General features: G+C 41.5%; 69 protein-coding genes and 1 pseudogene. 39 read left to right on the forward strand and 31 right to left on the reverse strand.

What is annotated here, in order from left to right; genetic code table 11:
- The 4 genes from AACU25_RS20195 to tnpA all read right to left on the reverse strand — a co-directional run bounded on the left by AACU25_RS20195 (window position 1) and on the right by tnpA (window position 7,839).
- A complete protein-coding gene (locus AACU25_RS20195; protein WP_096578672.1) occupies window positions 1-1,197 on the reverse strand; it encodes a hypothetical protein in 1,197 nt (398 codons plus the stop codon).
- Entirely contained in the window at window positions 1,110-6,875 is a 5,766-nt protein-coding gene (locus tag AACU25_RS36995; protein WP_096578674.1) for a HEAT repeat domain-containing protein, read from the reverse strand. Before AACU25_RS36995 ends, AACU25_RS20195 begins: the two co-directional genes overlap by 88 nt.
- A 124-nt stretch (window positions 6,876-6,999) precedes the next feature.
- The gene (locus AACU25_RS20210; RefSeq protein WP_190445992.1) at window positions 7,000-7,182 is read right to left on the reverse strand and encodes a hypothetical protein; all 183 of its coding nucleotides are present in this window, start codon (window positions 7,180-7,182) and stop codon (window positions 7,000-7,002) included.
- A 249-nt stretch (window positions 7,183-7,431) separates the two neighbouring features.
- Window positions 7,432-7,839, reverse strand: coding sequence for an IS200/IS605 family transposase (gene tnpA, locus AACU25_RS20215; protein ID WP_096578676.1), 408 nt, complete (start codon window positions 7,837-7,839; stop codon window positions 7,432-7,434).
- 79 nt (window positions 7,840-7,918) lie between these two features.
- Here tnpA and AACU25_RS20220 point away from each other — a divergent pair, with 79 nt between their 5' ends.
- Entirely contained in the window at window positions 7,919-9,268 is a 1,350-nt protein-coding gene (locus tag AACU25_RS20220; protein ID WP_199347494.1) for an RNA-guided endonuclease InsQ/TnpB family protein, read from the forward strand.
- Window positions 9,269-10,246: 978 nt separating this feature from the next.
- On the opposite strand, the gene cysK is transcribed toward AACU25_RS20220, so the two are convergent.
- Window positions 10,247-11,206, reverse strand: a complete 960-nt coding sequence (gene cysK / locus AACU25_RS20225) for a cysteine synthase A (RefSeq protein ID WP_096578678.1) — start codon at window positions 11,204-11,206, stop codon at window positions 10,247-10,249.
- A 1,499-nt stretch (window positions 11,207-12,705) separates the two neighbouring features.
- On the opposite strand from cysK, the gene AACU25_RS20230 reads away from it, so the two are divergent.
- The 6 genes from AACU25_RS20230 to AACU25_RS20255 all read left to right on the forward strand — a co-directional run bounded on the left by AACU25_RS20230 (window position 12,706) and on the right by AACU25_RS20255 (window position 15,862).
- Window positions 12,706-13,134, forward strand: coding sequence for a hypothetical protein (locus AACU25_RS20230; protein WP_096578680.1), 429 nt, complete (start codon window positions 12,706-12,708; stop codon window positions 13,132-13,134).
- 40 nt (window positions 13,135-13,174) lie between these two features.
- Window positions 13,175-13,453 (forward strand): hypothetical protein, encoded by a 279-nt coding sequence (locus AACU25_RS20235; protein WP_096578682.1) that lies wholly within the window; start codon window positions 13,175-13,177, stop codon window positions 13,451-13,453.
- Window positions 13,454-13,455: 2 nt separating this feature from the next.
- A complete protein-coding gene (locus AACU25_RS20240) occupies window positions 13,456-13,767 on the forward strand; it encodes a hypothetical protein (protein ID WP_096578684.1) in 312 nt (103 codons plus the stop codon).
- Window positions 13,768-14,075: 308 nt separating this feature from the next.
- Complete coding sequence (locus tag AACU25_RS20245) at window positions 14,076-14,441, forward strand: hypothetical protein (protein WP_096578686.1); 366 nt, start codon at window positions 14,076-14,078, stop codon at window positions 14,439-14,441.
- Window positions 14,442-14,496: 55 nt separating this feature from the next.
- Entirely contained in the window at window positions 14,497-15,498 is a 1,002-nt protein-coding gene (locus AACU25_RS20250) for an LLM class flavin-dependent oxidoreductase (RefSeq protein WP_096578688.1), read from the forward strand.
- On the forward strand, window positions 15,491-15,862 hold the full coding sequence (locus tag AACU25_RS20255) for a hypothetical protein (RefSeq protein WP_096578690.1): 372 nt from the start codon (window positions 15,491-15,493) through the stop codon (window positions 15,860-15,862). Before AACU25_RS20250 ends, AACU25_RS20255 begins: the two co-directional genes overlap by 8 nt.
- A gap of 239 nt (window positions 15,863-16,101) precedes the next feature.
- On the opposite strand, the gene AACU25_RS20260 is transcribed toward AACU25_RS20255, so the two are convergent.
- Window positions 16,102-16,746, reverse strand: coding sequence for a class I SAM-dependent methyltransferase (locus tag AACU25_RS20260; RefSeq protein ID WP_096583900.1), 645 nt, complete (start codon window positions 16,744-16,746; stop codon window positions 16,102-16,104).
- A 153-nt stretch (window positions 16,747-16,899) separates the two neighbouring features.
- On the opposite strand from AACU25_RS20260, the gene AACU25_RS20265 reads away from it, so the two are divergent.
- The 7 genes from AACU25_RS20265 to AACU25_RS20295 all read left to right on the forward strand — a co-directional run bounded on the left by AACU25_RS20265 (window position 16,900) and on the right by AACU25_RS20295 (window position 28,822).
- Complete coding sequence (locus AACU25_RS20265; RefSeq protein WP_096578692.1) at window positions 16,900-18,699, forward strand: ArnT family glycosyltransferase; 1,800 nt, start codon at window positions 16,900-16,902, stop codon at window positions 18,697-18,699.
- A 78-nt stretch (window positions 18,700-18,777) separates the two neighbouring features.
- Window positions 18,778-19,245 carry a MarR family winged helix-turn-helix transcriptional regulator gene (locus AACU25_RS20270; protein WP_096578694.1) on the forward strand — a complete coding sequence of 156 codons (468 nt, stop codon included), beginning with the start codon at window positions 18,778-18,780 and terminating at the stop codon, window positions 19,243-19,245.
- Between the two features lie 322 nt (window positions 19,246-19,567).
- Complete coding sequence (locus AACU25_RS20275; RefSeq protein WP_096578696.1) at window positions 19,568-21,082, forward strand: HlyD family secretion protein; 1,515 nt, start codon at window positions 19,568-19,570, stop codon at window positions 21,080-21,082.
- 289 nt (window positions 21,083-21,371) lie between these two features.
- Window positions 21,372-22,643, forward strand: coding sequence for an MFS transporter (locus AACU25_RS20280; protein WP_096578698.1), 1,272 nt, complete (start codon window positions 21,372-21,374; stop codon window positions 22,641-22,643).
- A 218-nt stretch (window positions 22,644-22,861) separates the two neighbouring features.
- Window positions 22,862-24,448 (forward strand): DHA2 family efflux MFS transporter permease subunit, encoded by a 1,587-nt coding sequence (locus AACU25_RS20285; RefSeq protein WP_096578700.1) that lies wholly within the window; start codon window positions 22,862-22,864, stop codon window positions 24,446-24,448.
- Between the two features lie 359 nt (window positions 24,449-24,807).
- The gene (locus tag AACU25_RS20290) at window positions 24,808-27,237 is read left to right on the forward strand and encodes an ATP-dependent helicase (RefSeq protein ID WP_096578702.1); all 2,430 of its coding nucleotides are present in this window, start codon (window positions 24,808-24,810) and stop codon (window positions 27,235-27,237) included.
- A 796-nt stretch (window positions 27,238-28,033) separates the two neighbouring features.
- Complete coding sequence (locus AACU25_RS20295; protein ID WP_096578704.1) at window positions 28,034-28,822, forward strand: GAF domain-containing protein; 789 nt, start codon at window positions 28,034-28,036, stop codon at window positions 28,820-28,822.
- 212 nt (window positions 28,823-29,034) lie between these two features.
- Here AACU25_RS20295 and AACU25_RS20300 read toward each other — a convergent pair whose 3' ends face one another.
- Window positions 29,035-29,646, reverse strand: coding sequence for a 2OG-Fe(II) oxygenase (locus tag AACU25_RS20300; protein WP_096578706.1), 612 nt, complete (start codon window positions 29,644-29,646; stop codon window positions 29,035-29,037).
- 185 nt (window positions 29,647-29,831) lie between these two features.
- Complete coding sequence (locus AACU25_RS20305) at window positions 29,832-30,140, reverse strand: DUF3067 family protein (protein WP_045874220.1); 309 nt, start codon at window positions 30,138-30,140, stop codon at window positions 29,832-29,834.
- A 229-nt stretch (window positions 30,141-30,369) separates the two neighbouring features.
- On the opposite strand from AACU25_RS20305, the gene petC reads away from it, so the two are divergent.
- The 3 genes from petC (at window position 30,370) to AACU25_RS20320 (ending at window position 43,989) form a co-directional block, all read left to right on the forward strand.
- A complete protein-coding gene (gene petC / locus AACU25_RS20310) occupies window positions 30,370-30,909 on the forward strand; it encodes a cytochrome b6-f complex iron-sulfur subunit (RefSeq protein WP_045874221.1) in 540 nt (179 codons plus the stop codon).
- 106 nt (window positions 30,910-31,015) lie between these two features.
- Window positions 31,016-32,017, forward strand: coding sequence for a cytochrome f (gene petA / locus AACU25_RS20315; RefSeq protein WP_096578708.1), 1,002 nt, complete (start codon window positions 31,016-31,018; stop codon window positions 32,015-32,017).
- A gap of 1,262 nt (window positions 32,018-33,279) precedes the next feature.
- On the forward strand, window positions 33,280-43,989 hold the full coding sequence (locus AACU25_RS20320; protein WP_096578712.1) for a hybrid non-ribosomal peptide synthetase/type I polyketide synthase: 10,710 nt from the start codon (window positions 33,280-33,282) through the stop codon (window positions 43,987-43,989).
- Window positions 43,990-44,415: 426 nt separating this feature from the next.
- Here AACU25_RS20320 and AACU25_RS20325 read toward each other — a convergent pair whose 3' ends face one another.
- A complete protein-coding gene (locus AACU25_RS20325; RefSeq protein ID WP_096578714.1) occupies window positions 44,416-45,537 on the reverse strand; it encodes a Gfo/Idh/MocA family protein in 1,122 nt (373 codons plus the stop codon).
- 332 nt (window positions 45,538-45,869) lie between these two features.
- Window positions 45,870-50,426: a hypothetical protein gene (locus tag AACU25_RS20330; RefSeq protein WP_190446067.1), complete on the reverse strand. Its 4,557-nt coding sequence runs from the start codon at window positions 50,424-50,426 to the stop codon at window positions 45,870-45,872.
- Between the two features lie 470 nt (window positions 50,427-50,896).
- Between AACU25_RS20330 and AACU25_RS20335 the strand changes: the two genes are divergently transcribed.
- Together AACU25_RS20335 and AACU25_RS20340 are read left to right on the forward strand one after the other, a co-directional pair.
- The gene (locus AACU25_RS20335) at window positions 50,897-51,823 is read left to right on the forward strand and encodes a pentapeptide repeat-containing protein (RefSeq protein WP_096578716.1); all 927 of its coding nucleotides are present in this window, start codon (window positions 50,897-50,899) and stop codon (window positions 51,821-51,823) included.
- A 120-nt stretch (window positions 51,824-51,943) separates the two neighbouring features.
- Window positions 51,944-53,356: an AAA-like domain-containing protein gene (locus AACU25_RS20340; RefSeq protein WP_096578718.1), complete on the forward strand. Its 1,413-nt coding sequence runs from the start codon at window positions 51,944-51,946 to the stop codon at window positions 53,354-53,356.
- Between the two features lie 141 nt (window positions 53,357-53,497).
- Here the strand turns inward: AACU25_RS20340 and AACU25_RS20345 are convergent, their stop codons facing one another.
- The 3 genes from AACU25_RS20345 to AACU25_RS20355 form a co-directional block, all read right to left on the reverse strand.
- Complete coding sequence (locus AACU25_RS20345; RefSeq protein ID WP_096578720.1) at window positions 53,498-53,965, reverse strand: DUF4870 domain-containing protein; 468 nt, start codon at window positions 53,963-53,965, stop codon at window positions 53,498-53,500.
- Between the two features lie 73 nt (window positions 53,966-54,038).
- Window positions 54,039-55,199, reverse strand: a complete 1,161-nt coding sequence (locus tag AACU25_RS20350; RefSeq protein WP_096578722.1) for a DUF1822 family protein — start codon at window positions 55,197-55,199, stop codon at window positions 54,039-54,041.
- Window positions 55,200-55,335: 136 nt separating this feature from the next.
- Window positions 55,336-56,502, reverse strand: coding sequence for a sigma-70 family RNA polymerase sigma factor (locus AACU25_RS20355; protein WP_096578724.1), 1,167 nt, complete (start codon window positions 56,500-56,502; stop codon window positions 55,336-55,338).
- Window positions 56,503-56,867: 365 nt separating this feature from the next.
- Between AACU25_RS20355 and AACU25_RS20360 the strand changes: the two genes are divergently transcribed.
- A complete protein-coding gene (locus tag AACU25_RS20360) occupies window positions 56,868-57,344 on the forward strand; it encodes a hypothetical protein (RefSeq protein WP_096578726.1) in 477 nt (158 codons plus the stop codon).
- 153 nt (window positions 57,345-57,497) lie between these two features.
- On the opposite strand, the gene AACU25_RS20365 is transcribed toward AACU25_RS20360, so the two are convergent.
- The 4 genes from AACU25_RS20365 to AACU25_RS20380 all read right to left on the reverse strand — a co-directional run bounded on the left by AACU25_RS20365 (window position 57,498) and on the right by AACU25_RS20380 (window position 63,498).
- Complete coding sequence (locus AACU25_RS20365) at window positions 57,498-57,980, reverse strand: protein tyrosine phosphatase family protein (protein ID WP_096583904.1); 483 nt, start codon at window positions 57,978-57,980, stop codon at window positions 57,498-57,500.
- Between the two features lie 979 nt (window positions 57,981-58,959).
- Window positions 58,960-60,747 (reverse strand): aspartate--tRNA ligase, encoded by a 1,788-nt coding sequence (gene aspS, locus AACU25_RS20370; protein ID WP_096578728.1) that lies wholly within the window; start codon window positions 60,745-60,747, stop codon window positions 58,960-58,962.
- A gap of 532 nt (window positions 60,748-61,279) precedes the next feature.
- On the reverse strand, window positions 61,280-62,662 hold the full coding sequence (gene hemN / locus AACU25_RS20375; protein WP_096578730.1) for an oxygen-independent coproporphyrinogen III oxidase: 1,383 nt from the start codon (window positions 62,660-62,662) through the stop codon (window positions 61,280-61,282).
- A 158-nt stretch (window positions 62,663-62,820) separates the two neighbouring features.
- On the reverse strand, window positions 62,821-63,498 hold the full coding sequence (locus tag AACU25_RS20380; RefSeq protein WP_096578732.1) for a biliverdin-producing heme oxygenase: 678 nt from the start codon (window positions 63,496-63,498) through the stop codon (window positions 62,821-62,823).
- A 699-nt stretch (window positions 63,499-64,197) separates the two neighbouring features.
- On the opposite strand from AACU25_RS20380, the gene acsF reads away from it, so the two are divergent.
- Complete coding sequence (acsF, locus tag AACU25_RS20385; protein ID WP_096578734.1) at window positions 64,198-65,274, forward strand: magnesium-protoporphyrin IX monomethyl ester (oxidative) cyclase; 1,077 nt, start codon at window positions 64,198-64,200, stop codon at window positions 65,272-65,274.
- A 164-nt stretch (window positions 65,275-65,438) separates the two neighbouring features.
- Here acsF and AACU25_RS20390 read toward each other — a convergent pair whose 3' ends face one another.
- Complete coding sequence (locus tag AACU25_RS20390) at window positions 65,439-68,255, reverse strand: DUF5682 family protein (RefSeq protein WP_096578736.1); 2,817 nt, start codon at window positions 68,253-68,255, stop codon at window positions 65,439-65,441.
- Window positions 68,256-68,450: 195 nt separating this feature from the next.
- On the opposite strand from AACU25_RS20390, the gene AACU25_RS20395 reads away from it, so the two are divergent.
- A complete protein-coding gene (locus AACU25_RS20395) occupies window positions 68,451-68,993 on the forward strand; it encodes a Uma2 family endonuclease (protein ID WP_096578738.1) in 543 nt (180 codons plus the stop codon).
- Window positions 68,994-69,100: 107 nt separating this feature from the next.
- Here AACU25_RS20395 and AACU25_RS20400 read toward each other — a convergent pair whose 3' ends face one another.
- From AACU25_RS20400 to AACU25_RS20415, 4 genes are all read right to left on the reverse strand, one after another.
- Window positions 69,101-70,249 carry an ATP-binding protein gene (locus AACU25_RS20400; protein ID WP_321206912.1) on the reverse strand — a complete coding sequence of 383 codons (1,149 nt, stop codon included), beginning with the start codon at window positions 70,247-70,249 and terminating at the stop codon, window positions 69,101-69,103.
- A gap of 151 nt (window positions 70,250-70,400) precedes the next feature.
- The gene (locus tag AACU25_RS20405) at window positions 70,401-71,822 is read right to left on the reverse strand and encodes a VWA domain-containing protein (RefSeq protein WP_096578740.1); all 1,422 of its coding nucleotides are present in this window, start codon (window positions 71,820-71,822) and stop codon (window positions 70,401-70,403) included.
- 9 nt (window positions 71,823-71,831) lie between these two features.
- A complete protein-coding gene (locus AACU25_RS20410) occupies window positions 71,832-73,220 on the reverse strand; it encodes a hypothetical protein (protein WP_096578742.1) in 1,389 nt (462 codons plus the stop codon).
- Window positions 73,221-73,293: 73 nt separating this feature from the next.
- Window positions 73,294-73,764, reverse strand: a complete 471-nt coding sequence (locus AACU25_RS20415; protein WP_096578744.1) for a hypothetical protein — start codon at window positions 73,762-73,764, stop codon at window positions 73,294-73,296.
- 656 nt (window positions 73,765-74,420) lie between these two features.
- Between AACU25_RS20415 and AACU25_RS20420 the strand changes: the two genes are divergently transcribed.
- From AACU25_RS20420 to AACU25_RS20430, 3 genes are all read left to right on the forward strand, one after another.
- A complete protein-coding gene (locus tag AACU25_RS20420; protein WP_096578746.1) occupies window positions 74,421-75,728 on the forward strand; it encodes an Nramp family divalent metal transporter in 1,308 nt (435 codons plus the stop codon).
- A 76-nt stretch (window positions 75,729-75,804) separates the two neighbouring features.
- Entirely contained in the window at window positions 75,805-76,485 is a 681-nt protein-coding gene (locus tag AACU25_RS20425; protein WP_096578748.1) for a tetratricopeptide repeat protein, read from the forward strand.
- A gap of 311 nt (window positions 76,486-76,796) precedes the next feature.
- On the forward strand, window positions 76,797-77,180 hold the full coding sequence (locus tag AACU25_RS20430) for a hypothetical protein (protein WP_096578750.1): 384 nt from the start codon (window positions 76,797-76,799) through the stop codon (window positions 77,178-77,180).
- Between the two features lie 190 nt (window positions 77,181-77,370).
- On the opposite strand, the gene AACU25_RS20435 is transcribed toward AACU25_RS20430, so the two are convergent.
- The gene (locus AACU25_RS20435) at window positions 77,371-77,805 is read right to left on the reverse strand and encodes a hypothetical protein (protein WP_096578752.1); all 435 of its coding nucleotides are present in this window, start codon (window positions 77,803-77,805) and stop codon (window positions 77,371-77,373) included.
- 1,212 nt (window positions 77,806-79,017) lie between these two features.
- Here AACU25_RS20435 and AACU25_RS20440 point away from each other — a divergent pair.
- A complete protein-coding gene (locus AACU25_RS20440) occupies window positions 79,018-84,189 on the forward strand; it encodes a response regulator (RefSeq protein ID WP_096578758.1) in 5,172 nt (1,723 codons plus the stop codon).
- 64 nt (window positions 84,190-84,253) lie between these two features.
- On the forward strand, window positions 84,254-84,640 hold the full coding sequence (locus AACU25_RS20445) for a response regulator (RefSeq protein WP_096578760.1): 387 nt from the start codon (window positions 84,254-84,256) through the stop codon (window positions 84,638-84,640).
- A gap of 100 nt (window positions 84,641-84,740) precedes the next feature.
- Here the strand turns inward: AACU25_RS20445 and AACU25_RS20450 are convergent.
- The 3 genes and pseudogenes from AACU25_RS20450 to AACU25_RS20460 all read right to left on the reverse strand — a co-directional run.
- A pseudogene (locus AACU25_RS20450) lies at window positions 84,741-84,872 on the reverse strand (type II toxin-antitoxin system VapC family toxin); the annotation flags it as partial.
- A gap of 101 nt (window positions 84,873-84,973) precedes the next feature.
- Complete coding sequence (locus AACU25_RS20455; protein WP_096578762.1) at window positions 84,974-85,564, reverse strand: 2OG-Fe(II) oxygenase; 591 nt, start codon at window positions 85,562-85,564, stop codon at window positions 84,974-84,976.
- A 118-nt stretch (window positions 85,565-85,682) separates the two neighbouring features.
- Window positions 85,683-87,218: a YifB family Mg chelatase-like AAA ATPase gene (locus AACU25_RS20460; protein WP_096578764.1), complete on the reverse strand. Its 1,536-nt coding sequence runs from the start codon at window positions 87,216-87,218 to the stop codon at window positions 85,683-85,685.
- A gap of 55 nt (window positions 87,219-87,273) precedes the next feature.
- On the opposite strand from AACU25_RS20460, the gene AACU25_RS20465 reads away from it, so the two are divergent.
- From AACU25_RS20465 to AACU25_RS20485, 5 genes are all read left to right on the forward strand, one after another.
- Window positions 87,274-87,624, forward strand: a complete 351-nt coding sequence (locus tag AACU25_RS20465) for a histidine triad nucleotide-binding protein (RefSeq protein WP_096578766.1) — start codon at window positions 87,274-87,276, stop codon at window positions 87,622-87,624.
- A 184-nt stretch (window positions 87,625-87,808) separates the two neighbouring features.
- Window positions 87,809-88,687, forward strand: a complete 879-nt coding sequence (lipA, locus tag AACU25_RS20470; protein WP_096578768.1) for a lipoyl synthase — start codon at window positions 87,809-87,811, stop codon at window positions 88,685-88,687.
- A 124-nt stretch (window positions 88,688-88,811) separates the two neighbouring features.
- Entirely contained in the window at window positions 88,812-89,759 is a 948-nt protein-coding gene (locus AACU25_RS20475) for an NAD(P)H-dependent glycerol-3-phosphate dehydrogenase (protein WP_096578770.1), read from the forward strand.
- Between the two features lie 669 nt (window positions 89,760-90,428).
- A complete protein-coding gene (sigC, locus tag AACU25_RS20480; RefSeq protein WP_096578772.1) occupies window positions 90,429-91,679 on the forward strand; it encodes an RNA polymerase sigma factor SigC in 1,251 nt (416 codons plus the stop codon).
- A 490-nt stretch (window positions 91,680-92,169) separates the two neighbouring features.
- On the forward strand, window positions 92,170-92,625 hold the full coding sequence (locus tag AACU25_RS20485; RefSeq protein WP_045873270.1) for a Fur family transcriptional regulator: 456 nt from the start codon (window positions 92,170-92,172) through the stop codon (window positions 92,623-92,625).
- 130 nt (window positions 92,626-92,755) lie between these two features.
- Here AACU25_RS20485 and AACU25_RS20490 read toward each other — a convergent pair whose 3' ends face one another.
- On the reverse strand, window positions 92,756-93,949 hold the full coding sequence (locus tag AACU25_RS20490) for a peptidoglycan-binding domain-containing protein (protein ID WP_096578774.1): 1,194 nt from the start codon (window positions 93,947-93,949) through the stop codon (window positions 92,756-92,758).
- An 18-nt stretch (window positions 93,950-93,967) separates the two neighbouring features.
- Complete coding sequence (cobN, locus tag AACU25_RS20495) at window positions 93,968-97,918, reverse strand: cobaltochelatase subunit CobN (protein ID WP_096578776.1); 3,951 nt, start codon at window positions 97,916-97,918, stop codon at window positions 93,968-93,970.
- A gap of 89 nt (window positions 97,919-98,007) precedes the next feature.
- Here cobN and AACU25_RS20500 point away from each other — a divergent pair, with 89 nt between their 5' ends.
- From AACU25_RS20500 to AACU25_RS20515, 4 genes are all read left to right on the forward strand, one after another.
- Window positions 98,008-100,164, forward strand: coding sequence for a GAF domain-containing sensor histidine kinase (locus tag AACU25_RS20500; RefSeq protein ID WP_096578778.1), 2,157 nt, complete (start codon window positions 98,008-98,010; stop codon window positions 100,162-100,164).
- A gap of 137 nt (window positions 100,165-100,301) precedes the next feature.
- A complete protein-coding gene (locus AACU25_RS20505) occupies window positions 100,302-100,985 on the forward strand; it encodes an N-acetylmannosamine-6-phosphate 2-epimerase (protein ID WP_096578780.1) in 684 nt (227 codons plus the stop codon).
- Window positions 100,982-102,199, forward strand: a complete 1,218-nt coding sequence (locus AACU25_RS20510; protein ID WP_096578782.1) for an acetate kinase — start codon at window positions 100,982-100,984, stop codon at window positions 102,197-102,199. Before AACU25_RS20505 ends, AACU25_RS20510 begins: the two co-directional genes overlap by 4 nt.
- A 294-nt stretch (window positions 102,200-102,493) precedes the next feature.
- Window positions 102,494-103,282 carry a hypothetical protein gene (locus AACU25_RS20515; RefSeq protein ID WP_096578784.1) on the forward strand — a complete coding sequence of 263 codons (789 nt, stop codon included), beginning with the start codon at window positions 102,494-102,496 and terminating at the stop codon, window positions 103,280-103,282.
- A 238-nt stretch (window positions 103,283-103,520) separates the two neighbouring features.
- On the opposite strand, the gene AACU25_RS20520 is transcribed toward AACU25_RS20515, so the two are convergent.
- Entirely contained in the window at window positions 103,521-106,910 is a 3,390-nt protein-coding gene (locus tag AACU25_RS20520; RefSeq protein WP_096578786.1) for a hybrid sensor histidine kinase/response regulator, read from the reverse strand.
- Window positions 106,911-107,854: 944 nt separating this feature from the next.
- Here AACU25_RS20520 and AACU25_RS20525 point away from each other — a divergent pair.
- Both AACU25_RS20525 and AACU25_RS20530 read left to right on the forward strand, forming a co-directional pair.
- Complete coding sequence (locus AACU25_RS20525; RefSeq protein ID WP_096578788.1) at window positions 107,855-109,390, forward strand: DEAD/DEAH box helicase family protein; 1,536 nt, start codon at window positions 107,855-107,857, stop codon at window positions 109,388-109,390.
- Window positions 109,391-109,624: 234 nt separating this feature from the next.
- Complete coding sequence (locus AACU25_RS20530) at window positions 109,625-110,842, forward strand: DUF790 family protein (RefSeq protein WP_045873209.1); 1,218 nt, start codon at window positions 109,625-109,627, stop codon at window positions 110,840-110,842.
- Between the two features lie 203 nt (window positions 110,843-111,045).
- Here AACU25_RS20530 and AACU25_RS20535 read toward each other — a convergent pair whose 3' ends face one another.
- Complete coding sequence (locus AACU25_RS20535) at window positions 111,046-111,741, reverse strand: PD-(D/E)XK nuclease family protein (protein WP_096578790.1); 696 nt, start codon at window positions 111,739-111,741, stop codon at window positions 111,046-111,048.
- A 116-nt stretch (window positions 111,742-111,857) separates the two neighbouring features.
- Window positions 111,858-113,525, reverse strand: coding sequence for a DNA phosphorothioation system sulfurtransferase DndC (gene dndC / locus AACU25_RS20540; protein WP_096578792.1), 1,668 nt, complete (start codon window positions 113,523-113,525; stop codon window positions 111,858-111,860).
- A gap of 163 nt (window positions 113,526-113,688) precedes the next feature.
- On the opposite strand from dndC, the gene AACU25_RS20545 reads away from it, so the two are divergent.
- Entirely contained in the window at window positions 113,689-115,287 is a 1,599-nt protein-coding gene (locus AACU25_RS20545) for a DGQHR domain-containing protein (protein ID WP_096578794.1), read from the forward strand.
- Window positions 115,288-115,343 lie beyond the last annotated feature (56 nt).

Raw genomic sequence — 115,343 nt, forward strand, 5'->3', positions numbered from 1 at the left:
CTACTGCTGCTTCACCCATTCCTCAAACAGCCGGGAGCCGACTGTATAAGATTCATCATCGCTGCTGCTAATTACACCAGTGCCAGCGATGACTTCTAGGGCTTCTGTGACTTTGGCGCGGCTGAATCTGGTATATTGTGCTAACTCTTGGGGGGTGGTTGTACGGTTATGGATGAGGGCAGAATAAACTGTGCGTTCGTCTTGGCTAAAGCCGCCGGTGAGGTTTTCGTCGTTCCACCAGGCGGAAAAGTCTTTGTCGTGATGTTGGAGTAATTTGTCTGTGAGATGATCGAGGGAGTGTTGGGGGTGGGAGTCGAAAATTAGGTTGAGTGCTTGTTGGGTGAGGTAGGGGTGACATCCTGACCATTCCAGGATGGTGGAAATGGTATCGTCATTTAAAGTGATGTTTTCTTGTTCGGCGCGATCGCTTATCAATTTTTTGGTATCTTCTTCACTTAAAGCACCTAACCATTCGATTTCGGCGATGTTTAATAATGGCGAACCCACGCGCTGCTGATATTCTTTTAAGTCACGGTAGCCGGAGAGTAATAAACCTAAGGAAGATTTGATGGCGGTGTCGGTATCTTTTAAGCCGCGCAGGTAAGCCCAAGCGTCATTCGCCCAAGTTTGTTTGACAATGTACTCAGCGCCATCGATGAGGAAGCAAACGCCTTGAAACTTCAGCTTTCGCAGTTCTTCTGTGGTTTTTAAGAATGCTAACCGAAAGTTATCGTTATCTAAACGCTTTTCAGTATCAGCATTAGTAAAATTTAATTTAATATCTGCTTGAGTGAGGAACTTTAAGGTTACTTCTCCACCTGTGATTTTACCGAGAAAGTCGCGGTACATTTGGCGAATTTCCGCTAAAGGCACTTGTCGCCAGCGTTCGATGGCTTCGCGGAGTCTGGCGATGAGGAGGTAACGCAGGTTGTCTAAGTCTCTGGGTTGTTCTAACTGGAGGTTAATTAATACCGGGAAGGCGCGCCGGGGATAATTGCTAGTAGGGTTAAGTAAATTCCATTCCACAGCCCGTAAAGCGCTGGTTTTACCTAAACGCTTCCCTGCTAACAAAATCCGCACCTGAAAGGGGGATTTGAGCATGGTATTAATTAAGTCGCTGCGTCCGAAGAAGTGGGAGGGATCTGTAATGGCGACGCGGTAGTTATCGAAGGGACGTTCTCCACCAAAATCCGACATTGTTCGCTTTCCTCTACTGTCATCTGCATTTGTATCCAACGTGATAATAGAGGAATTCGGAGATGGTAGAAATCCTGATGCTCAATTTCCTCTTGATACAACAATCCAACATTTGTGAGCCAATTACAAGCATCTAGGCATTGGTTGGCGGTAAAGGAGCTGTTAAGGTGGTGGAGTAGGACTGCTTGTGGGATTTTGTCATAAAATTGTTCGTTACAGGCGATAACGCGCAAAATTGAGATTGCAACTTGAAAGTCGCGTTTTTCTAAGTCTTCCCAAATGCTTTTTTCCAGGTAATTCTTTAACTCGCCTTTCTGGGTTAAGGTTCTGGCTAAATAAGGTGCTACCATTGCCCAGGTAATTAGCAGATTACCATTTTGATTGAGTTTGGTATTATTATCTTTAATCTTCTCTGTTAAAAAGCGAGCTAGCTGACGAGATACAAAGGGATGTCCGCCGCTTTGGTTGTGGATTTGTTGGGGTGTATCTGCATCAAATTCTAAGCCCATTAACTTACCCAAATTCACCAGCATATCTTGGGTTTCATCGGCGGAGAAAGGCGCTAAAAAGATTTCTTTGAAGAAGCTATATACTGGATTTGTGGCAACGCCTGATTGTGACCAGTAATTAATGCGATTACAATCGGGATGCACATCAGCAATGAGTAATGAGATTTGCCGTTGTTGTTGACATAATACCCGCAATGCGCCAAAAACAGCATTAAATTCTTCCGCTTTTTCGCGGCTGTCTGCTGGTGTGGGAATAATCCTTTCGACTTCATCTAAAAAGCAGAGAATCGGCAATTTATATTGATTATTTTTTTGAATCGCGCTTGCAAGTTGATTGACTCTTTGAATAAATTCACTCGCTAATTCGCTGGCGGGTTTATCGGTGGTGAAAGGTGGAAATTGGGGGAGTGAATCGGCACTTTCTAGAGTAGAGAGACAATGGATAAACTTGTTAAATAAATTCGCACCGTAGCGAGAACCGCTATAAGTTTGTAAATCGATGTGGACTATGGGATGTTCCCGCAGCATAAAGCCTAATTGCAGTAGCACTGAGGTTTTACCTGACTTGCGTAAGCCAAATAAACCCACACCTTGATATCTGAGTAATTCTTCGCCTAGGCGTTGTAGTAATTCTGTGCGCCCGAAAAATGATAAAGTATCGGTGATGGCGTTTCTATCATCAAAGAAATCAGCCCGTTGTAGATATCTATCAGTATATTCTTCCAGCAAGCCGATACATTCATATTTATCGCTTAATGCTTTTTCTACAGATGTTAAAGGTATGGGAATTAGCAGAAAAGCATCGCGTAAACGTACCTTAGCAATTTCCATTCTGGCTGTAGTATCTGGCGGCAGTTTGTAGATTAATAAGCCAGCTTTTTGGGGTTGTTCTGTCGGTAATTGCTGGGCAAGTTCTACTAAATGGATGATATTTTTATCAGTGGGGGTATCAATAGTAATTAAAACCGGGAAATGGGCATAACTGCTGAGACTACTGGTAATAGATTCGATAATTAGATATTCTTTTTCCCGCTTTACCTGAGCATCAACTTGTTCTAAAAACTTGGCTACTAAATCTAAGTATTCAGTTTTCTGTTCGTGTTGTTGTAGGAATTGCTTAAATGTCTCGGCTTGAGTCCATTGGGAAGGTAAGCGTAACTGTACTAACTGGAAAAACTTATCACTTAATGTATGGTCTTTGCTATTAGCTGCATATTCAATAATGTGTTCTCGCAGTTCCACAGCCGCATCTAAAGGCAGTAAATTAGCTAATAAGAGATAGACACCGCGAAACCTGGGATCGTTAATGTGTTGATTAACCCGTTCTTGTACCGCTTCACCTTCACCGAGAAAGTTTTGCACCAAGAAGAATTCCATGATTTTATCGTGGCGGAAATACCAGATTTTCTCGGCTTCGCCCTTGTCATTTTCCCATTGACGGCTGATCACCATTTTATATTTTTCATCTTCCAGGCTGGTTAATTCCCGTTGAAATTCCTCAGCGGGTATGATGGTTTCATCATTGAGCCGCATTTGGTAAACAGCCTGAGAGAATCGCCTTAAAGGGAATACCTGATGCCATTCTCGCTGGTATTCCGCCGACATTAGCTGATATTGCTGTTCTTGCAAGCGAAATAAATTAGGTTGCTGTCCCTGTGATAGCATCAGCGCCACCAGCGTTAAATCCATTGGGTTAGAAAGAATGCGCTTGGCTGCGGCTAAATCTTCGGGGGATTGTTGTTCGTTAAAGGCTTCTGCAAGGTAGGTGGTACAAGCTTGCGCGTATTTACTCTGCGTAGGGTGTGTTATGGACGATAGTCCTAACGTACCGGAAGCGTCGCTGGGTACGCCAGTCTCGGATGGTGCGTTAGCCTGCGGCGTAACACACCCTACATTTTCCCCAATCCCCAGTCCCCAGTCCCCAGTCCCCAGTCCCCTCGACAGCAAAAACCGCTCAATCTGCTCCCGCTGCAATGGCTGCAATTCATACTTCTTCGCTGTGGAAGGGGGTACCCAATCTAGGGGCTGGGTGGTCATAATGATATTGCCGCCAAAAAAGCTTTCGGCAAATTGGGAGACTTTCGCTCTGGTGTCGGCGGTGACTTCGTTGAGTCCGTCGATGCAGATATCTAAGGCTTGGTTGTAAATCAGGTTTTTGAGGAATTTGGTATCGTCTACCTGTCCCCGTAGCTTGGCATAAATTGCTTCTAGTACTCCTTTGTCACACTTTTGGGCGGGGAGGTAAACAAATAAGCGCTGGGAGTTGTTCGCTAAATGGCGGAGAAACATTGATTTACCTAAACCAGACTCGCCTTCTAAGACGATTTGCCCTTGCAGTGTCGGGATTGCTTGGGTAATTGGTTGAATTTCTGGTGTTATGTTGTCTGGAGAATTTCTCTTCGACTGCATCCCCCTCAATCGCAGAACAAGCGAGGAGAAGCTTTGTCTCCTTCTGTGCTTACCTGCATCAAAAGTTATCGAATCATTACTAGTCCTCGAATTACCCCACCCTAACCCTCCCCTTGGAAAGGGGAGGGAACTAGATTTTCCTGTTTCCCCCTTTGGAAAGGTGAGGGAACTAGATTTTCCTGTTTCCCCCCTTTCTAAGGGGGGATTAAGGGGGGTAAAACTCGGATTTAGAAACAAAATCCGATTTGTGTGTACACTGTAGCCCTGCTTGTGGGGAAGGGTGTTACCCCGTGGAACTTTGACAAAAGACTCACCAAAATAAGCTTGCTCAACGAAATTATCTAACCCTGCATCTGCTAGCAGCAAAGGTTGAAATGGTTGCAACAGCCGACGACGCAGCCAAGGAACCCAAGTTAAGAGTAAGCCGATGTAACCAAAACCGAGAATGCGCCTTGCCCAAGGATGCCAGAATAAAGGTGCGAGAATTTGGGTAAATTTAGGGTAGGCAAGGATGAGGGTAAGCCAAATAGCAAAGTGAATTAGGATGATGTTTCTGGCGAGGAAAAACCACTTCCAAAATTCTAGATTATCAATGACACGCTGCACGGTATCAGCTTGCCTGTAATCTCCATTTGTAAGATTTCTATGGTGATGTTCTAGTAATTTAATATCCTGTGCTTGCCAAGTAACTAAGTCAGCAACTACAGCAATTTGTTGTGCCAATTCAACCCGCAATTCTGGTAGAGAATCACTAAGTTTCCAAGCTTGCTCAAACAATTCCATGATTTTTCTACCTTTGTCAGCAGTCAAATCATTTGGTGTATTCTTGGGCTTGCCAATCCATTGCATCAAGATTTCTACATCTTGGTCGCCACTACCCATAAAATGAGCTAAGAATCTCAACTGATTAACATCTGAGGGATAATAACGTACTGCATTCAGAACTTGCACAATAGCAGGTAAACCTTGGGGAGCTAGCTTTGGTAGTGCTTCGGCTGCGTTATAACGGACATTAGAGTCAGAATCTTTGAGGAGTGCGGCGACGTTGGCGGCATAGTCTCTGGCTTGCATCTGCCCTAGTGCAGAGGCTGCGTTACTAAGGACATCAGAGTCAGAATCTTGGAGGAGTGTGGCGACGTTGGCGGCATAGTCTCTGGCTTGCATCTGCCCCAGTGCAGAGGCTGCAGCGTAGCGGACAATTCTGTCAGAATCTTTGAGGAGTGCGGCGACGTTGGTGGCATAGTCTTTGGCTTGCATCTGTCCCAGTGCAGAGGCTGCGACAATACGGACATTAGAGTCAGAATCTTTGAGGAATGCGGCGACGTTGGCGGCATAGTCTTTGGCTTGCATCTGCCCCAGTGTATCGACTGCAGCATAACGGACAGATGTGTCAGAATCTTTGAGGAGTGCGGCGACGTTGGCGGCATAGTCTTTGGCTTGCATCTGCCCCAGTGCATTGGCTGCGGCACTACGGACATCAGAGTCAGAATCTTTGAGGAGTGCGGCGACGTTGGCGGCATAGTCTTTGGCTTGCAGCTGCCCCAGTGCATTGGCTGCGGCACTACGGACATTAGAGTCAGAATTTTTGAGGAGTGCAGCGACGTTGGCGGCATCTTGCATCTGCCCCAGTGCATTGGCTGCGGCATAACGGACATTAGAGTCAGAATCTTTGAGGAGTGCGGCGACGTTAGCGGCATAGTCTTTGGCTTGCAGCTGCCCCAGTGCATTGGCTGCGGCACTACGGACATCAGAGTCAGAATCTTTGAGGAGTGCGGCGACGTTAGCGGCATAGTCTTCGGCTTGCAGCTGCCCCAGTGCATAGCCTGCAGCTCTACGGACATCAGAGTCAGAATCTTTGAGGAGTGCGGCGACGTTAGCGGCATAGTCTTTGGCTTGCAGCTGCCCCAGTGCATAGCCTGCATCTCTACGGACATCAGAGTTAGAATCTTTGAGGAGTGCGGCGACGTTGGCGGCAATGCCTTTGGCTTGCATCTGCGCCAGTGCAGAAGTTGCAGCACTACGGACAGATGTGTCAGAATCTTTGAGGAGTGCGGCGACGTTGGCGGCAAAGTCTTCGGCTTGCATCTGCCCCAGTGCATCGGCTGCATCTCTACGGACATAAGAGTTAGAATCTTTGAGGAGTGCGGCGACGTTGGCGGCAAATTCTTTGGCTTGCATCTGCGCCAGTGCAGAAGTTGCAGCATAACGGACATCAGAGTTAGAATCTTTGAGGAGTGTGGCGACGTTGGCGGCATAGTCTTTGGCTTGCATCTGCCCCAGTGCATCGGCTGCGGCTCTACGGACATCAGAGTTAGAATCTTTGAGGAGTGCGGCGACGTTGGCTGCAAATTCTTTGGCTTGTATCTGCGCCAGTGCAGAGGCTGCAGATCTACGGGAAAGGCTCTTTTCGTCTTTTTCTTCTTTGTCTGGTGGCGATAGCTGCTTAACAAGCAGATTTACAACATCTTGATAATTGGGAATCTGCTTTTTGGGATCATCTAGCTGATATTTTTCCAATTTATTTGCCGCTTCTAGCCTCACTCCAGCATAGGGGTCTGCCAAGGCGGCAACAATGCCTTTAATTTCCCAATCTTGAGGCTTGGGTTTGGGTTCTTCTTCTTCGGCGTTTACCCAAGTCAGGGAAAAGATAATAGTTAGTAAACAAGTAAAAATAAACAGGAAAATCCGCGATAACCTGCGACGGTTGCCGGCATTTTTGGGCATGATGGGGAGACAGAACAAAAGGCTCTTATTTGTCATTTGTTCTTGGTCATTTGTCCTTTGTCCGATTAAGTTAGTTTAGCAGTGGGGTCTGCTGGGTGGGAAGAAGGGGGAAAGGTGAAAGGGGAAGGGGGAAGGGGAAAATTAAGGGATTCACAGGCAATTAGATCGGGTTGTTTGTCAATGAGCGCTCATCCATAGAGAACATCGGTTCCTTCATGACCAACGTGATCGGGTTGTCTATCAATGAGCGCTCATCCATAGAGAACATCGGTTCGTTCACAACCAACGTGATCGGGTTGTCTATCAATGAGCGCTCATCCATAGAGAACATCGGTTCGTTCATGACCAACGCGATCGGGTTGTCTATCAATGAGCGCTCCTTCGTTCACAACCAGCGCTCATTCACAACCAATGAGGTCTAATTTATGGAAAAGGCTGGCTTTATCTATTAATGAGGACTGATTTAACATAACGCGAAAGTCCCTACCTTCAGCGAAGCAAGGTAGGGATGAATAGCGGGAAAATACGAAAACCTCTCTGCATTGTTTGAACTGCGTTCAAACAATGCAGAGAGGTTTTGAGTATTTTCCAATTAATCGTTTGGCGTTTCTTGAGATTGTATGTACTGCTTGATTTTTTCTATTGGTGCGCCTCCAGTTGAGGCAACATAATATGAACTAGACCAAAATACAGGTTTTCGATAAAACGTAGATAAATGTTCTGAAAATTCTTTTTGGATAATTCTGCTAGACGCTGATTTTAAACTACCTACAAGAGCAGACAAGTTGTTATCTGGATGAAAATCAATTAGTAAATGAACATGGTCTATTTCACCAGAAAACTCGATTAGTCTGCACTTGGTTTTGATACAGACATTAGCAAATATTTCGTGCAACCGTTCCAAAATTGGAGCGGTTATTGTTTTGCGTCTGTACTTGGTCACAAACACAAGATGTAGGTGAATAGAGAAAACAGAATGTGAGCCTTTCCTAGAAACCACTTGACAAGCCTATACGTCAACCGTAATATCATAGAACAAATTAAAAATGGAGGCAAACAAATCAGTGGCTACAAGACGGATGACTTTCAGGTTATACCCAAATAAGCAAATAGAGCAGTTCTTGCGGTATCACCGAAAGCTTCACAAGGACTTGTACAATGCTGCTGTTTATAACCGATTTACTCAATATCAAAAATTCAATCAATCTGTTAGTTATTTTGAGCAACAGAACTCGCTACCTGCTTTCAAGGAAGTTTGGACAGAGTACAAAGAAATTAATTCTCAAGCTCTACAAGCTACTTTGAAGCGTGTAGATTATGCTTTTGAGCGTTGGTTCAAAGGTTTAGGTAAGCGTCCACGATTCAAATCAATTCGCCACTATTCAGGATGGACATATCCAGCCAAAAGCGGGTATTCAGTAGAGTCTAATGGTGAAAATGGTTATTTGAATTTGTCTAAAATTGGACGTATTCAGATGCGAGGACAGGCTAAGTATTGGGGAATTCCTACTACTTGCACAATCGTTTTTCGTAACGGTAAATGGTACGCATCTATTACTGTAGATGTTTTAGACCAAACTCTTAAGCCTGATATTTTACCAATTGGTGCAATTGGTATAGATTTAGGTTGTAATTCAGCATTATCAATTACTGATTGTGAAAATCATCAACAAATTGAAGCGCCTAAATTCTTGAGAAATGCTGAACAGCTAATCAAAAAAGCTTCTAAGAGTAAAAGACGGAAGCAATCACCAAATAGAAAGAAAAAAATCAAAGCTTCTAGAAGATGGAAAAAAGCCCAAGCTAAGGTTAGTAAGATAACTCGTAAAGTTGCTAATCAGCGCCAAAATTGGGTACATCAAATTGCATCAGAAATAGTAAGCGGTAATAGCTTCGTTGCAACTGAAAAACTAGAAGTCAAGAACATGACTAGTAAAGCTAAAAAAGGCAAGCGTAAAAAGCAAAAAGTGGGTCTGAATAAGTCAATACTTGATGTTGGATTTGGAATGCTTCGCAGTACCATCAAATATAAAGTTGAACAAATCGGTGGTGTGTTTGTTGAAGTTCCTACCAAGAAAGTAAAGCCTAGTCAGACTTGTCCAAAATGCGGACATCAGCACAAAAAGACTCTTGATATTAGAGTGCATAATTGTGCTGTTTGCGGATATCAGCAAGACCGTGATATTGCTGCTGCTGAAGTTATGCTTTATTGGGCTAAAGGGAGCCACTTCGTTGCGGGGGTTCCCCCCGTTGTAGAAAGTGGCGTTAATCTGACGGAGTTAGGAACTAGCTTCGTAGATGCTGAGTCGTCAAGCTCTACCGCAAACACTCGCTCATCTGCGGGAAGTATGCGGCAACTTGGGGCAAAGAAGCGTCAAAAATCCAAATCTACTGGTCTGGTTTCAGAAACCCAGACCTCAACGAAGTAGATCTGGGTAGTTCATTGTGAAGTTGCATCAATACTTGTCGTTAGGGATTTCCAAGAAATAAATTATTCCATCTTGTGGGGCGGGCATCTTGCCCGCCACATACACTGGGCGGACAAGATGTCAGTGGTGTCAAGTTAAGCTAAAAGCTATATAGGGCGGGCGTTGTACAAATAAAGAGCGCCCTCATCCCCTAACCCCTTCTCCCTCAGGGAGAAGGGGAATTGAATCTCTTGCTCCCCTCTCCTGGTGGGAGAGGGGCTGGGGGTGAGGGCGAAACCTTGCAACCAAGAGGGTGTCAAGTTAAGCTAAAAGCTATATAGGGCGGGCGTTGTACAAATAAAGAGCGCCCTCATCCCCTAACCCCTTCTCCCTCAGGGAGAAGGGGAATTAAATCTCTTGCTCCCCTCTCCTGGTGGATGCAGCTGGCGAATAGGGGGTAAGACCCCTCAAATAAACGATAAAACAAGGCTTTCAAAAGGCGATCGCATTATGAGGATTGCGTCTTAAACCCTATAAAATCGTGGGGGTGAGGGGTGTCACCTACCATTCGCCAGCTGTATCCTGAGGGAGAAGGGGAATTAAATCTCTTGCTCCCCTCTCCTGGTGGGAGAGGGGCACAGGGTGAGGGCGAAACCTTGCAACCAAGAGAGTTTTACGTTAAGTTGACATCTATCACAAGATGTCCACCCCACAATAAATACTGGGATATTTTTTTGTTTGGAAGTCCCTTAAGGGGAAAAGGGGAAGGGGTAAGACAAAACCTTTAACCCTTACCCTTTCACCTTTTCCCCAAACCAAATTCCTCGTTGAAAATCCTTAACCAAGCAGTATTGAAAGTTGCACATATTTTAATCCCGCTAAATCCCCCTTTTGAAGGGGAGCCACTGCTTTGGGCGGGTTTCCCGACTTGTCGCAAGTGGCGTGGATTTAGGGGGATATACAATGATTTTTGCTACACAGCTACCTGTATACCGTAGCCTAACGCACAGCCGTAGGTTCTAAAGTCAAATCTTGGAACATCAAGGTGCTGAGATAACGTTCGCCGAAGGAAGGCTGAATCATCACAATCAGCTTTCCAGCGTTTTCGGGACGCTTCGCAACTTGCAACGCAGCACACAAAGCCGCACCAGAAGATATCCCAGATAATAAGCCTTCTTCTTTTGCTAAACGCCGTCCGTAAGACATCGCTTGTTCATCGCTGACGCGAATTACTTCGTCAACCAATTCCAGCTTGAGAACATCGGGAACAAAGCCTGCGCCAATCCCTTGAATTTTATGCGGCCCAGCTTCCCCACCAGATAATACAGGACTGTTGCTCGGTTCAACTGCGATCGCCTGAAAAGTTGGCTTACGTTCTTTCAATACTTCCGCAATCCCGGTAATTGTCCCGCCAGTACCTACACCAGCAATTACAATATCTACTTCACCATCTGTATCCGCCCAAATTTCTTCGGCGGTGGTTTCGCGGTGAATTTTGGGATTAGCGGCGTTACGGAACTGTTGCAGCATATATGCGTTGGGAGTGTTAGCCACAATTTCTTCCGCTTTGCGAATTGCTCCCCGCATTCCTTCTGGGCCTGGTGTTAACTCTAGCTTGGCACCATAAGCGCGTAACATCGCCCGTCTTTCGTTGCTCATGGTTTCAGGCATTGTCAAAATCAAATTGTAGCCCCGTGCGGCTGCTACCATTGCTAAAGCAATCCCTGTATTACCGGAAGTTGGCTCTACTAAGATAGTTTTTCCTGGCTCAATTAAACCATCTGCTTCAGCCGCAAGTACCATATTTAAGCCAATCCGGTCTTTAACCGAAGCTGCTGGGTTCATGCCTTCGAGTTTAGCAACTATCCGCGCTACTGCTCCCTCTGCTTGCGGAATCTTGTTCAGTTCAACTAAAGGAGTTTTTCCAATAAGTTCTGTGACATCTTTAGCAATTCGCATTCGTTAACTCCTAAAATCCTAAATTCATTAACAACGCCAGGTATTTTTTACTGATAACGGTAATCTTGTATTTTAATCTAGATTCAAGTGTCACTGAGTACATAATTTTTGTACTCTAACTCAACCACAAAATGGCAATGATTTAGATAGCAATTCTGGCAAATCTTCCTATTGACTTTTAAACCACTTTGTCTTCTTGTCTCGGTAATTGTGATAGAAAACTGGTAATTGCTTATTGATGCCTATCTTTAATTAAAAATTTTCAAGTCAGAGGTTATTTATAAAGTAAAAATAAAATTATCGTAGGATGTGTTAGGCGCTGGTTTCCAATATGATTTGTCACGAAAGAACTATCCTAGCGCCTAACGCATCATCCACGCGGCGGTGCGTTACGGCTAAATTCCATTGTCTCTGTGTCCCAAATCCTTTCATAGCCGTAACACAACGCCACTTGCTACAACGCTGGAAACCCCTTCGGGTTCGTCAGTCCACTCGGCGGCATAGCCGCACGTGTGGCTGCACTCACCGCGCAACGCAGTGGCTCCCCTACTTAAGATTTACTTTATAAATGATCTCTCAATCATTCATAACAGGTTTAGCACCATCAAGCATGAAAATCTGTCTTTCTCATGCCCAATGCCCAATGCCCCATGCCCAATACCCCATGCCCCATGCCAATTAAATCTTGACTTTTGATAATCACTTAAGATAGCTATATATGTCCAAAAGTTTATCTTCAACTTGGCTATTTTTTAGTTTATCTAGAACAAAATAGCTATTTACTGAAATTTAATGGATTTTTCTATTAATGTAAGATATTTTGAGGCAAAAATATTGGGTTGAGTACAACTTTTATCCCCTAAAAACCGCATCAAAAATATTCTCTAAACAGCCATTACACAAGATTTTAGCTTGAGTACAAACCCTCCCGAACCCAACTGCAAAAACACTAGAACGCCACTCAAAAAATACTAGTCCCTATACCCCAAATATTTTTTATTATCCTGTTCAGTTAAAATTTCCAGCCTTTGAGTACAAATTTAATAACTTTAATAATTCTGATCCGACTCAGATAAACTGCTATTGAGCAACCCTGCTGATATAAAAGCTATAGGATTTACGCAGAGATTCCCCTCTACCCCCCAACATTCCCAGGCAACTGTCTGGAGATGAAGGGGGGACTTCTTAACCCCCTATTCTTAACTGCATCAAACTCAGTTGTAGGGTGTGAGAGTGTAAGTTATATTCCCAAGAATAAATTATTTCGGTATTGCTGAATACTAATTTACGATTGCGGATAAATTTAATCATATATTTGAAATATTAGTTTAAGGGTTGCATCAAATCATCCCCTTTTTTAGTAATTAGTTCATGATAAACAAGGGAAAAAAAGCTAATTGTTAACTGATAACTTTTTGATTATCAGCAAAATTTGTGTAGGTAAATAACAGAAATCATTGTCTTACTGGGTGCATACTGCCTGGGAAGGGAGAACCAAGATGAAAGTCAAGCTTTTAAATGTTCTCACAGTCTGTGTAGTGTTATTGGCTGTGCTATCTCCAGCTTTATTAGTATTTAGTATGGTTTGGGGAAAGCATTTAGAGTTAGTAAAAGCACAGAATCTCTCTTGTGAAGTAAACAATAATATGAGAGCCGATAGCTTCTTGGTTCCCCAGTCGGGGGGTGTATACTCCTCTCAATCTCAGCCAAGCATAAACCTCTCTAAGCAAAACCTCCAATCCCATAATTTAACTGTTGTAGAGCAATATCAACTAGCAACAATTATGCAATGGTTTTTCTTGCTAACACCTATTTGTGTCGGGTTAGGGATTATTGCTTACGACAGATATCTTGTTTATCGTAATGCTGTTTTTCAAGAACAAGTTGAAATGCTAGAACGGCTGTGGCGGCAAAGTATCGAACAGTAAGCAAATTCCAATTTATTCATTTTTCATCAAAAGAAGCACCATGACAGAAGAACGCCAACTCCTGTATTTTGATTTAATCGATCAGCTACTCAGATGCCCTAATGGCCAAGAACCAGAAGTATTAGAAGCAAATCCAGAATTAATTGATTCGGATTTTGTATATGCAGTGCTAAAAGTGGCAACTGTGTTTGCACATGAAGGTAATCAAGATGGTGCCCAATTCTTATTTTTCCTTGGTCGTCAATTAGCAAAACAATTGGGTTTGTATCCTGAAACTGAAGCTGCCAATTCTGAAACCGAAGTTTCAACTGAGGAGTAGCAATGCTATTGACTGAAACTGACGCTGGACATATCGCCTTTGAGTTTCTCATGGCTGATTGGAACATCTCAGAACAGGACAGAGAGTGGTTTACAATTAACAATTCTCGTCTGGTTGGTGAGAGTTGGTACGTTGTAGAACTGGGTCTAGCAGGATTTCCCGATCGCTGGTTTATTCAAGTCTACGATACAGGAGCTTGTGACCCTAATTATACATTTATGTCACCCATCAAGGGTTCAGACGGATATGTTGACCTTGTAGATTTACCACAACTTGTTGCTGAGGTTCTAGTGTCAGAACGCAATGCACGTTAGAGACAAGGGACAGGGGGCGGGGAGCAAGGGGGAGAAATTCATACAAATAATTTTGTTGAGAGTTACAACATAAAAGTTTTGAATTTTTGAATTTGGTTACAGACGTGATTAATTGCGTCTCTCCAATTTTTGACCCTTGACTCTGGACTCTTTGACAAAATAATTAAAAATCAATGTGGAGAGGTAAAAATTTTGGTTTTACCTCTTTTTTGTTTGATTTAATGTTCTTAATAATTAACATTTGCTTATAAAGAAGTAATAATAAATGTCATATTTGAATGACAAATGTATGTTATATTAATAGCGTGATGAACGCTACAGAAATATCAATTGCTATGATTGCCGAAGATATCCTAGCCAAAGAATTTACTAGAGTAGTAAATCACTATTACCCTAGCGTTGGAGAATTACTGCAAAATTGTCATGTGAAGGTGATTACTTGTTTTTGGGGAAGACCTGCTAGACGATTGCAATATATAGGGATTTATTGTTCTGATGAAATGCTGCCCCAAGTGCAAGCCCAAAAAGATGTCCTCAGAGAAATAGCAGATAATATGGGATTAGTTCAGGTAGTTTGTATGAATGCTGATAGATTACTTCGCGATCCATTGTCAACGTTAAAGCAAAATAATCCCCGCCTGTGGTTGGAATTACATTGGGTCGCTGCATCTTAAAAAAGTACGAGAACGAGTATCTCAGGTAGGCACAAACTGCCCATACCAGCAAATAATGAAAACAGGACTTTTCTGCAATTACGATAATCATCATCAGGATGCCCACCGTGCCATCTTTGAACAAGTTGCATTGGTGAAACAGGCAGAAAGCTTAGGCTTTGAAGAAGCCTGGGTAAGTGAGCATCATTTTAGTGAATCCAATCTTAGCCCTTCAATGTTGGTGTTAATGGGGCATTTAGCGGCGTTAACTTCAACAATTAAACTAGGAACAGCAGCCGTTTTGTTGCCGTTTTATAACCCAATTAGGGTGGCTGAAGATATTGCCACGTTAGATAATTTATGCAATGGCAGATTGCTATTTGGGATTGCCAAAGGTGGGCCATTTCCCGAACAAAATAAGCATTTTGCCACACCAATGGGTGAATCTCGTGCCCAGATGCTAGAGGCAATGGCATTGATTCAGAAGCTTTTATATGAAACAGAAGTATCATTTAACGGGCAATATTATCAATGCGATCGCCTGACAATTTACCCCAAACCTTTGCAAGCACAAATTCCCGTATATGTAGCCACTGGCGATGATGACGGTGTAGGGTTTGCCGCCAAACATTCCTTTGGCTTAATGGGGGGGCCGCCTTTTTCTCTGCACAGATTGCGGAATACTGTTGCTAAATACCGTGCCTTAAATTCTAGTGGTTCTGAAAACCTAGTACTGACTCGTTTCTTTTATGTTGCCAGGACATACGACGAAGCAGTAACAGAGGCGTTGCCTTTCATCCGTAAATTCAGCAAAAAAATGACAGCAAATGCAGCTGTTGTCATGCAGAAAAGTTCTACTGGTCATAAGGCATTTGATCGCACCAATATTTGTTTTGATGAAGACTTTTTGATTGAAAATTCAATTATTGGTGACGTGCAAACCTGCCGAGACAGAATCAAAAAATTTCAGGATGAATTAAATCTAGGCACGCTGGCAATCAAACCCTCAGCTTGCGATTTGCAAAAAAACCTGGAGAGTTTGACGCGCTATAACCAAGAGGTGCGGAATTATGTCTAAGTTACCTTTGTTGCCACCTGATGATTTACCTCCCAAGGAAATCAGCAAAATGGATGGGATGTTACATCTGGAACTAGAACAATCGATTGGCAGATGCTTTTATCAAGCTTGCGATCGCATTACGCAAACATTGTTAGCAAACTGCCAATGGTATCTCACCAGCAACGCTACTACCTTAATGCTAATCATTGACTGCCCTGACATCGTTTCCTACTGGCATATAGTCAGCAATGTTCCCCAACTAGGAAACAGATTAGAAAGGTTTACCACTAACGCCAAAATCCGCGTTTACCCCCCATTTGGCAAAGGCGGGCCCTTTGAAATCAGCGTCGGTGAAATCTCTGCTTATCGAGATTGGTTATAAAAGGGCATGGGGCATTGGGCATGGGGCATTGGGCATTGGGCATTGGGCATGGGGTGTTTGGTAATGGGTAATGGGTAATTGGTAATGGGTAATTGGTAATTGGTAATTGGTAATTGGTAATTGGTAATTGCTTTTTCCCTTTCTCTCCCTTATCCCCAGTCCCCAATCCCCAATCCCCAGTCCCCAATCCCCAATCCCCAGTCCCCAGTCCCCAATCCCCAATCCCCAGTCCCCAATCCCTACCCCTTATAAGCTACGACAGCATAAAACGGATCGCCCCCAGGTACTCCTAGCCACTGAAGCACAGGCGGGGTGTTTGACTTATGCACAATTACTTCTGGGGTAGAAAATCCTGGGACTGAGGCGAAATAGCTTTTGACTAACTCTACTCTCGCTTCTTCGGAAGCATCCCGCCAAGCTTGGATGGCTTTTTGAAAGAACATTCGGTTAGAAAAACTGATAATTGCTACACCACCGGGTTTAAGAATGCGGTGGATTTCTGTAAAGACAGCTTCTGGATATTGGATGTACTGTACAGAAACACAGTTGAGTACGGCATCAAATTCTGCATCCTGCAAAGGTAGCTGCGGATTGGCATTGATGTCTTGCACAAAGTAATGATTTAAGCGGGGATTCCGGGCTAATTCTTCAGCATTGAGTCCATGTCCCTCTACATGGGCAAATTGCATTTCTTCTGGCAAATGAGACACCCAACTGCTCATCATATCCAAGATGCGTGTGTTAGATTTAAGACGATCGCGGTATACATCTGTTAACTGTTTAATGAACGCTTCATCAACATGGGTGACAAAGCGTGGATAGTCATAAAACAGTTTGTCATTTGTGTCATCTAGCTTTAGGCGTTGATCTGGTTTGAGAATCATCATCTTAAATGTCTATTGAGAAGGATTTTTTCCACAACTGAATTTATTTCAGCTAGGATTTGGATCAAATATTTTGTATGCTGCTTTACATATTTTAAAGTCAGATCACAAATATATGAAATCTCCGACGCTGCATTAAATTCGTACTAATTAATGTCTTACAAAATCCGATTATTCCCGAGTATTGGGCGGCAAATCTATCTTTTGGTTAGATTGCCTTATATAAGTTTGTTAATTTGGCTACTGCCTTTGTTAATATGTAATTCTGGGCAAAGTAGCTTAATGGCTCATGATGAAGGCTATTATGCAGGACGAGCACGCCAGATGTTTGACTCTGGTGATTGGATAGCTCCTTGGGGAACTGCTCATCATAAAACCCCTGGCCCTTATTGGTTAATTGCTACTGCCTATAATTTGTTTGGTGTAAGTGAATTTAGTGCCCGATTTCCGAGTGCGATCGCAAGTATTTTGGCTCTATTTATTTTATATGAAATTGGCAAAATTATTGTCGGTAAAAAGGTAGCTTGGCTAGCAGCGACAATTTTGAGTGTGGAATTTCTCTGGCTACAGTCTAGCCGTTTAGCTGCACCTGATATACCAATGATTTTATTGGTACTTTTAGCGATTTTATCTTTACTAAAGGCAGAATTAAATCCTAAATATAGCGATTTTTTGCTATTTATTGCTGGCTTGTGTTTTGGTTTGGGCTTCTTGACGCGCAGCTTTATGATTTTGTTGCCGATGGTGGCTTTATTACCTTATTTAATTAAGGAACATCACCGTCATCATCATCTTGCTAACCCAAGGTTGTATTTGGGGTTGGTAGTGGGTTTAATTCCGGTATTGGCTTGGCTATGGTTAAGCTGGTCGCGCTATGGTTATGAGAGTTTTGGGCAGTTATTAGGGTTTGTGGTAGAACTCGGTTCTGAAGACCGCAACCATAATGGTATATTATTTTATTTATGGAATATTCCTTTAAAATCCTTCCCCTGGTTATTTTTCGCCATTTTAGGCTTGATTGTAGCACTGCGCCGTCCGATTGCGAATTACCAGTTAATCTTAGTCGGATTTCCCCTGGTTTTATTTACTGAATTGAGTATTTTCTCTACTCGTCTGTCTCACTATGCGCTTGGGCTTTATCCGTTTATCGCGTTGCTGGCGGCTGTGGGTTTAGATTGGTTGGGCAAAATTTATCAATCTACGCAAATAGACGCGATGAATCGCGTCTCTACAAGCGAAAAATTATTGATAAAAAATAACGATTTCCTAGAGGATGGTGAGGGAATCACCAAAATTCAGCCTAGAGGGGTGAGGCTGCTACCAGATAAGCGCAAGATAGCTCAATCTTTTGCCTTTAGCCCTGATGGAGGTAATAAATTATTCTCATGGATGAGGAAGGCTGAGAACAATATGCCGCGTAATCTCAGTTATGCCATTGGCATACTGGGAATTTTACTGATAGCAGTCAGTATATTTGCGTTAGTTTCTCAAGATGCTTATATTCGCGATCGCACAAATCTTGGCTTCATTTTAGGCTTAGGTTGGCTGATTGTGCCTGTGGTGTGGATAGCACGTCACCGCTTTGGGCAAAAGTTTTTGACTGAGAATTATTGGTTTGCTAGTTGGTTAATTCCCTGCTGGCTAACTTTGGCTACGGCTGGTAGTTTAGGGCTATTAAGCGACTATAACCCAACTTTAAAAGCCTTTTTCCAAGAACCTGCGATCGCATCTATTCTGCAAACTCATCCTGTGTCTTTTGTGCAAGTTTACGATAAAAACTCTGTCTTGCTGCATTTCTACACGCCAATTCCCGGGCAAGAAGTAGATTCAATAAGCCAATTACCGGCTTTTAGCTATGCTTGGATTTACAAACAACAAAATTCTCAATTATCCACGTCTTATCGTATTCTTGCTACACTACAAGAGTATCAGCTGATTCAAGTCCTTCCTTAAGATAGATGGCAATCTACTGTTGCAAGCAAATACTAGGTTAGTTAGAATAATATTACGCACACTAAATAATATAGTGAAATGGTGTCTACATCTAATGAGTTTGAAGTTTTGGAGTCCTGGCAGCAAGTTCTGGCACCCAACAGTATTGGCTATAGAATCAAGTTGCTCTCACAACTGCTAACTCGCAAGTTTACAGAAAGGCTAGAGCCTTTCGGATTGACACCGTTTCATTGGTTAGTGTTGTGCTGTTTGTGGGAAGAAGATGGTTTACCGACTTCCAGTATTGGCGACAGGCTAAAACAGGTAGGCGGGACTTTAACCGGCGTTTTAGATCGGATGGAAGAACGCGGTTTAGTTCGTCGCGAACGGGATGCACATGATCGCCGCATCTGGAGAATTTGGCTAACCGATGCCGGTAAAGAGTTAGAAACGATATTACCGCCACTAGCCGCAGAATTACGCGATCAAGCCATGTCTGGTATTTCTTACCAAGAGCGCGAATTATTTTCCCAGTTGTTAAATCGGGCGATCGCGAATTTGAGTTGAGGGATTGGGTAATGGGTAATGGGTAATGGGTAATGGGTAATGGGTAATGGGTAATGGGTAATTGGGGAAAGAAAGGAAGCAATAATTTAATGACCCTTGACCCTTGACCCTTGACCCTTGACAGCCTTCGCACCACATTTTCAGAATTTCTATCTTTAGTTAAAGTCACCATCACCCACTTGGGTGAAGTACTGTGAAGTTTTGTTTTGGCATAATAATACTACGCACACGAAGGGAACGTTAGATGAAGGCAAGTAATTGAATATTACGTGTACTAAATAAAAAACTAAATTTTATTGATGAGTTAGGGGAATCAACAATCATGGGCGCTAATACTGGAAACGGACACAAAAAAGGCAATATCTCTGTTATAGACAAACGACTAATTACTGATGTAGAGAGTTTAGAGGCTGTTACAAGAGAGCCTTCCGTCAGTGCAGAAGCACCAGTTGTAACTCCCGAAGCTCCTCCAGTACCAGAAACTGAGGTTCATCCTCAGCCAGAAGCACAAACAGAGAAAAAGGCTGAGAAGAAGCGGAAAAAACCGATTGGTTTGATTTTAGCTGGCGTGGGTGTGGGTGCGATCGCGGCTGGTGGTTTTGGTTATCACTATTGGCAATATGCTTCTACCCACGAATCAACAGATAACGCTACGGTAGTGGGAAACATTCACCAAGTTGCTAGCCGGATTCCGGGGACTGTTAGTCAGGTACTAGTGAATGATAACCAACTGGTACAACCTGGACAGTTATTAGTCACACTCGATCCACGAGATTACCAAAGTAAAGTACTGCAAGCGCAAGCAGCATTAGAAAATGCTCGTGGACAGGCGCAAGCAGCCCAAGCAAACATCGCTTTAACTTCTCAAACTTCTAGCGGTAAAACCGCTCAAGCGCAAGGAGATGTGAGCAATGCGCTAGCAGCGATTTCCACAGCGCAAGCCGCAGTTAAAGAAGCGCAAGCCGGGATACCCGCTGCTCAAGCGGAAGTACAACTAGCCCAAGCCGGGATACCCGCCGCCCAAGCTCAAGTAGCGCAGGCTAATGCGAACTTGGCAAAAGCCCAAGCAGACTACAATCGTTACAACAGCTTGTTTAAAGAAGGCGCAATTGCTCGCCAGCAGTTAGATACAGCTAGAGCTGCTTATGATGTGGCTGTAGCGCAGAAGAATGCTGCAGTTCAGGGAGTAGAACAAGCACAAGCTAGGTTAGCCTCTGCAAGAGTAGGTGTAGCCAAAGCGCAATCGCAACTTGCACAAGCACAAGAAGGTGTCACCAGCGCTCAAGCAAAACTCGCAGCATCAAAGGGTGGATTGCAACAAGCCACCGCCACCGGACAAGATACGGCTGTGAAACAAAGCCAATATGAAGCCGCAAAAGCTGCGATCGCCCAAGCTGAAGCATCGCTCAAAGACGCACAGTTGCAGCTTTCTTACACCAACATTACCGCCCCTAGTGCCGGACGAGTAGGTAGAAAAAACGTGGAAGTTGGTAACCGGGTGCAAGTTGGTACACCATTAATGGCGATCGTTGATAACGGCTATTGGGTAGTAGCGAACTTTAAAGAAACCCAATTAAATAAAATGCGACCTGGAGAACCAGTTGAAATCAAGCTGGATGCTTTTCCCAATCACCCCTTTAGAGGTCGTGTTGACAGCATATCACCAGCCTCCGGCGCTCAATTCGCTTTACTACCACCAGATAACGCCACTGGTAACTTCACCAAAATTGTCCAACGGATTCCAGTCAAAGTAACTTTAGACCAAAACAGTATCCAAGGATATGAGTCACGAATTACACCAGGGATGTCTGCGGAAGTTGATGTAGAGGTGAAATAAGCTTTTGTAATTTCAATAAGGAACAGGGAACATTCTTCTGAATATTTCTCTGTTCCTTTTTTTATTATCTGCTGTGATTTAGCTATAACTAACGACCGATGACTAAGAAGTGAAAAAATTTTATTATGTGCGTTGAATTACCCTTATTTTATTTTTTGAGCGAGATAAAAAGCTCTAATTTATATTTGATTTAAGCAAACACAAATACCATGCTTTTGGGTAATTAAAAAATCAAAAATTCCGAGAATAATTTTATCTTTCGGGGCTATTTAGCTATTACAAATGGCAAATGAGTAAAACAAAGTTCATTCTACCTGCATTAAAATCCAGAAACTATCGCCTATTTTTTGCCGGACAAGGGATATCTCTAATTGGAACCTGGATGACACAACTAGCTACAGTTTGGCTAGTTTATAGCTTAACTAACTCCGCTCTCATGTTAGGAGTAGTTGGTTTTACTAGTCAAATTCCGAGCTTTTTTCTTGCTCCCTTTGGGGGTGTTTTTGTAGACCGCTTTTCGCGCTATCGTACCTTAATTGGTACGCAAATCATGGCGATGATTCAGTCGCTAGCATTGGCTGTATTGGCGCTCACTGGTGTAATTCAGGTATGGCATATTATTGCTTTAAGCTTGTTCCAAGGATTTATTAACGCCTTGGATGCGCCAGCTAGACAAGCTTTCGTACCGGAACTAGTGGAAAAAAGAGAAGATTTAGCCAATGCGATCGCGATTAATTCCACCATGATTAATGGGGCGCGATTAATTGGCCCAGCAGTTGGCGGTTTAATCATTGCCAGAATTGGTGCTGCTTACTGTTTTCTGATTGATGGTTTAAGCTATATTGCTGTGATTGCTGCTTTATTAGCAATGACAGTTAAACCTTGGAAAGTGACAGTAAGTCAGGGAAATGCTCTGCAAAAAGTTAAAGAGGGATTTGTCTACGCTTTTAGCTTTCCACCAATCCGAGCTATTTTATTACTATCAACTTTAGTTAGCTTAATGGGATTACAAAATACTATTCTTGTACCCATATTTGCTGAAGAAATTCTTAAAGGTGGTGCAGAAGCATTAGGCTTTTTAATGGCAGCTTCGGGCGTGGGAGCATTATCAGGTGGGATTTATTTAGCGACGCGGCGCACAATATTAGGAATTGGCAAATTAATTGCCATCGCTCCGGCAATTTTAGGAGTAGGTTTAATAGCTTTTGCTTGCTCACGATATTTACCACTGTCTCTATTCACAATGTTGTTTGTAGGCTTAGGAACAATTTTACAAATTGCAGCAAGTAACACGTTTTTACAAACAATTGTGGAAGAAGACAAACGCGGTAGACTAATGAGCTTGTATACCATGTCATTTTTAGGCATGATACCTGTAGGTAATTTATTAGGAGGTTTCTTAGCAAGTCGCATCGGCGCTCCTAACACCTTAATTCTTGATGGTATAGCTTGTATTATCGGCTCTATATTGTTCTTCAAACAATTACCAGCTTTGAAAAAGCTTGTTATACCCATTTATGAGCAAAAAGGCATTGTCAAACCTGTAGGTGCTGCTAGGTAAATTAATATGCCTTAGTTAGATATAAAACATAAAATTTCCTAGGTTGAGTGAACGTAAAACTGTAAACTAATGAAAACCAACAGATTTACAGAAATGTTGGGTTTCGTTCCTCAAGCCAACCTACAATCTACAATCTCTTTAATTACGAATTACGAGTTACGTAGCGCTTTGCGCTTCCCGTAGGGTATTACGAATTTTTTGAATACTGGAGCAATTCTATGGCTCAGACAGGTGCTATCCAACAACAGCCTACCTTACCGCCAGATCATATACCGCTAAGAACTTGGATTGGTGTATTAGCCAGTATGCTAGGTGCATTCATGGCAGTTTTAGATATTCAAATTACTAACGCATCATTACAAGAAATTCAAGCAAGTTTAGGCGCAACCTTAGAAGAAGGTTCCTGGATTTCTACTGCTTATTTGGTAGCAGAAATTGTGGTAATTCCCTTAACAGGATGGCTATCGCGGGTATTTTCCCTACGACGTTATTTATTAGTAAACACTGTACTATTTATTTTCTTTTCTATCTGCTGTGCTTGGTCATGGAATCTCAATTCTATGATTGTCTTCCGTGCTTTACAAGGCTTCAGTGGTGGGATATTAATTCCTTCTGCGATGACCGTTGTATTGACGACTTTACCACCATCTAAGCAATCAGTAGGATTAGCAGCCTTTGCTATTACTGCAGTGTTTGCGCCCTCAATTGGCCCTACATTAGGAGGTTGGTTAACAGAAAATTTTAGTTGGCAGTATAACTTTTATATAAATGTATTTCCAGGTGTGTTAATGCTTGCCGGAGTATGGTACGGCATTAAACAAGATAAACTGCAGTTGGATTTGCTGAAGCAAGGTGACTGGTGGGGAATTCTTTCTATGGCCATTGGCTTAGGTTCCCTACAAGTTGTATTAGAAGAAGGTAGCCGTAAAGATTGGTTTGGTTCGGCTTTAATCGTCCGCTTAACTATAGTAGCGGTAATTTTTATAGCATTGTTTTTGATAATAGAATTAACTCGCAAGCAACCATTTATTAATTTAAGATTGGTGCTGCGGCGTAATTTTGGTTTAGCCAGTATTGTTAATGTTTCTTTAGGCGTGGGCTTATATGGCTCAATTTATGTTTTGCCATTATATCTTGCCCAAATTCAAAAATATAACGCATTACAAATTGGTGAAGTATTAATTTGGGCTGGGATTCCGCAATTATTTATTATTCCCTTCATCCCTAAATTAATGCAACGCATTGATGTGAGGTTGATGGTGGGTGTAGGGGTTTCTTTGTTTGCGGTTAGTGCGTTTATGAACGCCGGAATGACTCATCAAACAGGCTTAGATCAATTAAGATGGTCGCAACTTGTCCGTGCAATGGGACAACCATTAATTATGGTTCCACTAAGTAGTATCGCTACTGCGGGATTGAGTCCTAAAGAAGCTGGTTCGGCAAGTGGTTTATTTAATATGATGCGGAATCTGGGCGGTTCTCTAGGGATTGCAGCCTTAGCAACTTTATTAACTAATAGAGAGCAATTTCACTCTAATAGATTAGGTGATAGCGTATCGCTATATAGTCCCGAAACTCAACAGCGAATCGACCAGATGACGCAATATTTTATTAGTCGAGGAGCCGATTTAAGTAGCGCCCAAAATCAGGCGATCGCATCGATATCTAATATTGTGCGTCGTGAAGCTTTTGTCATGGCGTTTAATGATTGTTTCTACTTTATTGGCATTGCGTTACTATTAAGCGGATTGGCGATTATCTTCATTAAAAAAGTCAAGGCAACTGGTGGGGCTGTCGGGCATTAAAATAATTCGTAATTTGTAATTCGTAATTCGTAATTAAAGCCAGATCTCCACCTTCTTTTGAGAAGTCGGGGATCTATTTTTTCGCCAAGGGTTGAGGCGGCTATCCAATTACCATGAGATCCGTTCACGTAGGATGCGTTAGCGATAGCGTAACGCATCAGCAGTAAAGGTAATCTCACATTCCCCGTTCCCCTTTTCCCCTTCACCCAATCCCATAAGAGAGCCTGTAATTTGTCATCATATAAATATTAGTTAATTGATTTGTGATGGAAAATTTCTCAACCAGAGAGATACACTAATAATTTATAAAGTCTGCGATTTGAGAATCTCATCCCAAATTCCAAATTTAAATTCCTGTAATGTCAGACGTTAATAATATTGATACTGTGACGCAAGAATTATCTGATAAATCTCCTGTTTCTACTCTACGGGCAGAAGCGATCGCACGCATCCGGAATAGCCTGCGCCCTGGACAACAGCAAATGGCTGATTGGAACTGTGGCCCTTTGGCTGTATCGGCTGTACCTGGTGCAGGGAAATCTACAGGGATGGCGGCGGCTGCGGCGATCGCAGTTGCACGTCAGTATGAACTTGCAGCCCAGTCGCGCCCAGCTTCTCGTCGTCAGTTGGTAGTTGTGACTTTTACCCGTTCTGCGGCTGCTAATATTAAAGCGAAAATCCGCAAATATTTACGCGATGATTTATCTTTACCCCAGACAGGTTTTGTGGTTTATACCTTGCATGGTTTGGCATTAAATATCGCCAGCCGCCATCCTGAATTATCGGGGTTGCAGTTAGAAAACGTCACATTAATTACACCAAATCAAAGCCACCGCTTCATCCGTACTGCTGTAGAACAGTGGATTGCGAATCATCCCAGCCTTTATTTACGCTTACTCGAAGGTAGCCAATTTGACGGCGAAGAAACAGAAAGATTGCGTCGTCAATCGGTACTGCGAACAGAAGTATTACCAGACTTAGCAACAACAGTTATTCACGAAGCCAAAAGTTCTGGTTTATCCCCCGAAGACTTACGCCAGTGGAGTAAACAAACCTCAGACCCCTACGCCATTTTAAATATAGCCGCAGGTTTGTACGAACAATATCAGAAATTAATGCGATCGCGTGAATTCATCGACTACGACGACATGATTTTAGCCGCCCTGCGCGTCCTAGAAAACGACAGCGCCCGCCGCATCGAGCAAAATCAAGTTTTCGCCGTCTTTGAAGACGAAGCCCAAGATTCCAGCCCATTGCAGACGAAGTTGCTGGAAATTTTGGCGAGTAATGCGGAGGGGGATGAGGAAGATAAAACAATTAATCCCATTACCAATTACCAATTACCAATTACCCAATCCCCAATCAACCTAGTCCGAGTAGGCGACCCCAACCAAGCGATTAACTCAACTTTTACCCCAGCCGATCCAATTTATTTTCGGGAATTTTGTGCCGAGTGCGATCGCATGAGCAGATTGGCGACAATGGATCAAGCTGGGCGCAGTACAAGAATTATCCTGGAAGCAGCTAACTTTGCACTGGAATGGATTAATAGTTTTTACGGAGTGAAGATGCAACAATCATCTCATGACTCCGTGATTTCTCTTCCCTTCCGTCCGCAGAGAATTCGGGCTGTGGATACTGGTGACCCCCAAGCAGACGCAAACCCAGCAGCAGTAGGAAGGGGTTTAGAACTATATACCCCACGTGATATTCATCACACTGTTGAATTGCTTTCACAGCGAGTCATTGAATTATTTGCTGATGACCCTAGCAAAATTAGCGCAGCAGTGTTAGTGCGGGAAAATCGCCAAGGACGATGGCTAGCTGAAGCGCTAGAACCGATATGCAAAGAGCATAAAATTACACTTTATGATGTGGGAGAACGCGATCGCCGTTCCCAAATTCCCCAAGAAATTTTAGCATTACTCCAATTTTGCGATCGCCCTCATTCCCCAGATTACCTAAAAGCGGCTTTAGAAGTATTAGTGGAACGCCAACTCATACCCACCCAAGACTTAAACGCACTGGCGAGTTTACCAGAAGATTTTTTATACCCTGGCCCCTTAGCCGCACCACAATCAGAAACAGTCCAAAAAGCTTCACACTTGTGTCGGAGTTTACTCCGCGCCCGCTTAGAACTGCCAATATATCAGCTAATTTCCTTTTTAGCTTTGGCTTTGAATTACGACCAAGCCGAACTCGCAACGGCTGACAAACTCGCAGAACGAGTAAACCAGCAAATTTCTGGTAATAGTTCAATGGGCGCAATGCTATCAGCCTTAAGTGAAATTGTCAGTTCCGAACGCTTTGAAGCAGTAGAAACAGAAGATTTAGAAGCACGTTACACCCGTAACGGTCAACTGACAATTATTACCATGCATAAAGCCAAAGGGCTAGATTGGGACTATGTTTTTATTCCCTTTCTCCACGAAAACTTAATTCCCGGTCGCTTTTGGGTTCCACCCCAAAGCCAATTTTTAGGCGACTTTACCTTATCAGAAGTCGCCCGCGCCCAAGTACGTGCTGCTTTGCATAATGAATCACAGATACCCGATGTCTCCCAAGCTTGGGAAGTAGCAAAACATCTGAAAACTGCGGAAGAGTATCGCTTACTCTATGTTGCCATGACCAGAGCCAAGCGCTTATTGTGGATGTCTGCAGCACAGAAAGCCCCATTTACTTGGAGCAAACCTGAGAATTTGCAAGAACAAGCACCTTGTCCTGTGTTTCCTGCTTTAAAACGTCAATTTCCTGATTATGTACTTTCTTTAGCAACGATGGTTCATTGATCGGTCAGTTACTTTAGCGAGATTAGATACCCGACTTTTTGAAAAAGTCGGGTATCTGTCTAGCAACTTTTGCTGAATTAAGTACTATTCCCAGAATTATTCATAGATTTCAAATACGATTGCATTTTTTTAAACAACTTTAATCCCATTTTCATAAACAATTACAATATCACCCTCTTGATTAATTAGGTTTAAAGTATTTGAGTGATATATATTACATATCTATTTAACATTTGTATTGAAAATTACTTAACAATGGTCGCCAGCCCAATCTACGCATGATGAAACCTCTAACAAATAAGATTGTCGCTTATTTATAAAGTTAAAAACTAATTACATCAGTGTGTTATATGTGTATATTGTCCATTATAATATATTACGAAAAATGAGCGCATTGCCTTACACTACAAACTATCTGGCGCTGTCTGATAGCTTTCTGATGACAAACTACATTTAAGCTTTAATTTATAAATTTTTTATAGAATTTCTCATATCAATATTAAGTATTGTCACGGTTTGTATTTAATAGCAATTTAGGGCATTCTATTATTTTAGACATTTATTCTCTGCCTTGAATAACGACACATTTACAGCAGATTGCTGGTTAAGTACAGATAATTGTAAGAGCATGGCAGTGCTATGCCCCTAGCAACTTATGAAATACAGTATATTTTATGCCTAATTCTTGCTGGCACTATCGCTAAGTGAAAGTTGATGTAAAAATATTGCATTTTGTTATTAAAAATAGTTCGTTCTAATTAATTGATATCTCTGGATCAAAGGTGGTTATACACTAATGTCATATCCGAAAGATGAAGTCGATAACAATATCTCTCAGGCAAAACAATTAAGTTTATACGAGTCTAGTAATTATGAATATTTACTGCGCCAAAAGTTGCGTCAAGAAAAGTTACTCAGCAGAATCTCGCTGAAAATTCGGGAAACATTAAAATTAGAAGAAGTACTGCAAACTGCTGTAGAAGAAGTTAGACAATTACTAGCAACAGATAGAGTGGTTTTATATCAGTTTGTCAATGGTTGGAATGGTTCAGTAGTAGTAGAATCTGTTAGCTCAGATTATATGTCTATTTTAGACATGGATATTAATGATACCTGCTTTTCACAAGAACATGCAGTTCTCTACCGCGATGGACGAATTAGAGCAATTAACGATATTTATCTAGAAGGATTAGCTAGTTGTCACGTTCAATTACTAGCTCAATTACAAGTAAGAGCAAATTTAGTTATTCCGGTGATCCGCCAAGATTTTTTATGGGGTCTTTTAATTGCTCATCATTGCCAAAACTCTAGAAAATGGGAAGATTGGGAGATTGAGCTACTTAAGCAGTTGAGTGTTCAATTAGCGATCGCAATTCAACAAGCACATCTTTATGAACAGCTGCAAGCTCAAGTACAAAATTATAGCGTGAATAGTAATTCACAAGAGAATGCAGCCATATATGCTCTCCAAAAACTAAAACTTCTGCTGCAACGGGAAGATATTTGTTGGGAAACTTTACCAGCAATCGTAGAAGAAAGCTTAGATAAAGCCTATCAAGGAATCATTACTTGGGATAAAAAGTAGATATCTGGTTTTAATAATCTAGCTTGATTCCGCAAATTTTTGTGTGGAAAGGAGACAGATAAAAATAAATAGGTTAGCAGATCAATACTGCTCGGTTAAGGATTTTTAACTCTTAATTTGATCTAGGGAAAAGGAGAAAGGGTAAGGGTTAAAGGTTTTTTCTTTCCCCTTTTGCCCTTCCCCTTTCACCATTACCCCTTACCAATTACCCATTACTTACGTTTTTTCTGTGTAGACTTAGCCACTCTCGACTCAATAGTAAATTCTGGTATTTCTGCGAGTTCTACTTCATCTAAACTATACTGTTCGCAAACTAAACTCAGGCGGTTTCCAGGAGTTTGAACTGCATTAACAGAATGTGTTAAATCGCCTTGAAAGTAAACTAAAGTATTCATTTGTGGCCTAATTTGTCCCAGTTGGCGTTTGTGCGATCGCAGTACCAATTCTCCCCCCTGCATATCGGGAGGTACGCGCACATAGAGAACGCTAACAACTAAAGGCGGTTCTATAGTTTTACAGTATGAACGCAAAGAGCGATCAATATGTGGATCGACACGAGAGCCTTCTTTGAGCAATAAAGGATTCAGGTAAAAAGCATTACAGTTAGGTAAAAGAGCTAAATCTAAATAAGGCTTGAAATAGGGAAACTGCTGCTCTACTTGTGCTATATACGATTTTTGAAACACCACAGAAAATCCCTTCGTACCAACAAAATCGCGGTTGAGGTTATTAACAGAAAAGTAAGGACAAGCATGGATTTCTCCCCATAATTTATTGAGATAATCGCTGGAGAAAGCGTTTGATTTTTGTTGATAGTTTTTCACAGTACGGTGAGGGGATTTAGCAGATTTTTAGCTGTAGGGTTAGTTACAATACTTCCCAGTTTTATGAAATTCCTGTGTGATTTTTCTCAGTCTATGCATCTCTACATTTTTCCTGTTCCCTCTGTTTACAAGTCATTTCATCAATGACTGCACATATCTTTAAAAGAGCAAATTGTCAAGATAGATCATAAGATCCATTCCGAAGAACGCTCGCCCAAATCGAGGGGAATACTCACAGCTTTGCCCAGACGGGGGCGATCGCGTGTTTGAGTGATAAATGTTTGGACTTGAGTCGTTCCACCTAAAGCATTAAGATAATTGGCAATGCTATCAAGATGGGCTTGATATTCCTCTTCGCTCAAGGGAAAAGAAGCTTGCTCAACATACTTCCACATGACTTGCAAAAAAATTTTTCCCTGGGATCGCCGCAGCTGCACATCGTAAGAGCGTCCCCACTTTTCAAGCAACAGTTGACGTAATTGCTGTCCTGTCATAGGTTGTCTCAATTAGATTTTACATTTAGTTATGATGTTAAGTTCCGTAACTCAAGTATGATAAGGATATAAAGAAATGTAATGCTAACAGAAAAGATGCTAGATATATCTTGGAACAAAGAAGTATGGCATTTTTGTGGGCGTTAGCATTTCGACTTAGATAAGAGTTGCTCACCTACTAGTACTCTTATCAAAATGCTTAACAAAATACACAAAGAGCGCGTAGATTATGGCTCAATTTTCTGAATCAGCAGACGTGCCCGATATGGGGCGTCGTCAATTCATGAATCTGCTCACTTTTGGAACCGTCACTGGAGTGGCTCTGGGTGCATTGTATCCCGTTGTCAATTATTTTATTCCACCTGCTGCAGGTGGCGCTGGTGGCGGTGCAACGGCAAAAGACGAGCTGGGCAACGATGTTAGCGTCAGCAAGTTTCTAGCAAGCCATAATGTAGGCGATCGCTCCCTCGTTCAGGGACTCAAGGGCGACCCAACTTATCTTGTAGTAGAAAGCAAAGAAGCGATTGGCGATTACGGCATTAATGCCATCTGCACCCACCTGGGTTGTGTTGTGCCCTGGAACGTGGCTGAGAACAAGTTTAAATGTCCTTGTCATGGTTCCCAATACGACGCAACGGGTAAGGTTGTTCGTGGCCCCGCGCCGCTTTCTTTGGCTTTGGCGCATACCAAAGTAGAAGACGACAAAGTTGTAGTTACTCCTTGGACTGAAACCGATTTCCGTACCGGCGAAGAACCTTGGTGGGCTTAATTATCTTTGTCAGCAGTCAGCGATCAGTGGTCAGTTGTTTACTTTCCACTGACAAATGACAAATGACCAATGACCAATTCACGAGACAATCGTTGCCCTTATAGAGATGAGAAATGCTTCGATAACAGCGAGGTTCACTCGCAGTACTAGAGCAATCGTCAAAACATTGCTCATAGCGATCGCTACGGTGACATTCTACTTCACCAGCGATTTAGCTCTGCCACAATCGGCTGCTGCCTACCCATTTTGGGCACAGCAAACCTATCCAGAAACCCCCCGCGAACCAACAGGGCGGATTGTTTGCGCCAACTGTCACTTAGCTGCAAAGCCGACAGAAGTGGAAGTTCCGCAATCAGTGCTACCTGACACCGTGTTTAAAGCCGTGGTGAAAATCCCCTACGATACTAGCGTGCAGCAAGTAGGTGCTGATGGCTCTAAAACCGGTTTGAATGTTGGCGCTGTATTGATGCTACCTGAAGGCTTCAAGATTGCTCCTGAAGACCGCATTTCTGAAGAACTCAAAGAAGAAGTCGGCGATACTTACTTCCAAACTTACAGCGAAGATAAGGAAAACGTCGTCATCGTTGGCCCTCTCCCTGGTGAACAGTATCAGGAAATAATCTTCCCAGTTCTGTCTCCCAACCCCGCAACTGATAAAAATATCCACTTTGGTAAATATTCAGTTCACGTAGGCGGTAACCGGGGACGCGGACAAGTTTACCCAACTGGTGAAAAGAGCAACAACTCTGTTTACAATGCTTCTGCTGCTGGTACAATCACCAAGATTGCCAAAGAAGAAGATGGAGACGGCAACGTCAAATATGTAGTCAGCATCAAAACCGACGCTGGTGAAGTTGTCTCTGATACGATTCCTTTAGGCCCCGAACTCATTGTTTCTGAAGGGCAAACTGTAAAAGCTGGTGATGCTTTAACCAATAATCCCAACGTTGGTGGATTTGGTCAAAAAGATGCAGAAATCGTATTACAAGATGCTAGTCGCGTCAAATGGTTGATTGCATTCATCGCGCTTGTGATGATGGCTCAAGTTATGCTCGTGTTGAAGAAGAAGCAGGTTGAGAAAGTCCAAGCCGCAGAAATGAATTTCTAAATTCTTTGCTAACTTACTTATTTGCAGACAGGCAATATGCCTGTCTTTTTTATGATTTTTTTTGGGAAGACCCTATGCGAAACAGAGTGGAACTTGGGGAATTCGTTTTTGGGGATGGGGGAGGGGACATGGGAAAGAACATACCAATGCCCAATTCCCTATGCCCCAAGCGGTGGGGAGAACAACCTCGTCCATCCACAAGGGGATGGAGTTTCCCGCCGCTTTCAATAAAAATCAGGACTTACGCAACTGGCACAGTTATCTTCTGGCATAAGAGTCAAGAGTCAAGGGTCAAGGGTCAAAAATTTAGGTTTTTTGGACTATTGACATTTGAACCTGGACAAACCTACACGAAAAAAATATGACACTTGCGTAAGTCCTAAAAATCTCGAATCAGTATTTTCTCGCAAATGATTAGGGATTGCTATATTTGGAATTCATCTAATTTTTATAAGTATTAGGGAAATTATAAATTTTGGGTAAATACTGAGAACTCAAATATGATTTCTTTGGTTTTTATTGTACTTTACATAGAGAAAGCAATACTGTGTTGTTCAGTTAACTGGTAGAAATATATAGGAATCATAAATGATTTGTGAAATCTTCACATATAGGTTTGTTAACCGTTGACAGTCAACAGCCAAAACTGATATTTTTCACAACTGAAATAGGATTGCTATATTCTGCTAAACCTGATTGAACCAAATACTTAATTAGTAGCGAAAGATAGCATTTTAAATTAACCAATTTCCGAAGAGTATCTGAGGAAAAACAGATATAATTTAGGCTTTTCTGTACTGATGACTACAATGGCTGTAAATTAAATTTTAAAAGCTGATTGTCTTAATAGGCGTTATTTTTAACGTCTATGTCTTAGTGCAGAAATTTAGCCTAGTATTACCTATAAATTTTGAGCTAAAAATCTATTCTGGTATTTACTGAATAAGCATAATATACGCTTGTCTCTTCCTTATAGGAAAAATACGAGCACAAATTCCTATATGGTTAGAGTTTTTATTCAAGATATTTATGCTGTTTAAATGGATGAAGACAAGGGTTTAACACTTTGTCTCAATACATCATGATTTTTTTGGTATGTATAAGACTCATATTAAAAAACTCATGAAGTTTTTTCGTGCTTCCCTGTCTTCTTCTAGGCAAATAATTTCAGTAATCAAAACGGATTTATATATTTCGTCACCAGGTCAACAATTGACTTTTTTGCAAACATATTAGATTAACCAATAATTTCCAACAATCAAATGTCAAACCGCGTATCAGTCATCATCCCTGCATATAACAGCGCTAATTTTTTACCAGAAGCAATTGAGAGTGTACTCAAACAAACTTACCCTGTGTTCGAGATCATCGTAGTAGATGATGGTTCAACTGATGAGACCAAACAAGTTTGCGATCGCTACCCGACGATAAAATATATTTACCAAAGCAACCAAGGACTTATTGGAGCGCGTAATACCGGATTTGAAGCTAGTACAGGGGAATATATCCTCTTTCTGGATAGTGATGATACTATTCTTCCCGATGCTGTAGAAAGTGGTATCAATGCTATAACAGCTCATCCAGAAGCAGGGTTTGTATTTGGTAATTATGCCCTACAATCTCAAAACCCTGATGGTTCATATATAAATGAAGAAATATATGAAAATCATCAAGAAGTTGCTAATTATGAAAATATCCTAGCAGGCAAGATTAAACTGCAATGTGCCTGTATCCTGTTTCAACGTCAAGCTATAGAGTCTGTGGGAGCTTTTGATCCCAAGACCAAAGGCGCAGAAGATTATAATTTATATCTACGAATAGCCCGTGAGTTTCCTATATATGCTCATGGTCAATTAGTTTCTACTTATCGCTATCACGGTGGTAACGTCTCAGCTAATCCAGCAGCTATGCTGATTAATTCACTAAATGCTCATAGTCTGCAACTCGCGTTCATTCAGCAATCTGGGAACAAAGAATATGCAGCAGCTTATGAGCAGGGTAGACAAGCTTGGATTAAACTTTTTATCGAACGAATTCCCTACGAAATCAAACGGTTCATTCAATCTGAGAAATGGCTGGATGCTCTCGGATATTTACAATTACTATTGCATTACGATCCAAAATTAAAATTTGTCGATCAAAAAATCTACGAAATATCCTATCAAGCTCTACTTTCACAATTACGAGAACTACCTATTGAGTCGTCTCTTGCTTATTGGAAACAACAACTAGCAGGAGTAGCACCTTTATTATCATTACCAACCGACCGACCACGACCAGCCGAGCAACACTTCCAGGGCGCGGAACAATCCTTTATTATCTCTGAGAAATTAACAACAGCACTCAGCTTATTCAGCCAACAGGAAAATGTCAGTTTATTTATGACCCTGTTAGCAGCTTTTGACACCTTGCTCTATCGTTATACAGGCACAGAAGACATCATAGTCGGTTCTCCCTTGACTAACTACGAGGATTCAGAAGTTTTTGTGAATGCTGTAGCTCTCCGCACCGATATGTCTGGAAATCCCAGTTTTCATAACTTACTTCAGAGAGTGCAGAACGTAGTTGCAGATGCGACTCTTCATCAACAAGTTCCTTATTTGTTATTACTAGAAGAATTAAACATTCCCAGAGATTCCAGCTATTCACCTTTATTCCAAGTATTGTTGATTATTGAGGACGATGTTTCCTTTGAAAAGATTGAGCTTTCTAGTTTAAGTGCATGTCCTTGGATAGTAGACAATAACGCTCTCCAGTATGATTTAGTTTTATATTTAAAACCCACCAATAACGGACTAGCAGGTAAGTGGGTATATAACACAGACTTATTTGATAGCATCACCATTGAGCGGATAAATGGGCATTTCCACAATTTACTGCAAAGCATTATTGCTAACCCTCGACAGCCTATTTCTGGGTTAACAATACTCACCGATGAAGAAAGACAAAAATTACTATTTCAATGGAACAATACTCAAATCCAATATCCCCAAGATAAATGTATTCATCGCTGGTTTGAGGAACAAGTTGAACGTACACCAAATGCAGTCGCAGTGGTGTTTGAAAAACAGCAACTTACCTATAGGCAATTAAATAACAAGGCAAATCAATTAGCCAATTATTTAATTACTTTGGGAGTCAAAGCAGATACTTTTGTCGGCATCTGTGTAGAGCGTTCCCTAGATATGATAGTCGGGATTTTAGGAATCCTAAAAGCAGGTGGGGCTTATGTACCTTTAGATCCCAAAAATCCCCAAGACCGCTTGGAATACATTTTGACTAATGCCCAAGTGCAAATCTTAGTAACGCAGTCAGCACTAGTAAATATTTTTCCTGTTTGCGAACAGATGATTTGTTTAGATACTGACAATGAGAAAATTGCTCAATATTCTGACAACAACCCTATCGTCAGTGTCCAGAGTCATAATATCGCTTACATTATTTATACTTCTGGCTCTACAGGCAAGCCCAAAGGTGTATTAGTCAGTCATTACAATGTGGTGCGTTTATTCACAGCCACAGAATCTTGGTATCACTTTAATGAAAGGGATGTATGGACTCTATTTCACTCCTTCGCCTTTGATTTTTCTGTGTGGGAAATATGGGGTGCTTTACTCTATGGAGGGCGTGTTGTAATTGTTCCCTATTTGGTAAGTAGAGATACAGAAGCATTCTACAATTTATTAGTTTCTGAACAAGTTACTGTCCTTAACCAAACACCATCAGCTTTTTATCAGTTAATTGAAGCCGATAAACTTGCCAACTCCAGAGATGAATTGAGTTTGCGGCTGGTTATTTTTGGTGGTGAAGCACTCAACTTGTCTAACTTGCAGCCTTGGTTTGAGAGACATGGAGATAAATCTCCCCAGTTAGTGAATATGTACGGAATTACAGAAACTACTGTTCATGTCACTTACCGTCCTTTAACTTTAGCGGATGCTCAAGCCACCAGCAGTTTAATTGGTCGTCCGATTCCTGATTTACAAGTCTACCTTTTGGATCAATATCTCCAACCTGTACCTATTGGTGTGTGGGCAGAAATGTATGTTGGTGGTGCGGGAGTAGCACAAGGATATTGGCAGCGAGATGAACTAACTAAAGAAAGATTCATCAAACATCCTTTTAGTGATGACCCTAATGCCCGTCTTTACAAAACTGGAGATTTAGCGCGTTACTTGAGTGATGGTAGTCTTGAGTACATTGGGCGTATAGATAATCAGGTAAAAATTCGGGGATTCCGGATTGAGTTGGGAGAAATAGAGTCTGCATTAAGCCAACACCCTGCTATCAATCAAACGGTAGTGACGGTGTATGAAGATAGGCCAGGAGATAAACGTTTAGTAGCTTACCTAGTCCCTAATCAGGAACAACAACCAACAATTAATGACCTGCGGGATTTCCTTTCCCAACAATTGCCAGATTATATGATTCCTTCAGCTTTTGTCATGCTGGAGACTCTACCACTCACATCCAACGGCAAAGTTGACCGCAAAGCTTTACCTGCACCCAATAGAAAGATTGAACGTCAAGATCACACTACTCCCACAAGTGAGCGATCGCAATTCCATCCAGTAAGTCCAAAACCCCAAAATGAAATCGAGAAACTCCTGACTACTATTTGGCAAGAAGTTTTAACCATTGATGAAATTGGCATTGATGATAATTTCTTTGAGCTAGGAGGTCATTCTTTACTCATAGCTAAATTGAGAAACAAAATTGTAGAAGTATTAGGAATACAAATCTCTATCGTTGATGTATTTCAATATTCAACTATCCGCAGTTTAGCCCAATGTTTATTAGAGCGGAATCTAGCTCCAACACCAAGCACGACACCAAACAATCAATACAAGTCTAACTCTGACGTAATAGAGCCAGCAGTATCAACAAAATTGCACAAAGATATTGCAATTATCGGTATGGCTGGTCGTTTTCCTGGTGCTGCCAATATCAATGAATTTTGGCAAAATCTTCGGGATGGAGTGGAATCTATTGCTCAATTGTCAGATGAAGAGTTAAGCGCTTTGGGAGTAGATTCTAGCTTATTAAACAATCCGAACTATATCAGAGCCGCGGCAATTATTCCTAAAATTGCAGAATTTGATGCTGCTTTCTTTGGCTATTCTCCCAGAGAAGCCCAAGTTATAGATCCTCAGCAAAGAATTTACCTAGAGTGTGCTTGGTCAGCACTAGAAGATGCTGGTTATCAACCAGATAGTCATCGTTACACCATCGGTATTTATGGAGGTGTAGCTCCCAGCAATTATTTATTGAACAATATTTTACAGAATGACGATCTGGCCGAAGGTCGTTTGGTAGAGTCAGCCTCATGGTTACAAGCATTTATCGGCAATAGTACAGATTTTCTCAACACAAGGGTAGCTTACAAACTTAATCTCACAGGGCCAGCAATTAATCTGCAAACAGGCTGTTCTACCTCTTTAGTGGCTATCCACATGGCTTGTCAAAGCTTATTAAGGGGAGAATGTGATATGGCGCTGGCTGGTGGTGTTTCCCTACAGCAAAAGACTGGTTATGTATATGAAGAGGGGATGGTTTTCTCTCCCGACGGTCATTGTCATGCATTTGATGCGGAAGCCAAAGGTATGGTTGCTGGCGATGGTGTGGGGATTGTCGTCCTTAAACCATTACAACAGGCGATCGCAGATGGAGATCATATTTACGCCACAATCAAAGGTAGCGCCATCAATAATGATGGCAACTTAAAAGTTGGCTTTACGGCTCCTGGTGTTGATGGTCAAGCTACAGTAATTGCTGCTGCACACAGAGATGCAGGAATTGAACCGGAAACTATTACTTATATAGAAACACATGGTACTGGTACTCCATTAGGAGACCCCATTGAAGTTGCTGGTCTGACTCAAGCTTTTCGTCTCAAAACAGATAAAACAGGCTACTGTGCTATTGGTTCAGTCAAAACTAATGTTGGACATTTGAACACAGCCGCAGGTGTGACTGGTTTTATCAAAACAGCTTTGGCACTGAAACATCAACAGATACCGCCTAGCCTCAACTTTGAAAAACCTAACCCGGAGATTGATTTTACTCATAGTCCTTTCTACGTCAACACTAAACTTTCCGCATGGGAACGCAATGGTTCTCCCCGTCGTGCGGGAGTCAGTGCTTTTGGTTTTGGTGGGACAAATGCTCATGTAGTGTTGGAAGAGTGGGATGCTTCTACAAGCAAGTCCAAAGTCAAAGCTAAAAACTCCCAAGAATTATTAGTTTTATCAGCTAAGACTGCTTCGGCTTTAGATACCGCAACTCTGAATTTAGCTAATTACTTACAACAAAACCCAGACATTAACCTAGCTGATGTTGCCTATACTCTAGGTATTGGTCGTGTAGGCTTTAACCATAGGCGCATCGTTGCGGTTAGTGATATTGAAGATGCTGTTAATGCTCTAAATACTAGAGACAAAAAACGAGTTTTTACTAATTCTGGTAAAATTAAACCTCGTTCTGTAGTATTCATGTTCTCCGGACAGGGTTCTCAATATGTAAATATGGCGCGGGAACTCTATGAAACAGAAGCTTATTTCCAAGAACAAGTTGACTTGTGCTGTGAAATTTTACAACCACATTTAGGTTTTAATTTACGCGATGTTTTGTATCCCAATGCAGAAGAAATTGCCACCGCCACAGTCCAACTAACTCAAACAGCTACTACCCAACCTGCATTATTTGTCATTGAATACGCGATCGCTAAATTATGGATGAAATGGGGTGTTATCCCTGTAGCCATGATTGGTCATAGTATTGGCGAATATGTAGCAGCCACATTAGCCGGAGTCTTTTCTTTAGAAGATGCTTTAGCTTTAGTTGCAGCCAGAGGTCAACTCATGGAGTCTATGCCTCCTGGTTCAATGTTAGCTGTGCCTCTACCAGAACATGAAGTCCAACCATTATTAGTAGGAACTTCCCTACAAATTGCAGTTATCAATAGTCCTGCTAATTGTGTAGTTTCAGGAACAAAACCAGCAATAGAAGCATTTGCTAAACAGTTAGCAGAAAAAGAAATTGAAGGACGGTTGTTGCATACTTCCCATGCCTTTCATTCGCAAATGATGGCAGAAATATTAGAACCTTTTACAGATAAGGTGAAACAAATTCGCCTGAATGTGCCAAAAATTCCCTTTGTTTCTAATGTAACTGGAACTTGGATCACGGTTGAAGATGCTACCAACCCCAATTATTACGCTCAACATCTGCGTCAAGCTGTACGCTTTGCTGATGGTGTAAAACAATTCTTTGAAAACCCAGAGCAAATTTTATTAGAAGTCGGGCCAGGAAGGACATTAAGTACTCTAGCTCAACGCCATCCCGATAAACCAAAAGAGCAAATTACTCTGACTTCAGTTCGTCATCCTCAAGATGAATATTCTGATGTGAGTTTCTTGCTAAATAATCTCGGTCAAATGTGGTTAGCGGGTTTAGAGATAAATTGGTCAGCTTTTTATAGTGAACAGCCACATTATCGTCTTCCGTTACCTACTTATCCTTTTGAACGGAAACGCTATTGGATTGAACCATCAAAGCAGACGCAAAAAATTCAACCCTCAGCCACAAAATCACTAGATATTTTTGATGAATCTGAAGTTGATAAATCCTTAAAAACTGAGACTAGCTCTGAGCAATTATCACCACAAACTGAACTAATTCAAACACCCCAAGAACAGCTAGAACAAACTATTATCAACATCTGGCAACAAGTTTTGGGTATCGATAACATTGGACTTGATGATAATTTCTTTGAATTAGGTGGTGATTCCTTAGTTGCAGTTCAACTGCTATCTAAGCTCAGAAAAAATATTGACCTCAAAGCATATTCTGGACTAGAACTATCTTTAGATCAGCTATTTAAAACGCCTACCATAGCTGAACTATTGGCAACTCTAACCATTGCAAAAACTGATAACCTAGCTTCTACAGACTCTCAAGCGTTGGCAATTCGCCCCAGAGCAAATAGAGACTCAGCTTTGTTATCTTATCCCCAACAAAGTTTGTGGTTTTTGCATCAATTAGAACCAAATAGGTCAGATTATCATATTTCCCAAGCCGTACACTTAACTGGCACGTTGAATGTGGAGGCTTTGCAGCAATCCTTAGATGCGATAGTCGTTCGTCATGAAGTATTAAGAACAAACTATATCAGTGAAAATGGCGAACCTATTCAGGTAATTAGTCCTCCACGACCAGTAGAATTACAAATCATTGACTTACAAGACTGTCCGCAATCAGAGCAAGAAACAGCAGTAAAAGAGTACTTAAACCAGGAAACTCAGCGAATTTTCCACTTATCAGAAGACTTAATGCTGCGGGGTTGCTTGCTGAAAATAGCCGCAGAGGAGCATATCCTGCTGTTAGTCACGCAGCACATAGCCACAGATGGCGAATCAATGGCGGTAATCTCCAAAGAATTGAAAGCACTATATACGGCATTTTGTAATGGCGAGTCGCCAAAATTAGCAGAGTTACCTATCCAGTACGGGGACTTTGCAATTTGGCAACAAGAATGGTTACAAGGAGAAGTTTTAGAATCCTTACTGGGGTATTGGCAAAAACAAATGGTAGGCGCACCAGCCTTATTACCATTACCGACAGATAGACCAAGACCAGCAGTACAAACATATCGAGGTAGTTCGCACTACTTTACCCTATCTCATGAACTCATCCAAGGTTTGAGTTTATTGAGTCAGAAAGAAGGTGTGACCTTATTCATGACTCTGTTAGCAGCATTTGACATCTTGCTTTATCGCTATACAAATAGTGAAGATATTGTAGTAGGTGTACCCTTTGCTAACAGAAACCGCCAGGAAATAGCCGGCTTAGTAGGCTTTTTTGTGAATACTTTAGCGATGCGAACTCCTGTGTCTGGGGAACTGAGTGTTCAGGAATTATTGGGTCGGGTCAAAGAAGTGACTTTGGGAGCTTATACTCATTCTGACTTGCCCTTTGAGAAACTGGTAGCAGAATTACATCCGCAACGAGACTTAAGTTATTCACCATTATTTCAAGTACTTTTAGTCTTTGCTGATAATCCCTTCTTACAAAATCAAGAGCTTCCTGGTTTAAAGTTAAGTGAATATTCTGTAGAAAAGAACACAGCACAGTTTGATTTGACTTTATTCTTAATCACATCCAAGAACGAAGAGGGTTTGAGGTGTGAATGGGAATATAATACCGATTTGTTTGATAGCGACACAATTAGCCGCATGGCAGCAAATTTTGAAGTGTTGCTGACAGCAATCGTAGCTAATCCCCAACAAGCAATTTCTGAGTTACCGCTACTAACAGCACTAGAAAAACAAAAGTTATTAGTAGACTGGAACGACACTCAGACAGATTATCCCCAAGATAAATGTTTGCCTCAGTTATTTGCAGAACAAGTAGAAAAAACTCCGGATGCGATCGCAGTCGTATTTGAAGAGCAAAAACTTACTTACCGAGAGTTAAATAATCGGGCAAATCAACTAGCACATTATTTGCGAAAGCTGGGAGTGCAACCGGATGTAGGAGTAGGTATATGTGTAGAACGCTCCCTAGAGATGGTAGTTGGATTATTAGGCATTCTCAAAGCTGGGGGAGCTTATGTACCTTTAGATCCAGCTTATCCCAAAGATAGATTGAGTTTCATGCTCAAAAACTCGCAAGCAACTGTGCTGGTGACGACAAAAAATTTAGTGGCAGAATTGCCAACACATGAGACAAAAGTTGTTTGTTTAGATAGTAACTGGAGTGATATTAACCAAGAAAGTCAAGACAATTTAGTGACAGGGGTTAAAGCAGAAAATCTTGCTTATGTAATACATACATCAGGTTCCACAGGAATGCCAAAAGGGGTAGCGATGACTCAGATTGCCCTTTGTAATCTCATCTTGTGGCAAATAGAAAATACCACAGTTTTAGGTGAAGCAAAAACTCTGCAATTTTCGCCCATCAGCTTTGATGTCTCCTTCCAAGAAATGTTCTCTACTTGGTGTTCAGGCGGAACATTAGTGTTGATTGCAGAGGAATTACGCCGCGATCCATTAACTTTATTAAACTTACTTGATCAACAAGCTGTTAATAGACTATTTCTGCCCTTTGTAGCCTTACAACAACTAGCAGAAGTAGCAGTTACAGCTAAATTATTCCCCCTACATCTGCGAGAAGTTATTACTGCTGGTGAACAATTGCAAATTACCCCTGCCATTCAGGAATTTTTTACACAGGTCACAAATTGCACCTTACACAATCACTATGGCCCATCGGAAAGCCATGTAGTCACCACTTTTACCTTAGATAATTCAGTCCAGAATTGGCCAAAACTACCACCAATTGGTAAAGCGATCGCCAATACTCAGATATATATTCTTGACTCTCGTATGCAACCAGTGCCCATCGGTGTAGCTGGGGAGTTGTATATTGGCGGTGATTGTCTAGCTAGAGGTTATCTCAATCGGGACGATTTAACATCAGCGAGATTTATTGCCAATCCCTTGAGCAATGATCCAAATGCACGGCTTTATAAAACTGGGGACTTGTGCCGTTATTTGAGTGATGGCAACATTGAATATCTGGGACGCATAGATAATCAAGTCAAAGTTCGCGGATTCCGCATCGAATTGGGAGAGATAGAAGCTTTATTAAGCCAACATCCAGACATAGCTCAGGTAAGCATCATTGTTCGTGAAGATATTCCTGGTGATAAACGCTTAGTAGCCTATTTTGTTCCTCATCAAGAACCTGCGCCTACTAGCAGCGAATTACGGCATTTCTTGCAGCAAAAATTACCAGATTATATGCTGCCTGCTGCTTTTGTGATGCTAGAGTCTTTACCACTAACTCCCAGTGGCAAAGTAGATCGCCGCGCCTTACCTGCAATAGACAACATCAGGCAAGGGACAGAAGCTACTTTTGTCGCTCCCCAAGAAGAATTAGAAGTGCGGCTGACGAAAATTTGGGAAGATGTTTTAAATGTGCGACCTATCGGCATTAAAGATAACTTTTTTGAATTAGGTGGTCATTCGCTGTTAGCTGTACGCTTGTTTGCGGAAATAGAGAAGATGTGCGGTCAAAAACTGCCTTTGGCTACTCTCTTCCAAGCACAGACAATTGAGCAGCTAGCTAGTGTTCTTCGCGAATCAGGCTGGTCAGCGCCGTGGTCATCGTTAGTACTAATTAAACCCGGCGAACAAAAACCACCTTTATTTTGCGTTCATCCCGTTGGTGGCAACATTCTAGAGTATCAGGCGGTGGCACGTTATCTTGACCCAGATCAACCCGTTTATGGCATACAAGCTGTAGGCTTAGATGGGAAACAACAGCCGCTACGAAGGGTTGAAGATATGGCTCAACACTATATCGAAGCAATTCGCTCCGTTCAGCCAAATGGCCCTTATTTTCTAGCAGGTTATTCTTTTGGTGGACTAGTTGCTTTTGAAATGGCGCGACAATTAAATGCTCAAGGACAGAATGTTGCACACTTAGCATTATTTGATCGTAGCGCTCCCAACTTTGTCAGCATTCGTCCATCATTGTTGCAATGTATCCAGATTCATTTAAATAATATCTGGCAGCTTGAGCATAAAGACAGGTGGAATTACATCAAAGCTCGGGTACTCTACCGCTCTGGTCAAGTAAATTATAAGCAAGGATTACTAGAGGGATTATCTGAACTACAAACTCTCACTCCCCAATACTTAAATTTGATTGACTGTAACGAACAAGCAGCCGAAGATTACAAACCCCAGGGAATTTATCCCGGTAACGTCTCTCTGTACCGTTGCAAAATTCAACGTCCACAAGAAACACTCTCGGCTGATTTCGGTTGGAGCAATTTAGTAGCTGGAAATGTAGAAATTCTTGATATTCCAGGTGAACACTATGGGATGTTAAGAGAACCTCGTGTGCGAATTTTGGCGGAAATTCTGCAGCGTTGTCTCAAGCAAGCAAATCAATTTGTGATGTAGAGGAATTAAGGGCATGGCAGTGCCCATACGTGTCAACTTAAGCTAAAAGCTATATACGGCGCGTGTTGTACAAATACCTCGCGCCCTCATCCCCTAACCCCTTCTCCCGCAGGAGAAGGGGAACTAAATCTCTTGCTCCCCTCTCCTGGTGGGAGAGGGGCTGGGGGTGAGGGCAGAACGTTGTCGCCAAGCGGGTTTCACGTTAAGTTGACACCTATGGGCACTGCCATGCCCCTACCTGCATACCTGATTTACGTGAAATAGGCTGTATCTAAAATCACTATGGGACTTCCAGAAAATAAATTATCCAATATACTCCAAGACTATATTTCTTTCTCCCCCCTGCTCCCTGCTCCCTGCTCCCCTGCCAACAAAGCGATAGTATATTTTTTTAGTTGGAAGTCTCTATGTACTAAATTGGGCGCTCTAGTTGAGTAAACTTTCCAAATTGGGAACATCTACCCAACTTCCGGTTTTATGAGATTGATGGGATAAATCCATCAATAATTGCGAATAAACTCCTTCTCGCAGCGATGGGACTAGTTGTTGCTGGCGGTCAATTCCTTGTACCCATTGGTCTACAACACGGATAAATGCGGAAATGCGTCCATCGGCGTGATTGTGGGGAAACAGTAAATTTGATGGAATCTCGATTTCAGTTAAGGCTGTACCTAGTTGAGAACCCCAAACCCGGAAACCGTGGATATAGTCTTTTTGATTTTCGCTACCTAAGACTAAAGTACCGCGATCGCCATACACTTCTAGCCAATGTGTTCTTGGTGCGTGAACAACTGCACTAATGGTAAGTTGGCAAGGTGTACCATCAGCTAATTCTAACGACAGCACACAAGTATCATCTGTCTCCACTGGCTTGCTTTCACCGCTAGCAGGGTCAATACGTGTGGGAATGGCGGTACTCAAATGGGCGCTTAATCGGCGTACTGGGCCAAATAGCCAGTAAATATAATCAAAGGCGTGGGAACCTAAAGAACCTAATGCACCGCCTCCCTTATCTTCTGAAGAATACCAATTCCAAGGGCGGGAAGCATCTGCACGAGAGGAACCTAACCAATCAATTCTAATCAGACGTTTGTTGCCTACATAATCTGCTGATAATAGTTGTGAAAATTTCTGCCATCCTGGGACAAAGCGAAATTCAAAATCTACAGTTGCAATTACGCCTTTTTGCTGCGCTAATTGATAAAGTTCTTGGGCTTCAGTTACGTTTAAAGTTGTGGGTTTTTCTAGTAATAAATGTTTGCCTGCTTGCAGTACTGCTTTTGCCATTTCATAATGCAAAAATGGTGGGGTAGCAATACTAACCGCTTGGACTTCTAGCAAGTTGACAATGTCTGTAATGTTATCACAGGCATGGGGAACATCATGAGCTTGGGCGATCGCTTTGGCTTTATTAATATCGCGATGGTAAATAGCTACTACTTCAGTGCGATGATGTGCTTTGAACCCAGGAATATGGACTTTTTGCCCAAATCCTGTACCCACAATTGCCACGCCAATCTTTTTTTGAGGATGTAATGTAGAAACCATATATATCAATAATTCACCAAATTTTATTTTTAACTAAATTACGGCACAAGATAAAAACTCAAATCAAAAAAGCCCTAGCATCATCAAATCTAAGGCTTCAAGTTGGTGAATTTTTGGTAATATTTTAGACATTTTTTACTTGAACTTGCGGTTTTAGTACAAAACAACTGTACTACAGAAAGCCTTGGCATTGTTGATTATAGGGGTGAATGTCTCACACTGCAGCGAAAGCATTCTGACTTATTACAGTAGAGATGGCGTTAAAGCTATGCAATAACGCCATCTCTACAAATTGTATTTCGATTAACTAAGCTTTAGTAGCTAAAGCTTAGTTATCTATTTGCTGGTAACTGTTGAGGAATGGAAAGAGGTTTGAATGGCTTGAATGTGTTGATATCTACGCAGTTGGTATTATCCAACTTCACTCTTAGTTCAGTACTGAAAGTAACTAGCTGCTCGACTAAAGCTTGGCGGTCTGTTAAACAGCCTTTAATAGCCATTAATTCGCCCAAAGTCCATTCATAGAGATGTCTGTCGGCGTTGTTAATAATCACAGTCAATTCGTTTCTAATTCTCAAGATTTGGTTGAGAAGTTCGTCCACCTTGACGTTAATAACATTCGCTATTCGGAGATTGAATGTATCGTTGTCGCCAATAATGTTGATTAGTTCATTAACGTACTGTCTCACCAGAGTGATAAATGACTGATTCCACTCATTGCGGACATTCTCAAGCTTGATGTCAACATCTTTGTAGACATTGTTAATCTTGTTGTTAATTTCATTACTGTTGACAACGAAATTCAGAATTCTGTTGTTAATTTCATTGCTATTGATTACAACATTTTCAATCTTTTGGTGAATTTGAGAATTATCTACCAAGATATTCTGAATCTTCTGGGTTATTTGGTCATTATCAAAAATTTGATTAATGACAACTTTGTTGTTGGTGACATTGTGCTGTAACCTCTGATCAAAGTACTGATTTAATACGTCATTATTATTGACAATGTTTTGAGTAATTAACTTGACGTAATTTTGTACTTTTTGCTCGTAAGTAATGTCAATTTGCTGACTGACGTACTGATTAATCTCAGCATTATTATGCACAATGTTCTGAGTAATCAATTTGATGAATGCCTCTCTACCACCAATGATGTTAATCAGTTCATCAACTCGATGTGTCACTAAACTGATAAATGTTTCGTTCCATTCGTTGCGGATATTCTCAATTTTGCTGTTGATTTCAGTACTGTTAGCAACGATATTCACAATATTGTGATTGATTTCAGTGTTGTGATTGACAGTTTGCTGTAGACGTTGTTCAACGTAATTGTTGAGCACATCATTATCGTTGATAATGTTCTGGGTAATCACTTGAATGTGATTTTGGATTTTTTGCTCAAAGCTATTATCGATTACTTGGCTAAAGTATTGGCTCAGTTCACTATTATCAGTGATGAGATTCTGAGTAATTAGTTGGATGTTGTTACGTATTTTTTGTTCAAAGCTTTGCTCTACATGTTGGTCAATGTAGCGGTTAAGTTCCTGCTTATTGATGATGTTGCTGATAATTATTTCAATATTGTTACGTACCTTTTCCTCAAAGCCTTGGTCTATTTGCTGATTGACGTAATTATTAATTACGGTATTATTCGCAACAATATTCTGGGTAATTGCGTTGATGTTGTTTTGGATCTTCTGCTCGAAGCTTTGGTCAACTTGCTGATTGACATGGTTGTCAATGTACTGATTGAGTTCCTGCTTATTGATGATGCTGTTGATGATTAATTCAACGTTATTGTTAATTTTTTGCTCAAATGTTTGGTCAACTTGCTGATTAACGTGCTGGTCAATATATTGGTTAAGTTCTTGCTTGTTAACAAGATTATTGATGATTAAGGAAACGTTGTTACGTACTTTTTGCTCGAAGGTTTGGTCAACTTGCTGGTTAACGTGCTGGTCAATATATTGGTTAAGTTCTTGCTTGTTGACCAGATTGTTGATAATTAAACCAACATTATTACGTATTCTTTGCTCAAAGGTTTGGTCAATTTGCTGATTGACATGGCGGTCAATATACTGATTGAGTTCCTGCTTGTTGACAATGTTGTTGATAATTAAACCAACATTGTTACGTATCCTCTGCTCAAAGGTTTGGTCAACGTATTGGTTAATTTGTTGGTTAATTTTATTTGATATCTCAATGTTGATTTTATCTTCTACAAGCTTGTCTAAATAGCTAGACCAGCCTTGTAAATGCTGGTTGAGGCTAAACTCCATCTGCTGTAGATAAGCATCCATCGAAAATCGGACTTTTGCGATTTCTACAGATAGGTTCTTAAAGTGCTTCTCGTAATTCTTTAAAAGCCACTGTTCCAGCTGATCCCAATATTTAGCTTCTAGAGTGACATCAGTTTCATCTATAACTTTGATAGATGAAGTAATCTGTTGTAACTGCTGCTCCCACTTCTTCTTAAATTCTTCTTCATTAATACGGAAGGTGAACTCTCTTCCAGAACCCACACCTACTGCTTCACGACTTCCAGAACCACCACCATTACCATTAATAGTAGTAACAGTCTCGGTCGTCACATTTGTCACAGAGCCATTGGTAACAATTTTTTCCTGCTTTTGATATCTTTCAGCTAATTCAGCAGCATTAATTGGCTCTATTGCGAGAATAATTTGTCCTTCGTTATCTTCCTTGTAGGTGTCAAAAAATAACCCTGTTAATGTAGTTTTTTCTTTGATTTCTAACACTACTTCATCTTTCAGACCATTCAATGAAAGCCAAGTTTCTCGTACTTCAATGCCAGTCAGTTTAGTAATAGTTCTTCCACCTTTCAGCCACATTAAAGCCCAAGGTTCTATATTAAACTTCTTATTATCTGACCAATAGCTGGCATTGCCTTCACGAATCTTGATGCGGTAATTACCTGGGGCTAACTCAACAAAATTAGCACCGTATTGTTTGAGACTAGACAAATGCTTCTCATCCAAGACATAACAATTGCGTTTGCTGTCAACTGTTAAAGTCTGAGGATTGAAATAGGGCTTGTTACTGTTAATAGTAAGATTAATTGCACCACTATTATCAGCATTATTCAAATCAAAGAATAAGGCATTGAGGACTGCTTTTTCCTTGACTACTAACTTTAGGCTATCGTTATAGCCATTGAGAGTTGTCCAGGTTGCACCTACTTCAAACCCCGTATTTTGGTTAATAAATGTACTACCATCGACACCATATATCCAAAGTAGAACGAAAGGCTCACCTTCTGTTTTTGTGTTGGCATAACTATAGCTACCACTAGTAATTCTGATGTCGTAACTGCCTTTCTCAAAAACATATGAACTGGCAACATTTTGTTGCAGGTGGTTCATTTGGTTGGCATCGATAACGTAACAATTCTTTTTGGTGTCGATGGTTAAAATAGTCATACTTTCTTCCTTGACATTTTTAATTTCTTGCGAAACCTTTGCCTTTTCAGATTCTTCTTCTGACTTCCCTTTTGAGGTAACTGCTGTAGTTGCTGCGGTAACTGGTTGATAAATACTGATACCTGCCCAACGTCCCACAGGTTCGGTGATCGCAACTAATGTTCCTTTACCGGTTTTAGTATCAATACGGATTAATTGACCGTCTTTACCTAAGTTGAAGAAGTTGCCAGTTACGCCATATAAAACATCACCAACAAATTCCATACTGGCAACATCAGCAAAACCAGTATCGCCAATATGTTTAACTTCACCGGTATCAAGGTTTGTACTGGCTAATAACTTTTTCTTCTCGTAACCAATCAAGGTAATGTAAGCTTTGCCATCAGCATCAAAGGCAACTTCGCCACAGTTGTAGTCTTTATCTGCTACTGTGGCTGCGGGTGTACCTTTACCTGTTTGGAGATTAATCGCAATTAGTTGTTTGGCTGTTGTAGCGTAGAGGGTTTGGCGTTGGCGATTATATGCTAAACCAGCTGCAGCAAAACCAATATCACCAATTGCGATCGCATCACCTGAATTTAGATCAATTTTGACTAGTCGAGTTTTGTCGCCTTCGCGATCCAAGCCATATAGTTCGGAACCAACAAAAGCAATATCAGAAACTTCTGTAACTATCTCACCGATAAAAGTAGCTTTACCTGTAGCTAAATCTAGAGTATAGAGTTTGCTTAATTCATTGGAGACGCAATCTTGGATATAAACTGCCCCTGATTGGAGTTTGATAGTTGTAGCTGGATTTAAATGTTGAACTGTACGACTACCACAAATAACTTTTTCTAAGACAGCACTAAAACCATTGATCGTATCTTTATCTGTAAAAGATTGCCCTCCTGTTGAGGCTGCAACTCTGGCGTATTCGCTTTTGATTCCTGCTTGATGCTTGCTATTAGAAGTTCCAAAATAAGTATGAACAGTAACTTTTGCTTTTTGTGCTGTTTGGATCGAATTATCAGCTGCTTTAATATCTTTTTGCTCTGTTTTATCTCCACCGCCTTCTAGTGCTTCATCACCGAGATAAAAGATTGCTCTTAGTGCATCTTTGCGCCAATCAAAGTAGTCGCAGATATCTTCAATGGCGCGTGCCGCATCTTCTTGCGCTCCTGCAGATTTGAGTTCACCTCTTTTTCTACCCCGAAGCTTCGATTCTGATACCTTAACTTTTTGAGTTAGATAAGTTCTGATAGTTTGGTCGAAGTTTGTCCCTTTCCAAATACCTTCTATACCTAACCAAACTACTCTTAAATCGGAAGGACAACTAGATTTAGCTTTAGCAATTGCACTAGCAGCAGCATCACTTAAAGCTTGGGCTTCATCTCTCATCGAAGGGCTAGTATCGATGACAATTACTAAATCAACAGCAGGTGTAGAATTTGCTTGTTTATTCATTCTGATTTCCCTTTTTTTCTTCTTGAGGAAACTGAATAATTTCATATTTGCAGAGGTTTACGATTTCAACATAAAGGAATTGAAACCCAAGCAGTAGACAGAAATCTTGTAGATAAGTTTGATGGGAACACTTAATGCTTGTGTTTAGTCAAACACACCTAACTAGATAATTACAAGGTTATAAATGTCATAAATTTATCTTTAATGTTAAATATTTTGACGTATATACATATAAGTACAATTTTGTAAATATCTACAAATACGTAATTTAGCTGCCTTTATGTCATAGAAATTACTTTGCTGCATACAAGTGTTGCTAAGTCAATGACTAAAAATCATATTTAATTGCAGAATAAAATTAATTAGTATTAAAAAATTAAATCTAAATTATTTGTTAAAACTAACCAGAATAGTAGACAATTCATTGTGTCTAGTAGTTTATTGATTATTAGTGAAACTTGATCAACAGAATGATTGACCAAGACATTATCAAACGATATGCAGACCGGGAAAGAAATTTTCAACACCTTAATTTAAGCCAGATTTTTTTGCAAGGTGTCGATTTTAGTAATGTTGATTTTAGTTATGCTAACCTCAGTAGTGCTAATCTTAGTGATGCTAATTTAAGTTTTGCCAAGCTAATTTGGACAGACTTGAATCGAGCCGACTTTCAAAAAAGTAATTTAACTCAAGCAAATCTGTCGAATGTGAGTTTATTGTGGGCAAACTTGAGTCATGCTGTTTTAGCTAAAGCGAACTTAACAGGCGCTCACTTAAGTTACGCCCAGCTAGATCATGTGTACTTACAAGATGCAAATCTAACGGAAATCAATTTAGAAAAAGCTTGTTTAATTAAAGCCGACTTAACAGGGGCAAATTTATTTAGAGCTAGCCTCAAAGCAGCAGATTTCACTAATGCTATTTTGGAGCGTGCCAATCTTTGCCAATGTAATGGCGAAGGCGCTATTTTATATGGTGCTTGTTTACGAAAAGTTGATTTAGAAGGAGCACAATTACAAGATGCTATTTTAAAAGGTGCCGATTTAACTGAGTCCGATTTAATAAATATAGATTTGAGTAATGCAGATTTGAGTGATGCCGTTTTACGTCAAGTTGCCTTAGAATTAGCTTCTTTATTTAATGCAGATTTGAGTGATGCTGACTTAGGATTAGCTTCTTTATTTAAAGCTAACTTAGAGGAGGCAGTTTTGAATGGTGCAAATTTGAGTGATAGTGATCTAAGGCATACAAATTTCACAAATACTAAATTAGAAGGGGTAAATTTTTCCGGTTCTCGTGTTAAGGGAGCACAATTTACTGATGCAATTGGATTAACTCCTCAACAAAAGCAATGGCTGAAAGAAAATGGAGCATTGAATATTCCTGATTTGGAATAACAATTTTAAGTCTTAATTCTCATAGCTATTGTTTTAATAAACTTCTGTCTTATATATCGATATTTTGGCTTAAATAGTCGAAAAAATATGAGCTTGAAATGTTTCTGGCTTTAAAAACAGATGAATAGCATAGAAGAAATTATTGCCACGACTGAAGCATTAATTGTTAATAAAACAGGAAAATCTCTATCGTTTATTCAGAAAGCTATATTGTCGGCATCTCTCTCAGAAACTAAAAAAAATTATGCACAAATTGCTTTAGAAAACAACTATTCCGAAAATTATATTAGGCGAATGGTTGCTCCCAAGCTATGGCAATTACTTTCTGAGATTTTTGGTGAGAAAATTAATCGGACTAATTGTCGTGCTGTACTCGAGCATCAATTAGATGTGAAATTTTCTCAAACGACATTCAAGCATATAGAAAAGCCACAGAAGATAGATTTGGAACCTCCAGAAGGACAAGTTCCTCTTGCTTCTAGTTTTTATATTGAACATAGTTTAGAACAGACATGTTATGCAGAAATACTGCGGCCTCGTGCATTTATTCACATCAAAGCGCCGCGCAAGATGGGCAAAACTTCTTTGATGACTAGAATTATTGGTCATGGCATTTTACATCATTATCAGACAGTAAGGTTAAGCTTACATAGTGCTGAAACAGAAGTTTTCACCTCATTAGAAAAATTTTTACGTTGGTTTTGCGCTAATGCTACCTACCAATTAGGAATCGCATCAAAGCTAGAGGAATTTTGGAATCAGGATATGGGAGCTTTGATGAACTGTACTATCTACTTTCAAAAGTATTTATTACAAGAAATATCCAGTCCCATTATCTTAGCATTGGATGAAGTCAATAAATTGTTTGAGTACCCTCAACTGACCCGTGATTTTTTAGGTTTACTGCGCTCATGGTATGAAGAAACTAGAGATATATCAATTTGGCAGAAATTACGCTTATTAATTGTCACGTCCAGCGATATTTATATTAATTTAGATATTAATAATTTTTTATTTAACGTAGGCTTGACAATTGAATTACCTAGATTTACAACATTACAAATAGAGGATTTAGCTCAACGTCATAAACTTTACCTTTCTACTTTAGAGTTGGAAAAAATCATGGCGCTTACTGGAGGATTTCCTTACTTAGTACGGCTATTATTTTATCATAGTGTCCAATCTCAAATCACGGTAGAAGATTTACTCCAGAATGCTACTAATGATACTGGAATATTTGGCAACCATTTACACGAGCAATTAAATTTTTTAATTCAAAGCTCCAATTTAATTAACAGTTTTGAGGAAGTTATAAAATCATCATTACCAATTACTTTAGAACAACAAACTGCATTGAAACTAAAGAATTTAGGATTAATTCATATAGATAATAAACTTGCAAAAGTTAGTTGCCTTTTATATAAAAATTATTTTAGCGATTATTTTAGAAAAAAGTTTGAGGTAAAGGAGAAAAATAGCAAGTTAAAGTATATTAGTAGTAAGCAGAAATCTTGGAGTAAAGTTAGCTCCTAAAAATATTTGATAATCTTTTGTAGCTGATATCAGATGCGTTACGCTATCGCTAACGCATCCTACGCAAGCATAAAAATTTGGAAAATCAATGTTTTTTAGCTATGAATAACTAAGGAATTGCTATTTTAAATTGATAATTATTTAACGTAAAAATCGAATTGTTACAGGATAGCGATAATGCTTACCTTTATAAGCTTTCATTGCGGCAAAATTAACTAAGAATAATTGTAATATTATCATTAATGCAGTTAATCCCAGCCATAACAATAATAAAATATCTAAAACTGTTTTAATTTCTTGTCCAGTACTATTATTAATCAATGCTATACCAAACATTGTTAACATAATTAATAAGGATAAGATAATCACAATCAGAATATACATTGTGAGCGAAATTTGAAAATTTAAAGCTTCTTTACCCTGAAAATCAATCCAAGGAGATTTAAATTTATTGAAGCGCCAAATTATCAGGGGAAATAAAATATTTAAGGGTAAATACAAAGGAATTCCGAGAAATACCAAAAAGAATAATAGCATCCAAGCGAATAAAGCCGAGAGATGACAAAACATTGCCCAGACGCGTATTTGCTGCTTTGGTTTTTCTCTCATGACTTTTTATTTATAGATAAATTGAGGAAATAATTCTCCATCCTAGTATCTATAAAAAAAGCCAAACCAAAATTTAAAATTTGAGTATTTCGCGGTCATAGTTTTCTGGGAGAGGTTCTATTTCCCAGACTATACCTTCGCCTGGTTCTAGAGCAACTTCTACAAAGAGTTGTTCTACAGCATTTGTGGCGATATCTTCGTTGTTAGGGAAAGGTTGTAAATCTTCAGTGAGTAGTCGCAATTTAAAACCGCCGGGGATAGCTGCACCTACTGTGGCGTTACGCAATTCAAACCGCCAAATAACTTGATCTCTTTCGCCTTGGGGTATAACTAAAAGTTCATAAGTTTGACCTGCGATCGCTAACAGCCGAGACAAGATAGAATCTGCTGGTGTTTCTTCCGCACCTCTACCACCAAAACTCAATTGCAAATTCAATCTTCCCCAACCAATAGTTTCCGCAGCTTGGGAAACGCCACTTTGCAACCATTGCAATACTGACCACTGTTCTGGTAGTCCCAAACGTTGTTGATATAAGCTTTGTCGCCAACCACCATGTTCAATTAACCCCCCCCAGACTTGAAACGGGATAGCTAACCGGGGTGTGACGACTTCCGGCTTTCCCAGGCGAGTAATCAAGTTTTGGGCTTGTGGTTGTGGTAGGGTGGGCAGAGGTGAAATAGCAGCGCGTGTAATTGCTTGCGGGCAAAGTTCTTGGGTAAGCGCTAACACGCTAATATCATGGATAATTTCAATCGCATCTACAGCATAAGTGCGATCGCCTGCATCATAATTACCCCGATTCTTCAGTTGTTCGTGGGTACAGTAACCCCAAACCCTAACGTAGCCTTCATCTGGTTCTACTTGCACAGCTAAATAGTAATCACCAGCCCAAGTAGTTAAATCCACCCATTCTTGGGGAACCCGCAATTCGCTGTCATCAATATTTTCACTGGGAACCAGAATAAATCTCGTTACGTCCACTGCAATAGCGGTTCCATTTACCAGTTCCCAAAAACTGGGTAAAACAGTGGTAGTTGGCCAGACCTTTGCCTGTGATGTAAATTCCTCTTGTATCCAAGGCAAGACTGCACTCAGGCAAAGTTCATTAATATAACCTTGATAGCGCGAAGTGGGGTTAGAAAAATATGAACTCCGAAGATCCGCCAAATTTTGATTTTTAGCCGGAATTTCTAGAAGTAAATCAGTGGAATTGGCAAAAGAAAATGTTGTCATGGCGGTTTCTCTGAAAAGTTGTTATGTGGTCATTGGTCATTGGTGTTTGTGAGAGGGAACAGGGAACGGGTAACGGGGAACAAGGTATTCTTTTGAATTTTGAATTTTGAATTTTGAATTGATTTGTCCCCAATCCCTAAACACCGTAGTAACTTTGTAACCATTCCTCCATTAATGTACTCATACTTTTGAGTAGGTCGGGCGTAATGGAAATATGCAAGGTATCTTGACTCCAATTTGCTAAAGATTTAAGCAAATTTTCTCTAGCCTTTGTCAATCGCCGTGATACTGTATATTGCTTCATTTCTAGTTGCTTGGCGATTTTATCTTGATTGAGTCCTTGAGCATAATATAGTTGCACAATCTGTTGTGCTTCTGGTTCTAATTGTGCGATCGCAGTCACTAAAATCTGATTAATTTCGCTTTGTTGAGAAGTTCTGGTTTGTTCTTCTTCTTGGGTAATAATTTCTTCAATTAGGGAGGGTTGTTGATTTCCTGGTAGGTTATCTAATAACTCCCATGAATTATCTCCACCTTGGGCAACATTTAGAGATTCGGGGGTGGGATAAAGGTATTTACGTGCAGCTTTGGCTGCTGTTAGCAACCATTTCTCTATAGTTGGAATACTAATTTGTTGGTTACTTTGAGAAGTATAAGCTGTAGCGATCGCTTCCCAAATGCGATCGTCTGGTCGAGACAGCTTGCGGGAAGTTCCGGTGGTAGTGGGGACATAAAAGGTTTTAAAAACATTCCACGCCAGGATATAAGCACGAATTTCGTCCGCAGATAAGCCAGCACTTTGCAAGGCTTCCTGCAACCGCTTTTGGGAGATTTTGCGTAACAGTCCCCAATCGGTACAGATATCAACTTCGTGGCGTTGGCGTAAAGTTTCGCGGATTGCACTCGCAAACAAAGGCCCAGCATAGTTTTTTAAGGTAAAACCTTGGCTGGGGTTAAAACCTTTGAGGACGCGATCAATTTGGGCGATCGCAACTTGAAAACAGTCTGATAATTGGAATTGGGTACTGGCGAAACCGTGAACGGTTTTTTGAGATACCCAATAGCAGGTTTCTTGCAAGTAAGCAGCCAGATGTTGCTTCGCCAACGACTGAGATTCAGGAAGCTGCCAAAACTTATACCAATAAAGCGCCCAAAAAGATTCTGAAGTTTCTTGGGGTGTGCGTTTGACGCAACCTTGTATACTACTACGCAATCTTGATTCTGTCGCCCAATGACCGAAGCGATCGGCATCGAATTGCACAAAAGTTGAAAAGATTTCAATGATGTTTTGCCGAGGGTGCATAAAAAACTCGAGGCCTACCTAAAGAAGTAGTGAAGGCGTTAAATACCAATTCACAAAAATCAGGTTAAAGATTAAAACACTAAAACCTCGATTTTGTCAAAATTTCGTAATTACGAATTATGAATTGCTATCAAACTGCCTCAACAAACTTTACTACACCGAATCATTATTATGTTGAGACTGTCATTGAAATCTTTAGCACTAGGTACAAATTCTTAATCCTGCAACCATTCGTCTTACTGGTGCATGGAGTGAAAAGTGGCGTTAATTTGAGAAATTTTAACCGCAGATACACGCCGATATTGATTTGATATTTCTAGCCAATCCCAAAATTAAATTACTACTAATCATGGAGTACAAATAAAATGTTAAAACGTTCTTTGATGATTGCTGCTTCTAGTGTTGCTTTAGCGGCTGCTGTTGCCAGTCCTAGTTTAGCTGCACCTGCTGATTTTGTGGGTACATGGGTAAATAAAGATAATAATACTCGTGGTGTGACTCGCTTAGTTATTACTTCTGCAGGTAGCAATAAATTAAATATTCAAGTGTTTGGTAAATGTCATCCTACAGATTGTGATTGGGGAACTGTACCAGTTGTAACCTATGGTTTAAATGTGCAAGATACAAACCATACCTATGGAACAGCTAACTATACCAAAGGTTTTTCTAATACCTTATTGACATTAGACCATGCTGGCTCTCAAATCATGTTGCAAGGCTTCACTCAATTTTTAGATAATAGTGGTCGCCAAAATTATTATTCCCGCGACTACTTTCAAAGAGCACCTAAAGTAAAGATTCCAGTGGGTTTACCAATATCACCCATTCAACCAAATAGGTAAGGAATAGGGTAAATACTTGTTTTAAATTTACCCAATAAATGCCTGGTGTAGGGTGTGTTATCGCTTGAGCATAACGCACCCTTAATTATTGATTGGTAGAGTGAATTTATGCAACTATTGTTAATAGTTAAAGCTTGTTGATGATAGCAACCTTTAAGCGCTTAATGCATAAGGTACATCTACCTTTGTATGTTTATTGAGATAGTTGACAAATAATTGTTTCAACTGAGGACTTACACCAGCGTGTTCAAAGAATCCAAAACCCAGACTCTTCGCTTTCATTAAAGTTTGCTCTGGAGTTAATCCTTCTTGAATTGCTACACTCAACAATGCAATTCCCGTTGAGCGCATAGCTGCGGCACAATGTATGACGGTGGGTTTAGGAAGCTGGTCTAATGTGGTTAGGATTTTAGTAATTAGCTCTTCATTTAAATTTTCTAGCTTCAGGGGCACATTGACATAATGTAGCCCTAATTCTTCCACTACTTTTTGCTCATCCTTTAAAAATCCTAATTCATCAGGCGATCGCAAATTCAAAACCGACCGAAAACCCTCTTGCTTGGCTTGCTTTAGCTGGTGTGGTACGACTTGTCCTGTTGTTGTCAAATGATCGTTAATCCGTATAGCGTTGATCACGTTCACTCCTTTGAACTGTAAATAGTACTTTTGCAACACGAAGAGTGAGGATTCCACAGAGAATCCCCGTGACTCAGATTTTTTCAGCAGTCTAATATCTGGTTATTGAGTCGGGTATAAGAAGCTATGCAAATCAGCAAACCAAATCCAGCAAATATTTACGCATTCCGATTTACGGCTGTGAAATTTGCTTTCTTAGGTTACTTTTATTTTTGGTTTTAAATACGCTTTGCCGCTAGACTTACCGTATTTAATAATTATACATATTTCCGATAGATTTACGAGAGTTTATAAAAAATATTCTTCTATAATAGACAAACTGCTGCTTCAGACTTTTGAATAGTTCGCCAGAGTCCAAAGTCAAAAGTCCAAGTTAACTTTAAAGGCTCAGGAATTTCCTAGAAAGTATGGTTATCGTTTGCAAACGCCGTACTCGTGCTGCTTATAGGGTTATACAGTTCAGATAAGATCATTATTGATGGATTTGTCAGTTGTGAAAACAGCTAGCTCAATTGGGGGATTCTCCCCCAAACCCCCGATTGGGTGACGGTTGCGTCCCCCAAACCCCCTCCAAAAACAATACTTGTCGGTTAAGGGTAAAAGGGGAAGGGGAAAAGGGGCAAGAAAAACCTTTAACCCTTACCCTTTCACCTTTTCCCCAAACCAAATTCCGAGTTGAAAATCCTTAACCGAGCAGTATTGCCCCCAAAAATTATTGTTTTTGTCGTCAATTTATTTTTTAACTGAACTGTATTGGCTTATAGGGTTATGCGAATCATCAAAGAAGCGATCGCCAATTTAAATTAGCGATCGCAATACTACAAGGGATAGCGTTTTGAACTCAAAATTGGTTTTGGGGAAAAGGTTAAGGGTTAAAGGTTTTTTCTTTCCCTTGAACCATTCCCCTTTTTACCCTTAACCGACAAGTATTAATAGCGATCGCTTCTTTGAATGCAGAACTAAATTCTACTCGTCACTACTAAGCTTTGGGCTTGTAAGTGGAAGCCACGTGCAATTCTTTTAACTGTTTTGCATCAACGCTAGAAGGCGCATCAGTTAACAAGCAACGGGCTTGTTGTGTCTTCGGAAAAGCAATGACATCACGAATCGATTCTTCCCCTGCTAGCAACATCACTAACCGATCTAAACCGTAGGCGATGCCACCATGCGGCGGTGTACCATATTCAAAGGCTTCCATCAAAAAGCCGAATTTATTTTGGGCTTCTTCCGGTGACAACCCAATGGCTTCAAATACCTGTTCTTGAACTTCTCGCTGATAAATCCGCCGACTACCACCACCAACTTCAAAGCCGTTAAATATTAAGTCGTAGGCTTGGGCGCGGGCTGTTTTTAAATCATCTAAGTCATCGGGGTGGGGTGCGGTAAATGGGTGGTGTAATGCTTCCAAGCGTTTTTCGTCAGCATTCCACTCAAACATGGGGAAATCGGTAATCCACAGCAAATTGATTTTATCTGGATCTATTAACGCAAATTCTTTAGCGATCGCTTGTCGTAATCTATCTAAAGTTTTGTTAACGGTAACTGCATCACCAGCCCCAAATAGCAGTAAATGGCCTGCTTTTGCGCCTGTACGTTCTAATATTTCCTGTTTTTGTTCAGGGGTGAGGTTATCTTTAATTGCACCGATGGTATCAATTTCGCCGTTTTCTCTAACGCGGATGTAAGCTAAACCCTTCGCCCCAGCTTCGCTAGCTTCTTTAAATAAGTCTCCGCCTGGTTTAATACGGACATTAGAAATCGCATCGTTACCGTTGGGAATCGGTAGGATTTTCACAATACCACCGTGAGCGATCGCATCGCGGAAAACTTTAAAACCGGAATCTTTCAACACATCGGAAACATTCACTAGTTCCAAACCATAGCGGGTATCTGGTTTGTCACTACCGTAGCGTTCCATCGCTTCAGCGTAGGTAATACGCGGGAAGGGATGGTGTAACTCAATTCCTTTAACGGTTTTGAAGATGTAAGAAACTAACTTCTCGTTGAGTTCGATAATTTCTTCTTGAGACATGAAACTCATTTCCATGTCTAACTGGGTAAATTCTGGTTGTCTGTCAGCGCGTAAGTCTTCATCGCGAAAGCAACGAGCAATTTGATAATATCTGTCCAAACCAGATACCATCAGCAATTGTTTGAATAATTGTGGTGACTGCGGTAAAGCGAACCATTCACCAGGGTTAACACGGCTGGGGAGAATGTAATCCCGCGCCCCTTCTGGGGTAGAACGAGTTAGTACGGGGGTTTCAACTTCGATAAAACCTTCCACATCTTCCAAGTAACGCCGCATAGCTTTCACAACTTGATGACGCAACTGAATATTTTGCGCCATACGTTCCCGGCGTAAATCTAAATAACGATATTTCAATCGCAATTCTTCCCGCACGTTTTCAGTGTCAGCTGTGGAAACTTGGAAAGGTAACTGTTTCCTCACACTGTTCAGTAAATTAATCTTCTCGGCGTAGATTTCTACCTCGCCTGTGGGGATGCGGGAATTGAGGGATTCGTCGGGACGTTGTGTCACTTTACCAGTGATTTCCACAACATATTCATTCCGGATACTATTAGCCTGTTCATAGGAATCCGGGGTACGTTGCGGATCGCTAACAATCTGGACAATACCAGAGCGATCGCGTAAATCTAAAAATATCACGCCCCCATGATCGCGGCGACGGTCTACCCATCCATACAAGGTAACAGTTTCTCCAATATGTTCTTTTCGGAGCGCGCCGCAATAGTGAGTTCGCATAGTAGTTAATTGTGTTCTTCAGCTTCTAGATGGGCAGTAAAATGTCAAAGCTTTCCCATTATCTAGCATCAATAGTATCTAATTGAAGTCAAGATGGCATATTATCTGTTGAATCTTGAGTTGGGGTCAATAGGAGGACAAGGGGCAGGGGGCAGGGAGCAGGGGGAAAGGTGAGGTTCTGAACTCGGAGTGTCGAGTAAAAAGGTGGAATTATCGCCTTTTGAACTCGGACTGTCTTATTTTGAACTCAGAGCGTTGAGTAAAAAGGTGAAATTATCACCTTCCGAACTCAAATTATCGGGTTCTATCTTCGCCCATCTGTATTTGCTTAAAGACAATTTTGTAGGGTGTGTTACGGCTATGAAAGAATTTGGGACTTAGAGACAATGAAATTTAGCCGTAACGCACCGCCGCGTGGATGGTGCGTTAGGCGCTAGGATAGTTATTTCATGGCAAATCATATCGAAAATAAGCGCCTAACACACCCTACATCCATTCTATGTTTACTTTATAAATAGCCTGTTAGCCCCATTTATATTGCCTTCGAGAAATGCTTTTCTTTGATTCTCATGTGATTATCAAAGATGACGGCAATATTTCTTACCAGCAATCTGCCAATGTCTGTAACTAATATGTAATTTTTTGATAAGCTTACCAGTCCATCGGCTTCTAGAGGTTTTAACATCTCTAGCTCATGGGCAAAGTATTCGTCAAAACAAATGTGATATTTATCTACGATGTCTTGCTTGTGCAATTGAAAATGCGACATAATACCCATGATGACATCACGTCTAATAATGTCATCTTGAGTTAATTTAATTCCTTTACTCAATGGCAATTTACCAGTGGAAATTGCCTGATAATATTCTTTTAATTGTTTGTGGTTTTGGAAATACGCATCTTCTAACATACTAATAGATGTCGCTCCAAAACCAAATAATTCTGTTTCGGCGTGGGTGGTGTAGCCTTGAAAATTACGCCGCAGAGTGCCATTACGTTGCGCGATCGCTAATTCATCGTTAGATTTAGCAAAATGATCCATACCAATGAACAGATACTCATTATTTGTGAGTTCTTCAATGGTCATTTTCAGAATATCTAGCTTTTCCTGTGGCTTCGGTAAAGCTGCTTCGGGAATATTTTTCTGTGCAGGTTTAATCCAGGGAATATAAGCAAAGTTAAAGACCACAATTCTGTCTGGGTCTAATTTTATAGTCTTTTTCACTGTTTCCCTAAAGCTCTGCCGAGTTTGATAGGGAAGACCATAAATCAAATCTACATTTACACTTTCAAATTCTGCTTCCCTGATCCAACTCATGACATCAAAGAGCATTTCTTCCGGTTGGATACGATTAATCGCTACTTGTACTTCGTGATTAAAATCTTGAATGCCAAAGCTAATGCGATTAAATCCTAATTCCCTAAGAAATAAAATGTAATCTTTATCTACATAACGGGGGTTGATTTCAATGGAGATTTCTGCTTTTGAGTCAATAGTAAAATGTTGAGTAATATGTTTCCACACAAACTCAACTTGCTCGCGGTCTAAATAATTAGGTGTACCGCCACCCCAATGAATTTGCAAAACTTGGCGGTCAGAATCAATTAAAGCGGCTGTTTGTTTAATATCTTGAACTAAATATTCTAAGTAAGGTTTGGCAATATTCTTATTGTTAGAAATTACCGTATTACAGCCGCAAAAATAGCACGCAGTCTGACAAAAAGGAATGTGGAAATACAAAGACAGGGGAGTTTTACGTTGATTCGAGGCTGCGATCGCATTTTGTAAATCGGTGGTGGTAAATGCTTCGCTTAACTCAGTAGCAGGCGGATAACTGGTGTATCTAGGTACTGGAGCATCATACTTTTGGATCATCTCCAAATCAAATTTGACACCAGGTAAGAGAAAGACCATTAAAACCTCCGGGGGGGGACTGGGGATTAGGGACTGGGGAACTCGGGGCCCCCTCTGGGGATAAGGGGTAATGGGGATTGGGGATTGGGGACTGGGGAGATGAGGGAGAATTATTTTCACTCTTGACCTTTCACCCTTGACCCTTCACCCTTCACCCTTTAATTAGTTAGGCTGTTAAATAAGGGTTGACCGATGGCTTGAATTAAATTCGCCTCAAGGACTTGTACCATTTGCATATTCAAATGAAAGGCATTGTTAGCTTCTGCGACAATTCGGTCAGAGGTTGCATCATCGATGGGTAATGCATCCAACGCCTGACGGTATTTGTGTTTAAATGCCGTTTTATCGGGGATTTGGTCAAAATTATAAAAATTTGTACCTTCGTAGCCAGATAATTGCAAAGTTGATTGAGCAATTTTTTGCAACATCTGACCACCAGAAAGGTCGCCCATGTAGCGTGTATAGGCGTGCCCTAACAATAGGGTAGGTTCAGTAGCAGATAATTCCCGAATTCTGGCGACAAATGTTTGAGTGGCAGTTGCAGGAGCAATTTGCTTTCGCCATTGCTTTCCATAGTAAAACATCATGTCCTTTTCTAGAGCAGCTTGCCGATTCAGTTCTGGAAAATAAACAGCTGCGATCGCCTGATTGTTAACATTAGTTACAATTGCCGCTTCTAGTTCGCTGTAGACGAAATACAAATTACTCAAAAACTTCGCAAAGCAGTCTCTATCTACAACTCCTTTGAGAAAACATTTCATAAAGCCTACATTTTCTGCTGCTGTATGAGCTTTTTCAGTTCCAGAGCGTAGTTTGACAGCTAAATTGCTACTCATTTTGTTTCCTTAATTTCAAGCGCCAGATTTCTGCACAGCCACCGACTCAGGATGTCTGCTATAGAGGGACTGGGGATTGGGGATTGGGGATTGGGGACTGGGGACTGGGGACTGGGGAGATGAGGGGAATGAGGGGATGAGGGAACAAGGGGGGAATAGCAATTACCAATTACCAATTACCCATTACCAAACCCCAAATTTTGGGTTTAAGCGGGATTAGCATCAGTATTACGGCAAATATACTCTCAATGCTCATCCCTACTCGGTTTAACTCTCCCAAAAATATTTAACTATTTATATTTGTATAACTATTAAAGTATTAATATTTCTTTATTTTCGTCTGTCAGGGAAGGCACATTTTGGAATTGGGCATTGGGAATGGGGCATTGGGAATGGGGCATTGGTAATTGGTAATTGGTAATTGGTGTTGGGTATTTGAGGCAATACTTGTCGGTTAAGGGTAAAAGGGGAAGGGGTAAAGGGTCAATAAAAAACCTTTAACCCTTACCCTTTCACCTTTTACCCAAACCAAATTAAGAGTTGAAAATCCTTAACCGAGCAGTATTGGTATTTGAGGTTATTTCTCCCCTGCTCCCTGCCCCCTGCCCCCTTGCCTCATTCCTTCGCACAACTTAACTGTTCTCAACAATATATTATGCTTATATAGCTATTAAAGGATAGAGCGAGAGAAGGATTCTCATGGTGAAGTCTGTTGAAACTCCGGAGCCTCAGTTACTAAAGCCAGGTGTAAAAGCGCCTGTGAAAGAAACATTATTAACACCCCGGTTTTATACTACTGACTTCGAGGCGATCGCAAAGTTAGATATTTCAGCCCATGAGACTGAGTTACTGGCAATTGTAGAGGAACTGCGGGCTGACTATAATCGCCATCATTTTGTGCGCGATCAGGAATTTAAGCAGAGTTGGGAGCATATTGAAGGAGAAACACGCCGTTCTTTTATTGACTTTTTGGAACGTTCGTGCACTTCCGAGTTTTCCGGGTTTCTTTTATTTAAGGAAATATCACGCCGTCTCAAAGACAGAAACCCGATTTTGGCGGATGCTTTTAATTTTATGGCCAGGGACGAAGCGCGTCATGCGGGATTTTTAAACAAGTCAATGGCAGATTTTAACCTCTCCCTAGACTTGAGTTACTTAACTAAAAGTCGTACTTATACCTTTTTCCCACTAGAGTGGATTATCTATACAGTCTACCTATCCGAGAAAATTGGTTACTGGCGCTATATATTGATGTATCGCCATTTGCAGAAAAACCCTGACTATCAGTTTTATCCCCTGTTCAGGAAATTTGAGAGTTGGTGTCAAGATGAAAACCGACATGGAGATTTCTTTAAAGCGTTGCTGCGATCGCAACCAAAATTATGGGATAACTGGAAAGCAAGGTTGTGGATACGTTTCTTTTTGCTGACGGTGTTTGTTACCCACACGATTACGGTATTTGAACGCGCCAGCTTTTACGAATCCATTGGTATTCATCCACGCAAGTATAATAACCAAGTGATCACCGAGACAAACAACACTGCTTCTAGAGCATTTCCCATCATTTTAGATACCAATCACCCGGCGTTTTTCTGGCGGTTAGAGCAGTGTTACCAGAATAATCAGAAACTTACGGAGATTAACAACAGCGATCGCCCTCAGTTTCTCAAGTTTTGGCAAAAATTACCAGTCATTACCGCTATCATCTGGCATATGTTGCGGATTTATCTCGTTAAACCCATAGATGCGGAGTTAACACGGGAGACTGTGCGATAAGAGATGAGGGAGAAATGAGACAGCTAATGGTGCGTTGCGCTGCGCGACAACACACCCTACCAGCAAGCATTTCTTTTACTAAATTACACAAGTAGGGGCACAACAATTGTTGTGCCCGGATAATTTGTACTGTATATCAAAAACTAGTTTGCATGACTATAGCTTTAATTAAGTAATCCAGCAAAATAATTTAATGTTGCTGGATAATTCTTAATTAATTCTTGGGTTTTTACTTCTGTTTCAGATAAACTTTCTTGATGCTCTTGATGTGTTTCTAAATTTTCTTGCCAAGTTAAATTTTCAATACCTAGTAGTTTCGCTAGCGCATTGGTTGTGGCTGGAGAATTAAATAAAAATTCTCGAATTTTTAACTCATTTTCGCTGAGTGTTGGTGCAGGTTCAACTTGTTTGACCTGTTCCTTAATTTCAGGTTGCGGTTTTGTCCAGGCGGGAACCCAGCTATTAAAGCCAGCTAAGTTTTTCGGGAAATTACTTGAGGCTTCTTTAATTAATGCTTGGAGAATTTGAGCATGGGGTCGCAGTTTAAGAATCAAGCTGGGTAGCCAAGGTAATAAAATTTTATCGGGAACTGTAGCGAATAATTTACTCAACAGTTCGACGACAAATTTACTAATTCTGGGTGCAAATGTCAGCGATAAGATAAATCCATTTAAGTATTCGGGGAAAGATTTAATTAGCATTTCGTTATTAATCACATCATTGAAAAATTCCCGAATTTCTTCTAGTTTTCTTAATGTTAGTAACCATTCGGTTGTCCACAATAAACCGATTTTGGCGGGGTCATCTAAACCTTGGCTGGATTGTTTGACACCGATTAATAATTGACTGCGGTTACAACCGAGAGATAGCGCCAAACTTTCTAGGGTAAAGATAAAATTCAACATCCCGGCGATTTGTTCGGGTGTGGTTCCCCTATCTGCGAAGGCTTGGGGTAGTAGGGTGGCGTAATGTCCGTAGCCTGTGGTAACAAAACGTTCTATCCATTCGGGTAAGCCTGTGGGTGTGGCGCGGTAGTAATGGACTAGGCGACGGACGCGTTCAAATACTTGGGGTGCATCGCTGACACCTGTTTCTTGTTTGAGGAGAGAAATCGCGTGTTCTCCGAGTTCTTGAGTAAGTCGCAAACTCCGCGCGTATAAAATGCTATCTTCAGTGGATTTGAGAACCTCGCTGGTTTTGGCTTGGGGAGAGAAAGCTGTTTGTTTAAGGCGCTGTTCTAGAACTTGCTCGATACTGACACCCTCATAACCGAGCATAATAATATGACGCTGGTATTTACCGATGCGAATTTCCCAAGATTCTTGAATCGGTTTGGAACCAAGACTGCGATCGCCCATAATGGGTTTTACAATCGTGTCACCAGATAAATAGTACAATCGCCACAGTACATCGGAACAGGGTAGAAGTTCCGGCTGCTGTTTGAAATCCATTAAGGCGCGTTGGTTGGTTTGTGCAAGTAGGTTGACTCCCAGAGGTTGAAGCCTGTCGTAAACATCTTGTGCTAGGGGAGGTAAAGAAGCATAACCAACCGTACCAATGCGATCGCCTCCGAGTAAAATTTGGCAAAGTTGGTAAATATTGCGTTTTTTGGGAGTGCGGTCTTTTTCGAGACAAGTTATGGCTGCATCTTGAAAATCGTAGGGTGTGGGGTGCATTCGGTTTCGCATCCCCGCTAGCAGCATTGAGGTTTGATAGATGGCGATAGAGTCAGCGGTACTAGCTAAATAGGCATTTTTTCGCGCTAATCCGACAATATCCGCGCACCATTGTAGTAATTGTTCGGTATCGGCTGCGGCTAGTTCTGGGGGACGGGTTAAGAAGGCTGCGAGGGTGGAATTGGTAGCTGTAACAGGACTTGGTTTGGTTTTAGTTGCTTTCTCTTCTTTATTGAGCGAAAATCCCTTTAAACCTGTAACCTTGAGATTCTTTTTCCAAGTTGCTTCTGCTAGCGATACCGTACCTGCTGGGTGATGAAATTGGTATTCGATAGCCGCAAAACTGGAAGGAATTAAACCATATAACCATTTGGTTTGGGTGCGTTCCGGGATTTCCCAGAGATTATTATTAGTCACGCTATATTCTGCCACATCACTAGCGGAGTGCGCTGCACCACATATATAGATAGCTTCCGATGGTGCAATATTATGCGCCGCCATGTGTTTTTTCATGGAAGTCCACATATAGCGTTCGCGCTGGCGATCGCTTTCGATATCTTTGTCGCGAGTTCCTAAGCGGCGCATTAAGCTACCGATGAGGAACATGACTTGGCGGTAGGTTTCGTAATCTGCGCCGATAATTGCGGTTTCTACATACTCATCCCACCATTCCGAAAAGTGGCGAGTATTGGAGTTGCGGAGTAAAAAGCTTAAAAATTGGTCGAAAGTGGGGACGAGACTACCTACTTCTACACCTACAGCCGAACCATGCATTTTAGCTTCATCGCTGGGGGGTTCTTCCGATTCTTCAGCAAGTTTAGTATCGGGGGGTTCCCATTGAAAGACAAAATCCACCGCCCTATCAACAAATACTAGCTGAGTTTCGGGATTTTGGAGCGCAAATGCGATCGCTTGATATTCTGCGGAAGCTTCGGTAATTGGTGCAACCACACTCAACGGCATGATTTTGGGCGAAAAATGCTCAGATTCGGCGGCGAAGGCTTGTAAAGCGACGGGTAATTTACAATCGCGGAGATTTTCAACGGTGTTTTGTAAATCTTCGCACAGTTCCAAGTAGATGACTTTCGGCGGTTTTTCCCGTAAACGGCGCACCATCTGCAAAGCGGAGGATGGGGAATGGTGACATACGGGGAATATTTCTAGGGGTTCGCTGCTGGCTTTTTCTACGTCTTGTATTAAAGCCGTTAGCATTTCGCTTAAAGGTTGTGCATCAGTAGCGAATTTTTCCGCAGCGTTGAGGAGTTGTTCTTGGAGTGCGTTGAATGCAGTTGGGAGAGTAACCATAATTAATTCGTAGTTCGTAATTCGTAATTCGTAATTAAGAGGTTTAAATTATATTTAGGTTTTTGATGGGCAATTTTTTGGGGAATTTTAGATAATGCGTAAATAAAGTTAACTTGTGGGGTTTGTCATTTGTGGGTAGGCGTGTTCTGGATTTCCCATAATATAAATACAACCCATGTCAGAATCGGAGGCTTTATGTCACTGACAGTTGAAGATTTAGAAAAAATGCAGCAACAGTACCCCGACTACCGCATGGAATTAGTTAAAGGTAATGTTATTGTCATGAGTCCATCAGGATACGAATCAGATGAAGTTGCGGCTACGATGGTGTCTCAGTTATACAACTGGGTGAAACCACGTAAATTAGGCAGAATAACAGCTTCTAGTGCTGGTTTTAGATTGCCAAACTCAGATTTACGCGCACCAGATGCTTCGTTTGTTTTAGCTGAACGCTTGCGTCGCAGTCCCAAAACTTTTGCTCAATTGGCTCCTGATTTAATTGTTGAAGTCAAGTCCCCCAGCGATAATGTAGAAGATATCAGAGCGAAGATTCAAGAATTTCTGAGTTTGGGAACTAAAGTCGGAATTTTGCTGAATCCTGATGAACAAGTTGTGGAAGTTTACAATGTGGAAAAAGAGGTAATAGTACTGCACAATGGCGATGTCCTAACGGTTCCCGAATTGCTTCCAGGTTGGGAAGTACCAGTTTCCGATTTATGGCCTGTGGAGTTTGATTGAGGTACTAATATCACTTTTACGTTCCTCTCTGCGCCTCTGTGTCTCTGCGTGAGATAAAAGAGAAATAAACCGCAGAGGACGCAGAGAACGCAGAGAAAGAAGAGTTTTTAAAATAACCCCATCGCTTGTTTTCCACCTTCAAGAAAAGCTTCCCATTCGCCTTTTTGTTCTTGACTGCGCTTCTCCACAACGGCGTGCCAAAATTGATTCATCACGGAAATATCTTCTGGTTGACGACGCACTAAAGTACCGACTAATGACTTGGCTAATGCACCCGCTTCTAAATTAGTCGCGCCAAAATAACGGCTGTGTAAAATCGCATCTTCTAATACACCAATTTGTTCGGCTGTGGAAAGCGCCGATTCTAAACGCTGGTCATCAGAACTGGCGGCGGCGCTGGTTTCGCGCAAGTCGGCGAAGGTCTGCAATAATACATCTAATAATGTTGGCGGTACATCCACCTCAAAACCGTGACGGTTCATTAATTCCTTGGTGCGGAACAGGATAATTTCTTTTTCCTGCTTCTTATTCGTCACCACCGGCATATGTACGAAATTAAACCGTCGTTTCAACGCTGATGACAGTTCATTGACACCCCTGTCGCGGCTGTTGGCGGTGGCGATGACATTAAATCCGGGTTGCGCGAAAGCTACGTTATCTGTCTTTAATTCAGGAATTGAAATATACTTTTCACTCAGTATAGATATCAGTGCATCTTGGACATCGGAAGTACAGCGCGTCAATTCCTCAAACCTACCCATTGCACCGCTATGCATGGCTGTCATAATGGGTGAGGGAATTAAAGAATCGCGGGATTGACCAGCCGCAATTACCATCGCCACGTTCCAAGAATATTTAATTTGGTCTTCTGTCGTTCCCGCCGTTCCCTGAACTACATAGGTAGAATTTCCAGAAATTGCGGCTGCGAGTAATTCAGCTAGCCAGCTTTTACCTGTACCGGGGTCGCCAATTAAGAGTAAACCCCGGTCAGAAGCTAAAGTGACAATAGCACGTTCTGCGATCGCACTATCTCCATACCATTTCTGTTCAATTTGCCTATCTAATTTTTGTGATGGCGTACTTCCCAACACAAAAGTCCGCACTATTTGCGGCGACAGTCGCCAAGAAAAGGGTTTTGTACCTTTATCAATTGAGGCTAAATATTCCAATTCTTCTGCATATTTCATTTCCGCCGGTTGTCTTAACATTACTTCTTTGCTAGCGCCATTTGTAGTATTACTCTTAGTCCTTGCCATTTTTATCTCCTATATAATTCTCTGTAATTCTTCTCTGCGTTCTCTGCGTCTCTGTGGTTTATTATTTTTTTAACCGCAGAGGCGCAGAGGAGCCAGTGCGTTGCGCGGGTTCCCCGCGTTGTAGCAACTGGCGTGACACAGAGGTAAGAGGTTAATTAACAATTACTTTCTTTAACTCTTGAATTAATTTTTTCGGACTTCCCGTTAAAATCGGCATACCCAACTCCTTTAATTTGTCGCGGAACCATTGATTCACGCTGAAATATCCCGAACTCGTCACCGCACCCACCGGAATAAAATGCAATCCCGACTCCTTCAACGATTTAATATAGTCAAATAAAATTTGGTCGCTACCACCTTCATAAAAATCCGAAATTAACACCATCGCCGTATTATTTGGCTCTAAAATCTTTTGTGCAGCTTCCACTAACGCCGCATAAATATGCGTCCCTCCACCTAATTGAGTCCGTAATAAAACCTCAAATGGGTCATGTACCCAAGCTGTTAAATCAATGACTCGCGTATCAAACGCCAATAAATGCACATCCACATTCGGAAGTCCGGCGAAAATTGAGGCGAGAATCGTACATTGCACCATCGCATCCACCATTGAACCTGATTGGTCAACTACGACAATCATGCGAGTTGGTGTTTTTTTCTTGGCTGTATGGTGGTAATACAACCTATCAACAAATAATCTCTGTTCGTCCGGGTTCCAATTAGTTAAATTCTTCCAAATTGTCCGCTTTAAATCTAAGTTGCGAAATATCCGTTTTGGTGGAACTGAATAATCAATTTTTCCGGCGACAGCTTGCGCGACTTGTAACCGCAGGACTTGCGCGAGTTCGTCTACATATTCTTGAATTAATCGTTTAGCGTTTTTCAGCGCATTTCCTGATAAATTGGCTTTTTCTCGTAATAGCTGTTCCACCAAAGCCATTGATGGCGTAAGTTGGCTGGCTAACCTGTCATCTTTAAGGACTTCGTGTAAAGCCATGCGGTGAATTAATTCACCTTCCAACGCTTTGAGAGTAGCGCGGAGTTGTTCTTCGGTAACGGTGAAACCGCCACCAGTACCCAAACCCGCACCCATACCGCCACTGTTACCGCTACCTTGTCCTTGATTACTGGGATTTTTCCCGATAGCTGGCCCATTTCCCCGCAAACTTCCCGGTTGACATCCCAAAGCTTTTTCTAAAAATCCCACATCTTTTAACCATTGCGCGTATTGTTGCGCGGTGACAACTCCGGTTTGGGTGTTGGGGCCGAAAGCATTTAGGAGTAATTTAGAGAAAACTAATCCTCGGCGTAGGGTGGTGGTTTCTGCTTCCGATGTTGTGTCGTCTTGGGGAATAATGGGATTATTAAAATCTGCCTCTAATTCTGGATAGCGGTGCAGTAAGTTTTCAATACTAATATTAGGGTCGAGGATTAATTGGGGTAAATTTAACTCGCTGACAACTTCTGTCGCCATCTGTTCAAAATTTGCACCCTGTTCGCTAAAGCCAAACATACTGGTTAGTAAGCGCCAGTATACAACTTGACGGCGTTGAGCAATTTGTTCTGTATCCATGTTTTTTCCTCAACTCTTACGCAGTAGTCGGCTAGAACGTTCTTGTAAGATTCCGACAACACTATTTTTGATAGAATCTTTCTTTGCAATCACTGACGCTGCGGTTTGTCCGGTAGATGTGATTTTATTTTTCACTGCTACTGCTAAAGGTTGGATTGACCATTTACCCGCATCGAAGCGTAATAAGCCGAAGATTTGCTGAGATTTAGCTATTATGTCTAAATTTAATTCTGATAAACTGCTTATACGTTCATTAGCAATGCTGAGTTCACCCGCATCACCCCAATTTAAAACAAGATTCTCGTCATTTTTCACGACTTGATAATTACTGAGATATATCGGTTCCGCGATTTGAATGGGATGGCGATCGCACGCTGCGACTGTAGAATAAATTAAGCTATTACTTGTATTCTCAGCAAAAAATTCCGCCGCCCGCTTCATCAAGTTATAATTTTGACCTAGTTCGCCTTGACCTTGCCACAATAAATCTCCAGTAGGTAGCAAAGGTATATCTTGAATCTGCAATACCCGATTTTGTGCAAAAGCATCTAATAACACAGACGCATTAGGAAATAGCAACCAAATTTGCTCATTATTAATTGCATCTACTTTGTAAGCTGATTGGGTAACTCGCACCAGTTGAGTTTGATTGTTTGCATTTAGCAACCCGTAGGCTGTAAAGCTAACAAAATTGGCGTGTTGGCGTAAATCTAAACCTAAAATTTCCAAATTACCCGATATTAGCTGTGATTTCGGTAAAATGCCTGGGCGTAAAGTGCCTAACATCGCCTGTGTCCACAAATCAACCCAACGATATTTGGAAATTGCTGCGCTATCAGCAACGGGAAGATTTCCCATCAATTCATTAAAATAGCCAGTCAGTAAAGCAGCTTGTCTAACTAATAAAGGTTCCGCTTGGATTTGTTCCAGTGTCCCTAAAAATGGAACCAAAGTTGCTACATCCAAACGCGCATAACCTACCAAAGCAATTTCCATTAACCAGTGACGCACACTTGCTAACAGCACTTTGACATTATTCGGCGGTTCGTCAGCTTCATAGTCTAACTCTACTTCAGCTATTGCTGTGCGTCCTAACAAACTCCTCGCCTGAGATAGTACGGTATCAAATATAGCTCCTTGAATGGCAGCCCGCACACTTGCTAAAACTGCAAAATGCTTATCTACAAACTCATTTGTGGTAATTGCTGCAGTTGAATCAACTAAAGATTGCTGTAGAGGTGTGCCAGTAAATACACGCCCCAAAGCTTGTAAAGTTTGTAAATGTTGCTCATCTAAATTCGCAAAACCAGTAATAAAACACTCATCCAAACTCGCAATCAACTCGAATATTTCTTGATTGCTGTCGCTGATTTGATGCAATGCGCCGGGGAAAGCCATGTTTACAATTCAAAATTCAAAATTCAAAATTCAAAATTAAATCTCTGTAACTGTTGCGTGCAACAAATGACAATCACACAAACCAACTCATTTCCGGGAGGGGAGAGTTGGCGGTTGGTAGTTCGAGGTAGCGGAGGTAGTTTAAGAAACGACTGAAGACTTCGCTGGCTGGTTCTTTTTTGACTGTACCGCGACGGTTGAGAATATCCTGGGGGGAGGTAATTTGATTGAGGTCGCCGGGAACCTTAAGATAATTAATTACTTGGTCAATACCGTAAGCTGCGATCGCTTCTTTCATCACAGACTGCAAATGCTTACAGGGATAGCCTCCCAAACCTCCACAAGGACGATTGTTATTTGTACTGCAATAAAAATCTAGGGTTCCGGCTTCAAAAAAAGACACATAAACCCTCTCAATATCAGAACCGCTAGAAACGACTCCTTGCAATCGGTGATTATATAGTTCAACAAACGGAACCTGCTTTACATCCCGCTTGGTCGTAGCATTGTTCTGGCTCGAACCTACAAACGATGAATCAGGCATAATGATAATTCGTAATTTCTAATTCGTAATTCGTAATTAAATGCGCTTAAAAAGGTTGGTTCTAAGAGGTTGTTTGAAAAGTTTTTCCCTGTGATTTTAATTGCACTGTTACCCCCCTTAATCCCCCCTTGTCAAGGGGGGAGACCGGAAAATCCAGTTCCCTCCCCTTAGAAAGGGGAGGGCTAGGGTGGGGTAAAAAATATTTGATACACTACTACAGACTTTTCAAACATCCTCTAAGGGACTTCCAAATAAAAAAATATCCCAGTATTTATTGTGGGGTGGACATCTTGTGCGCCCAGTTTATGTGGCAGGCAAGATGCCCGCCCCACAAGAGGGAATAATTTATTTCTTGGAAATCCCTAAGCGATTCCAATCTGTTCATACTCATCTGTAAATTTTATCTATAGTAACGCTGAAAATACGTAAAATTATACAAAGCTTATTATTTTTATAAGTATTTATTCGTAATGACAAGAGTGCGATCGCAGCTATAAAAGTCAGCCTTCGTACCAGATTTTGGCACAACCAAGCATCATGCCCAATGCCCCATCCCCATTTTCAATCTAGCTTTACCACTCTTTGTAGATTGATATTTCAACCAGATTTCCTACAATTATGAAAAGAATATGAAAATTATTTACGTAGATTAATAGATGACTTCCCCAAAAAACAAACCCAGCCTTCCAGAGGTTCACCGTAGCATCAAAGTTCCTAATAGCAATGGCTTTTGGCGTAAAATGCTGGCTTATGCAGGGCCGGGATATCTTGTATCAGTGGGATATATCGACCCGGGAAATTGGGCTACAGATATTGCTGGGGGAGCAAAGTTTGGGTATGGCTTGTTGACGGTGATTTTGCTGTCTAACTTGATGGCAATATTATTGCAATCGCTATGTGTGCGTTTGGGTGTTGCTACGGGGAGAGATTTAGCACAGGCTTGTCGAGACTATTTCAGTCCCAGAGTCAGCTTTTGTTTATGGGTATTGTGCGAGATTGCGATCGCAGCTTGTGATTTGGCAGAATTATTAGGAAGTGCGATCGCGCTACAATTGTTATTCGGCATTCCTTTAGTATGGGGTGTGTGTATTACTGCCCTAGATGTTTTAGTTTTACTATTCTTGCAGCATAAAGGCTTTCGTTATACAGAAGCTTTGGTAATCATGCTGGTAGCAACAGTAGGCTTTTGTTTCATGGCAGAAATTCTGTTTTCTCACCCTGATATAAAGGGTATTTTGTTGGGGTATTTACCAAAGAAAGAAATTGTTCAAAACTCAGAAATACTCTACATTGCTATTGGCATTTTAGGGGCAACTGTGATGCCTCACAACTTATATTTACACTCTTCGATTGTGCAAACTCGTGCTTGGCAACCTAATACGGAAAAAAGATGGGAAGCTATTAAGTTTGGCACAATGGATTCAACTTTTGCTCTATCTTTAGCATTATTTATTAACTCGGCAATTTTAATTGTATCTGCTGCCACTTTTCATTTTTCTGGTAATCACAATGTGGCAGAAATTCAAGATGCTTACAAACTGCTTTCGCCTTTATTAGGCGTTAGTGCTGCTAGCGCCATTTTTGGGATTGCTTTACTTGCTTCCGGTCAAAGTTCAACATTGACTGCTACCCTGGCTGGGCAAATAGTCATGGAAGGCTTTTTGCAATTTCGCTTTCCATCATGGTTACGGCGTTTAATTACTCGGCTGCTGGCAATTATTCCCGCGTTGATAACAATAATTATCTTTGGAGAACATAGTACAAGCCGCCTCATTATTTTGAGCCAAGTTATTCTCAGTTTACAGCTACCTTTTGCTGTGATTCCTTTAGTGATGTTTACAAGTAATCGTCGCTTAATGGGTGAATTTGTCAATCCTTTATGGCTGAAATCTTTGGCGTGGGGAGTTGCTATGATTATTGTTGGGCTAAATGTTTGGTTGCTATTACAAAGTATTTTGGGTTAACTGAGTTTTGCGCTTAAAATTGCTTAATATCCCCTGCATCTCAACTTAACAGATATATCCAAGAGAAAACCAAGCTATGAACTACATTTACTCTTCTGTGACCATCCTAGCCATAACTACAAGCCTAGTGAGTGGAATACCTGCTGTCTATGCTGCACAAGAACCACAAACGCGCATCCCATCGATGAGTTTTCAACAATACCATAACCGAGGCGTGCAAAAGCTGGAACAAGGCAACTTCAAGGGCGCAGTAGAAGATTTTAGCCAGGTAGTACAATTAAATCCCAAATACTATGAGGGTTTTTGCCTGAGAGGTTTAGCAAAGTCTCAATTAGGAAACCTGAAAGCAGCCGTTATTGACTTCAATCAAGCACTGCGGCTTAACCCCAATCATACAGATGCTTACAACAGTCGGGGAACTGCCCATGCAGAATTAGGAAACATTCAAGCAGCAATTACCGACTTTAATCATGTACTCAGGATTGACCCCAATTCTGTAGATGCTTACTATAACAGGGGTTTTTTGAATTATAGACAGGGAAATCACCAGAAAGCGATCGCGGACTTTAACCAAGTACTCAAAATTAACCCCAACTTAGCTGATGCTTATGGTAACCGAGGGCTGGCTCAATATGCTTTAGGCGATCGCCAAAATGCTATTCATGATTTACAGCAAGCTGCAAGTTTGTTTCAACAACAAGGAGATACCCAAAAGTATCAGCAAACACAAGCTATTATTAAGCAGATTCAGCAGTAAGCAATATCTCGGTTCAAGGTGGTAAAACTTATTTTTCAGCAGTTAATCTTTTGGATGGGCAAACAAAGCTTACCCTGATATTTGGTTTATTTGAACAGAATCAGCTAGAAAATTGCTGTTAAAGAGATAATCAATTACTGATACTAACTAAAAAAAGAATGGGACAAATTGTAGGGGCACTGTATTGCCATGCCCTCTAGAATATATTGATGTGTCACCAACATTATTTGCAGGGGTATGATTCTCAAAAATCCCTTGATATTTAAGCAACAATCGCATAACCTAGATGTTCAGTGATACCCAATAAACTAATGAACAAAAAGCTCATACTGAATTTATTTGCTAGTTCCTCAATTTTTACCTCGTTGATGTCTACGCTGGGGGTCATCAATCCTGCCCATGCTAGTGTTAATCTTACCCAGCGATTACTACACACTAATGATGGTCGTACCTGTATTAGTAATCCCCACGGCTTTAAGAATTTTGTCTGTATTCGCGATTCTGAGAGAAATCCCAACGCACCCCTACCACCCAAATCAACAGTAATCTCGGCACAGCCATCTGATAGCACAGTTGCAGAACTTAATTTTACCGACGAGGAAAGTGAGGCTGCAATTAGATTATTTAAGTGCGACTGTCCATTTTGCATTAATTCTTTGCGACAGTTACGTGGTTCTGGCAACTTAGTTTACTAAGGCTTACTTTGTATCTTTTGCTAATGGCAATAAATTTAGCATTCTTGTAACCAAATGCCCTATCAAATAAACTTTATTTTTCAGGTAAATTCCAATACAATTCAGTTAAAGGCTCTCCACTCTGTTTTCTGTTCCCTAACTTCTACAAAATAATTTTTCTCACTGAACTGTATTGGAGGAAATTCAAAATCTACTTTGTTGTTTTCTCTGTACTTTTGCCATTTGTATCAGTTTGCTCTACTTTTAGTGATATTTCAGTGTTAGTTAGTGTATTTGTTGGTTTCGCATTTGCAGCAGTTCGCTTCTTAGTCTGGCGCGGTTTTCCTCCAGCTTGCATATATTGGAAGCTATGCTTGCCATAGCGTGTCCCTACAGTCACCAACATTTTTTCGGAGTAATTACTCAAATCTTCCTCTAGTAATGCAATTTCCCCCATTGCTTCATCCAGACTAGAAAGCATTTTGTTGTAGTCAGATAGCTTCATTTGCAAGGTTTGAATTCGCCTCCCATACTCTGCCAAACTCAATCCTTGACCAAAATCCAGCGTTTCACTAATCGACCGCATCCCCGAAATTCGTCGCACTGCTTTATCCACCACCTTGGAACTACGTTTCAATCGTGCCATATATGCATTTCCTGCCAAAGATGATATGAAAATTACAGCAATTTCTACCTCTAGGGATTGAGCATGGCTTAAATCCCTAGATAATGGTTTATTTACCTGAAAATAGCTGTAATAAATACTTGTATTCCCACTCTAGCTATCTCCCATCCTGATTGCCCTGAGCAGAAACCACGAAAACTATAGTATGGGCTACAGTGATATTCTAGGCATATTCGCTAATATTACGGACAAAGCTCATAATTAAAGCGTGAAAGCTTTGATTTATTAATCTTGAGTTCCTAAATATCGTTTCCGGGTACCTAATCATCGTTTCCGGGTAGCCAATCATCGTTTCCGGGTACCTAATCATCGTTTCCGGGTAGCCAATTATCGTTTCCGGGTACCTAATCATCGTTTCCGGGTACCTAATCATCGTTTCCGGGTACCTAATCATCGTTTCCGGGTACCTAATCATCGTTTCCGGGTAGCCAATTATCGTTTCCGGGTACCCAATCATCGTTTCCGAGTACCCAATTATTGTTTTCGGGTACCTAATTATCGTTTCCGGGTAGACCTATATTTTACACCTTGAAACTTATTCCTATCCGTAATAATCATGAGATAAGCTTGCCTCCTGCCTTACCATAACCATAATTCTTCCAACCGAACTACTTACAGCAGATTGCAAGTAGGTGAGGTATAGATAATTGTCAATTGCTGTCAACTTAAGTTCAAACGCTTATCCTACGAGCCTTTTACCCCACCCCTAACCCCTCCCCTTTGCAAGGCTACGGTGTACACACAAATCGGAGTTATTTTGAGATTCGGGTTTTACCCCCCTTAATCCCCCCTTGGTAAGGGGGGAAACAAGAAAATCAAGTTCCCTCCCCTTTGCAAGGGGAGGGTTAGGGTGGGGTAATTCTAGGACTGGTAGTGATGCGATAACTTGTGTATACACCTTAGCCTTTGCAAGGGGTGGGGTAACGCGAACTTGATGGTAGGCGATTTGAGGCAAAATCAATTGTAAACTTATAAGTCTAATTATCAAAAAATAAAAAATGTTGATATTTGTTGCTTCCAACTAAATACTCAGCAATTTATCGCTTAATATGCATAAAGCTAAATGATGACAAATAAATTCTTAAAAAATAATTAATCTTAAAATATTTATTTTAAACTAAACTTTTTTGTTGGTTATATATCAAGATTAGCAACCTCAAGAAAGCTTTTGATATGAAAATTTTAGTTGTAGAAGACGACGAGCTACTTGTCCATGTGCTGAGTGAAATTCTCGCTAGCCTAAACTATGCTGTTGAGGTTGCTCACGATGGGGATACGGCACGAGATTTAATTGAAACTTATGATTATGATTTAGTACTATTGGATGTGATGCTGCCGAAAATGGACGGCATTAGTCTTTGTCGTCATATCCGATCGCGTGGTTTGCAAATGCCCGTTTTGTTATTAACAGGGTGTGATAGCAGTCATGAAAAGGCGATTGGCTTAGATGCAGGGGCAGATGATTATGTGGTTAAACCCTTTGATCAAGAAGAATTAGTGGCGCGGGTGCGGGCTTTATTACGTCGAGGCGGAACCACCTCACAACCTGTATTGGAATGGGGTAATTTAAAGCTCGATCCCATTAGCTGCGAAGTCACCTACAACCAAGATTTGCTGTCATTAACCCCGAAAGAATATGCACTATTAGAACTTTTCTTGCGTAACAGTCGCCGGGTATTTAGTTGCGGCATGATTTTAGAGCATCTTTGGTCTTATGAAGATACCCCCGGTGAAGAAGCTGTGCGTACCCATATTAAGGGCTTGCGGATGAAGCTACGAAGTGTGGGAGCAGGGAGCGATTTAATTGAAACAGTTTATGGAATTGGCTATCGACTTAAACCCCAAATACCAGAAGAACAGGGTCATAAAGCAGAATTAGACGCGAAAAAATCCGCTAATTTACATCAACAATCACAACAACAAACACTCTTAGCAGTAGCGGGGATTTGGCAAAAATTTCAAGGGCGAGTTAATCAACAATTGCAGGTACTAGAACAAGCATCTGTCAGCCAGAAAACCTTAAATCCCGAACTGCGATCGCAAGCTGCTCAAGAAGCCCATACTTTAGCAGGTTCCTTGGGTACTTTTGGTTTACCTCATGGTTCCAAATTGGCACGAAAAATTGAGCAATTGCTGAAATCTGACAAAATTTTGACGCAATCGGAGAATAGTAAATTACAAAATTGGGTGCAGCAATTAAGGCAAGAAATTGCCAGTAAACAGCAAGAATCGGCATCTCCCGCCACCGAGAATGATGACAATCCCTTGGTTTTGCTAGTTGATGCCAATGGGAAATTAGCTGAACAATTAAAAGTAGAGTCAGCTAACTGGAATGTCACAGTTACAGCTGCTAACAGCATTGAATCGGCTCGACATCTCATCTATCGCGAACATCCTAGTGTAGTATTACTTGACCCCAGCGTTGCCAGTAATCCCCAAGAAAGTTTTAGCCTACTCACAGAACTTGCTCAAAATAAACCACCCATCCCTGTGCTAGTTTTTACCGAGCAAAGCGATTTTAGCAACCGCTTGCAAATAGCACGCAACGGCGGGCATAGATTTTTGCAAAAGCCGATGCCGGCGGCGCAGGTGTTAGAAGCTGTTACCCAAGTATTGCAACAAGCGCCCCATGCGGAAGCCAAAATCTTGGCTGTAGACGACGATCCTCATATTTTGGCATTGTTAGAAACTTTACTCAGTCCTTGGGGGCTGAAAGTCATAGGTTTGCAAGACCCGCGACAGTTCTGGACAACGCTGGAAACAGTCGCCCCAGATATGCTGATTTTAGATGTGGAAATGCCCCATACCAACGGTATCGAACTATGCCAAGTAGTACGGAACGATGCCCGGTGGAGTGAGTTGCCGATTTTATTCCTGACAGTTCACAGCGATGCCGAAATTGTCAATCAGGTATTTAGTGCTGGTGCTGATGATTTTGTCAGTAAACCGATTGTCGGGCCAGAATTGGTGAATCGGATTATTAATCGCTTAGAACGGATTAAACTATTGCGACGCGTGACAAAATGCCAGAGTCGGGAAGTAACTACATCGGAAAATCGCTGGCGATCGCTGTTTGATAGTCAGCATGAATGTATCAGCGTCATTGCTGCCGATGGTAAGTTGTTGGAAATTAACCCCGCCTGTCTTTTGATGTTGGAGGCTAACAACAATGCGGCGGTGATTGGTAAGTCAATTTATGAACTAATTTCCCCCGAATATCAGCAGCAGTTCCGCCAATTCCACGCCAGTATTTGTCAGGGTAACCAAGGAACTCTCCAGTTTGAAATTGTCAGTTCTAAAGGACATCGACGCTGGCTAGAAACTCACGCTGTACCTCTGCGCTATGAAGCCGATGACACAACTGTGCAGTTGGCGATCATGCAAGATATTACTGAATATAAACAAGCAGAAATCGAAATTCGTCGGGTAAATCGCACCCTGCAAGCTTTAACTAATTGCAGTCAGGTTTTGGTGCGGGCTAAAGACGAGTTAGATTTGCTGCAAAGAATTTGTCAAATGATTGTCGAAGTTGGCGATTATCGTTTGGCGTGGGTAGGTTTAGCAGAACATGATGCCCAAAGCACCATTAGTCCCGTCGCCCAAGCTGGTTACGAAGATGGATATTTGCAATCTCTCAACCTCAATTGGGCAGATAATCCCGCAGGTTTGGGGCCAGTCGGGACAGCGATTCGCACAGGAGAAACCTGTATTATTCAAAATATTTTAACTGACCCCCATTATGAAATTTGGCGATGTCAGGCGATTAAGCAAGGCTATGCTGCATCAATAGCTTTACCCTTAACAGCCGATGGGCAAGTTTTGGGCGCATTGAATATCTACGCCACCGAACCAGATGCTTTTGATGCTGATGAGGTGAAACTTTTAGAAGCCCTAGCCATAGACCTAGCTTACGGGATGATGGCACTACGCAATCAGCGCGATCGCCAAATTGCCGAAGCCGCATTACAAAAAAGTCAGCAAAGCTACCAACAGCTAGTAGAACTTTGCCCAGAAGCAATTTTCATTGAAAGCGAAGGTAATTTTGTCTTTGTCAACAGCGCCGCCGTGCAGTTGTTTGGTGCTACCCAACCGCAAGAATTACTCGGTAAACAGGTATTAGAGTTAGTTCATCCCCATTCGCAGCCAGCAGTGCGCGAACAACTGCAACTGCTAAAAACCTCCACTCAGCCAGTTACCCTCGAAGAAGCCCAATTTTTGCGCTTAGATGGACAAGCGATCGCCCTAGAAATTGCCGCCGCTGCTTTTACCTACCAAAATCAGCCCGCATCGCAAGTTGTCGCCCGTGACATCACAGCCCGTAAACAAACGGAAGCATTATTACATCAAGTCAACAACGAATTGGAATTAAGAGTTGCAGAACGAACGGCGGAGTTAATTAGTCTGAATCTAAAATTACAAACAGAACTCGATGAACGTCAGTCAATCCAAGAACAGCTACGGATTTCTCAGGCAAAATTTGCCCGCATTTTAGATATTGCTGATGATGCGATTATTTCCATCGATGCTACCCAAAAAATTACCTTATTTAACCAAGGCGCAGAGAAGATTTTTGGTTATAAAGCTGAAGAAGTGATGGGGCAGCAGTTAGATATACTCTTACCATTACGCTTTGCCTCAGCCCATCGTCATCATGTCGGCGACTTTGGCAAATCTCCCAGCCCCGCCCGGAGAATGGGCGAACGCCGAGAAATCTATGGTATGCGTCGGGATGGTACAGAATTTCCCGCAGAAGCCTCGATTTCTAAATTAGATATGGGAGGCGAAACTTATTATACTGTTATCCTGCGGGATATTACAGAGCGCAAACTAGTCGAGCGGATGAAAGACGAGTTTGTCTCCGTCGTCAGTCACGAACTCCGCACCCCCCTGACTTCCATTCACGGCTCTTTAGGAATGTTAGTTAGTGGTTTACTCCCAGCCAACTCAGAACAGGGAAAACGCCTCTTGCAAATTGCTACAGATAGTACTGAGCGCCTAGTCCGCCTAATCAATGACATCTTAGACATTGAGCGCATCGAGTCGGGTAGGGTAAAAATGGAACGGGAAATCTGTAATGTCGCAGATTTGATTAAATCCGCCGTCAATGTCATTCAGCCCCTAGCAGATAAACTCGGAGTGCAACTTTCTATTGCTGACGTGTCAATTCAACTCTGGGCAGATCCCGACAGAATTGTGCAAACCCTCACTAATCTGCTGAGTAACGCTATTAAATTTTCCCATCCAGGGGAAACGGTGTGGTTAACAGCCAAAACCCAAGGAAATGAAGTATTATTTGCCGTCAAAGATACCGGACGCGGGATACCCGCCAACAAACTCGACAGTATCTTTGAGCGCTTTCAACAAGTGGATTCCTCCGATTCCCGCAACCATGATGGTACAGGTTTAGGTTTAGCGATTTGTAAGAGCATTGTGCAACAGCATAGCGGGCGAATTTGGGTAGAAAGTATTTTAGATGAAGGTAGTACTTTTTACTTTACATTACCAATTCTCTCTGCTCGCCAAATGCCTGAAACGGTAAATGCGATCGCACCAGAGTCAGGATACATGACTCAGCACTCCCCCTTAGTCTTAGTCTGTGATGATGACCCAGCAATTGGTCAGGAATTACAAACCGTACTAAAAAAAGGCGGATATCAAGTCATCACCGTAGCCAACGGCCAAGAAGCGATCGCCGCCGCCGCCAGCCAAAATCCCGACGTAATTTTATTAGATTTACTCATGCCAGGGATGAATGGTTGGGAAACAATGGCAGTATTAAAAGAGCGAGCCGATACCAAAGATATTCCGATTGTGATTTGTAGTGTCTACAAACAAAATAGTAATAGTCAACCCACCGCCGACTTTGTGGATTGGGTGAGTAAACCAGTCCAAGAAAGTAACCTGTTAAAATCACTGAGACAAGCAGTAGCAACAGCTTCTAAGCGAGTCAAAATTCTGATTGTGGAAGACGACAACGACTTAGCGCAACTACTCATAACCCTATTTGAAAGGCATGATATTGACACCTACCTCGCCAAAACTGGCAGAGAAGCCATCCGCCTGAGTCAACAAGTCAACCCCGACTTACTGATTCTCGACTTAATTTTGCCAGAAAGCGACGGTTTTGCTGTTGTTGACTGGCTACAGAAACACAATCAACTATGTAGCACCCCTGTGGTAGTTTACTCCGCCACAGACTTAGACGAATCAGAACGCGATCGCTTGAAATTAGGACATACAGAATTTTTAACCAAAGGACGTGTCACCACCCAAGAATTTGAACAACGGGTAATGGAATTACTGCAGCGAATTACACACAATAAACAAGAAGGAGAGCAATTTTAAATCTATTTCCCAGCCAACGCAGTTTCAACTAGCAAAAATCTCAAACCCACAATTCATTGAAAAGATGACAACAAAGCGAATTTTAGTAGTTGATAACGAAGAGTACATTCAAGAAGTTGCCAAAATTTGCTTGGAAACCGTTGCCCGTTGGGAAGTGATAACGGTAAGTTCTGGTAAAGACGGCATCATTAAAGCCGAAGCTTGGCAACCAGATGCCATCCTTTTAGATGTAATGATGCCTGATATGGATGGCATAACTACCTTTGAAAAACTCCAAGCCAATCCAGCCACCAAAGAGATTCCCGTAATTTTATTAACAGCCAAAATTCAAGCCAGTGATCGCCGCCGTTATGCTCAAATGGGAATGGCAACTGCGATCGCCAAACCTTTCAATCCTCTAGAATTAGCTGGACAAATCGCTACGGCTTTAGGTTGGAGTTTGGATGGCTAGGGATTGGGGACAAATCAATTCAAAATTCAAAATTCAAAATTCAAAATTACAGAACTCTTGGGGATTGAGGAGACGAGGAAGCAGCAGAATTAAAATTGCTTTACATAGTCCAATTTTCTAAAACTAAATTGGGTATTTGAGAAAAATCTCGATAGTTTCTTGTTACCAAAATTCCATTTACAGAAAGTGCGTTAGTGAAGCTTACCGAAGGTATCGCGGCAATGTGTAAATCCCAATAAAGTTCAGTTAAAAAAATAAATTGACAACAAAACAATAATTTTGGAGGGGGTTTGGGGGATTCTCCCCCAATTGAGCTAGCCGTTTCCACAACGTTCAATACACTCTCGACAGTTGACGGTACATCACATCTGAGCGTAAAACATACTTTCTTCCTTGGATCACAGGAGAGCCTTCATGTACTAGTTCGTGAACAAAACACAAGGCCATACCTGTAACTGGAACAACATCCATAGTAAGTAAATGTTCATAATATCGGCGTGGAAGATGAAACCGAGTTTCGCCGCCATCAAAACCTTCATTTAGGTAAATCATGAAAGTCAATAAACTTTCCTCGCCGTTGGGTCGCTGATAAGAACCATCATGATGAAGTGCAAACCTTTGACCTGGATCGTAGCGATAGAAACGAAAACGCTCATTTAGCCCCACAGCTTGCCATCTGCCCATAGTATTAGGTATATAATTTGACACTCGCTGCCATAAATCGCAAGCTCGTTCCGGAACATCTAAAATTACACGTTGATTATTGCGGATGTCTGGACGTATTTGAAAACCTTGCATCGTATTAATCGGAGCATCTGTATAACCAATGTTTTCAGTGAAAGTAATATACTCAGCGCATTCTTCTGGTGTGAGAATATTATCCAATGTGAAAATTTCGTTACCAAGCAAATTTTTCTTGGTCATGGTTGTATGTGAGCGCATTTTGAGTAATGACGCACATCATTAATCATAGTTTCAATTAAAATCTCGCCAAATCGAGGTTGATCAGCCAATAATTTGCGGTATTTAGTTCTCTGCGATACTATTGCATCCGATCAATAGTGCGATACTGTATCGCTTCAGCTACATGATTAGGTTTTAATTCATCTTCGCCAGCTAAATCTGCAATGGTGCGTGCTACTTTGAGAATGCGATCGCTAGCTCTGGCTGATAAACCTAATTTTCTAATTGCGGCTTCTAATAAATTACGACTGGCATCATCTAGCTGACACCATTTTTGCAGATGACGACTCAGCATCTGAGCATTGCAACGCAAATTTTGTTGTCCTTGGAAGCGGGTACTAGCGCGATCGCGTGCTTGTTGTACTCGTTTGGCTACGGATTGCGATGTTTCGCCTGTTGGTTGTTGGGTAATTTCCTCTGGTTTGAGGCGATTCACTGCTACTTGCAAATCGATTCTGTCGAGTAACGGCCCAGAAAGCTTTGCCCAATAATGTTCTCTTTGCCTAGGAGAACAGGTACATTGTTGGATAGTATCGCCATAGTAACCACAAGGACAAGGATTAGTACTCGCTACTAAGGTAAACTGCGCGGGAAACATCACCGATTGTTTAGTGCGAGAAATCGTCACATAGCCATCTTCCAATGGTTGACGCAGAAATTCTAAAACATCACGTTTAAATTCTGTTAATTCATCGAGGAAAAGTATACCTCTGTGTGATAGGGAAATTTCTCCCGGACGCGGAAAACTACCACCACCAACCAAAGAAGGGCCAGAAGCCGAATGATGAGGACTGCGAAAAGGGCGATCGCGTACTAAGGAACCACGATTTTTCAATAACCCTGCCACTGAGTGAATTTGAGTCACTTCTAAAGCTTCGGCAAAACTTAGCGGTGGTAAAATACCTGGTAAGCGACGCGCTAGCATGGTTTTTCCACTGCCTGGCGGCCCGACGAAAATTAAATTATGTCCTCCTGCTGCGGCAATTTCTAACGCTCGACGCGCATGAGCTTGCCCTTTGACATCTTTTAAATCTATACTGCCAGCAAAAGATGCAGCATAATCAGTCTCTACAGTTTGATTTAATTGCACTGGCTTGTAGCGTGCGGGATTATTTAATAAATCTGCCACCTCAAACAGATTTTTACAGCCGTAAACCGCTAATCCTTCCACTACAGCGGCTTCTTGGGCATTATCCATCGGCACAACTAAACCAGCAATTCCCATCTTTTGAGCAGTCGCCGCAATCGGTAGAACACCAGCCACAGCACGCAAACTACCATCTAAAGAAACTTCCCCGACGAATAAATAATCACCTAGTAAGTCAGCACTTACTTGCTCAGAAGCCGCTAAAATTCCGACGCTGATAGGCAAATCAAAACTTGGCCCTTCCTTACGCAAATCAGCCGGAGTCAAGTTAATTACAATCTTCCGCATCGGAAAAGCAAAACCCGCGTTTTTCAGCGTTGCTTTTACCCGTTCTTTAGATTCTTGAACTGCTGAATCTGGTAATCCTAATACCACAATTCCTGGTAATCCCCCGGATACATCGACTTCCACACCTACTTTTATGGCATCGATGCCGACAATTGATGCACTCCAGACTCTAGCAAGCATTTTTTATCTAACAATAACCCTTTAAAATCTCTAGCAGATGAGTAAGTAAAATGACATGAGTGAAACCACAGAGACGATTTTCAGTAAAATCATTCGTCGGGAAATTCCCGCCGACATTGTTTATGAAGATGATTTGGCTTTGGCGTTCAGAGACATTCAACCCCAAGCACCAGTTCATATTTTGGTGATTCCCAAAAAGGCGATCGCTAAATTAGCTGATGCGGAATCTCATGATCATGCTCTTTTAGGTCATCTTTTGTTAACCGTTAAGCGTGTTGCTGAAAAAGTAGGATTAGAAAATGGTTATCGGGTTGTCATCAACTCCGGTGCTGATGGCGGACAAACTGTCTACCATTTACATCTACATATTCTAGGAGGACGGGAAATGAAATGGCCTCCTGGTTGATAAGCGGCAGAGGGGCAGGGGGCAGGGGGAGGTAAAATGATGGATAATTGATTTTCTGGAAGTCCCTTATCGTAAGGGTGCAAGCGCTTGCGCCCTTACTAAAAAATATTCTTTTAAACTGAATTCATCTAAAATCTCGGAAGATTGCTAACATAACTCTGTATATATATAGTGAAAACGGATTGTGACTGTAAAACCAGACTGGTTGCGGGTAAAAGCGCCTCAGTGGGAGCGCGTTGGGAACGTTAAAGAAATTTTGCGGGATTTAGCGCTCAATACGGTTTGTGAGGAAGCGTCCTGTCCGAATATTGGCGAGTGTTTTCAAGCTGGTACTGCCACATTTTTGATTATGGGCCCTGCTTGCACTCGTGCTTGTCCCTACTGTGATATCGATTTTGAAAAAAAGCCCAAACCTTTAGACCCTACAGAACCAGCACGTTTGGCAGAAGCCGTGCGCCGGATGCAACTCAATCACGTAGTCATCACCTCTGTAAACCGAGATGATTTACCTGATGGTGGCGCATCGCAGTTTGTGCAATGTATTGCCGCAGTTCGGGCTGTCTCACCCAAAACTACAATTGAGGTATTAATTCCTGACTTGTGCGGTAATTGGGATGCTCTGGAAATAATTCTCCAAGCTGCACCCGAAGTATTAAACCACAATACAGAAACCATCCCCCGTCTGTATCGTCGTGTCCGTCCCCAAGGTAACTACGATCGCACTCTGGAATTACTAGCGCGATCGCGTCAACTTGCTCCTTGGGTATACACTAAATCTGGCATCATGGTGGGACTTGGCGAAACTGATGCCGAAATTCGTCAGGCAATGCAAGACCTACGTGCCGTAGATTGCGATATCTTAACGATTGGGCAATATCTCCAACCCAGCCAAAAACATTTACAAGTCAATGATTTTGTCACCCCAGAACAATTTGCCGCATGGCAAGCCTTCGGCGAAGAACTGGGATTTTTACAAGTTGTCTCTTCTCCCTTGACAAGAAGCTCTTATCATGCAGAGCAAGTACGCGAATTAATGCAGCGTTACCCCCGGAGTAGGGGATGAGGGAGATGAGGCAAGGGGGCAGGGAGCAGGGAGCGGGGGAGAAAAACTGCTTCAGTTCTCAATGCCCAATGCCCAATGCCCAATGCCCAATGCCCAACACCAAATGACCAATAACCAATAACCAATGACCAATGACAATTCACAATCTGTAGCAATTTTGGGAGCAGGTGCTTGGGGAACAGCACTGGCGAATTTGGCTGCGGCTAATGGTCATCAGGTACGGGTTTGGTCGCGTTGGGGAGAGGAAACACTGGAAGCAGTGTTAGAAGATGCCCAAATTATCCTTTCCGCTATCTCAATGAAAGGTGTCAGGGATGTAGCGGCTCAAGTCAAGTCTTTACCTGTCTCTCCGGAAACAATTTTTGTGACGGCTACCAAGGGTTTAGAACCAGAAACAACCTGTACGCCGTCGCAAATTTGGCAATCTGCTTTCCCTGACAATGCAGTTGTTGTTTTATCTGGCCCCAATTTATCGAAAGAAATTGAAATGGAATTACCAGCTGCAACTGTAGTCGCTAGCAATATTTTTACAGCGGCTCAAGCCGTGCAGCTGGTATTTTCTTCTAATCGCTTTCGGGTATATACCAATCCCGATCCGGTGGGAGTGGAATTAGGCGGAACACTCAAGAATGTAATTGCGATCGCAGCTGGTGTATGTGACGGTTTACAATTGGGAACCAATGCCAAAGCTGGTTTAGTCACCCGTGGACTTACAGAAATGGTTCGCATCGGTAATTTCTGGGGTGCGAAAACGGAAACATTTTATGGTTTATCAGGTTTAGGAGATTTGCTAGCAACTTGCAACAGTCCCCTAAGCCGTAATTATCAAGTTGGTTACCAGCTAGCTGCTGGCAAAACGCTCGAAGAAGTCCTTTCCCATCTCCAAGGAACTGCTGAAGGTGTCAACACCTGTCGAGTGTTGATGCAACGAGCCAGACAGCAGAATATTCCCGTACCAATTACCGAGCAAGTTGATCGATTACTTCAAGGTAAAATTACACCCCAACAAGCCCTTGATGAATTAATGCTACGTGACATCAAGCCTGAGTATCATTTTGAGGATGGGAATTAGGGACTGGGGATTGGGTACTGGGGATTAGGGACTGGGGATTGGGTACTGGGTAACAAAGAGACCAGGAAAAACAAATGCTTATTCCCATTACCAATTACCTATTACCTATTACCCAATGCCCAATGCCCCATGCCCAATGCCCCATTCCCTACTCCTTATAAATACTGAACTGGTAATTGCTAGGTATTAGCACTTCAGCGTTCTTACTAACGCATTGCCGATGACAATTACCTCAATACTTACCAAATATTCCCTAGAGAAAAATTCGTAATTTGTCAGGATACAACGTTTTGAGTGGTGTAGATATGACTATGCCGATTATGAACATCATTTTTACTGAAATATGTTTATACATTGTTACTTTTGTAACATTAAAATCTCATCAAATTTAAAATGTTGAAAAGCTAATTCAAAACTTAAAAGCTAGCTGTAGAAATGAATAGCTATTGGTTCAATGAAAGAACTACAGCAGCCTACTATTTCAGTAGTTATGTAACAAAAACAACTATCACAGTTTTTTTGAAAAAAAATTCAAAAAAAACCGTAATAGAATCCTCAACCGTGTTAGTTCTTCGTAAATCACGGGAACAATAGCAACAGTTGAATAGCTGACCATTAATTTTAGCTGACCGTAATCTATTGTTACCTGGAGCCATTGAGACGATATTTATGCCAGCAACATCTTTTTACGCAGATGCCCCCTACAACGCACAAAAATCTCAGCAAATCTTAGACCCAGATCTCACGGTTGACGATCATGAGTTGCCTTTAGATGATTTGCAAGATTTAGAGTTGGCTTCTGTTGATCCCGCGAGTTTCGCTGCTAGCACCAACCGTCGGAGTACGGATTTAGTACGCCTCTATCTTCAAGAAATTGGTCGGGTACGCTTATTAGGGCGAGACGAAGAGGTTTCAGAAGCTCAGAAAGTCCAACGTTATTTGCGGATGCGGATAGTACTTGCTAATGCTGCCAAGCAAGGGGATGCAGTCATTGAGCCTTATCTGCGATTGATTGAAGTCCAAGAACGTTTAGCATCTGAACTGGGACATCGTCCATCTTTGGAAAGATGGGCTGCTACTGCTGGTATCAACTTGTGCGATCTCAAGCCTACTTTATCTGAAGGTAAGCGTCGCTGGGCGGAAATTGCCAAGATTACAGTGGAAGAATTGGAACAAATTCAGTCCCAAGGACTCCAGTCTAAAGAACACATGATCAAGGCGAATCTGCGCTTGGTTGTGTCTGTTGCTAAGAAATATCAAAATCGCGGATTAGAATTGTTGGATTTAGTCCAAGAAGGCACACTTGGCTTGGAACGCGCTGTAGAAAAATTTGACCCAACTAAGGGTTATCGCTTTAGTACTTACGCTTACTGGTGGATTCGTCAAGGTATTACCAGAGCGATCGCTACTTCTAGCCGGACAATTCGCCTTCCTGTCCACATTACTGAAAAGCTCAACAAAATCAAAAAAGCTCAACGCAAAATTGCTCAAGAAAAAGGTCGGACTCCGACTTTGGAAGATTTGGCTGTTGAGCTAGAAATGACACCAACTCAAGTTAGAGAAGTTTTGTTACGGGTTCCTCGCTCTGTTTCTCTAGAAACCAAAGTAGGAAAAGATAAAGATACTGAGTTAGGCGAATTACTCGAAACTGATAGTGTCACCCCAGAAGAATTATTAATGCGCGAATCTTTGCAAAGAGATTTACAGCATTTATTAGCAGATTTAACCAGCCGCGAACGTGATGTGATTCTGATGCGGTTTGGTTTAGCAGATGGTCATCCCTACTCTTTAGCAGAAATCGGACGTGCGCTGGATTTATCACGGGAACGTGTACGCCAAATCGAATCTAAAGCTTTGCAAAAGCTACGCCAACCAAAGCGTCGTAATTTGATACGCGACTATCTGGAATCCTTGAGTTAGTTAATTTTCAGGAGTTAATTAATTTTAGATTTTAGGTTGACCACCATCACTGTTGGTATTTAGCACAAGGATTTTAAATTTTGGATTTACTCCGCCTACTAAGGGCGGGATAGAAACTGAAAAAAATCTAAAATTGGCAATCTAAAATCTAAACTTGGCATAGTCAATAATCAATAGTAACTATTACAAAATGTAATCTATAGATTGTTGACTCTGAACTTTTTATTGGTCACAAATTTTCCCGATCCCCAACGCCAAAATCTCTCTTTAGGTTATGGCAAATAATTTTCATCTAAATAGCTTTGAGTTTTGTAAACTCTATATACATAAGACTGTATGGGCGGGGATCGCCTATTATTTTTGGTGTGTTAAATTCTCATGAATTCTGCTTCAGTCTTTAGTAAATATTCTCAATAAGCAACGATTGTTGCAAATACCTCAAAATATTTGCTATATTCTCAACTATGAGGCTTTATTGAGAAAAATTAGTATGACTGTTTACACTTCTACTTCACTAAAAGCGGAATTAAATGACCGGGGTTGGCGTTTAACTCCTCAGCGTGAAACAATTCTACACATTTTCCAAGAACTTCCGCAAGGCGAACACCTCAGTGCTGAGGATCTTTATCATCGCCTAGAAACTGATGGTGAAGGAATTAGTCTGTCAACTATTTATCGGACTTTAAAGTTGATGGCTAGAATGGGGATTTTGCGGGAATTGGAACTGGGGGAAGGACATAAACATTACGAACTAAATCAGCCCTACCCCCATCACCACCATCACCTCATCTGTGTGAGATGTAACAGTACAATTGAGTTCAAAAACGACTCAATTTTGAAAATTGGGGCGAAAACTGCCCAGAAAGAAGGTTTTCATCTGCTCGACTGTCAAATGACTATTCATGCAGTTTGTCCCAAGTGCCAAAGAGCTTTGATGCCGTTATAGCACCTGGGTGAGATAACTAAGCGGAGTCTGAAATAAACCCAATCAATGGAATTTTGAGCTATTTCTCATTCGCTGTTATCGGAGGTAAGGAATCATTTGGGGACTCTTAGTGTTAATACCTAAGCGGATGCTAAAAGCGTCCGCTTCTAATATCCTTGAGACTGATACCGTAAAACTCTTGGGCTTGTTTAATGGCTTTTTTGGTGTCATCTGCCATTACACCATTGAGTTGACCTTTGTAGAAACCTTTTTCTTGTAGTCGTCTTTGAATTTCCAAAACACTAAATTCACTCTTAGGAGTGTTAGTCACTAAGCTATATAACTTGGCTCTGGTAGTTGGGCCAGCTATACCACTAGGTGCTAAATAATTAGCGGCTTGAAATCGGCGCACAGCATCTGCGGTATTGGGGCCAAAATAGCCATTTGGTTCTCCCTGTAAATAGCCAGCTTTGATCAAGTGATCTTGCAGAACCCGAACTGGTTCACCGCGATCGCCCATCCGCAATTTATCGCGATCGGCTACTGGTTTAGGAGCATCCTCTCCATCACCAACACCAAGGGGTGGTAATTTCCTCGCTGTTGCTGGGCCCACAACACCATCAGCATCTAGGTTATAAGCTGTTTGGAATCTTTTCACAGCTTCTTCTGTAATTGGGCCAAAAATTCCAGTGGCGTTACCGTAATAAAAGCCAGCAACTCGCAATCTTTCTTGTAAAACTCTCACAGATTCACCTTCATCACCTTTGACAAGGTAATTGGGATTGCTGCGCTTATTGGTTGTTGCAGTTGTTGTTGGCACAACGGTAGGTTTTTTAGCGCTTGTATTGGTGGTAGCTGTTTTTTTCGGTTGTGTACTAACAGCAGTTGTTCTAGTAGCGGTTGTATTTGTACTAGTCTTCTTCGCTGGTGTGGTTGTACTTGCAACTCTGGGTCGCCAGTTGTCTAATTTTTGTAAAGTGGTTGTACTTACGATCCCGTCTACTGGTAAGCCAGCAGCTTTTTGGAAGCGGCGCACAGCATCTTCAGTAGGGAAGTCATAAATTTGTGTAATGGGAGCTTGATAAAAGCCTACTTGTTTCAACTTTTGTTGTAGATTCCTGACAGATGGGCCTTGATCGCCGCGTTCCAGTGCCAAGGCACTACTAACAGCACTGAGAATCGACAAAGTGAGGGCAAGAGGTAACATATATCGCCAAGCCCTGCTAGAAAGCCGTTTCCAGTCTGGTGTTGCTGCTGTGTTAAAAAAATCTTTCAGAGAAACCAATTCACTGGATTGGCTATCTTCATAGGCAAAAGCTAGATGGAAATACGCGAGGTTGTCCATATGGGGTTCCTACACCACTTATTTTTCTTCAATTGCTGCTTCAGCTTGATGTACTAAGGCTCGTAACATTTCCAATGTTTGTGTATTTACATCCTGCCATAAACTGCGCTTATGTGCTTCCAATAATTTCTCAGCAATATCACGCAAAGCCCACGGATTTTTTTGGTGAATAAATTCTTCCACAGCAGGATCGAGCAAATAAGTATTTACTATACCTTGATACATATAATCTTCGACACATTGAGTTGTGGCATCGTAGGCAAAAAGAAAATCTACTGTCGCGGCCATTTCAAATGCTCCTTTATAGCCGTGGCGCATTACCCCAGCAATCCACTTAGGATTAATAACGCGAGAACGATATACCCGGGCAATTTCCTCTTTGAGTTGGCGGACTTTTGGTTGAGCAGTATTAGAATTATCACCAAAATAAATTTGCGGATTCTGTCCTTGAAGAGAACGGACTGCAGCTGTTAAACCACCTTGGAATTGGTAATAATCATCAGAATCGAGTAAGTCATGTTCGCGGTTATCTTGGTTATGCAGCACAACTTGTGTTTGCATCAAGCGTTGCTGTAAGGCTTCGGGGGCGGAGATGGGGGACTGGGTATTGGGGACTGGGGACTGGGTATTGGGGAGTATACTGCTTGAAGTATAAGCGTAAGAACTCCAGTTGATGTAGGCGCGGGCTAAATCTTGGTCATCTGTCCAATTTTGCGATTCCATGAGGCCTTGGAGTCCAGCACCGTAAGCACCTGGTTTAGAACCAAAGATGCGATAGAGCGATCGCATTTGTGCTTCCTCTGAAGTTAATCCTTCTGCTTGCCAAAAATCAGTATCTTGTTTCACTTGCGCTGCGAGGGGGTTTTGTTCTGGTGGTTCATCTAAGGCGGCTACGGCTTGCACGGCTGAGTCAAATAAATCAATCATATTGGGGAAAGCATCGCGGAAAAATCCCGAAATTCGCAATGTGACATCAACACGGGGTCTTCCTAAAACCGACAACGGTAAAATTTCAAAATCTACTACTCGCCTAGCTGCACCATCCCATACAGGCCGCACGCCTAACAGCGCTAAGGCTTCCGCAATATCATCACCACCAGTTCGCATTGTTGCTGTGCCCCACACTGATAATGCAAGTGTTTTGGGATACTCACCATTGTCTTGGGTGTAGCGCTCAATAAGAGTTTCGGCTGCTTTTCTGCCGATATCCCAGGCTGTTTCGGTGGGCAGGGCACGAATATCGACAGAGTAAAAGTTTTTACCAGTTGGTAATACTTCCGGGCGACCGCGTGTAGGTGCGCCAGAAGCAGCACTCTGGACATATCTGCCATCTAACCCGCGTAATAAGTTGGTGATTTCTTGCTGAGTTTGTTGTAATGCGGGGAGGAGTTTGAGGGAGATCCAGTTGAGAATTAGGGGGACTGGGGATTGGTGATTGGGGACTGGGGAATAGGAGATTATGAGTTGCTCAACTAGGCAAGCGGCGTGTTCTTCGAGGATTTCTACAGCATCGCCGTTGGTGTGGCAAGATTTCAGCTTGGTGACAAGATGTAAAGGTGCGAGGCTAGATTCTGGTAGGGTAAATTGGTCGCTGAAATTGGCGGTGAGGGGGTCGAAATCTAAACTCCATTCTGCAGCTAAGGCGCGAGTAATACCGATGGAATAGCGATTGGGGATGCGTGCGATCGCTACTATTAAATCGCGTAATTGTTGCCCTTGGGGACATTGCCCAAAAATGTGTAAGCCATCACGAATTTGGGCTTCTTTTAATTCACAAAGATAGCCATTGATGGAATTTAAAATTAAATTTTCAAAGTTTAAAATGTCTTGTTCATTGGTAATTCCTAAGTCTTGATGTAAATTCTCTTGCAGCATTAGTTCACGAATGCGATCGCGAATCATTGGTAATCGCACCGGATCTAAACTTTCCGCTTCGTAATACTCATCAATTAAATTCTCTAACTGTTGCAGTGAACCATAGAGTTCTGCCCGCGTCATCGGTGGTGTTAAATGGTCGATAATTACGGCTTGACTGCGACGTTTAGCTTGTGAACCTTCACCTGGATCGTTGACGATAAACGGGTAGAGGTGAGGCATTGGCCCCAAAGCCACTTCAGGATAACAATTACTTGATAAAGCTAAACTTTTACCGGGAAGCCACTCAAGATTGCCATGTTTTCCGACGTGAACAATAGCATCCGCACCAAAACATTCCCTTACCCAATAATAAAAAGCTAAATAATTATGAGTTGGTTCTAAATCCGGTGCATGATAATTCAAACTAGGGTCAAGGTCATAACCTCGTGATGGTTGAATGCCTACAAAAATGTTACCGAGTTGAAGGCCGGAAATTGGGAATTGGGTGTTTGGTAATTGGTAATTGGTAATTGGTAATGGGACATTTTTTGTTTCTCCCTTATCCCCCTCATCTCTCTCATCTCCCTTACCTTCCGTCCCCCATCGCTGAGTGATACCCTGCTGTACGGCTGATGGCAAATTAGCGAAATAGTTTTGGTATTCTGCTACAGAAAGACTTTGCTGAACTGCGCGCCAATCCCTACCCTCTGGATCGTTGGTTACGCCAGATGTGAGACGTTGAATTAATTCATCACTGTGAACAGGTAAATTTTCTAGGTGATAGCCAGCTAATTGCAAGGCTTGGAGAATTTCTACACAACTAGCTGGGGTATCTAATCCCACACCATTAGCGAGTCGTCCATCGCGGTTGGGGTAATTGGCGACAATTACGGCAATACGCCTTTCTTGGGGTGGCTTGGAACGTAAGCGTACCCAATTAGCTGCTAGTTGAGTCACGAACTCAATGCGATCGCTTATTGGTTCATAAACTACCACATCGGTTTCTAAATCTTGATTGCGCGTTTGCACTGTTTTAAAAGATACAGCGCGGCTAATGATTCGCCCATCTACTTCTGGTAATGCCACATTCATCGCAATATCGCGGGGAGAAAGCCCTGCCATTTGTGATTCCCACTGCTCAACTCCTCCGCCACTGAGAATAACTTGTAACACTGGCACATCCAATTTTTCCCAAAGTTCAATTTGGGGTGTTTCAGTTTCTAAGCGCGCCAGAGAAAAGCTAGTGGTATTAAGCAGTACTGCAATTTGTTCTGAGTCCTTGGGTTGGAAAAATTCGCTCAACTCTTCTTGAATATCCGGTTCGCGCAATGAAGAAACAAACACAGGCACAGGCTGTAAATTTTTCCGTATCAATGCTTGACATAAACTATCAATTACTCTGGTATTGCCAGAAAGATAGTGAGCGCGGTAGAACAGAATGCCGACTTTGGGCATGGGGCATGGGGGATGGGGCATTGGGCATGGGGCATTGGGCATTGGGCATTGGGCATCACTTCTTTCTCCCTCATCCCCAATCCCCAGTCCCCAGTCCCCAGTCCCCAGTCCCCACTCATAAAACCCAATTCGCGGCACTAATTCCGGTGCTGGAGGATTAAAAGAAGTTGAAAGGCAAGTATCAGAAATAAACTGGAGTGCGTTAACAAAATTCTTTACACCACCTTGGCTAAAGTATTGCCATACTTGGTTCACAATATCTAAAGGCACGCTAGACTGAGAAACTAAATGGGGATCAAAAGCATCATCCCCTGGCATTACAATGAGGTTTATACCATTACTTTGAACAATTTCTTGTACTACTTCTAAACCGTAAGCCCAATAGGAACGTCCTCCTAATAGGCGCACAATAATTACTTGAGCAAGTTCTAAAACTTCCTCACCATAACTGTCTATACTTATTTGTTGTTGTAACTGCAACAGGTTGGCAACTCTTAATGCAGGAAACGTCGCAGGTAATTGGGGAACCGCAGCTGCCAGGGTTTGAATGTCTGTATCAGCAGCCGTAATAAACACAAAGGGAGCTGGAGTTTGTTCTATAAATATCAAGTCTTCTGACTGATTCCATCCTCCGGATGTGGCACTTACACGATGCATAATTCTGTATTACCGTCTTAAACTGTTGATTAGAACACAAAAAAATCTTTGAGCGTTAGTAGCTAGCCTCTCACACCAGACTTTTAACAATGCTTAGTTCTCCTGATTTGAGCTTCTCTCGAACCTTACCCTTAGATACATTTAATCAGCTTGGGGAATTGTTACAACAGATGGCTCAAGCAGTGGGAAGTGCAGCTTTGGTGCTGACAGAAGCGGTGTTGGCAAGGATTCGCGTCCCTGCTGAGTGGCAAGAGCAACGTTTTACATTGCTGGTTTCTGAGGGGTTTAGTGCGCTGTTAATGGGAAATTTTACCCAGAGGGAACAGCAGTCATTAGGTACGGAGGTAAGAGGAGCTAGCTTTACAACAGGAACAAATTCCACTAATAGTTTCTCCAACTCTGGTAACCAGCCCAAGCAACCTTCCTCTACATCGCAGCTTACCAGTATTTCCTATTCTCAGGATGCTGCAGAGCTTAATACTAGGTTGACATTTAATTGCGAAGCGATCGCATCTTTCCTGGTAAGATTGCGAGATTTGTTTGATGCTGATTCTTATACTTACCAAAATCTGCAACGTTATAGTCAAATTCTCCGTACTAATGATGCTACGCTCCAAAGTCAATTTACGCTGTTGTTATTAGAATATCTCTTACCGCAACACAATCAGCAGGTAGATTTAACACAAGCTTTCAATGAGCCTCATGCTTATATTTGTCAACCTGTAGAAGATGCACTGAAAAAACAGGTTGCTCAAGAACGGCTGTTGAATCAAGTTACAAACCAAATCCGCAGAAGCCTGGATTTATCTGTGATAATGACAACGGCGCTCACACAAGTGCGTGAGTTTTTAGAATTAGACAGATTAATAATTTATAGATTTGAGGATGCAAGAGCCACAAATACTTCATACAACTTTGATGCTGCATACTTAAATAGTGATAATTGCCGTACCTGGTTTGGTAATCAACCAGAAGAACCTCCCCATCAACTCAACGGACAATATGCACTGTCAACACCAATCAATCCCCAACCCCCACTACAAGATTATCAACTACATGGGGGTTGTATAGTCTATGAAGTCCGTGCTAATGAGGCAATTCCTTCTGTTTTGAATTATCGGGAAGAAACTTGCTTTGTACATCACTCCCAATGTTGGGAGAAGTATCGCCAAGGTTTTACCTTAGCGGTGGTTGATGTGGAAAAAACTTACAGCCTGGAACAGTGTTTGTTAAATTTTTTAAGGGAAGTTCAGGTACGGGCTAAGGTAGCTGCCCCAATTATGTTTGAGGAAAAACTTTGGGGACTGCTAATTGCACATCAGTGTCACGATCCACGAGAATGGACTGAAAACGAGAAAAGTTTGCTGACTGCGATCGCAGAACAATTAGCGATCGCTATTCACCAAACAGAGTTAATGCGATCACTCAGGGAAGCTGCACTAACGCTGACACAAGAAAAACATACTCTGGAACAACGAGTAGTTGAACGTACAATGGAGCTACGCGATGCTTTACTCGCCGCCGAAGCTGCTAGTCGCCTGAGAAATGAATTTTTGGCGACTATTAGCCATGAATTGCTTACACCCTTAACTTATGTCATCGGGATGTCTTCCACTCTGTTACGCTGGCCCTTGGGTGAATTGAGCCAACGTCAACGAGATTATCTCCAAACCATCCATGACAGTGGCGAACATTTATTAGAAATGATTAATGACATCCTCGATTTATCCCAAATTGAGGCAGGCAAAGCAGTTTTAAATATTACAGAATTTTCCTTAAGAGGTATAGCAGAAAGTACGCTAAAAACCTTAGAAGACAGGGCAAATCAGGTACAGTTGCAGCTGACACTGGATTTGCAAATCGATCCCAGACGCGATCGCTTTACCGCCGATGCTACTAGAATCGAGCAAATTATTTCTAATTTATTAACAAATGCCATTAAATTTACCCCGAAAGGCGGCAATGTTACCTTACGGCTGTGGGTAGAAGAAGAGACTGCCATCTTCCAAGTAGAAGATACAGGTATTGGCATTCCAGAAGAACAATTACCCCTACTGTTTGAAAAATTTCAACAACTCGATACACCCTATCGCCGCCGCTATGAAGGTACAGGATTAGGTTTAGCCTTAACGAAACAATTAGTAGAACTCCATCGTGGGCGCATTGAAGTAGAGTCTACTGTAGGCATCGGTTCAATTTTTACCGTCTGGATACCAGCGCAGCCAATGACGGCGTGTAAGTCGTGATTGGGGACGAATCAATTCAAAATTCAAAATTCAAAATTCAAAATTAAATAACTTTTAGAGATTGGGATGAGGGAGATGAGGGGATCAATTACCAATTACCAATTACCAATTACCAATTACCAATTACCCTATGCCCTATGCCCCATGCCCCATGCCCAAAAGGTTTAATTGTCTCTTGCCAAGCTCCTGTTGATTCACCGTTGCATCAACCGCTAGTCATTGCGGCGATGGCACAGGCTGCGGTGAATAATGGTGCTGTTGGGGTGCGGATAGATACCCCCAGTCACATTCAAGCTGTGCGTGCTTGTGTGGATGTGCCGATTATTGGACTATGGAAGCAAGTTATAGCTGGCTACGATGTCTACATTACCCCTCAGTTTCACCATGCCGTAGCTGTGGCGGCGGCTGGGGCTGATATTATTGCCATCGATGCCACAATGAGAAGCCGCCCTGGTGATGAGCAATTAGCAACGATAATTGCCAAGATTCATCAAGAATTAAATAAGCCAGTTATGGCAGATGTCGATACAATTGAGGCGGCAAAAGCAGCAGTCAATGCTGGAGCAGATATTGTGGGAACAACTCTTTTTGGTTACACAGCCGCAACCAAAGATTTTACGCCTCCTGGATGGCAACTCCTGAGCCAGATGGTAGAACAGCTAAATATTCCCGTGATTTGTGAAGGTGGGATAGCTTCACCCCAAATGGCTCGCCAAGCCTTAGCTTTAGGGGCTGATGCTGTTGTCGTTGGTACTGCTATTACTGGGATTGACATTCAAGTCAGAGCCTATAAATCAATGATGAGTTCTGAAGAATTATGAAAATACTTGTACTGAATGCCGGATCTAGTAGTCAAAAAAGTTGTCTTTATGAAATCAAAGATGATTTTCTCCCCAAACAAGCACCTCAACCGCTTTGGGAAGGCAAAGTCAACTGGACGAAAGAGCAAGGTGTCGCAGAAATTCAGGTGAAAACTGCTACAGGTGAAGTGCTGGAAGAATCAATCTATGCGGACTCGCGACAGGCACATGTCACCTATATGCTTTACACTCTGACTCGCGGTGCTACCAAGGTAATTGGTAATCTGTCAGAAATCGATGTGGTAGGTCATCGTGTAGTACATGGTGGAGAAGATTACCGTAAAAGTACGGTGATTAACGAAGATGTGAAAAAAGCGATCGCTCAACTCGCTACTTTAGCACCCATACATAATCCGGCGGCTGTGGAAGGGATAGAAGCCATTGAGCAAAGTTTGGGTGATGTGAAGCAGGTAGCAGTATTTGATACCGGATTCCATGCCACTATCCCTGATGCTGCGGCAATTTATCCCGGCCCCTATGAGTGGGTGGAGCAAGGTATCCGCCGCTATGGGTTTCATGGTATCAGTCACCAATACTGCGCTCAACGTGCGGCTGATATCCTGGGGCGAGATTTAGCATCATTGAAATTAATCAATTGTCATTTAGGTAACGGCTGTTCTTTAGCAGCAATTCAAAACGGCCGCAGCATTGATACGACTATGGGCTTCACACCCTTAGATGGGTTAATGATGGGTAGTCGTTCCGGTTCCATCGATCCGGGGATTTTAATTTACCTGCTACGACAATCTAATTATTCTGCCGAAAGTCTCGATTATGTTCTCAATAAATCTTCCGGTTTACGTGGAATTTCTGGTGTATCCAGCGATTTGCCAGAAGTGATTGCGGCGATCGCTCAAGGTAATTATCGTGCCCAGTTAGCTTGGGATATGTACGTGCATCGCTTGCGTGCTGGCATTGGTTCTATGCTTGCTAGTTTAGGGGGTTTAGATGTTCTAGTCTTTACCGCAGGTGTCGGTGAAAAATCCCCTGGGATTCGCCAAGCTGTTTCCGAAGGCTTTGGATTTTTAGGGCTGAAAATCGACCCGCAGAAAAATCAACAAAACCCCGTTGATATCGACATCGCCACCCCAGAATCAACAATACGGGTTTTGGTGATCCATACTCAAGAAGATTGGGCGATCGCACAACAATGTTGGTTGCTTTTAAATACGTAAAAATAGCACTTGTAATCTTCACGTAATTATTGCTCTGCGTTACCATTAGCCTTGGCTGTTGATTTTTGTTGTGCTGTAATTAGATATACCAGTCAATGCCTTGAGATATTGTAGTTTTTTGGTGGAAGTTGTCAATTGAAATAGGGGATAGGGAATTAAAAAATATACTAGACTCTTGTGCAGACGCGATGAATCGCGGCTGTGCATCTCTTGACAACCCCCACCAATCAATATGCAATTTTTATGCATTACAGCTGACAAATAATCTCCAGCTAATAAGGTCAGTCAATCACAATGTTTGCTTTATATCGTGAAACTGTAAATACATTTTTGACAATTATTGCCTGTATTCTAGGAATTGGCTTGATGCAATTGCCGCGAATGCACAGCTTTTTAAATAACCAAGAAACTGCTTCTGTAGAAGCGCTAGAAAGAGAAATTAAAGCAGAACAAGTGCGATTAAATTTTTTCAGACAAACGCCCAGCTTTGGCTATGAAAATTTGATTGCTGATTGGGTATATTTAAATTTTCTCCAATACTTTGGTGATGAAGAAGCACGTGATAAAACGGGTTATACAGCCAGTCCTAAGTATTTTGAAGTGATTCTCGGCCATAATCCCAGATTTCTAGATGCTTATTTAGGTCTATCTGTTAGTACTTCTCTTTATGCAGGTTTACCTGAGCGTTCCATAGAATTAATGGAACATGGGTTACAATTTTTATCGCCTCAAGTCCCAGATAAAGCTTATTATGTATGGCGTTATAAAGCTATCGATGAATTATTATTTTTAGGTGATGCCCAAGCATCTAAAAAATCTTTAATGAAAGCTATAGATTGGGCTAGCACTTATCAAGATGAAGAAAGCAAGAATGTAGCTAAAATTTCCGAAAGAACTGTTAAATTCTTAAGAACTAATCCTAATAGTAAACATGCTAGAATTTCTACATGGGTCATGGTATTAAATAACGGAGTTGATAAAAACACGCAACAAAGAGCAATTAGAGAAATCGAAGCTTTAGGCGGCAAAGTCGTTAAAACTCCAGAAGGTAATAATCAAATTCTATTTCCGCAAAAAGATTAAATTTGGAGTTTGTTAAGGAAGGAGTCCCAATGAAAAAAGTTTCACCACTAAGTATCAGGACTTACGCAACTGGTACACCAAACTTCTGGTTTAAGAGTCAACAGTCAAGGGTCAAGTGTCAAAAATTCAGGTTTTTTGGACTTTTGACTCTTGACTCTTGACAGCCTAAACGAGAAAAATGTGACACTTGCGTAAGTCCTAAGTATGTAAGTAATTCTTACCTGTTCCCTGTTGCTCGTTAAGTCCTCCCTGTCAAATTAGCTATCACTGCGACTAATTCAGCAGGATTAACGGGTTTGGGAATATGGAGTTGAAAGCCGGCTAATAAGGCTTGTGTGCGGTCTTCTGACCTGGCGTAAGCTGTGAGTGCGACGGCGGGTATTCTTCCTCCTTGTTCTGGAGGTAGGGCCCGGAGTTGGCGAATTAGGACATAGCCGTCTTCTTTTGGCATTCCGATATCACTCACCAGGACATCAGGGTGGAATTGTGGCACAGCAGCTAGGGCCTCAGTGGCGGATGCAGCTGTCATGACTTGGGCACCATAGGGTGATAAAACTGTGGTGAGTAATTGTCTCGCGTCTGGTTCATCATCCACAACTAGCACGCGTACACCATTTAGGGTTTGTGGTTCATTGGGGCGATCGCTGTTGATGAGGGGTTCGCGGTGGGGTGAGGTGGTATTATTGATAGCAACTGCTTTCATGGGTAAATTGACAGTGAAAGTTGCACCTTTACCAATTCCTAGACTTTCCGCCGATACTGTGCCACCGTGTAATTCTACCAAATGACGGACAATCGCCAGCCCTAATCCTAAGCCGCCATGCGATCGCGTGCTGGAACTGTCGGCTTGGCGAAAGCGGTCAAATACGAATGGTAGGAATTCTGGGGGAATACCGCTACCGTTATCGCTGACGCGAATTTGCACACGAGAATTAATCCGTTGTAGTTGTACTTCAACTTTGCCGCCTTTGGGTGTAAATTTGACAGCATTGGAGAGCAAATTCCAGATAATTTGTTGTAAGCGGTTGACATCAGCGATGACAATGCCGACATCTGGAGCAAATCTGCATTCGATCCGAATTTCTTTAGCATCAGCGGCCGGATATACAGTCTCAATGGCTGCTTCTACAAGTGGTACTAGTTCTACTTGCTGCAGATTTAAAGAGAGCTTACCTTGGATAATCCGGGAGACATCCAAGACATCTTCAATTAGTTGCGCGAGAGATTTAGTATTGCGGTCAATTGTTTCTAAGGCGCGAGCTGTGGTAGTTTCATCAAATCTGCGGCTTCTGAGTAGCTGCGTCCAGCCTAGCATGGCGTTGAGGGGGGTACGCAGTTCGTGAGAAAGTGTGCCGAGAAATTCATCTTTCATGCGGTTGGCTGCTTCGGCTTCGGCTAGTAATCTTTCCCGTTCTTGCTCTGAGAGTTTGCGATCGGTAATATCAATCATGAAGCCATGTAATATCTGCGGTTTCCCTTCTTCCCGCAATACATTCACAATGTCATATATCCAAACAACTCTGCCATCTGCTGCCAACATTCTATATTCAAATTCATAATTATCTAATGTCAGCGATGATTCTATACAATACTGTACTGCCCATTCTTGATCGTCTGGGTGAATATGTGCTTGCCAAAAATTATCTGCGTACCAATCTATGACAGGATAACCAAGAATTTCTTCACTTTGCGGCCCAACATAAGTAAAATTTCCAGTTTGAGCATCAGCCTGCCAAGGAATTACTCGCGCTTTTTCTGTGAGTTTGCGGAAGCGTTCTTCACTTTGTTGTAGAGCTTTTTGGGCTTGTTTACTTTCAGTAATATCGCTAATTAAGGCAACAAAGCCTTCTACTGTTCCATCGGGGCTAAAGTGGGGTACATAGGCACCCTGAATATAACGACTGCTACCATCTGGGGGACTAATTTCTACTTCGTAGGTTACTGTTTCTCCTGATAATACTGTTTCGATATAAGGGCGAATTGTCTTGTAAGTGGCTTCACCTACCACTTCTTTGATATGTTTTCCGTGGAGTTCTGAGCTTGCTACTCCATACCATTCTGCATATTTTTTATTATTAAAACGGTAGCATTGTTGATTATCAATATAAGAAATAAATACAGGAACAGCGTTAGTAATTAAGCGTAATTGTTCTTCTTTTTGACGTAATATTGCTTCTATTTGTTTAGGAATAGTTAAATCTAAATAAAAGGTGATAATTTCTTCTGGTTCGCTCGCCGATGCTTGGATTAAGGCACTACCAATAAGAATGGGAATGCGGGTACCATCTTTGCGGATAAATTCCTTTTCAAATGGAGCCGCGACTCCATGATTTCTCAGTTCTGTAATTGCTTGGTTATCTAAAGATAGGTATTCTGCGGGTGTAATGTGATTGGGGTGAATTGTACCAGCAACCATATCTTCTATGGTGTAACCTAGCATTCTGAGGAAATATTCGTTGGCGTATTTGATGTTTCCCTCAAAGTCAGTGCAAGCAACACCAAAAATATTCGATTCTACTAACCGCCGAAAGCGTTTTTCACTTTCTAGGAGTGCGGCTTGCGATACTCCTAAAGCTGCGGCTGATGTTTCGGCTGCATTTCGCGCCCGATTGAGCGATCGCGTAATCCCAAATAAAATAAAACTAATGACTACACCCGTAAAGCCAATATAAGGCACCAAATTTCTAGAAGATAGTAAATCCATCTCTGGCTGAGACTGGAAAACTATTGTCCAATTACGTCCAGCAATTTTGATAGTGTGAGTGGTTTGAAATTGGGGGTGGGAAAAGGAATTGTTAACCGTAGAATTACTTTTAGAGGTGTGTAATAAATTGTTTGGCTTAATTTCTTTGCCATCATAAATGTCAAAATTGACTAGAGGCTGTTCTCCGCCAAAAATTCCTTGTAGTAAATCGTCAGCACGATAGGGACTGTAAATAAATCCGAGTAAATTTGCTTGGCGCTCACCAATTGTATTAGGTATAATTCCTTGACGATAAACTGGAATGTAAATGAGAAAGCCAGCTTGTTTGTGCTGATCGATTTCCTGTACTAACGTCACCTTACCAGATGCTGCGACTGTACCACCATCTCGAGCGCTTTCCATCGCTGCACGTCGCACTACTTCGGTATACATATCATAACCAATGGCGGCTTGATTGCGCCGATCCAGAGGTTCTAAGTAAATAATGGAGTGGTACTCATTGCGGTTATAATTCGGTCGCAGGTTAAAGTTTTTCACTCCCTGCTTTTGCATATCGTTGAGTAATCCAGGTAATTCTTTTGCACTAACTCGCTTGGAAAATCCAATTCCCTGAATTCCCGGATAACGTTCTTTTAAGTTCAATCGTTCCACAAAAGCGCGAAATTCCGCGAGACTGACATTTTCATTCGCTGCAAATAAGGCGCTACCTGCACGTAGCAAGGTGATATAGGTATCTAAACGACTTTGAATATTGTCTTGAGTGCGAGTAACTGCATTTTGAAACCGCAACTTATCTTGAGTCGCCGCTGTGATTTCTAGTAAACCTGTTGCTCCCGCAGTTAGTAACAGCGTTCCTAGTAAAACTACATAAGAAGTCCAAGCCGGAAGCTGATTTGCGGATTTCCATGATAAGTGCGATCGCATAGAAAAATTTTACTAATCAGAATTTACATACAACTGATAAAATTCAAATAGAAAAAACACTCTTCTTTCAATCATTAAATTAAAAATCCAGAGAATTAGCATTTGATTTTTAGCAGAATGCTGAATAAAAGCTTCATCCTCAAAAAAATATACTTATCATCCAAATTATCACAGGCTAGAGTGTGAACAAATATGTATTTCTTGCTTGATGATAGATTCACACCTATGATGACTCGCTTAAATTAAGAGCCAATATTTACGGGTTATGCATCTATCTAAAGAAGTAACAGAAGATTTTATATAGTATGGTAGTGACCGCTTAAATAAAATAATTTTTACTTATTTATTAATCGATCATCAAGCCATCAATTAACAAGTAAAAATCTAATATTGCTATAAGAATAATATAACACGGTGTAAATAAAGCAAGTATTTCAACCAGTCACCAGCTTTGTGATAGAAATTTTTGGCGTTGTTGATTGATGGGATAATTAAACCTGCATTTATCACAAACAGCAGATATGACAGATGTCAATACTTGTCGGTTAAGGGAAAAAGGGGAAGGGGAAAAGGGGCAAGAAAAAACCTTTAACCCTTACCCTTTAACCTTTTCCCCAAACTAAATTCCGAGTTGAAAATCCTTAACCGAGCAGTATTGTAACAGATGTAGGTTGGGTTAAGCGCAGCACCACCCAACATGGATTTTGAGAGATTAACCAAGATTTCGGCGTTGGGTTTCCTTCCGTCAACTCAACCTACTAATCTGATGAGAAATGGGGTTTTCTGCTTTGACTCAATTTAGCGGAAATCATCTAGATTTTGTAGGTTTTAAGCATTACTAAAATCTTACTAAGGGTAAATGGCTAAGAACAATCAACACAACTATGCACATTTTGCGTTATGAGTAATGAAATATGAAAATCTAGGTATAAACTGAGTTATCAATGGCTCGCACTCCCACACTCACTTTCGATCGCGGTACACTCATCATACATCCACCACCACGGGGTAAAGCCTGGATGGATTATGCCACATGGGATGACCGGGTGGAAAAGTTCCGCTTACCAGCAATTCAATATCGTTCTGTGGTAGAGGCGCTACAAGCGGAAGAGGTTGATTTTATTGATGAGGCGAAGGAATTTTATCCCTTAGATTTGGTGGTTACACTGGAAATGGAACCCTATCCCCACCAAAGTGAGGCGTTAGCGGCTTGGAAACTCGCCGGGAGACAGGGGGTAGTAGTGCTACCAACGGCGGCGGGAAAGACTTATTTAGCACAGATGGCGATGCAAGCCACACCCCGCAGCACATTGATTGTGGTACCGACTTTGGATTTGATGCATCAGTGGTATGCTCATTTGGTAGCAGCCTTTCCCGATGCAGAGGTGGGTTTGTTGGGTGGTGGTTCTAAAGATAAAACACCAATTTTAATTGCTACTTACGATAGCGCAGCAATTAATGCGGAAAGCTTGGGAAATCGCTATGGGTTGATAATTTTCGATGAATGCCATCATTTACCTACAGATTTTAGTCGTGTGATTGCCGAATATGCGATCGCACCCTATCGTTTAGGATTATCAGCAACTCCCGAACGCACCGATGGCAAACACGCTGATTTAAATATCCTCATTGGTAGAGAAGTATATCGCAAACGCGCTGAAGATTTAGCTGGGAAAGCCTTAGCAGAACATGAAATTGTGCAAATTAAGGTGAAATTATCCCAACATGAGCGAGAAAAGTACAACCAATTAATTCAAACGCGCAACGATTTTTTACGAGACTCGCGGATTTCGTTAGGGAGTATACAGGGTTGGCAGATGTTTGTGCAAATGAGCGCGCGATCGCAAACTGGACGTAGAGCTATGTTAGCACACCGGGAAGCCAAGGAAATCGCCTTAGGGACTGATGGGAAGTTGCGAATTTTAGCCAATTTATTAGCGAAACATCATCCTGAGAGAATTATTATTTTCACTGCTGATAATGCTACTGTTTACCGCATTTCTCAAGAGTTGCTGATTCCGGCAATTACTCATCAAACTCCTGTAAAAGAAAGGCATGAAATCTTAACTAAATTTCGGGAAGGTGTATATAACACCTTAATAGCTTCCCATGTGTTAAACGAGGGTGTTGATGTGCCAGCAGCAGCGATTGCCATTATTTTATCTGGCACTGGTTCAACAAGGGAATATATTCAACGTTTGGGAAGAGTTTTAAGGAAGGGAAATATTGCCAATAAACAGGCGATTTTATATGAAGTAGTCGCTGAAGATACGAGTGAGGAAAGAACCTCGGCGCGGCGGAGAGGGATGGAGAAGAGTAACGAACCGCAAAGGCACGAAGAACGCAAAGGGAAGACAGGAAAGAAAGGTCATTTGCAAGTTGTATATGGAACTGGTAAAGAAAAAAGTACTAAAGCTGCGGAACAGTTAGAAATCAATTATTCTACAAAACGCAACGAAGACTCATCTGATTTAACATAATTGCAATTTAAGTAAGTCGGTGAGAATAAACCTAACTATGTAACAGAATTTAAAATCGGCATAACCCTTGCGATTTATACCCTTTGCTACGCAACGCTAACGCGAACGGGAACGCTTCTCTTGCGGAGACGCTACGCGAACGCTAACATTCCACTTCATTTCATTCGCAATGACATAGCGTGAATTATTTAACCCATTCTACTTAATTACGAATTACGAATTACGAATTAAAAAATGCTACCTACAGAACTTTTAATGCACCGCCACAACGGTGAAGAAATTATTCCTAAACGCTTAAAAATTGATGATAAACATATCAATTTAGCCAATGAATTAATCGCCTATTTTCAAGCAGCAGTTGGCAAAACTCAAGGGATGCTAGAACGCCAACTTACAGATTTTGAAGGCGATACCACAGATTACCGTGTCAAACGAGGTTTGGCTTATATTCTTAAAAGCAGTTTTTGCACCTTTGAAGTTGTGAGTCCCCTAGAACCACCCATGTTAAGAGAAAGGGTATTTGCTTTAGCTGCAAAATCTGTTCCTAGCAAAGAAGCAACTCAACTTACCCTGAATAAAATAGCCGATGAATTAACTCATGAACTTGAGCGAGAAGTTTTACCAGAACAGGTTCATAATGGCTTATATGCTGATTTAAATGAAAATAAAATTCTGACGGTTTTTGATGCACCCACACCACAAGATTTATTGCATCGCTATAACCTATCCCAGGTGCAGGGAGTATTTTATAAAGCCAGTCAATTAATATTAAATGCTCATCGCAATGTTCCCGGAGAATATAAGCTGTTATTTCGCTATCTTAAGTTATTTCAACTAATGGCTTATATTGAAGGCGATGCCGATCATGGGTTTACAATTACCATTGATGGCCCTACTAGCTTATTTAATCCTAGTACGCGTTACGGGTTAGCGATCGCTAAACTTATCCCCGCCTTACTCCATGTAACTCGCTGGAGTCTTGCTTCCACTTTACAAACCCGCGACGCTTACACCAACACCTGGCGCACTGGACGTTTTACCCTCAATTCTGAATGTGGTTTAGTAACACACTATTCCCCTGGAAAACCATACGATAGTATGTTAGAAGCATCCTTTGCTGATAAATGGGATGCGCTGAAATCGGAATGGGTATTAGAGCGAGAAGTTGATTTAATTCCGATTCCGGGAAGCGTGATGATTCCCGATTTTCGCCTAGTCCATCCCGATGGAAGGACATTCCTATTAGAAATTGTCGGTTATTGGCGACCAGAATATTTACAAAAGAAATTTTCTCAAGTGCGACGTGCGGGAAGAGATGATTTAATTTTAGCAATTTCTGAAAGATTGAATTTAGAAAAAGCTGGTGTGAAATTAAATGATGTCCCAGCACGAATTATTTGGTTTAAAGATAAATTATTGCCCAAATCTGTGTTAGCAGTCATGGAATCATAAAGTAAATGTAGGGTCAATACTTGTCGGTTAAGGGCAAAAGGGGAAGGGGAAAAGGGGCAAGAAAAAACCTTTAACCCTTCCCCTTTCACCTTTTCCCCAAACTAAATTCCGCGTTAAAAATCCTTAACCGAGCAGTATTGAATGTAGGGTGTGTTGTCGCGCAGCGCAACGCACCACAGACCAAGACAGTTCAGCATTTCTTATCAAGAATACCAATATTTTTGACGCTGCCAATATTCAGCAACTCTTGCTTCCCACTGCTGCCAATAATATTTAATTGTATCTGTTTCTAGCCAAAAAACCTCAGCCGCCATCTCAGGAATTGCCACAACTAACAATGCATGATTTATGTGAATTCCCAAATCACCATAATACTTATTAGCTGCACCTATATATGCTGCCAATTGCAGAGGATATTCATATAAACGCTCAATAGAACCTTTAGGTTTATCCGCAGTTTTCCACTCACAAACACAAGGTATTCCTTGATAGCTAGCAATACAATCTACCTTGCCAGAATACTTTAAATCATAGTGAAAAACAGAACCTTCCACGAGCCTAATTGTATCAATTTCTTGTAACACAGGCTTGATACTTTCCCAATAAGGAAGACTAGCTTCCGAACAAACAGGATTTTCCCCTAGTAGATAGCGTTCAATTTGCTTGTGTGTTTTCGTTCCTCGACGACTAGCAGCCGTAGTAATGCGGCTTGCTTCTTCTGTACCAACACGCGCCTTCCAGTTTAATAACCTATCACGATCTGCTTGAGGTTTTGTAGCATTAAGTATTGTGGTGACGCTAGGTAAACGATTTCCTTGAGCATCTACATAATATTGTTTGCCATATTCTCGCAGAGATTTGGCATTAATTTTTGGTAGCAGTTGAATATCAAATGGCATTAGCTGCTATGGGGGAATTGGTAATTGCTAATTGGTAAGGATTTTTATGCTGGTACAGTATGGCGTAAATCAATTGCTGTATTAATTTTGAATTCCGCTAGTCGTAATAGTTATGTTCATTTAGAATTTCTTTTAGATTTTTTTTCCTTATTCTGAAATTTCATGTCTCCCCAAGTTTTTGATTTGTCAGAAGATAACTCACTGGTTACTTCTGCTTTTTCTGTAGTTACTTCTACTGGTTCAGATGGAACTGCAAAATCTCCTAAAGTTAGCTGCTTAACCTTTTCCACATTGCCCTGATCAACAGCTTGTTTTAAATCACGAGTTAAACGAGCGTATTCAACTGCATCTTTCTGGGAACGTGAACTTGTCTTAAAACATTTCTCTAAACTATCGTATATCCCCACACGCCGCGCCATCTTGCGAAACTGACGTTCTGTGTCTAACAATTTCGCCATCAGTTCTAAGTGCATAGCGTCATCTGCACAGATTTCTTCTAATACTGCCCATTCATCGCTACCGAGTAAACTATTATCAGCCCCAGGACGAGGATCATGGAATACTTCACCAGTCTCTTCTTGATAAATGCGGGGTAAACTATCATCAAATTCGTGTTTTTCTTCTAACCAAATGTGCCGAATTTCACTCATTTCGTCAAGAGTAATTAAGGTAATATCACGCATATTTTCTGGCGCTGTGCAACGAATTTGAGTTTGCGCTGCTAATAATTTCCTAAGCCAATATTCACGCCAATATTTAGTATATGGGCCTGGTATTGGTTCTACAGAAATTTCCCCATCTTTATTGCGTTCAAATAATTGCACTTCACCCCAGATGCGGCGAAAATCTCTTTTATCGCGATCGTCTTTAATATCTAATTCATTGCGAATATCTAATAAAGGTTGCATCCATTCTTTTTCTTCATCATTTTGGATCATTGCCTCCATTGATTTATCTTTATTAACTAATGTGCAAACCCAGCAACCAAAGCGGGAATCACCACAACTAGGAGTAGAAGTATCAACTACAAGCGGACATTCATTATCTGCTGTCGCCCCTCGATACATGCTGAATAATTCTTTATTGCTATTTCCCCAAGGATTATCATATTGATTGAGATAAATCCAGACATCATTATTACTCCAGTCTTCAATGGGTGTATAAATCAGAGAGTTGGGTAAACTGGCATTGGGGCTGAGGCGATCGCGTACTCTCCCCATTTGATGCTTTTCCATTGTCGCCGCACGTTTTGCGCTTTCGGCTTTGCGAGTACCCAAAACTAGGATAGTTTCGCCGTTTGCACGCACCATCTCACGGATGAAGTGGTTAGCTGGATTAATTTTCAATCTTTGGGTACACCAACGAAATTGATTACGCGGTGCTGGGTAACCTTTACCAATCAGGTTTACCCAAAATGTGTCTTGAACAACTGGTTGCAGCAAATGCGGTTCTACGGGCATTCCTTGTGCTTGTGCTGCTGACTTTAGCTGTTGTAAACATTTGCGTACCCAAGCAGAGACGATAGGATTCTCTACCTGAGTGTCTGTAGTAATTACATGGATTTTTTTAGTTCGTTTTTCTTGGGGAAGAAGAGCGATCGCATTCCAGACTAACTGTAGCGTTGTACTAGAATCTTTTCCCCAAGAGACTCCTAGCACCCAAGGTATTTGATCTGAGCAATATAAATCTTGGATTTCTTTGGTAAGATTCTCTATGTCTTCTACTAAATCTGCAACGGTACGCGATCGCTGGCTTTTATTTTCTGGCTGTTGTGCTGTAGCCATAGCTCCTTTCCTATCTAGACATGGGTTTTAGTCACCCCTGTTATCTGTACTGCAAGAGCAACCCTTGTATTGTAAAGCGTAAAGTTTTTAAAAACTTTTATATATTAACTGAATTTCATAGAAAATTAGTTGGTAGCAAATTCTGCAATTTTTTAAAATTAACATGAAAGACAGTAAATCCGATCCAACTGCTGACATCGCTAGAGAATACCAAGAACGGGAAACCAAGGATAAACAGGTACTTGCTTTACTTTTAGAGAAGTTTTTGGAGAAAAAGGATCGGATTTTAGTACAGAAAACCGAGATGGGTGGAACGGAAGCTTATGTTGGTTCTGTCAGTCTGGAATGGTTCGCAGGTAGGGTTCACTTCGCTTCTGGTTTACCTCTGTTTCAGAATAAGTACAATTCTGAAACCGATAACATCGAAATTGACGCAGATAGTATTGATGAAATTCAGCAACGCCCCTTAGATTGGTCTCGTCAAGCACCTTTGGTACAGTATTTATCAGCAAGAAAAAATCATAAGTTTCCCCCGGTATTAGTGGTAATTAATCAATCTTGGGTGGACGATCCCAAAGCTGCTGAGTGGAATAGTGAGGGAATCGCCACTAAATCAACTACCGATTTTACGCCTTTGGATAAAGACGGTAAAGTAGGTTTACTGAATATTTCCGAAGATAATGTCACCATTTATGCATTAGATGGTCAACATCGATTGATGGGTGTACAAGGTTTAATGGAGTTGATTAAAACAGGAAAACTTCAGCGTTATAAAAAAGATAAAACTGCTGATGATAGTTTCATTAAAATAGATGATTTGATTGAGCAATATCAAGTAGATTCTGCTTATTTACAAAGCTTACCTAAAGAGAAAATCGGGATTGAATTTATTTGTGCGGTTGCGTCTGGGGAGACTCGCACCCAAGCAAGACGAAGAGTGAGATCAATTTTTGTTCATGTTAACCTAATGGCTGCACCTTTAACTAAAGGTCAATTAGTACAATTAAATGAAGATGATGGTTTTGCAATTGTCGCCCGAAAAATTGCTACAAATCATCCGCTTTTAGCACAACAGCCAGAGCGTAAACCTCGCGTTAATTGGAATAGTGCAACAGTTGCAGCAAATTCCACAGTGTTAACAACTTTGCAAGCTATTCAAGATATGTCTGAAAGATATTTAGGGCAAAAATTTCCTCATTGGAAACCTTTAGAAAAAGGTTTAATTCCTATGCGCCCAGAAGATAATGAAATTGAGGAGGGAATTGATGAATTTAAAAAACTATTTGATTCTTTAGCCAGCCTTCCTAGTTATAAAATTCTCGAACATGAAGATACGCCGCAATTACGACGCTTCAGTTTTGAAAAAGATGGGGGGGAAGGAAATATGCTTTTCCGCCCTATTGCTCAAGTGGCATTAGCTCAAGCTCTGGGAATCTTGGTTTTTAAAAAAGGTTTTTCCCTGACAGATATTTTTAAGAAATTACGTAAATTCGATCAGCAAGGCGGCTTTAGTGGTATGGAGTATCCGCAATCTCTTTGGTATGGCGTTTTATACGATCCCAATAAAAAGCGCATACAAGTTGCAGGGCGAGATTTAGCGGCGAAGTTACTAATTTATATCTTAGGTGGAATTAAGGATCGCATGGAATCTGCTGAACTTCGTAAGGCGCTAGCTGATGCTAGAACTATCGAAAACCAAACTATCAGCTTTGATGGTAAGTTCGTTGAACCTCAAGCAGTAGGACTGCCACCTATACTGTAATTATTAGCTGTTACTTATAGCGCTTGTCAACCGGATGAGGTAAGTTTTCAAAGCCA

The organism is Tolypothrix tenuis PCC 7101 (assembly GCF_963874875.1).
GTDB classification, from domain to species: domain Bacteria; phylum Cyanobacteriota; class Cyanobacteriia; order Cyanobacteriales; family Nostocaceae; genus Aulosira; species Aulosira tenue.

Excerpts from the sequence above, each read along its gene's own strand:
- AACU25_RS20195 (WP_096578672.1), bottom strand. The coding sequence starts at position 1,197 with ATGTCGGATTTTGGTGGAGAACGTCCCTTCGATAACTACCGCGTCGCC.
- AACU25_RS36995 (WP_096578674.1), bottom strand. The coding sequence starts at position 6,875 with ATGACAAATAAGAGCCTTTTGTTCTGTCTCCCCATCATGCCCAAAAAT.
- AACU25_RS20210 (WP_190445992.1), bottom strand. The coding sequence starts at position 7,182 with ATGAACGAACCGATGTTCTCTATGGATGAGCGCTCATTGATAGACAAC.
- AACU25_RS20220 (WP_199347494.1), top strand. The coding sequence starts at position 7,919 with ATGACTTTCAGGTTATACCCAAATAAGCAAATAGAGCAGTTCTTGCGG.
- cysK (WP_096578678.1), bottom strand. The coding sequence starts at position 11,206 with ATGCGAATTGCTAAAGATGTCACAGAACTTATTGGAAAAACTCCTTTA.
- AACU25_RS20230 (WP_096578680.1), top strand. The coding sequence starts at position 12,706 with ATGAAAGTCAAGCTTTTAAATGTTCTCACAGTCTGTGTAGTGTTATTG.
- AACU25_RS20235 (WP_096578682.1), top strand. The coding sequence starts at position 13,175 with ATGACAGAAGAACGCCAACTCCTGTATTTTGATTTAATCGATCAGCTA.
- AACU25_RS20240 (WP_096578684.1), top strand. The coding sequence starts at position 13,456 with ATGCTATTGACTGAAACTGACGCTGGACATATCGCCTTTGAGTTTCTC.
- AACU25_RS20245 (WP_096578686.1), top strand. The coding sequence starts at position 14,076 with ATGAACGCTACAGAAATATCAATTGCTATGATTGCCGAAGATATCCTA.
- AACU25_RS20250 (WP_096578688.1), top strand. The coding sequence starts at position 14,497 with ATGAAAACAGGACTTTTCTGCAATTACGATAATCATCATCAGGATGCC.
- AACU25_RS20255 (WP_096578690.1), top strand. The coding sequence starts at position 15,491 with ATGTCTAAGTTACCTTTGTTGCCACCTGATGATTTACCTCCCAAGGAA.
- AACU25_RS20260 (WP_096583900.1), bottom strand. The coding sequence starts at position 16,746 with ATGATTCTCAAACCAGATCAACGCCTAAAGCTAGATGACACAAATGAC.
- AACU25_RS20265 (WP_096578692.1), top strand. The coding sequence starts at position 16,900 with ATGTCTTACAAAATCCGATTATTCCCGAGTATTGGGCGGCAAATCTAT.
- AACU25_RS20270 (WP_096578694.1), top strand. The coding sequence starts at position 18,778 with ATGGTGTCTACATCTAATGAGTTTGAAGTTTTGGAGTCCTGGCAGCAA.
- AACU25_RS20275 (WP_096578696.1), top strand. The coding sequence starts at position 19,568 with ATGGGCGCTAATACTGGAAACGGACACAAAAAAGGCAATATCTCTGTT.
- AACU25_RS20280 (WP_096578698.1), top strand. The coding sequence starts at position 21,372 with ATGAGTAAAACAAAGTTCATTCTACCTGCATTAAAATCCAGAAACTAT.
- AACU25_RS20285 (WP_096578700.1), top strand. The coding sequence starts at position 22,862 with ATGGCTCAGACAGGTGCTATCCAACAACAGCCTACCTTACCGCCAGAT.
- AACU25_RS20290 (WP_096578702.1), top strand. The coding sequence starts at position 24,808 with ATGTCAGACGTTAATAATATTGATACTGTGACGCAAGAATTATCTGAT.
- AACU25_RS20295 (WP_096578704.1), top strand. The coding sequence starts at position 28,034 with ATGTCATATCCGAAAGATGAAGTCGATAACAATATCTCTCAGGCAAAA.
- AACU25_RS20305 (WP_045874220.1), bottom strand. The coding sequence starts at position 30,140 with ATGACAGGACAGCAATTACGTCAACTGTTGCTTGAAAAGTGGGGACGC.
- petC (WP_045874221.1), top strand. The coding sequence starts at position 30,370 with ATGGCTCAATTTTCTGAATCAGCAGACGTGCCCGATATGGGGCGTCGT.
- petA (WP_096578708.1), top strand. The coding sequence starts at position 31,016 with ATGAGAAATGCTTCGATAACAGCGAGGTTCACTCGCAGTACTAGAGCA.
- AACU25_RS20320 (WP_096578712.1), top strand. The coding sequence starts at position 33,280 with ATGTCAAACCGCGTATCAGTCATCATCCCTGCATATAACAGCGCTAAT.
- AACU25_RS20325 (WP_096578714.1), bottom strand. The coding sequence starts at position 45,537 with ATGGTTTCTACATTACATCCTCAAAAAAAGATTGGCGTGGCAATTGTG.
- AACU25_RS20330 (WP_190446067.1), bottom strand. The coding sequence starts at position 50,426 with ATGAATAAACAAGCAAATTCTACACCTGCTGTTGATTTAGTAATTGTC.
- AACU25_RS20335 (WP_096578716.1), top strand. The coding sequence starts at position 50,897 with ATGATTGACCAAGACATTATCAAACGATATGCAGACCGGGAAAGAAAT.
- AACU25_RS20340 (WP_096578718.1), top strand. The coding sequence starts at position 51,944 with ATGAATAGCATAGAAGAAATTATTGCCACGACTGAAGCATTAATTGTT.
- AACU25_RS20345 (WP_096578720.1), bottom strand. The coding sequence starts at position 53,965 with ATGAGAGAAAAACCAAAGCAGCAAATACGCGTCTGGGCAATGTTTTGT.
- AACU25_RS20350 (WP_096578722.1), bottom strand. The coding sequence starts at position 55,199 with ATGACAACATTTTCTTTTGCCAATTCCACTGATTTACTTCTAGAAATT.
- AACU25_RS20355 (WP_096578724.1), bottom strand. The coding sequence starts at position 56,502 with ATGCACCCTCGGCAAAACATCATTGAAATCTTTTCAACTTTTGTGCAA.
- AACU25_RS20360 (WP_096578726.1), top strand. The coding sequence starts at position 56,868 with ATGTTAAAACGTTCTTTGATGATTGCTGCTTCTAGTGTTGCTTTAGCG.
- aspS (WP_096578728.1), bottom strand. The coding sequence starts at position 60,747 with ATGCGAACTCACTATTGCGGCGCGCTCCGAAAAGAACATATTGGAGAA.
- hemN (WP_096578730.1), bottom strand. The coding sequence starts at position 62,662 with ATGGTCTTTCTCTTACCTGGTGTCAAATTTGATTTGGAGATGATCCAA.
- AACU25_RS20380 (WP_096578732.1), bottom strand. The coding sequence starts at position 63,498 with ATGAGTAGCAATTTAGCTGTCAAACTACGCTCTGGAACTGAAAAAGCT.
- acsF (WP_096578734.1), top strand. The coding sequence starts at position 64,198 with ATGGTGAAGTCTGTTGAAACTCCGGAGCCTCAGTTACTAAAGCCAGGT.
- AACU25_RS20390 (WP_096578736.1), bottom strand. The coding sequence starts at position 68,255 with ATGGTTACTCTCCCAACTGCATTCAACGCACTCCAAGAACAACTCCTC.
- AACU25_RS20395 (WP_096578738.1), top strand. The coding sequence starts at position 68,451 with ATGTCACTGACAGTTGAAGATTTAGAAAAAATGCAGCAACAGTACCCC.
- AACU25_RS20400 (WP_321206912.1), bottom strand. The coding sequence starts at position 70,249 with ATGGCAAGGACTAAGAGTAATACTACAAATGGCGCTAGCAAAGAAGTA.
- AACU25_RS20405 (WP_096578740.1), bottom strand. The coding sequence starts at position 71,822 with ATGGATACAGAACAAATTGCTCAACGCCGTCAAGTTGTATACTGGCGC.
- AACU25_RS20410 (WP_096578742.1), bottom strand. The coding sequence starts at position 73,220 with ATGGCTTTCCCCGGCGCATTGCATCAAATCAGCGACAGCAATCAAGAA.
- AACU25_RS20415 (WP_096578744.1), bottom strand. The coding sequence starts at position 73,764 with ATGCCTGATTCATCGTTTGTAGGTTCGAGCCAGAACAATGCTACGACC.
- AACU25_RS20420 (WP_096578746.1), top strand. The coding sequence starts at position 74,421 with ATGACTTCCCCAAAAAACAAACCCAGCCTTCCAGAGGTTCACCGTAGC.
- AACU25_RS20425 (WP_096578748.1), top strand. The coding sequence starts at position 75,805 with ATGAACTACATTTACTCTTCTGTGACCATCCTAGCCATAACTACAAGC.
- AACU25_RS20430 (WP_096578750.1), top strand. The coding sequence starts at position 76,797 with ATGAACAAAAAGCTCATACTGAATTTATTTGCTAGTTCCTCAATTTTT.
- AACU25_RS20435 (WP_096578752.1), bottom strand. The coding sequence starts at position 77,805 with ATGGCACGATTGAAACGTAGTTCCAAGGTGGTGGATAAAGCAGTGCGA.
- AACU25_RS20440 (WP_096578758.1), top strand. The coding sequence starts at position 79,018 with ATGAAAATTTTAGTTGTAGAAGACGACGAGCTACTTGTCCATGTGCTG.
- AACU25_RS20445 (WP_096578760.1), top strand. The coding sequence starts at position 84,254 with ATGACAACAAAGCGAATTTTAGTAGTTGATAACGAAGAGTACATTCAA.
- AACU25_RS20455 (WP_096578762.1), bottom strand. The coding sequence starts at position 85,564 with ATGACCAAGAAAAATTTGCTTGGTAACGAAATTTTCACATTGGATAAT.
- AACU25_RS20460 (WP_096578764.1), bottom strand. The coding sequence starts at position 87,218 with ATGCTTGCTAGAGTCTGGAGTGCATCAATTGTCGGCATCGATGCCATA.
- AACU25_RS20465 (WP_096578766.1), top strand. The coding sequence starts at position 87,274 with ATGAGTGAAACCACAGAGACGATTTTCAGTAAAATCATTCGTCGGGAA.
- AACU25_RS20475 (WP_096578770.1), top strand. The coding sequence starts at position 88,812 with ATGACCAATGACAATTCACAATCTGTAGCAATTTTGGGAGCAGGTGCT.
- sigC (WP_096578772.1), top strand. The coding sequence starts at position 90,429 with ATGCCAGCAACATCTTTTTACGCAGATGCCCCCTACAACGCACAAAAA.
- AACU25_RS20485 (WP_045873270.1), top strand. The coding sequence starts at position 92,170 with ATGACTGTTTACACTTCTACTTCACTAAAAGCGGAATTAAATGACCGG.
- AACU25_RS20490 (WP_096578774.1), bottom strand. The coding sequence starts at position 93,949 with ATGGACAACCTCGCGTATTTCCATCTAGCTTTTGCCTATGAAGATAGC.
- cobN (WP_096578776.1), bottom strand. The coding sequence starts at position 97,918 with ATGCATCGTGTAAGTGCCACATCCGGAGGATGGAATCAGTCAGAAGAC.
- AACU25_RS20500 (WP_096578778.1), top strand. The coding sequence starts at position 98,008 with ATGCTTAGTTCTCCTGATTTGAGCTTCTCTCGAACCTTACCCTTAGAT.
- AACU25_RS20505 (WP_096578780.1), top strand. The coding sequence starts at position 100,302 with ATGCCCCATGCCCCATGCCCAAAAGGTTTAATTGTCTCTTGCCAAGCT.
- AACU25_RS20510 (WP_096578782.1), top strand. The coding sequence starts at position 100,982 with ATGAAAATACTTGTACTGAATGCCGGATCTAGTAGTCAAAAAAGTTGT.
- AACU25_RS20515 (WP_096578784.1), top strand. The coding sequence starts at position 102,494 with ATGTTTGCTTTATATCGTGAAACTGTAAATACATTTTTGACAATTATT.
- AACU25_RS20520 (WP_096578786.1), bottom strand. The coding sequence starts at position 106,910 with ATGCGATCGCACTTATCATGGAAATCCGCAAATCAGCTTCCGGCTTGG.
- AACU25_RS20525 (WP_096578788.1), top strand. The coding sequence starts at position 107,855 with ATGGCTCGCACTCCCACACTCACTTTCGATCGCGGTACACTCATCATA.
- AACU25_RS20530 (WP_045873209.1), top strand. The coding sequence starts at position 109,625 with ATGCTACCTACAGAACTTTTAATGCACCGCCACAACGGTGAAGAAATT.
- AACU25_RS20535 (WP_096578790.1), bottom strand. The coding sequence starts at position 111,741 with ATGCCATTTGATATTCAACTGCTACCAAAAATTAATGCCAAATCTCTG.
- dndC (WP_096578792.1), bottom strand. The coding sequence starts at position 113,525 with ATGGCTACAGCACAACAGCCAGAAAATAAAAGCCAGCGATCGCGTACC.
- AACU25_RS20545 (WP_096578794.1), top strand. The coding sequence starts at position 113,689 with ATGAAAGACAGTAAATCCGATCCAACTGCTGACATCGCTAGAGAATAC.